Genomic DNA, 115,343 nt, shown 5'->3' on the forward strand with positions numbered 1-115,343 from the left:
AAAAGAGCATATACGCTGGTACCCAGACCTATAGTATACGAAAATCTGAACGCTGCATACGGCGAAGGACCTATTGTGACCAGAATTTCAGGAGAAGGAAATCCAGGCAAATTTCTGGATATTGACAGCACGATGTATGACCTTATTTTCAACAATCAGCATAAAGGCAGGATTGTTTACAAAAATGGTGCCGGACCTATCGATGCCAAAGTCATAGATCCTCTTAGGGTAAAGGATGGAAAATACCGGCTCGAAATAAGTGGTACCTTTGATTACTCAAGAAGTATCTGCGGATATGATAATAATTCGAAGTGGACCTTGACTGATGTCGGAAAAAACAGAGTTCTGCTTAAAGACAGATTGTTGTCAGAAGTGAAAGAGTATATCATCAATGAGCTCGGTATATCTGTCACCGTGGGCAACGGAGACGATCCCGGCAATACCCGTACAGGAACAAATGGTGGTGTTGGTGCTACATTAGTGTACAAAGATGCCGCAGGTCCGCGTTGGTTCAATGCGATCAGAGATGGAGGTATCATTCAGTCAAATGCTCAGGGCAATGTCTCACTTCCATTCCTTGATTTTGTGCGTAATGGATTCAACCAGGATCCTGCCGCTGCACTATCAAAAATGGGTAATGGATTTTTTGTACCGTTCTTATCCACCAGATTTGAGTCCGATCCTGACCTGACATTTTATCTCAGCCCGGCAGCGCGTGATTTTCAGGCTGTGATGACCAATGCCACCAATAATTCTATCAGGTATCGTGACCTCAACAATGTGGACATCGTTTTTACCAAGGATGTCACTAAGTGGAGCAAATGTATAGTAGTAGAAACAGCTACCAATGATTATATAACAAATAATTTGCCCACTATCGATAATACCAGGAATTTTGAAGTACGAAGGACACCATCGATCGATCAGACTGGTAAAGCACTCAATGACGGTACATTCGGATTCAGTTATTTCCCGGGATACGCCATAGATGTAGAGACGGGTAAGAGATTGAATATTTTCTTTGGAGAGAACAGTGTATTTTCAGGAGCCAACTCCAATATACTTGATGGTCAAAAGCCTATTGGCGGGGATTTGATATTCAATCCATCTGCACAGATCATAGCCGACAATGTACAGGACTTCAGAGCAGCGGTGATGGGTGGTCAGCATTACATATATGTGACAAGACAAGAGTATGACGGGTGCAAATCTCTTGAATCCAAATTAAAGAAGGGTTCAGGAACACTTACAAAAGCTAAAGCCGGGCCTGCTGTCACCTGGGTTTCATTTCCCATAGGTATAGCGAGTGCGCCTATGACTACCATTGATAAAGGTTTGATCCCTAATGACCTCATTGTAAAACTCAGAGTTGGCAATCCATATGGTGAATCCCGCAAATTCAATATCGAACTGGAAAGAAATTGTGAAACCGACGCTGACCGACCAGTGTATGAGTTTGAGTTTAGAGGGAAGGAGTCCAAGTCATTGCTCACTCAGGAAGAATATCAAGGGGCCCTATCTACTGTAAATGTGGTGCCGAACCCTTATTATGCTTACAGCGCTTATGAGACTTCACAGTTTACCAATGTCATTAAGATCACTAATCTGCCTGCAAAAGCAACGGTGACTATCTACAGTATAGATGGAAGTTTCATCAGACAATACAATCGGGATGAAAGAGGAGCTATTCTGTCAGGATCCAACAGACCTACTTCTACAACACAGGTATTTCCGGATCTGGAGTGGGATATGAAAAACTTTAAAGATGTGCCTGTAGCGAGTGGAGTATATCTTATACATATTGTGGCTCCTGAGTACGGAGAAGAACGGACCATTAAGTGGTTTGGTATAGGAAGAAAATTTGATCCAAGTGGTTTATAAGCTTAGAGTATGTAATAAACTTTTATGTTTGAGCGAAAGTGAGAAAATTTAAACATACTCTTATAATATTTTAAGGAAAACAACAAAATAAAAACCATGCTACATAGAATAAGCGCCATATTTTCACTCATGTTATTAGTGATAGGAAATGCTGTGGCCGGTAATCCGGATCGGCAAGGTCAGGCTGGTGCAGCAGAATTGCTCATGAATCCGTGGGGAAGAAGTGCAGGATTACATTCCATGAGTACATCCTCAGCTGTGGGTGTAGAGGCTATGAGAATAAACATAGCTGGATTAAGCAGAATCAGAAATATAGAAATCGGGGTATCCCATAGCAGACTTTTCAGTGGATCAGGCATGAATCTTATCAGTGGGGCGCTTGGGTTCAAGATGGGCAAAGCCGGTGCCTTGGGTATAGAATTAGTTTCGCTTGATTTTGGTCAGATACCTGTGACAACAGTCAATCAACCCGGTGGTACCGGTGGTTTCCTTTCTCCAAGTTTTGTACAGATTGCTTTAGGCTATAGCTATACCTATGCCAATAAAATTTCAGTAGGCATGTTAGCTCGATTAGTAAACGAGGGTATACAGGATGTGACTGCAACAGGTATTGCTATTGATGCTGGTGTACAGTATGTCTCAGGACCAAAAGATAATTTTAAATTGGGTATATCGTTGCGTAATGTCGGATCACCTATGCAGTTCGGTGGAGAAGGATTATCTGTCAAAAATTCAAATATTGATCCTGCAGGTGGTGTAGTTTATGAACTGACGTACGATGCCCGAGCTGCAAGCTTTGAGTTACCTTCCATGCTGAATATGGGTGTTTCATATGATGTGTATTTCGGGGAAAAGAATTTTCTGAGAAGTATGGTCAATTTTACATCCAATGCATTTTCCAAAGATCAGATAGGAGCTGGAATGGAGTTCAGCATTCAGGACCTTGTAGTATTCAGAGCTGCATATAAGCATGATTTAGGTAGTGCTACTATTGAGTCAAGAAATATTTATTCCGGATTTTCAGCAGGTGCGTCTATTGAGAGTTCACTTACTAAAGGTGGACCAAATAATTTTGGAATAGATTATGCATACAGAACCACCAATCCTTTTAAAGGGAGCCATAATCTGACTCTTCGTTTTTCATTCTGATGATACAGATTGTTGTTAGCACAAGAATATAAGAGTATGTTTAAATTTTTATTGCCTTAAAATCAACATATTATGAATCTGACTTCAAAATAACCGCCTTATTTAGAGTTTGCTGAATATATTATATGTTGCTGAATTTCAATATTTTATTCAATTATAATTTTACACAAGTGCAAGGCTTTTTGATTTATTGTGAGTAAAACCTTAGCACTTTGATTTAACATTGTCCTATGCGGACGGCAGTCACTTTTTTGCATCTTTTGCTCTCACATATTCCTTTGGAATGCTTACCCAGAAAAAAAGTAAAAAAAAACGCTAGTTCAAAAAAAGGCGATTGCGAAGCAACGTTCTCTCTCATGTCAAAATGCTTTTTCTATTGCCTTGATTATCTGTCCTTTACATCAAATATTTATCATTGGCAATAGACGCACTTTTGACATTCCTTTCACTATCGCTTGTTTTTTGAACAATTAATCACACCAATAGCATTATGAAAATTGAGTGATGCTACTTTTTCAGCAGACCCTATTTAGTTCACTAAATGCGTTGATTATTTTATCGCCATAACCATAATCTATTGATTTACAACTAAGAAAAATTTTAAACATACTCTAAGATATTGACAAACTCAAACTGAAAGTGAGCTTTTATTCCATCAGAGTGGATTAAAATAAACTAATTTTGCTATGTAACCTTCAAGAGTAGAACATATTTAGACCTTAGAAAAAAAAATAATTTAACCACTTGAAACTTTTTTAACGTTATCATCGTTATTATTCTTTACGTGATATTTTTAAAACAAACGTTTTCAATGAAGTGATCTTGAAAACGTTTGTTTTTTATTTTAATAATAGCATAAAAAACATTGTATGTCAGTATCATATATGACTCAGGACGGATATGAAAAATTAAAGTCCGAACTGGAAGATTTAAAAACAAAAGGAAGAGATGGCGCCGCTAAGGCTATCGCTGAAGCCCGAGAAAAAGGAGATTTATCGGAGAATGCAGAATACGATGCTGCAAAAAATGCGCAGGGAATGCTCGAAATGAAAATCAATGAGCTTGAAAAAGCATTTGCCACTGCAAGGATACTTGACGAGAGTACATTGGATACTTCTAAAGTTACTATTCTGACTAATGTGACCATTAAAAACAAAAACAATGGAGCAGAAGTGACGTACAAACTGGTAGCAGAGGCAGAAGCTAATCTCAAGGAGAAAAAAATATCTGTTAGCAGCCCGATAGGGCAGGGACTTCTGGGCAAGGCTGTAGGAGATATTGCACAGATACAAACGCCTGCTGGAATAGTGAATTTTGAAATCGTAGAAATCAGTCTTTGATATGGCTTCCATTTTTTCTCGTATCGTGGTAGGGGAAATCCCGTGTCACAAGATATATGAAGATGACAATTTTCTGGCTTTTCTCGATGTATTCCCACTGGTAAAAGGTCACACTTTAGTTATACCCAAAAAGGAAATAGATTATATTTTTGATATTGAAGATGAACTTCTGGCCGAAATGATATTATTTTCAAAGAAGGTGGCACATGCCATAAAAAAAACTATTCCTTGTATTAAAGTAGGTGTTTCGGTAATTGGTTTGGAAGTACCACATGCACACATACATCTTATACCTATGAATAATGTATCAGAAATGAATTTCAGTCAGCCAAAACTTACATTCGAACGCGTCGAGATGGAAAAAATAGCATCTGATATCAGGGCTAATATTTAATCTTTTTGCTGCTGTACAGATAATACAATCCCCCAATACCAATAATAACAAATAGTATAGAAATATACTGAGCTTGTGACCAGTTCAAACCGAAAAGGTCATATCTTTCATTTACCCTGATGAACTCCACAAAAAACCTCTCTATTCCATTGAGAATCATGTATATAAAAAATATTGTACCTGGGATTTTAAATCTGTGCTTATTGAACCATAAGAGTGCACATGCCACCAGTCCAAAAAGTGTTTCATAGATTGGAGTGGGATAGACACCAGGCTTCAGCTCAAAACAATATCTCATACCACAGGATTTCAGACAGCTATCCTCAGAAGAAAGACCGGAAATTCTTGCCGCTCTAAATGCTTCCGGATCACACTGAGAAAGTAATACTCCGTCATTATTGACATTGGTTGGATAGTTGTAAGACCAAAGCCAATCAGGAAGAAACCACCAATCGGGTATGGCAGCAGCCTCGATACCCCAGTCCCCATCTCCGGAAAGCTGGCAACCGATACGTCCTACAGCATAACCCAACAAAATACCCATACCTGATATATCCATCATGTATATAGGTTTGATACCTATCTTTTTGACGTACCAGTAGACCACCGCAAATGCCAGAATCAGACCACCATACACATTGAGCCCGGCACCGGAAAACAATGAACCAAGTGGATCCTTAAAGAAACCCGACAAGTCTTCCGTAATAGAAAATAATTTGCTGCCGAGTACTCCCGAAAGCCCCGCTATGATGATGATATCGTTGGTTTTGGTGGAAGGATATTGGAGAAACTCTCTGGTTTTGGGATTTGGATCAGCTTTTTGATTTTTCCAAATATAATATATTGCAGTGGCCGCAGCAGCTAAAAGTCCTACCCACCAGGTACCCTGTTTGGAGAAGAGAAAGGAAGCAGGATCACCTTTGATATCTTTAAATTGAGACACCATCAAAGGGAGTTTAGCACCTATAATTAAAGAAAAAATGCTATTGATGAAAATATCCATTACGGACATCTTTTCTGTTTCAATGGTCGTGATTTTTATAGGTAGGATGAGCCCTGCTTTCTCTTTTTGCTGAAGTTCATATTTTAATAACACACCACAGGCAGCCAAAGCCATGACAAGCATCACGCCAAATGTTTTGAATATAGATGTCCAGTTGTCGACGTCTGTTCCTATCACGTCATGGAAGAAATATGAAAGATCAGGCCACATTATTTTAATTGTTTAGCGACAAAAGTAATAAATATTAATGTTACACTGTACTTTAGCATGGTTTTTGGATAAATATAACAAAATTTGTAGAATATTGCGAAATCATGTTGAAGCCTGGCAAGCTGACTTGAAAATAACTGAATGTGCAATAAAATTTTACAAACCAAAGTTAGAGTAGACAACATGTAAATACCAAATTAGTAAAATTCAATTTTCGATTTATCAAAACTGTTATATAAAATAAAAATTATATCAATATATGAAGTATATATTATTCATTTGTTTAAGTATTCTCCTTATCGAAACAGCACATACTCAAACTCAGGGTTTAGTCATACAAACCGGATTAACTTCAGGGTTTTCAAAAGATAATAATGTTACCAGATCAGGCGAGGCGCATTATGGCTGGATGGTCGGCGCGGATGCAAGAATTCTTGAAGGTGGTATGTACTTTATCATCGGTGGTCAATATCATCAGACAAGTCTAATCTCTACTAAAAAAGCTGATTTTTTCAAAAATGACTGGCAGATTCTGATGGGTCGTGGAGGCTTAGGTTTTAATATTATCAATTTTTCTGAAAGAATAGTTTTAAGATCTAAAATTCTGGGTTCAGTAAATTTTATCATGGACACCACATCGGAAGGATTAAATGTAGATGGTTATAGAGGTAAAGATGTCAATGATTCATTTCTCGGAGCCACTACAGGAGTAGGCCTCACTTTAGGGAGTTTTGATGTTGATATAGAATACCAATATGGCATATTGAATGCTTTTTACAAAAAACCTGATACAAAATTCGGATTTATCACCCTGATGGCAGGATTTCATTTTTAAGTGAAATACTCCCTGCTAATTCAACTCAAAATATTGGCTCATTAGTCAGTAAAAAACGGATTGGTTCTCTTCTCAATACCCACTGTAGTAGCGTCTCCATGCCCGGGATAAACTACCATCTCGTCCGGAAGTGTAAAATATTTGGATCGTATCACACGGGTGAGCGTCTCAAAATTACCACCCGGAAGATCAGTTCTACCAATACTTCCTTGAAATAATACATCTCCTGCGATAAGAATTTTTGATTCCCTATTCAGCAAAGAAATGCTGGCTGGCGAATGCCCCGGTGTAAACAAAACTTCCAACTCTGAATTCCCAAATTTTATTTTATCCCCTTCATCTATAAAAATTTCAATAGCAGGTGATGGATCATAAGGTATCTGATACATCATAGCCGTTTGTATACCAAAATCAAGCACCTGAGACTCCTTCTTATGTGCAGTCAGCTTTAATTGATATCGATTACTGATATATTTATTGCCCAAAATATGATCAATATGGCAATGTGTATTGATGAGATGCACAGGCTTTAAATTTTGATCCGCTATAAACGAAGACAATTCCTGATTTTCAGTGGCGCTACTGCATCCGGGATCTATGATGATACACTCCTTCGTCTCATCATAGACGACATATGTATTTTCGTAAAACGGGTTGAAGGTAAATGTCCGGATATGTATCATCTGACACAACAAAGATGGTGAGGTGCAAAAATACAATTTACGAATATTAAATTCTAACAATGCTCAAACTCTTAAGCCAATATTTCTATGATACCGCGTGGAACATACATTGGAATGAGAGGACAAATTGAGAATTAATCCAATCTCCGGCTGGAATAAGGAAATATTAAATATGTCAGGTATTGTCTCATCAATTACCATGAAAAATTTTGAATTCAAATACTGCATCAATTTTTCCTTCCTGATTTTTGGTGTCTATGTCGTAAAAAATTATTATCCGCTAAATCCACATCCAAAAAATTTTTGTTTCACAAAAAATAGTCTTAACTTTGCACCCGCATATCAAGGTCGGGTGGCCGAGCGGCTAGGCAGAGGTCTGCAAAACCTCGTACAGCGGTTCGAATCCGCTCCCGACCTCTTGTAAAGACCGCATTTTAATAGAGTGCGGTCTTTTTTTTTAATGCTTACGGATTCGTAATATTGATCCGTGACAAAAACCATCGGAGAAATGCTTAACGACTTATTGCCGGGTAAGTTTGTCGATATCGGGCGCAAACAAAATATGTTTACAGTGACCACTGAAAGTCAGTGTGCCATACAGATTATGGTATTATCTGACCACATCATTCGGATAAGATATGCTCCGGATGGTCACTTTGAAAATGATTTTTCATACGCCATCAGTAGCAAATTTGTTCCTGAAAATACGGATGTTTTTCCCAATATCCGACCCAATCATGTGGAGTTAAGGACAGCATCGCTCATAGTAAATATCAATAAAACTGATTGTAACATTTCATTTACTGATATCAATGGGCTGATCATATGTAGGGACGAGAAGGGATTTCACTGGAATGAGCACCCACAATATGGTGGTAATAATGTGAAGATGAGTAAAATGGTCCAGGAAGGCGAACATTTTTATGGAATGGGAGACAAAACCATGCATCTTAATTTGCGCGGCCGAAGGGTAACAAACTGGGCAATGGATACCTACGGATTTAAAAAAGAAGAAGATCCCATATATAAAGCTATACCTTTTTACACTGCGATACATTCAGGTATGGGATACGGGATATTTTTTGACAATACATTCAAATCACATTTTGACTTTGGTTCAGAGAGGAGATCAGTAGCCAGTTTTTGGGCCGAAGGAGGTGAAATGAATTATTATTTTATTTATGGACCGGAACTCATAGATGTCACACGTAGATACACTATGCTCACCGGGACGCCGGAGATGCCACCACTTTGGGCACTGGGATACCAACAGAGCAAATGGAGTTATTATCCTGAAAAAAAAGTACGGGAAATAACTACAAAACTGAGAGCATTGTCCATACCATGCGATGCTATATATCTGGATATAGATTATATGGATGGTTTCAGGTGTTTTACCTGGGATTATGAAAAATTTCCAGCACCCAAAACGTTGGTATCTGACTTGAAAAGTCAAGGTTTCAAAACGGTAGTGATCTTAGATCCGGGGATTAAGATAGATCCTGAGTATCATGTATATAAAGAAGCGTTAGAAAATAATTATTTTTGTCGGCGAGCAGATGGACCCTATATGAAAGGAAAAGTGTGGCCTGGCGATTGTTATTTCCCCGATTTTACCAATCCTAAGGTGAGAAAATGGTGGAGCGGACTTTTTCAGGAGCTCATCGAAGATGTCGGAGTAAGTGGTGTATGGAATGATATGAATGAACCTGCATTGTTTGAAATTGATGGAAAAACTTTTCCTGATGATGTAAGGCATGATTATGATGGAAACCACTGCAGTCATAGGAAAGCACACAATGTATATGGCACTCAGATGGCCAGAGCTACCTACAAAGGAGTGAAAAAATACAGAAACGGGCTTCGCCCTCTGATTATCACCCGATCTGCTTATGCGGGAACCCAAAGGTATGCATCTGCATGGACCGGGGACAATATTGCCTCCTGGGAGCATCTATGGATAGCTACGATGCAATGCCAGAGACTTGCTATTTCAGGTTTTTCTTTTGTGGGCAGTGATATCGGTGGTTTTATAGATCAACCCACTCCTGAATTGTATGTAAGATGGATTCAGCTGGCTGTTTTTCATCCATTTTTCAGGTGTCATAGTTCAGGAGATCATGGAGATCAGGAACCCTGGTCGTTTGGAGAAGATGCTCTCCTTTTGATTCGAAAATATATTGAATTGAGGTATCAGCTTTTGCCCTACATATATACGACTTTCTATCAGTACGTGTATGAATATACGCCAATGTTGAAGCCGATTTCAATACATGATCAGAAAGATCAGGACACCCTGTATCGGGTCGATGAGTTTTTACTTGGAGACCATATTTTGGTTTGTCCAGTATTGGAACCCAATGCAAAATCACGTTATGTGTACCTGCCCAAAGGCAATTGGTACCACTATTGGTCCTATGAATTGTTGGAAGGTGGTAAGGAGATGCTGGCTGATGCTGCATTGGAAGAAATACCTTTGTACATCAGAGAAGGTGCTGTTCTGCCGTTTAATCCGGTAATGCAATATGTAGGGCAAAAACCAGTCGAAATGCTCACACTTAAGGCGTATTATGGTGGGTCGGACATTGTGAGTTATCTTTATGAAGACAGTGGAGACGGGTATGATTATGAAAAGGGTATTTATAACCTAAAGAAGTTTATCACCAATTCTACATCCGATTCATTCCAAATGTCATTGCGTAGAAATGGACATTTTGAACCCGAATACTCACATTACAAAGTGGAAGTGTACGGCCTGCCTTTCGTACCTTCGAGAGTTTTGGTCAATGGAAAAGAAATTAGCCAACAGGAATTTTTGTTTGAAAAAAAGGTTTTAGTCTTACAAATAGATAGGACTTCTTTTATAAGTTTGGAAATATTATAAGATAGCTTACACCAAAACATCAAATATCGGCGTTATAAGACCAATTATTATTGTATCATCTGGATGAAAATAAAAACAGTCATACTCATTATTGGATTAATATCAGGATCTGTGATTCATTCATGGTCCCAAAAGGGATTGGAAGTAGGGGGATGGCTCGGTACAGCTTTTTATCATGGAGACTTGAATACTTCTTTGAAGATAGGCAAACCCGGTCTTTCCGGTGGATTTTTAGCCAGATATAACTTCAATCATCGGATAGCATTCAAAACATCATTAAATTTTGGAAGAGTAGGTGCTGACGATGCTGATTCTGACAACAATTGGGAACGAAACCGTAATCTTAGTTTTCGCTCCAATATTTTAGATATAACCAATGTCCTGGAGTTTAATTTTTTTCATTACGAGCATGGTCACCTGACATTCAATAAAACTCCATATATATTTGGTGGATTTAATTTTGTGAAATACAACCCTACAGCAGAACTCAACGGGCAAAGATATAACCTAAGGGAATACGGCACCGAGGGACAGGCTCCGGGAAGTGAATACGGACTTTTTAATATAGGGCTGGTGTTGGGAGGTGGTTTCAAGTTTGATATAAATAAGTCATCTAGCATCAATATCGAAATCGGAGCAAGATTTTTATTTACAGACTATCTAGATGATGTGAGTACAGTATTTCCGGAAAAAAGTGAGCTATTGGGTACCAGAGGGCAGATCGGAGTAGCACTTTCTGACAGATCTTTGGCCGATGGACTTGGTGATGCCGGAAGGCAACGTGGAGACTCAAAAGGCAATGACAAATACACATTCGTCGGCATTTCATTTGTGAGATATTTTGGTGGAATCACCTGCCCTGATATATCCAGGATCAGATAAGCACAATTTTTAAATCATGATAATTTATAATCCCAAAGACTGGTGGAAACTCATTTTTGCATTTCACAAAAGTGACACATTCCGCATGATGCTGCCTGGTATCATAGGTGTGGCTGTGTTTACAGGGTTTGTTGCGTATTTAGAAAATGAAGTGTTTCATGCTACTTTTAAAAACACTACTGCAATACATGCTTTAGTAGGTTTTGTACTTTCTATGTTGTTGGTATTCAGGACAAATACTGCTTATGACAGATGGTGGGAAGGGCGTAAAGCGTGGGGTAGCTATGTTAACAACTCCCGTAATCTGGCACTAAAACTATCAGTATTAAGTCTCAGCAAAGAACAAAAGGCAGAATTTCATACATTGATAAGCAACTATATTCTGGCTACTAAAGAGCACCTTCGGGGAGTCTTTGCGGTAAATCAGTTATCTTTTACGGATAAATATCCTGAAGTATATTTTGAAAATTGCACTCATCTCCCAAATCGTATAATGCAAGCTATCTACCTTGAAATTCATCAATTATATCACCAAAAGCACATTACAGATCACCAATTGCTGTATATCAATGAAGAACTAAGATCTTTCACAGACAATATAGGCATTTGCGAAAGAATCAAGAAAACCCCGATACCATACTCATACAGTCTTTATCTGAAAAAGATCATTTTTATTTATGTCTTTACCATGCCTATCGGATTTGTGCGGGAGTTTGGCTATTGGGCCATGCCTATAGTTGCACTTATATTCTATGTATTTGCAAGTATAGAACTCCTTGCTGAGGAAATAGAAGATCCTTTCGGTACTGATGCCAATGACCTGCCTACAGATCAGCTTTATGAGACTATAAGTGCTAATGTCGGAGAGATATTACGATAAAGATCGGTAACTTTTTAAATGTATAAATCATCAACGCCGGAATTTGCAATCTCAAATAAAAATTCACCTATTTTTTGATATAGTGACTCCATAAATATTTTACCTTTCTCCGCTGTTGCTTTAGATGGGTCACCTACTCCGGTATCTTCTGTCACACTTAGCCAATGGCGTTCTCCCCATGCCCAACCTTCATTTATTGCTTTAAATTTATATTTTTTAGCCTTCCCGGAACCTGCCATCTCCAGTGGCATTACCCATTCAGGTTTCAGATGCATCATGATACTAGTTTCTGCTTCGCCTGCATGATCTCCGGGCTCTTCAAACCAGGATTTCAAGTCTTTCATTTTGTACCAGTCGACCGTAAAGAAGAGCATCCTGGGAAATTTAAGCCCCAATTCTCGGACCATTTGCCTGAAGTCATTTCCTCCATGACTATTCAAAATCACAAGTCTTAAGATACCTTGCCTGTTGAGTGTATCCGCTATATCTGTCAATATCAACATTTGCGTAGAAGGATTGAGATTGATATCCAAAGGGACATCGTGCTGACCTGTATTGACACCAAATGGAATGGCCGGAAGTACGATCACCTTTGCACCTTTTTCATGAGCATATTTCGCCGCACCTGCAGCCATAGCTTCAGCTTCTATTGTATCCGTGCTGTATGGCAGATGGTAATTGTGTGCTTCGGTAGCACCCCAGGGCAAAATGGCTACATCATAACCGCTGCTCTTCACAGTAAGGTAATTGGTTTCTGCCAAAATGTAAGGTCTCCCGGACATGGATATTTATTTACCAACCTAAGATAATGGCAAAAATCAAAGGTGCCACTATGGTAGCATCACTTTCTATGATATACTTTGGAGTAGTGATATCTAATTTTCCCCAGGTGATCTTTTCATTGGGCACCGCTCCGGAATAAGATCCGTAACTGGTTGTACTATCACTTATCTGACAGAAATAGGACCAGAATGGGATGTCGTGCATTTCCATATCCTGATACAGCATCGGTACTACACATATTGGGAAATCGCCAGCAATACCACCACCAATCTGAAAGAATCCTACCCCTTTACCGGCACTGTTTTTGACATACCAGTCAGCCAACCACATCATATACTCAATACCTGATTTCGTGGTAGATGCTTTTAGTTGCCCTTTGATACAATAAGATGCAAAAATATTGCCCATCGTACTGTCTTCCCATCCGGGCACTACTATGGGAATGTTTTTTTCTGCAGCTGCAAGCATCCAGCTGTTTTTTGGGTCGATTTCATAGTATTGTTCCAATACACCACTGAGTAGCATTTTGTACATAAACTCATGAGGAAAATACCTTTCACCATTTTTTTCAGCAGTACTCCAGATGTCCCAAAGGTGTTTTTGTAGCCTTCTGAAAGCTTCTTCTTCCGGGATGCAAGTATCCGTGACACGGTTATAATGATTTTCCAGCAGATCCCATTCGTCCTGTGGGCTAAGTTCACGGTAGTTGGGCACTCTTTTGTAATGGGAGTGAGCCACGAGATTCATAATATCTTCTTCAAGGTTTGCTCCTGTACATGAGATGATCTGTACTTTGTCCTGTCTGATCATTTCTGCGAGTGATTTTCCCAGTTCGGCAGTGCTCATAGCGCCGGCAAGGGTGATCATCATTTTGCCTCCTTCACCCAGGTGGGCTATATATCCATCAGCAGCGTCTATCAAGGCAGCCGCATTAAAATGTTTGTAATGGTGTTTTAAAAACTCAGTTATTTGCATTTTTTAGTTTTATCTTAATATCCTAAAATCTTTAGCATTTGTTCTACAGTCTGCTCATCTCTGTAAAGTCTGTCTACTATATTGCCTTTATCATCTCTATCGATGATGACAGACTTGGGAGCCGGAATAAGACAATGTTTGATACCACCGTAACCACTGATGGCATCCTGATAAGCTCCAGTATGAAAAAATCCCAGATAAAGTGGTTCTTCCTTTTCAGAGTCGTAAGTAGGAAGGTAAATCTCCTGATTTAAGTCTTCAGAATTATAGTAATCAGAATGGTCACAGCTGATACCGCCTATGTTCACTCTGGAATACTCATTATCCCACTTGTTGACAGGAAGGAGGATAAATTTTTCAAAAATTGACCATGCATCAGGAATGGTGTTCATCAGACTATTGTCTATCAGATACCACAATTCGGAGTCATTTTGCTGCTTTTGTTCCAATACTGAAAATATGATGGCTCCGCTTTCGCCGACGGTGTATTTTCCAAATTCCGTATAGATATCCGGCTCATCTATACCTTCTTCTACACAGACTTCCTTGATATTGGTGATGAGTTCGCTGATCATATACTTATAATCATATTCAAATCCGAGATTATTTCGGATAGGCAATCCACCGCCCAGATTGATTGAATCGAGTGTAGGGCATATTTTTTTAAGTTCAGCAAATAGCTTTAAAGCCTTTCTGAATTCTCCCCAATAATAAAGATTGTCTTTGATGCCGGAGTCCACAAAAAAGTGCAGCATTTTGAGTTTAACTCTTTTTTTCTTGGCAATTTTTGTCTTATAATAGTCTATGATTTCAGCACTGCGAATGCCCAATCGCGATGTGTAGTAGGCCGATTGCGGCTCTTCGTTGATGGCCATCCTTATGCCGATAGTAAGGTCTTTTTTTGTTTTGCTGTAAAATCTATCTAATTCGTACTTACTATCCATGACAGGAATGACGTTTTCATATCCATCTTCGATCAGTTCGATGATTTTGTTGAGATAGTCTTCCGTCTTGTGCCCGTTTTGGATCAAAATGGTTTTTTTATTGATTTTTCCTTTATCGTGGAGGATTCTGATGATATCAATATCAAAGGATGATGATGTTTCGAGATGAACATTATGATCCAGTGCCTCTTCGATGACATGCGAAAAGTGACAGCACTTGGTGCAGTAACAATAATGATACTCACCTTTATAGTTATTGGCCTTCATGGCCTTGTTGAAAAAATTTTTTGCTTTTTTTATCTGATCACCTATTCTTGGTAAATATGTAAGTCGGAAAGGAGTTCCGTATTTTTCTATGAGGTATTTGAGGGAAATTCCATGAAAAGTCAGGTTTCCCTGATTGAGATCAAACCCTTCCTGTGGAAAATAATATGTCTGATTAATGAGTTGAAAATAGGTATTTTTCATTTAAGGGCATAAAGTTGGTTTTTGATGAAAAATATAACTATTTAGGAATGCTCAAATTTTAATGAAAATGTTAATTAGTGTAATTTGAAAGCATATCTCTAAATAGCTACCAAAAATTTAAAAAACGGATACAAAGAAACGATTATTCTACCTTTTATTATATAATTCCACCTTAAATATTCAAGGTTATTTTTTTATTTAACCCTAATCTAAAATTCATCTTTGTGTACTCCCAAACCAAAAAGAGCATAATCATAGTAAACGGGATCTGATGGCCTCATCATCCGCAGATGCGAAGTGATCTCTTCTACAGTAATCCAGTCCAATGAACGCCTTGTAAGCAAACCAAAGTTTCTTGCATATTTGTCCACATGAACATCGAGTGGAATCATAAGTCCGGACATCGGAATGGAGTCCCACAATCCGAAATCTACTTTTTGGTCATCTTTTCGCACCATCCACCTAAGAAACATATTGAGTCTCTTACAAGCCGAATTTTTATGGGGTGATGCTATGTGTTTTTTTGTTCTGGCTGGCGCAAATTCATTATTAAACACCAAATCGTAGAACTGTGTCAGGGCATTTTTCTGATTGTAAGGTTCTGACTCCTGAGAATAAAAAGCCTGCTCTAAACTTTCATTGGACCGATAATATATCTGAAGGAATTCGATAAGAAAAAGCAGGTCTGTGCTCTGAAAGGTCCTGTGTTTGAACCCGATCATTTTTTTTCTTTCCGCCTCACTATGATGCACGATGAAATCGTATGGCTGATCATCCATCAGTGTTATAATTTCGCGTGCTTTGGTGATGATCGTTTTTCGGTTGCCCCATGCCAGAATAGCGCTAAAGAAACCGGCAATCTCTATATCCTGTTTTTTGGAAAAACAGTGCGGAACACTTATCGGGTCTAATTCGATAAAATCAAGACAATTGAACCTGACTGCTAAATAGTCAAGACGATCTCTTAATCTTTGATAGTCGATGGTGTCGCTTTCAGACATCTTGCTTCAGCAATGGTCTTACTTTAAAGTCTGTTTGATCTCAATGATATCATACCCTTCTATTATGTCACCAACTCTGATATCATTAAAATTTTTGATAGTCACGCCGCATTCAAGGCCGTTTTTGACTTCTTTTGCGTCTTCTTTATACCTCTTGAGTGAAGATAACTCACCTTGGGCACCTTCCTTGATTGGGAAAATAACGATGCCGTCTCTGATGACCCGTATGAAAGTATTGCGAGTGATTTTACCTTCAGTAACATAACATCCTGCAATGGTTCCGATTTTGGACATTGTATAAGTTTCGCGAACTTCCACTTGAGCCACAATTTTTTCTTCTTTTGTAGGCTCAAGCATTCCTTCCATAGCAGACTTAATTTCTTCTATGGCCTCGTATATGATAGAGTATGTTTTGATCTGAACCCCTTCTCTTTCAGCTATAGCACGTGCATTGGCAGATGGTCTTACCTGGAATCCTATGATGATAGCATCAGACGCTGAAGCGAGCAATACATCAGATTCAGCGATAGCACCTACTGCTTTATGGATGACATTTACCTGTATGGTTTCTACGGAAAGTTTGATCAATGAGTCCGCCAATGCTTCTATAGAACCATCCACATCACCTTTGACGATAAGATTCAACTCTTTAAATGTTCCTAATGCAAGACGGCGTCCGATTTCGTCGAGAGAAATACGCTTACTTGCTCGGTTACTTTGTTCTCTTTCTATTTGGGCTCTTTTGGCAGCAAGTTGTCTTGCTTCCTGATCGGAACCCATTACTTTGAATTTCTCTCCAGCCTGAGGTGCTCCGCTGAGACCTAAAATCAGCGTTGGAGTGGATGGACCTGCTTTTTTGACTTTTTTACCGAGTTCATTGAACATGGCTTTGATTTTGCCGGAGTAAGGTCCTGCTACCAATGAGTCTCCTATTTCTACTGTTCCATTTTGGACCAGAATTTTTGTGACATATCCTTTTCCTTTATCCAATGAAGCCTCGATGACTGTCCCCAATCCCGGTCTTTCCGGATTGGATTTAAGTTCCAGGACTTCAGCTTCCAATAGAATTTTTTCCAACAGTTTGTCTATGTGCAGACCTTGTTTTGCCGAAATGTCCTGAGATTGATAAGTACCACCCCAATCTTCGACAAGCAAATTCATGGATGCAAGTTCCTGCTTTATTCTTTCAGGATCTGCTCCGGCTTTATCTATTTTATTGATTGCAAAAATCATAGGGACACCGGCAGCCTGAGCATGACTTATTGCTTCTTTTGTCTGAGGCATGATGTGATCATCAGCGGCTACAATGATTACTGCTATGTCTGTTACTTTGGCCCCTCTGGCACGCATCGCTGTAAAGGCTTCGTGTCCCGGAGTATCCAGAAATGTGATTTTCTTAAGATCGGGGCCTACTTTTACTTCATAAGCTCCGATATGTTGTGTTATTCCTCCAGCTTCTCCACCAGCCACATTGGCTGACCTGATGTAGTCGAGTAATGATGTTTTACCATGATCTACGTGCCCCATTACGGTCACTATCGGTGCTCGCGGAATGGAGTCATCACCAAAGTCTTCTTCCGTGGTATCGTCTTCACTTATCTCTTCAGCACTTATGAACTCTACTTCATGCCCAAATTCTCCCGCTACCAACTCTATAATTTCAGCATCTAAGCGTTGATTGATAGAAACTATGATACCAAGACTCAGGCATGTTGTGATCACTTGAGATACAGGCACATCCAGCAATCCTGCTAACTCAGATACAGATACAAATTCCGTAAGTTTGAGTTTAGTGTCTACATTTTCAATATCTAATTGTTCCTGTTTTTCGCGTTTGACATCTCTGTTGTCACGTCTTATTTTTTGTCTTTTGTTTTTGCCACCGACATTCAATCTTTCCATTGTCGCCTTGATCTTCTCGTCAATTTCTTTTTGAGAAACTTCTTTGACTTCTTCTTTTGGCTGCGGACCTTTGCCGCCAACAGGTTTTTTATTGGGATCTCCTGAAGGCCTTTGGTCGCTCATACCGGTACCAGCGATTTTTTTTCTTTTTCTTTTCCTTTTTTGGCCATCAGATATGGAACTTCCTTGCTGTTGAGTTCCGGATTTCTGCTGATCAGATGGTTGTCCGTTTGGTTTTTCGGAAGGTTTAGGCTTGGTTGAACTATCCAGTTTGCTGGTGTCAATTTTGCCCATTATCTTGAGTCCTTTGAGCTGAGGTGTCTTTGCTCTTAAAAAATCTTCTTCTTGAGCCACCTGAGTACTTTTTTCAACGATTTCAGCAGGTTTTTCGACAATGGTTTCAACTGGCTTTTCTTCTTTTGCCTCTATCGGCTTGATATCTTCTTTTTCTTTTGGCTCTTCTTGCTTTTGTTTTGGTTTTTCGAGGTCAATTTTACCCATGACCTTGAGCCCCGGTAATTCTGGTGTTGTGGTTTTTAATATTTCATCAACTTGAACTGGATCTTCCACCTTTGGAGTTTCTTCAACAACTGGCGGAGCAGCTTGCGGAGGTGTACTTGGCGCAGAAGGTGTAGGTACAGGAGTAGCAACAGGTGATGCAGAAGGCTTGTCAATTCCAAATTTAGGAATAGAGAAAAGTGGCTTAGCAGGAGCTTTTTCATCTGTATGCTTATGATCACCTCCTGGTCGGTTACCTATGATGATTTTATCAGCCTTCTCTTTTTCAGCCATAGATGATCTGAATTCCTTGAGGAGCAGATCATGCACTTCCTCAGAAATCATAGATGTCGGCTTGTTTTCAATGATATGCCCTTTAGTAGCAAGAAAATCTACTATGGTACCGACACCTACGTTCAGCTCTTTTGCTATTTTAAATAATCTTTCTGCCATCGGCGAACTAAAATATTTTTACTTTTATTGATCCACTATATATGCATCAATTATTCTTCAAACTCAGATGCCAGAATGCTTAGCACATCGTCTATTGTTTCTTCTTCAAGGTCTGATCTTCTGATCAGTTCTTCTCTGTTTAAAGCCAATACACTCTTTGCCGTATCGCATCCTATATTTTTCAGGGCATCTATTACCCAGCTTTCTATTTCATCAGAAAACTCGTCAAGATCTACATCTTCGATTTCCTGATCATCTGTATCTCTAAATACATCAATCTCATATCCTGTGAGCTTACTGGCCAGCTTTATATTGCTTCCACCTTTGCCTATAGCCAGTGAAACCTGATCTGGTTTCAGGTAGACTGATGCTCTGAGTGCGGCCTCATCCAGAGAGATACTTGTCACCTTTGCCGGAGTCAGCGATCTCTGTATATATAATGAAGTGTTGTTAGTATAATTTACGATGTCAATGTTTTCATTGCGCAATTCTCTGACGATGCCATGTATCCTTGAGCCCTTCATACCTACACAAGCTCCAACAGGATCTATTCTGTCATCATATGATTCTACAGCAACTTTGGCTCTTTCTCCTGGCATTCTTACTATTTTTTTGATAGTGATCAGTCCGTCTTCAATCTCAGGAACTTCCTGTTCCATCATCTTTTCGAGGAAGGTATTGTCTGTCCTGGACAACATCACCATAGGAGAACCATTGCGCATTTCTACTCTCTTGATCACTCCGCGCACCATGTCCCCTTTTCTGAAGAAGTCACCTTTGATCATTTCGAGTTTTGGCAATACAAGTTCATATTGTGTAGCGTCATCCAATACTAAAACTTCTTTTTTCAATACCTGACTTACCTCAGCCACTACAAGATCACCGACCCTGTCCATATAACGTTTGTAAACATCGTCTTTCTCAAGGTCCATGATTCTGGATATCAATGTCTGTCGTGCGGCCATGATGGATCTCCTTCCGAAGTCTTCGAGTGTCAATTGCTGATAGCATTCTTCACCCACTTCATAAGCTTCATCAATGGCTTTTGCCTCAGTATATGATATCTGACTCAATTCGTCAGTTACTTCGCCATCGGGTACTATCACCCGCACGCGCCACATTTCAAGGTCACCGTTCTGTGTATTGACGATGACATCGAAATTATCATCAGAACCATACTTTTTTCTGATCAATGTCCTGAAAACATCTTCCAATACACGGACCATAGTAGGTCTGTCTATATTTTTGCCTTCTTTAAATTCGGAAAAGGATTCTACTAAATTCATTAATTAAAACTTATTTTAATTCTTGATTCAATTATGTCTTTAAATTTTATTTGCTCTGTTATCGTTACTTTTTTGTTCTTTTTACCTTCCTTGACTTTTGTATCATACGTGACATGGATGATATCATCTGTCACTGCGGAAAGTAAGCCTTTTACCTGATTGCCGCCACTGCATTTGATTTCAATGATTCTTCCTATATTTTTCAGGTATTGTCTCAGAAATTTCAAAGGGCTTCCTACTCCGGCAGAAGAAACTTCAAGGATGTAATTATCGCCAAATGATTTTTTCTCATCAAATATTGCTTCTAACCATCTGCTGAGTTTCTGACATTTCAAAAAACTCACTCCTTCATCACTGTCCAGAAAAATTTCAATTTTATTGGATTTTATCTTACACTCTATGAGATACAAGTCTGACAACCCAAGTTCTGTCAGTCCCTGATTTATTAATTGGTCTATCTCCGGTAGTTGCATAACATTACATCAATAAAAAAGGGAACTTTCTGTCCCCTTTTCACTCTTTCTTTAAAATGTGCCGCAAATGTACAAACTTTTTCTCATAAGTGCGCGCAAAATTTTATTATTTCCTAATTTTCATCATCATAATACAATATGTAGTACTTTCTCCCATCATTATCGGTTCCCTTTTCGATCTTATTTTTATCTCCGTGGACATAGATATGAAAGTTTTTATCTAATTTTATCACACTTTTAAAAACTCTGGATTGTTTTTTGACGGCATAGTCCGAAATATCAAATTCATCAAACAAGGTGGCATTTTTAAGATTTTGATATTCTCCTTTGTAGTCTTTGAAAGCATCTACCACTTTGTCATCTTTAAATACTTTTTTTTCATATTCCATAGAATCAAACTTTTCATTGTTCTTGAAATATTCAAAAGATCTGCTCATGGTTGCTGCTTCTTCAGCTTTACCTGTATCAAATTCTGACGGCATTCTCTCGCGAATAAAGTTCTTTGTGACCTGAATATAATTTTTTGTCATGTGGTAATCATCCTTTGCCGGTGTAATCATTAGAAATTCCTCTCTCCAATACCGGGCTTCTTTATATCTGTTGCTATGATCAATATTGCATATCTTAAATCCCTCATCTCTGTCATTATTGAATATGATACAGCCTTTATCCAGCTTGTCTGTTGGTATGCCTGAGTCTGTGTGAAGCGTAAAGCCTTCCTTTTTATTCTGAAGCTGGAAGTAATTTTCTTTGTTTTCAGATTTAAATATTACAACTGCTTCGATAAGCTCATCATCTATCAGAATATTTGAACAATAGGCAATATACAGCTCACCTGATTTGATGTTGGGATGTTTTGATTTTTCATACAGATGCCGGGCAATTTTTACGGATTGTTCATGAAGGCATGTAGGGTCATCAAAAATATTAGCTGCAAAATTGTACACAGGATTTAATTCGATCTCACCGGTAGGGAAAGAAAATCTGTAAAATTCCGGATCTTTGTAATGACTGAAAAAATAGTTGAGCAATTTGTTTTATAATTCCCGGTCTCCGATTGATAAGGGTCCGGGGCTGTATATAATATCTTCGCCTTCGTTGTGGTTTCCTATGATGTGGGCGATGATGCCGTATAGTGCCGATTGGGAATAATTGATCATATAATTGGAAATAGTTATTAAAATGAAGGAGTAAAGGTAATTCTATTTTGAATTACTTCTCATAATGTGTGCATAAACACTCTGGCACCCCTAAATCAGAATAATTAATGTGGGTGAAGAGTTGATGAGATACTGTGGCAAACCTGGAGTATACTGATTCTCAGGTGGTGAGAATGCTTGGGTTTGGTTGAGATAAGAATACCCTGAAACATTTATTATTAATAGTAAGAAAAGATTTCAGGAGGAATTTTTTGCCCTAAATAAAAAACCTCTGACACATGATCATTCGATGTGACAGAGGCTTTTCTGGGATGTAATTCGTTTTGCTTACAAACTTCTGCTGTACTCCAATACCCTGTTTATACTTTTTGCAGAAGGGCTGAAACGTACATCTGGCAAAGATTGTTTTGCTTCGAGCAATTCATGATAGGTTTCCAGCAAAGTGCTGTCATCTTCCATTGCAAACTCCATCTCGAGCCGCGTGAAGAGATCAACCTCTCTAAAAATGAATTGAATAACTTGGTTCTCAGTGTAGGCGTGTATCATGCAATAGGGTTTAATATAAAATAAATTTTCCTGTCAAAAAAATTAAACTGCGAAAAAAATGAACTTCAATCACAAGATCAGATCTCAACTTATGTTTTTCAGCAATTAAATTCTTTATATGTATTATAACAACGAAAATTGTTTTTTTATTGTGGGAAGTATAATTTTATTTTACTTTATACCATGTCTGAGTTCGCCCAAAAAGAGAAACACCAACATATCCTCTGACTTTCAGCTTTTCAGTACCGTCAAATTCAATCTTGCAATTGTACTCTTTACCTGTTTTAGGGTCGAGGATAGTGCCACCTTCCCATATTTTACCTGATTCTTTCATGCCCCAAAGTATGTCGAGGCCAACAAGGTCTTTTCCCTTCTTGTCTCCTTTGCAGGCATCACATTTTTTAATAGTTGCACCTGCCAGCAACTTTATTACCTTTGCTTTTAAGACACCACCTGATTCAGAAATTTCGATATGCGATTTTTCTTTACCATCGGTATCGTCCAGATTTTTCCATATTCCTACAGGTGATTGACCATATAGAATACCATTCAGAGCTAAAAAAGCTATTAAAATTAAATTTCTCATTTGAATATTATTTAGTTTAAGTAATAATTTGATAAATGTTTAATTTATTGTGCCAAAGTTACAAAAAATATTTTTAAATCCGAAATAAATTGGTGTCAAAGAATGTATGCCAAAGATAATTATTTTTTGAGTAAAGATGATGATGCTGATATATTTGGCTGAAATAAAAATTATGTCTTCATTGTATTCAAAATTAAAGTATTAGATAAGCCATTTCTCCTAAACCGGTTTAGTTTAATTTGAGTATCATGATCAGGATATGATCAATTTTATCAGATTCTGCCTGTTTCTACTTTGTCACCTTCAAAAATCAAAGTCAATTACACTTTCACCAAAATGTTATAGACCCGATAAATGTATTGGTTATTTGGGGTCACAACTGTTGGGTTAACCCAACAGTTTCCAATCAACCAGAAAGTCCGGGTAATTTAACAAAGTACAACTATTCACAATGCATTTTATAGAAGTGGTGCTAATACTCTTCCATTTCTCTTGGATGCCAAAAGTATTTATCCATGTTTATTATTTTATGGTTTACTACTTCTACGCCTTCACTATTCAATCGTTCCTCCATCAAGGTAGGTGTGTCAAAGTGCAGTCTCCCCGACAATTCGCCCAGTCGATTCACCACTCTATGAGCTGGAATGATATCGTCGGCAGAATGGCAATGATTCAATGCCCAACCCACCATTCTGGCTGAACCCAAAGCCAAAAAATCTGCAATGGCTCCATAAGTGCTGACACGTCCGTAAGGTATCATAGATGTGACATCATACACTTTCTGAAAATAGTGATCTGATACTATATCTTTGTAAGTCATATTTACCTTTTTAATGATGGAGACTAGTTACTTTTGCGCAAAATTAATATTTGCTGAGGATGAATGTGAAAATTAGCCATGTAAATAATCTCACAGATGCCAGGTATTTTGCAGCGGCAGGAGTTAGATTTCTCGGATTCTGCTGTAATCCCGGGGCATCACAATATTGCTCCGTATCCAGAATAAGTGAAATCTGTCAATGGATCGAGGGACCGGAGTTTGTTTTGGAGTTTGATGGCTGGCAGTCTGAGCAGGAAATTGATACCATCCTTTCGTCTGTGACTGTTCAGGCTGTACATTTTGGAGCATTTTCTACATATCAATCATCCTTCGGTATCCCGGTTTTTAAAGATTTTATTTTTGAAAATATTGATGATGCCGATTTTACACAGGTTGATTTTCCTGTAATAAGATCTGATAAGGAATTTTCAAGTTTTCTGGACGCAGAACTCGATATTATCAACCAAAGAATAGCAGACAAAGTATTTTATTTGGACATTCCGTTTGAAGTCAGAGATCTGGACCGAATGATTTCGACTTTTCCCACTGCCGGCCTGGTGCTGAGAGGTGGTGCAGAAGAAAAAACCGGCTTTAAATCTTTTGAACAGCTGGATTCTATTTTTGAAGCTTTAGAATTGGTATAAAAAGTGCATCATCAAAGCTTTTTTAATCGCTTCAAAAGAGATGTTCGTGACATTTCTATACCCAACAGATTTAATTATCCCTTTTCTTATCAGCCACATCCTTTGGCAGTAGCTGCTGCAGAAGAACTAATGGAGAAGCTGGATCAACTTAAAGATCACGATTTTGGCTTGAAAGGCAGTGACGAAGGACTTGGTAAAATGTTTGGTGTGCTGGTGGTCACAGATTTATCAGGCAACATCGGATATTTATCTGCATTTTCAGGTAAGCTTAATGGTGGAAATCATTATGAGGGTTTTGTCCCACCGGTATTTGATACACTGGATAAAAATGGTTTTTACAGAGTTGGAGAAGAAGCAATCAACAAAGTCAACCGGACAATTTCAGCATTGGAATCTGATGAAAAGTATATCCATTTAATAAGTACTTTGGATCAAATATCTCAGGAAGCTGACATTGAATTAAGGACTATGAAATCCGACTTCAATACATCAAAAAAAGAAAGGCATCTGCTACGGCAACATTTATCGGAGTCAAAGAGTGATAATGATAAAACGACTTTGGAAAATTTGGAGCATGAAAGCATAAGGCAGCATTATCTGATGAAGGATAGAAAAAAGTACTGGAGAAAATCTATTGCAGAACTGATTGAAAGGATTGGGCTATTTGAAGATAAAATATCCTTACTTAAAGACAAAAGAAAGGCTATGTCTGCAGCTTTACAACAAAAATTGTTTGAGGCTTATTCTTTCTGCAACATAGAAGGATGCAGTAAAAATCTCTTTCAAATTTTTGACATCACTGAAGATGCTACACCACCATCAGGTGCCGGCGAATGTGCAGCACCAAAACTGCTACAATATGCATTTTTACATGGATACAAACCTGTCACTATGGCTGAATTTTGGTGGGGAAAATCGCCATCATCAGAAATCAGAAAACACCAACACTTTTATCCTGCATGCAATAGCAAATGTAAACCCATTTTAGGCCATATGCTGCACGGCATGGAAATTGATCCGAATCCGATGCTATCAGAAAAGGATGTACATCCTGACTTTGATATACTGTACGAAGACCAACATCTTGTGGTAATCAATAAATCAGCAGATTTTTTATCTGTTCCCGGAAAGCAAGACCTAAAATCAGTATTTTCATTAATAAAAATAAAATACCCTGAAGCCACCGGTCCGCTCATGGTACATCGGTTGGACATGTCCACTTCCGGTATCCTGCTTATAGCAAAAAGCACAGAAGTATACCGTGACCTTCAACAACAGTTTATCACCCGTAAGATTTCAAAAAGGTATATCGCAATACTGGACGGCATCCTGAATGATGAAAGCGGTTCCGTCGACTTACCATTGAGAGTAGACCTGGATGACAGACCAAGACAACTGGTATGTTATGACTATGGAAAACCGGCAAGTACAAAGTGGAAAGTCATCAGCAGGGATCAAAATTCTACCAGAATCTACTTTTATCCCCTCACGGGAAGGACACATCAGCTACGTATTCATGCTGCTCACCAACAGGGATTAAATATACCCATAAAGGGAGATGACCTCTATGGCAAACGCGAAAAACGATTGTACCTTCATGCCGATCAGCTAACATTTGTGCACCCTGTGACAAAAAAAGTAATTACTGTCAACTGTCCGGCAGAGTTTTAGAATGTTTGCTCATTTATCAGAGATCTGTCGCATCCTTCGGCCGTTTTTCTATATTCCAGATAAATCCTTTCACCTTAATGGCTTCATGATCTGTTTTTTTCATGGGTAGAACTTTGGATTTAGGCTCGACATAGTTTTTTATATCTGTGATCTTATTGTCAGTGAGCAGGAATGTCATATTTGATGCTTCAGTGGTGTTCACACCGATATAAGCTTTGTCATCATCCGTCATATAGTACACAATTTGGGCATCTCCATTGACGTCCATTAGGTATATCTTACTTTCTTCAAATAATGCCAGAAGATATCGACCCCTGATCTGATTAAAAAATATCAGGTCAGCACTATTGATGATAGTGGCGCCAGCAGAGACAATAAGGCGATCCACTTTATTGTTTTTCAGTAGGATATGTATGGTGTCTCCGGCTATCTGGGAGCTGTCCGACCACACAAACGGCAGATGATGCAGCGTAAATAAAGAATCTCGCTTATTGTACACCAAAGAATCACAAACTGCCTGCATATCTGATTTAAATATCCTTACATCATTGTCCCCTTCAAAATAGTCCAAAGTATCCATGATGCCTGTAAATATCGTATCGGTCACTGATGCCGTCAACAACGTATCTATGCTTGTTGATGTAGTATCTAAGGCCACTTCATTTTTTTTATCTGTGATCTCATCTGTGTCGTCGTCCTTGTTTTGGGCTTTTGATTTGGATTTTTGGGCTTTGCGGGCAGCATCTTTATCAGGAAGGATGATGCGCTCTCTGATGACTCTGAACCCACGCAAAGTATCAGCTTTCATAAAGAGTGAGTCATTGTCTATCTGCGAAATAAATAGTGGCCTTCCCTTGTCATTGGTGGCCTTCATAAAATTTTGATCACCCTGATAGAGCACATGATCAGCTATGATGGTTGTTTTCGCAGAGGTATCCCTCCATATTACATTGCCATCAGCTTTTCCATATTTTATTGTCTTGTCATAGTCCATTGTATCTGCCTCTATGATGGAAGGTGGATCACTGACAAAAGACCTGCCCTGAACATTAAATTTCTCCGTTTTTTTATCATAATACACTATTTCACCCTTGACTTGATTTTTTTCACCGGTGTAAATCGCATTTTTGACAAGCCGAAATATTTCATTTTTTTTATCATAAAATATTGTTTTAGCATATGCAGTATCTTTTTCAGATATATATTCACTCTGAATCGTATCGCTGGATAAGGTCACATGGTCAAGGGCGTTGTTGTAAGTTATGGTATCTGATTTTGCCTGAGTTTTTCCTTCCAGATATTGGGCATTTCCGACAAATTGGCCGTTTTTATCATCAAGGTCAAACCAGCCTGTTTGACTGAAAATATTGCTTGAATCACTGACTATCTGCGTCGGAGCAAGAAATGTGGCTACCTGATCGTCCGTATTATACCTTATGGAGTCAGTGGTAAGTTCAAAATCTTCACCATTGACCTTTACATTGTTGTAAAACCATGCAGTTTTATCTTTTAGATTGTACTTTCCGCTTTTGCTGATTAGCGTAGAGGAGCCATCTACAAGCCGTGCATTTTTACTGTAAGTGGCTATCTTTTCATCCACCTTATAGATGAGTTGAGTGGTGTATAGTTTTTTGGTTGATCCGTTTTCCAGTATGATATTTCCAAAAAGATATGTGACCAGTAAATCTCCGTCATATCTCAATGAATCACAAAATATCTTGATAGTGTCATTTTGCATCATGACCACGTTGTACTTCATGACCAATTGAGTGCCGCGCAATATTGCCGAATCACAATACATAAATGTACCGGAATGATAGAGTTTTACATCGCCATTGAGATATTGGATAGGCGGATCTGTAGTAGCATCTATGATCTGACTATTTTCACTGTGTATGGTGATACTCTTTCCTTTTTGTCCTGATATATGACTTGCTATTGTGGTAAGTAACCCAATAATGAAAAGCAGATTTTTGATTTTATTGATTTTGATCATCGTCTTTGATAGATCGCAAATTTTATTTGAGGGCAAAGATATGATTTTGAAAGCTATACCATGTCCCAAATGCTGTTTTTAGCAAATTTATAACGATTGTTGTTTTAGGGCAAGCCCAAATAAGTGGTACAATTCACGTTATTGAGTTACATCATTTCAAAGTGAATGAAGCTATTTATAGTGAACATAAAATATACTGCAAAAAACTTCAATCATAATGTATTGTAAATTAAATAATTATGATTATAAATTTTGCAATCAATTTTCTGTTTGGTATAAGGTTTTGGTCATTTTGCGTCAAAAATCATAATGTTAAAGATTTTTAAATAAATAACTATTTCTGTCCACTTTTCGTTTTCATAATATAATCATTAAAAAATGAACCGATCATCGCTGGTTTTATATTTATGTCTGGTCTCTTTCTCATTATGGAGTCAGACTGTACCCGTTCAGGGAGGGACAGAAACTAAAATTACCCTTGAAGGCAAAGTATATCCTGCCCTGGTCACAGAAGACGGAGACACTTTGATCCTGGTGGATTTGGATAATGTGAGCATCACAGCCTTAAGAACATTTGCCAATGACGAAGAATACCGAAAATATCAGCGATTCAGAAATTATGCCGCTAAAGTATATCCTTATGCAAAAGAAGCTATCAGGATATTCAGAGAACTGGAATATGCTTCACAACACATGTCCAAAAAGGAACAAAAGAAAAGAATCTCCGAACTGGAAGTAGAATTAACCAAAGAATTTGAAGAACCTCTGAAAAACCTGACCAAGCTTCAAGGAAAAATTATGATCAAAATGATAGAAAAAGAGACCGGAAAGCCTATCTACCATCTCATCAAAGATCTGAAAGGTGGTTTTAAAGCTTTCTACTGGAATATGTTTTCAAAATTATACAGTTACGACCTCAAAGAAGGATATAATAAAGGTCAATATCCCATCCTGGATGCCGTACTTCAGGATTTTGACGTATCTTACCGCATCGAAAATGAAACCAGTCTGAAATATGTCAAACTCAACAGAAAAACCGATAAAAAGTAACATTCGTATAGGATGGGAAAGCCCGTCAAATATTGCACTCATCAAATATTGGGGGAAATATGGAAAGCAACTACCAAGAAACCCTTCAGTTAGTTTTACACTTCATACAGCAGCTACGCGAACATTTGTCACATGGTCTCCCGATAAAAACTTGGAGCAACCTGAAGTCACACTCCTATTTGAAGGAAGTCAAAAAGAATCATTCAGGCTGCGCATGGCCAATTTTATAGAAAGTGTCACAGATAAATATTTTCCATCGTTAAGACAAGGGCATATCCAGATAGAAACAAGCAATTCTTTTCCGCATAGCAGTGGTATTGCATCATCAGCATCTGCCATGTCTGCTATTGCTTTATGTCTCTGTGACTTGGAAAATACCATTTCAGGCAACCCAACATTTGATGATGTATTTTATCGGAAAGCATCTTATATAGCCAGGCTGGGTAGTGGAAGCGCCTGCAGGTCTGTATATCCACTTATGGCTGTTTGGGGTCAGGATTCATCTGTCAATGAGTCTTCAGAAGAATGGGCAGTAGGTATAGGAGCTGAAATACATCCTGTATTTCATACTTTTCATGACGACATACTCATCATCAGCCCAAATGAAAAAAGTGTATCATCTACAGCAGGACATCAATTGATGGAAAATAATCCTTATGCACCTGCGAGATACACTCAGGCAGCTCAAAGACTTTCACAATTGCTGACGGCACTCAGAGATGGAGATATCGAAACTTTTGGCAAGATCACTGAAGACGAGGCATTGACATTACATGCTTTGATGATGTGCTCCGACCCATCTTATATACTGATGGAAGAAGGTTCTCTATCCGTCATCAATAAAATCAGAAAATTCAGAAAAGACACCGGAATTCCGATTTGGTTTACTCTAGATGCAGGTCCCAATGTGCACGTTTTGTATCCTGCAGAATCAGAATCCTCCGTGATGCCATTTATCATCAATGAATTGAAACCACATTGCCATGAAGGTCGAATCATCAGAGACAGGGTGGGCATGGGACCTGTGAAACTGTGTTGAAGATTATTCAGGCTAAGATTATTAAATGTGACAAATATCATCACCTGACATAAGATAAGTCATATAATTTAATATTTTACTTTCGTTAATTTTACACTTTAGAAAGTGTAAAATCAGGGACTTATGACTGAAATAAGTGTTGCACCCTTCAAAGAGCCTGCTCAAACTCAGATGATGAACCGGCTTTGGGAATATCAATTGGAAAATGGCTACATATCTGACGAAAATATTTCAAAACTTGCAAAAACGTATCGCCTGTCGGAAATTGAGGTAGAAGGGGTCGTATCCTTTTATCATTTTTTCCATAGAAAGCCCACAGGCAAATACACCATCTATGTCAATGACAGTATTGTGGCTGAACACAGTGGATACAAAAGGATCATCGAAACATTTGAAAGAGAGACCGGGGCTGCTATCGGGTCTGTGGACAGGACGGGAACATTCGGTATATTCAAAACTCCATGTATCGGACTCAGTGATCATGAACCATCGGCACTGATCAATTTTTATCCATTCACCCATCTCAATACCATGAAGGTGAAGGATATCATTGCCAGACTAAAAAACGGGGTAGATGTGAAAAGCATATGTGATCATCCTGATGACCATATCAGATATACACCGGCTGAAGATAAATCACTGTTTTTCAGAAAGTTTGAACCAGGATCTGCCCTTAAAAAATGTGAAAAAATAAGTCATGCAGGAATCTTGGATGTTCTGAAGACTTCTGAACTTGCAGGTCGTGGTGGTGCATACTTTCCTACATGGAGAAAATGGCAGGCAGCACAATCACAACCAGCGATGCCAAAATATGTAGTCTGCAATGCAGATGAAGGCGAACCTGGTACTTTTAAAGACAGAGTTTTGATGAATGCCTGTCCTGAAACCCTGATAGAAGGGATGATCATCTGCGGATATACTATTGGAGCCAATCATGGTATCATCTATCTGCGCGGAGAGTACAGATGGCTTCTGCATAAACTGGAAGATGCTATAAAAAAATATGAAGAATATGGTCTTCTCGGTAAAAACTGTGCCCATATTAAGGGGTTTAACTTTGACATCAGGGTTCAGATGGGAGCGGGCTCTTATGTGTGTGGTGAAGAAACGGCATTATTGGAGTCAATGGAAGGTAAACGTGGCGAACCAAGGACTAAATGGTTCTTCCCGGTCGAAAAAGGGTACTTGCAGAAACCTACCGTTGTCAACAATGTGGAGACCTTCTGTGCCGTAACCCACATCATAGATATAGGTATAGATGAGTATATGAAACTTGGTATTCCTGGCTCTCCGGGTACCAAACTTGTCAGTGTGTCCGGTGACTGCAGATTGCCGGGTATCTACGAGATAGAATGGGGTATGACAGTGGCAGAACTTCTGGAACTTTGTCAGGCAGAGGACCCACACTATATACAGGTGAGCGGCCCATCCGGTGAATGTATTTCCATCAAGGAAAAATACAGAAGGATATCGATGCTGGACCTGATGGCCAGAAAAGATATCAGATGTGGTGGCTCATTTATGATATTCAACAGTCAGAGAGACCTTGTCAAGATACTGATCAATTACTCTGAGTTTTTCAAGCAGGAATCCTGTGGCATTTGTACGCCCTGCAGGGCCGGAAATTTTATTATTCAGCGTAAGCTGGAGAGACTGGATCATGGCCTTGCTATCAATGAAGACCTCAAAGAGTTGAAAACCTGGGGAGAGATCATGCGTAAAACCAGCAGGTGCGGACTAGGTAAAACAGCACCCAACAGCCTCATCAACAGTATAGATAAATTTAAGGATTATTTCAAAGGTAAATTAGACAAAGAGTATAATGGTCATAGCCTGAAATTTGACATGGAAGCAGCCACCCGCGAATATGAAAATTATAAAAAATAAGAAAAAATGGCAAAATTAGTCAATGTACAGATAGATGGTAAAAATATACAGGCGGAGGAAGGTAAAAACCTCATGATTGTAGCCCGCGAAAACGGCATATTTATTCCATCTTTATGTTATTATGAACACATAGAACCACCGCTCGGAAGTTGCAGGGTCTGTACCTGTAATATCAACGGCAAATATGGTCCCGCCTGTACTGAAAAAGTGTCAGAAGGTCTTGTAGTGGAAGTCAATAAGGAAGAACTCAATGATACCCGGAAGGCACTCGTGGAAATGATGTTTGCAGAAGGAAACCACATCTGTCCTGCGTGTGAAAAAAGTGGGCATTGTGATCTCCAGCACATGGGATATGAACTGGGCATTTCTTCCACAAGGTTTCCTCACTTATTCAAAGATCGGGTCATAGATTACAATCCCAGCCGTATCGTAATGGAGCATAACAGGTGTATCAAGTGCCTGAGATGTGTCGTTGAGGTCCTGACTGATGATGGAAAGCGCGTCTTCAATTATGTCAATCGGGGCAACGAAACATATGTGGGTGTGGATTATGAACAGGAGGCTAAGCTAAGTGATGAACAAATACATCATGCTATGAAGATTTGCCCGACAGGTTCTATTATCGTTAGAGGCGAAAGTTTTTCAGAGCCTTTCGGCGAAAGAAAATACGACATGGAGTCTGTTCAGAAAGATCGCAAACCAGAAAAAAAATCTGATGATGTAAGACCACTGGCCAATGAGAAAAAAATTGTAGCCACTGTCTCTCTTGCGGGTTGTTTTGGTTGTCATATGTCATTATTGGATATTGATACTGACTTGCTTGATGTGATAGAATTGGTGTCTTTTGATAAATCACCACTGACTGATATCAAAAAATTTACCAACCGCTGTCATATCGGTCTGGTGGAAGGAGGATGTTGCAATTCTGAAAATATCGAAACACTTCGCCACTTTCGCGAACACTGTGATATCCTTGTAGCGATGGGCGAATGTGCCGTTTGGGGTGGATTGCCTGCGATGCGTAACTCTATACCACTCAGTGAGTGTCTGGAAGAAGCATATCTCAACTGTGTCACCAATGAAACCAATACCAATATAGTACCATATCACGAAGACCTTCCAAAAATTCTCGATAAAGTCTATGGTTGCAATGAGATAGTTAAGATTGATTACTTTATACCCGGCTGTCCTCCTGATGCAAGCCATATATGGAAGGTAGTTAAAAATCTCTTGTGGGGTGAAGATTTCTCCATCCTCTATTCTGAATTTAAATATGATTAAAATCTGAAAAAACATGTCAAGAAAAATCATCATAGATCCGGTCACCCGAGTTGAGGGTCACGGACGCGTCACCATCCATCTGGATGAATATGGACAAGTAAAAGAATCCTTTTTTCACATTGTCGAATTCAGGGGATTTGAAAGATTTATACAAGGTCATCCATATTGGGAAGCTCCGGCACTTGTACAGCGCCTGTGCGGTATCTGTCCGGTGAGCCATCATCTTGCAGCAGCCAAAGCTATAGATCAGATAGTAGGTATTGATCCCGGGGATTTATCTCCTACGGCTACCAAAATAAGAAGACTGATGCACTTTGGTCAGGTATTTCAATCCCACGCGTTACACTTTTTTTATCTGGCTTCTCCTGATCTTGTTTTTGGCATGGATGCTCCTGTCGAAAAGAGGAATGTGGTGGCAGTAGCAGGTGCAGATCGTGATTTGGTGGTACGAGGTATTACTATGCGCAAATTCGGACAGGAAATCATCAAAGCTATTGCAGGTAAAAAGATACATGGCATACTTGCAGTTCCAGGTGGAATTCACAATGCAATGAGTTTGCAGGACAGGGATTATTTTCTGGATGGAAAAGAGATCGAAAACATAGATACCATGATAGCCTGGTCTAAAGAAATGGTCGATTTCATCCATGACTATCACGTTAAAAATAAAAAATTGCTGGATGATTTTGCAGCATTTCCATCCGGACATCTGGGTATGGTCAATGATGAAGGCGCTATGGAACTGTACCACGGACCACTGAGAGCAATAGACCATGAAGGCAATATCACCCTGAATGATGTGCCGACAGATGATTATGAAAAATACTTTTCAGAAGCCGTAGCGCAATGGTCTTATATGAAGTTCCCATACCTTAAAAGGATCGGCAGGGAAAAAGGATGGAACCGTGTAGGCCCGATTGCCAGGATGAATGTGTGCAATTTTATACCTACTCCATTGGCAGAGCAAGCCAGAAAGGAGTACTTTGCTTTTGCCGGTCAAAAGGTTGTCAACAGTACAATGTACTCACACTGGGCCAGACTGATAGAAGTATTGCACTGCGCTGAAGAGATGAAAGTACTGCTTCATGATCCTGATTTGCTCAAAAGTGACCTTGAAAGGAAAGGTAAACCCAGACTCAAAGGTATAGGCATCATAGAAGCGCCACGTGGTACCCTTACACACCATTATGAAGTGGACGAAAAGGGTATGATTACCAAATGTAACCTTATCGTGTCCACCACACATAATAATGATGCCATGAATAATGCTGTCAAGTGGGTAGCTGACCATACTATAAGTCGTAAAGGTACGATCACTGACGGTATGCTCAACCAGGTGGAAGTTGCCATCCGGGCTTATGATCCTTGTCTGAGTTGTGCTACTCAGGCTATGGGTAAGATGGCCTTAAAAGCAGAATTGTATGATCACAACGGACAACTCATCAATGAAAAATATAAAGGCTAAAGATCAACGGTTTCTAATCATAGGAGTAGGCAATATATCGCGAGGTGATGATGCTTTGGGATGGAATTTTGTGTCAGCTTTGGAATCAGTCTATGATTTTGATTTTGAATACAGATACCAGCTTCAGGTAGAAGACAGTGAGATGATCAGTCATTATGATAAAGTAGTGATCATAGATGCATCGCATGAAGATTTGCCCGATGGTTTTGAAATAAAATTATGTCGTCCGGCACCGCATTATTACTTTTCATCTCATGCACAAAAAGCCGACACTATCCTACACCTGACCAATGAAGTGTATGGTGCATTTCCTGAGGTATACACTTTGGCTATCTCAGGATACCAATGGGACCTGGATGAAAAAACAAGTACGCTCGCATCAGAAAATTTTGAAAGGGCACTGGATTATTTTAGAAATGAGTTTATTCCGGCTAAGTTGACAACAAAACCAGTTTGCACTTAGAATCCTTTTATGAAATCAAAACAATTGATCTATCTTTTTGCGATGGATGGCCTGCATGCCCATGACGCCGCAGGCTTCCACGACCATTTTTAAAGCAGCAAATTTTGGATTGGTGGTTTGTCCCGTCACATATCTTTTGTATATCTGCTGGGCGATCACCGCTAGTTTCAGCATGCCGTATGCATAATAAAAGACGCCATTGCCGGGATCTTTACCTGATTCGCTGGCATACTTATGTAAAAATTCTTCTCTCGATGGATTGCCCGGGATAGTTGTCGGACTTAATTTTATACTTTGCAGCCAATCAGGATCGTCGCTGTTCACCCAGTAACCCAGTGAACTGCCCAAATCCATCAGCGGATCGCCGACTGTGCTCATTTCCCAGTCCAGGATGGCTTTGATCCGGAAAGTCTTTTCATCCAGAATGATATTGTCGTATTTGTAATCATTGTGAATGATGGAATGCCCCTGAAGGCAAAGGTATATGTGCTGAAAGCCACGATATAAGCTGTTCAACAGGTTTAACTTCGTCCGTTTTGGCATTCTGATATCTTGATGACCACCCATAAATTTGTCTTTCCGGATAAGTTTTGGAGCCATCACTTTTATCTGCAAATGCAAACTTTTTAGGATCTGAAGCGTGCAGGTGAACAAATTGTGTGCAGAACATGTCAAATATTTCCTTTATTTTTACAGGTTCCGGAAATTTGTCAGAATGAATATCAGCCCTTAGTACCAAACCATCTACATATTGCATGATATAAAAATCACTTCCCAATACCTCATGGTTATCACAAAAGTACAAAGGTTGAGGTACTTTGATATCTTCCGGATACAGGGCTGAAAGAACATGAAATTCTCTGGACATATCATGCCCGGACTTTATATTGGCACCTTTTGGTGGTTTGCGCAATACTAATTGCAATCCCTCTGACCTGATCAGATATGTCAGATTGGAATATCCGCCTGAAAACTGAAATATCTCCGGATTATTTAGTCGGATACCTGCAACTTTTGAAATATATTCCGACAACTTCTCCACATCCAACTCTTCTCCTTTTCTGATATTAGTGATCATGATGCGTTGAGATGATTTGATGAATGAAATGAATTTATATTAAATGTTTTGATGATAAACCAATTGAACTCATTGAACTCATTGAACCATTGAACTCATTGAACTCATTGACCTGATTGACCTGAATGAACTTATTATTTTTTAACGAACTTTTTTAAAATCTCCTTAGCAACCCTTGACTTGTGTACTTCATCGGGGCCATCGTATATGCGCGCTCCTCTTTCGTGCCTGTACCACCATGAAAGTAACGTGTCATCTGTGATACCCAGTGCTCCGTGAACCTGAATAGCTCTGTCCAAAACATGCTGGAGTACATTTGCGACATAAAATTTAATAACAGATATTTCAACCTTTGCATTTTCCTGCCCGAAATGGTCAATTTTTTCAGCGGCATCAAGTACCAACAGTTTTGCTGCATTGATTTCAGCACGGGATTCTGCGATCCAGTTTTGTACGGTTTGTTTTTCTGCCAGCAATTTTCCGGGGGATGTCTGACGTTTGATGGCATATCGGCACATCAGGTCAAAAGCTCTCTCGCAGATACCTATCCATCGCATACAGTGATGTATTCTTCCGGGACCCAGCCTGGTCTGAGCTATGAGATATCCGGCTCCTTCAGCACCAAGGAGATTTGACACATGTGTTTTGCAATCCTCATATTTGATCTGCCCATGAGTGAAATACCCCGAACCCGCTTCACCCATGATGGGTATGTTTCTGACCAGTTGAAATCCCTCTGTTTTGGTGTCGACGATGAGCTGGCTGGTACGCAGATATGGATTGGTATTTTCCGGATCTGTGACCACCATCACTATTGCAAAACTGGCAGAGTCTGCAGCCGTCGTAAACCATTTATGTCCATTGATATGGTAGAATTCACCGGATTTGACAGCCGTGGTACTCAGTAAGAGCGGATTTGATCCGGCATTTTCCGGCTCAGTCATCGAAAAACAACTGGTGATTTTTCCTTCAACCAAGGGTTTAAGATACTTTTCTTTTTGCGCTTCAGTGCCAAAGTCCATCAGGATTTCCATATTGCCGGCATCGGGAGCCTGACAATTGAACACATAATGGCCTATCGGACTTTTACCCAAAATCTCACTGACCTGACCATGCTGTTTGTTGGACAAACCCAGGCCACCGTATTGCTGTGGTATGTGAGGGCACCAAAGGCCCAGTGACTTCACTTCTTCCCGAAATTTATTTAATAGCGGTACTGCATCTTGCCATTCCATGCTGATGATGCTCATTTCAACAGGAAATAATCTTTCTTCAACAAATTTTCTGGTGGCTGCCAGTATTTCATTGAATCTGCTTTCAGCTACGCCTATATTTACCCCTTGTGACATAATATTTGAGATTTTAAATCAAATGTATGATAAAATCGAGTTTTTGCGAAAGAAATAGATTTTGTTTTAACCATAAAACATAAAAAAATTCAAATCCAAACTCGATGTGAAAAAAACATGTATTATTGCTTTGAAAATGAAGTATTCCAAAATGTCAATGATAAACCCATTATCCGCATGATCATACCTAAAGCAACATTTGTAAATATGCTCACCGTCACGATCGGTAGTTTACTTGGCATTTTATTAAAAAATATTTTCACTGCAGATATTCAGGATATTGTATTTCAGGCTGTGGGTCTGGGTACTTTGCTGATAGGTATCAAAATGGCTTTAAGGCTTCCTGAAGGTTATCTTTTAGTATTTTTTTTCAGCTTGATCATAGGGGCCATTTTTGGACAGATAGTGCATGTTGACCTGATTTTTAATTCCATTTCTGAAAGTTTAAAATCAGCTATTGGCAATAGCGACGCAGGATTTACTGAAGGATTGATTTCCGCTTTTTTGTTATTTTGTGTAGGGTCCATGACTATAGTGGGTGCATTGGAAGAAGGTCTGCAGCAAAAAAGAGAATTGTTATATTTAAAATCCCTTTTGGATGGGTTTTCGTCGATTGCACTGGCATCCACCTATGGCATAGGGGTTTGGTTTTCAATCATCCCGATGCTGATATTTCAGGGAGGAATCACCATATTGTCATCCAGGGTCAAAAATATATTCAGCCAACCAGTCATGGACTGTCTGAGCGCGACAGGTGGAATGCTCATCATTGGCATAGCCATTCATCTCCTGAAATTGGGTAAAGTCAATCTTGAAAACCTGTTGCCGGCTTTGGTGATAGTTACACTTTTATCTTATTTTTACTCAAAGTACAAACTAAAATCCATGGCAGATAATGTCATCCATGTTAATGATGATTGATCAACACTTTCAATGATTTGATACCAATATTGGTTTTTATTTGTAATATGTGTAAACCTTTCTGAAGTTTTGCATCCACTGTTAGTGAATTTTCATTGATATCATGAAATTCTGTGATCAACTTACCATTTATATTATAAACAGAGACTTTTAAAATGACATGACTACTGACTATGGAGATATCATCAACCGCAGGATTTGGTGATATGCTTACAGTATAATTTTGAGATGGGTTGTCCCTTGTATTTGATACCGTTGATTGGTTAAAAAAATCCCAGAATAAATTTGTAGCACTGACAGGATAATTAACACCATTTGGGTAAATGTGATTCATATTTTTGACCAGAGTAAACTGAAATTTTGGTGGAAAACTTCCGGAATTTGGTTTTGAGTATATATAAGTGTTACTAATTTGACTGGAAGTTTTTGTATAATCCTGACTCAAACCAAAACACGTAGTCATCCTTTTTATGTACCCATTGAGATAAAGAAGGATGGAGTCATTAAATGGCAATTCAGATACACCGATTGGTGTGGTAAATCTTTCATCATTTGAACCTATGATATTCCAGAATGGAATACTTCTTACAGCTTTATTGGAGTCTGCCTGTGTCAGTATAGAGCCTACTCCTGCACAGCCGGAAAAAATATCTGATGCATCAACTGCAAGTTTATGCGAAAACGAACAGCCGTTAGAAAATCCTGCTGCAAAGATTTTAATTGGATTAATTTCAAATTTTGATTTTATGGTATCAACTATCCTTCTCACAAATTTCACATCATCCTTAAATTCCTGATTTAAATTAGGGCACTGATCAGTCAATAGGTCTCCCGTAAACCATCGTGTTAAAATAGCAGGATTGTTGTTTGGAAAGTTAAGAATACAATATTTTAGAGAAGTAGGGAAAACCGATATAAATTTCTCTTGTTGACCTTTTTCTTTCCATCCTGAAATATTATAAAATTCTTCTCCTGTTCCACTGGTACCATGAAACATAAAAACAACCGGGTACCCTCCTGAAGGTGTTGCGCCTGATGGTTTCACAACTATATATTCACGAAGTTTAGTATCGACCGACATTGTAAAGTTATGTTTGGTTTGCGCATGCAAATTACATGAGTTTAGTATAGTGAAAAACACTAAAACAGACTTTAAATTACACGAGAGCATATCAACAGAATATTTTAATTTAACATAAATGTAATTTATTCATAACTGACCTTCAGTTCAGATGCGACTTTGCAGGTAGCACAGTCCAGGGTGATCGTGGCTGGTTTTCCTTTGACCACATCCTGCAACTTGAAAGCAATACCGCCCATGTTTTCTGACGATGTATCATCTTTTTCCAATAAAAATAATCCCAGAGACTTATCATAAGTCTTCATGGATAGTTTGGGAAGTATTAGTGTAAAATCATGGGTCTGACCAGTAGGGGCATTGAGTTTGATTGCGTCAGAAGTCCAAAGTACCTGATCTGCAGTATTATCCGACTTTAGGGTGTACAAGGCTGGGAAAATATCAGGATTGGTATTATCATTGTCCCATTTGGATCCATCTGCTTTGTTAGCGGGAAATTTTGTCACTTTGATGGCTGTGACATTAACAGCTTTGGGAAGGGATTCCGTTTCGCAAAGTGGTCCTTCCCATCCGGGGGGACATTGGCATGAGCCATCAGAACACGTTCCGCCATTTTTACAGGCTATCCCTTCGCAAGGGTCGGATTTGCTGCAGGAAATCAATAACAGCATAAAAGAGAACAAAAATAAAGGTAAGTTTTTCATTATATGATTTTTTGATTGATACAAATATCAGTATTTATCCTGTATTTTAATCAATTTGGCAAGATTATTTTCTTAATGAACAAAAAGATAAGGAATATAAAATCAAAATTTGTTGTTAGCCCCATATCTGAACTAAAGATCAAATCTTGAATTCGAGCATGAAATTACTTACTTTTGCATCAAAAAAGATGAGTCATAACACCTACACTACTTTTACAGACCTAAATACACTGGGAGAATTTGGACTGATCGACACACTCACTAAAGATCATCCGTCAGTAAAAAGTACTACTTTAAAATCTGTGGGCGATGATGCTGCTATCATAAAAAACGAAGGTGAGGTCACTGTAGTGTCTACTGACATGCTGGTAGAAGGCATCCATTTTGACCTGATGTACACCCCTTTAAAACACCTTGGGTATAAATCCGTCGTCGTCAATCTCTCAGATATCTTTGCCATGAATGCTGAGCCATCTCAGATTACAGTATCCATAGCAGTGTCCAGCAAATATAGCCTTGAAGCCATACAGGAGCTGTATGACGGTATTTACACAGCATGTAAAATGTACAAGGTAGACCTGGTAGGTGGCGACACCACATCTTCTCCCAAAGGCATGGTCATCAGTATCACAGCTATCGGACAGGCAGCAAACGAAGATATCGTGTACAGAAACGGTGCAAAAAAAGGTGACATCATCTGTGTGACGGGTGATCTCGGTGCATCCTATCTCGGACTGCAGATTCTGGAAAGAGAAAAACAAGTGTACCTCGCTCATCCCGGAGTACAACCGGAACTCGAAAAAAACCAATACCTCATAGAGAGACAACTCAAACCCGAAGCTCAGGCAGGTGCGATTGCATATTTCCAAAAAAACAAAGTGCGTCCTACAGCGATGATAGATATTTCTGACGGCTTGGCAAGTGAAATTTTACATATTTGCAAGCAGTCTGGAACCGGAGCATTTATTGAGGAAGGTAAAGTGCCCATTCATCCCGACACAGAAAGGACAGCGATTGAGTTTAAGCTCGATCCCATCACATGTGCACTGCATGGTGGTGAAGATTATGAATTGCTCTTTACTATCGACGAAAAAGACCTTGAGAAAATTAGATTTATGCCGGAAGTATTTATCATAGGTGAGATCACCGATGCTGCTGATGGCGTAAAGCTTCATACCACAGGAGGCAATGTTCACGATATCACTGCTCAGGGCTGGAATCATTTCAGGGAGTAAAGTATTTTTTCTGAACCTTTGAGTCTGATGTCTAACTAGCATTTTTTATGAAATGCTGAAATAATTGGTGACAAAAAAACCAGGTGAAAAAATATTTGATATGATTGCTGTAATGGCTTAAATGAAATAAATGTACATTAACTGACATCGGACATTGTAAAACCATCATTAAAAAAGGGATAAATGATGCATAAAAATTGACAAAACCTGACATAACCGATAAAAGGTTAAATCTATACAATCAATAATCTGATGAATATTCAGCCAAAATCATATACAATCCTATTGGAATATATCTTTGGTTCATAAATTTGAGCCTGAAAAGAATATATAATTCCATCTTTCTGCAAAATCAAACACACACCACCATATGACGGGACCAAATAAAGACAGTAAATTTCCATTGGAAAATTACAGCAGGCTTTGTTTTTTAAAGAATGTTGTAAAGAATCCTAACATCATAGTGGGAGATTATACCTACTATGATGACTTTGAAAATGTTGAAAATTTTGAAAAGAATGTAAAATATCATTTTGACTTCGTGGGCGACAAATTGATCATTGGTAAGTTTTGTATGATAGCTTCTGATGTGAAATTTATCATGAATGGAGCTAATCATTTGACAAATGCGTTGACTTCATATCCATTTGCGATTTTTGGTAATGGTTGGGAGCATGCTATGGAAAATAAATCTTACCCCCACAAAGGTGACATAAATATTGGCAATGACGTATGGATAGGGTACAATGCTACCATAATGGCAGGAGTGACAATAGGGGATGGAGCCATTATTGCAACCAACTCTACAGTGGTGAAAGATGTTGAGCCTTATTCGATTGTAGGAGGCGATCCGGCAAATGAAATTAAAAAGCGATTTTCAGAAAAGACAATTAATGAATTATTAGAGATAAAATGGTGGAATTGGGACATTGAAAAAATCACTAAAAATGTTCAAAACCTGACCGGTAATGACATTGAAAACCTTTTAAAACAATAAAAAACAGCAGGGTTTTAGAAGAATACACACCATATTGGATTGCTGATTTTCAGGATATCAAAAGCGAAATCGAAAAGGCTTTGGGTGAAAATATATTCGATATGATTGCTTTAACAGCTTAAATTTTTTGTCTAATCAACAACTTCAAAAACACAGAAAATGAACATAGCAGTAGTATTATTTGACGACTTTGAAACACTGGATGTATTCGGACCTGTTGAAGTCTTTGGCAGGCTTACTGACAAATACAGTATTAAATTTTATTCACAGCATGGTGGAGAAATAAAAAACGGACACGGAGTATCCATCATCACTGAAAGACTGGATGAAATAAATGGTGACCTGGAAATATTTATTATTCCGGGTGGCTATGGGACAAGAAAGGAAGTCTACAACAGTACACTCATCGACAAAATAAAAGAATTATCGATCTGCAGCAAATTTGTCATGACTGTATGTACCGGAAGTGCTCTGCTTGCGCGAACCGGACTTCTGGACGGCAAAAAAGCCACTTCAAATAAACGAGCATTTGCCTGGGCAAAAACAAACAGTGAAAAGGCAATCTGGGACAATAAAGCACGGTGGACGATAGACGAAAAATTTTATACTTCATCAGGTGTAAGTGCAGGAATAGACATGTCTTTGGGATTTTTAAGTGACAGATTCGGAATTGAATTTGCAAGGCAAGTAGCGGATGAAATAGAATATATCTGGACAGAAGATAAGGACAATGACACTTTTACAGCACAATGATGAGGCGGCTTTATCTACAGGTAGTATTTTTAGAAACAAATTTGAACGTGTGTATAACATATTGCACTTTTTTGAAAAAAATTAACATGCTACATTTGCCTATACTTACCCCCAACCCTAAAGGCCCCTAAAGGGGAGACCAGCACTAATATTGAAAGCATTGGCGTGGGTCGTCTCAAGCGTAGCTTGACAGGCTCTTTAGGGAATGAGGGTAGCGAGGGAATTTAAGTATTTGTGCAGTTTGTTATACACACAATTTGAACTGGAGAAAGCTTATGAAAATTACATGGGTCTAAACGGACAAAAACCGATACGCGTAACTATATACAAAGACGGGAAATATATCTGGGAAAAGTAGATGGATCTATGGGGGATCATCCAATAGCAAGATTGAAAACTACATGTATAGCCTTACCAAAAAATTTATATAAAAAACCTACCTGCTTTCAGCAATTATCCTTACTTTTGGCAAGAGTAAGGTGACGGATAGTAAATACAGTGATGATAAAGCTAATCAAAAACGGAGATAGAGTAGGCAAAGCCGTGTACAAACGTATAAAAAACGTTAAATAACGGATATAGAATTTACAAATAATTAACAAACTTTCGTATATTTATATATATAATATGAGCAGAAAATCAAGGAGTTATGAGTGGCTATGGTCAAAAGGAGTTTCGCATATTAAATAGTTGTAAGCCATTTTAAAAAGAAACTCACAGACAGAGATAAAACAATCAGAAAATGACGACAGTTTACAATAAAAATCAAAAGACAATAATCCTTAAAGAAGAAATCAATAAAGGTGGAGAGGGCACTGTTTATCTTGTTGACGAAGGAACTGTAGCAAAAATATATCACCCAAAATCTTTGACTGTTGAAAAGGAAGCAAAAATCAAGGCGTTACTTTCAAAAAAAATTAGGTTTGACGGGATATGTGCTCCTTTGGAAAGTCTTTATGACAATAAAGCTAAATTTATTGGCTATCTCATGCCAAAGGCGGATGCAGAAAAAGGATTTGAGTTACAAACATGTATTTTTAATCCTGCTCTTCTGAAAAATAAATTGCCTAATTGGACAAGATTAAATCTAGCAAATCTTTCAATTACAATTTTGGAAAAAATTAAATATTTACATCAAAACGGTATTATAATCGGTGACATAAATCCATTTAACATTCTAATAAAAGATGATAAAACAGTTTTTTTTGTAGATGTTGATAGTTATCAAGTAGATAATTTTCCTTGTCCTGTTGGAACTGTTCACTTTACTGCCCCAGAAATCCAAAATATTGAATCATTTAATAAATTAATCAGAACAGAAGAACACGAATATTTTGCTGTTGCCACATTGCTTTTCATGATTTTTTTAACAGGAAAAACCCCATACTCATTTCAAGGTGGTGGGAATATGAAAGAGAATATCACTAGCATGAATTTCTCATATCCATTAGGAGATGAGGACAATTATATGGCTCCGCAAGGAATGTGGGAGTTCATTTGGAGTGAATTGTCCTATGAAGTAAGAAAGGCATTTTATACAGTCTTTAAAGAAAATCTTAGATTATCCAATGAAGATTGGTTAAATATTTTGAATATATATTTAGAAGACCTTCAGCAAGGCGTATATCCCACAGCAATTTTCCCAAACTCAACAGAGAAAATCGTTCAAGGCAGAACGATTAACATGAATAGAAGAGACATAAAAGAAACTGATTCTAATGTAAGAAATGGTAAAACAATTCTTAGACCTAACGCTAAAGGAAATAACATCGGAATTTTAGAATTAAGTACTAAAGCTGTAAAATTCCTTACAGGTGAACAAGATAAAGTAAAAGCTCAAGGATTTAATTTTGAATTCTTTTTTAGACAAGCCAAAAAAACTGAAACAGGTAAGGGGCTTGATGAAAACAATTTAATGGACATGAATTACTTTGACGAAAATGTTCTTCCCTCGATAAAGCAAATGTTAAGACACGCTAGAGACCGAAAAGTAGATACCTTATATTCAGTTGCCACCGCAGCATATCGAACAGCATTAAATCGGGATGAGATTATTTCCAAAATAAGAGAGGAATGTGGTATAAACGTTAAAATATTATCAAAAAAAGAGGAAGCACTAGCAACACTTACGGCATTTGCTTTCAGTAAACCAAGTCACGTTAATTTAAATTCTAATGATAAAGTAATAATGATAGACCAAGGAGGCGGTTCTACGGAGATAACGCTTTTTCAAGGGACAGATTTAATTGATTCATATAGTTTAAATCTTGGCACAACTGTTCTAAAAACAGTTTTATTCAGAGAGGCTAATAAGGAGACCTTACTTACAAAAGCACTAAAAGACAGTGAGAAATTTGTTAAAGATAGATTAAGAACATATTACTCTTCAAAAAATCTAGCCTTCTTAATAAATCAAGAACAAATTTTTGTATAAGTGTTGGCACTGCAATTACTAATGCTACCAATAAAAAAGGAAATGCTAAACAGCATGGAACTAGACTAACACTAGAAATGATTAAACGAAAGATTGAAGAAACCGATGCATTTCTAAAAAGTAAGTACACATACGTTGCTGATTTGATTGAAGACCTAGATGTATCAGGAGCAGAAAGAAATTCATTTCATGATACCTTAGACAACAGTGTTGTTATGAGACTTGGATTACCCATGTTCGTAGAGATTATGGAAGGTTTTAATCTTGATGAAATTATTGTAAGTGGAACAGGTCTTTGGTATGGTGTCTATTTTGAAAATTTGTATAATCTAAACAACCAATAAAAACAAATAAAAATGAGTATTCTATCTGAACGTACAGCCAATCAAAACTATGGTAAAATAAAAAATATCCATAGTGATGACAAACATTCCTCAATTGAGAAAACGCCAAAATTATGGCCAATTTTGGAAACAATTTTTATTGAAATGACTAGTAATGATGTAGCATTTGGAACTCCAATCATTGAAAGAATGAAATTTCTATATGATGGCAAAAACATTCCAAAAGACATCGTTGATAGTACTCACAAGACAAGGATGTTATGCAATGCCATAAGACACAAAGGTCATGAAGCTAATGATATTGATTTTAAAGAATCAGTGGAAGCTCTTGCCAAATGCATGAGTTACTTTTCAGGTGTTCCAATTCCACCAGAGGTTGAATGCATATACAATCCAAATGTGGTTCCAACTCAAACTATTGTTCAAGCCCCACCACCCCCAAAAACAAACACTCCACCACTTTTAACAATAAGACAAAAGGACCTTGTAGATAACCCTTCGGCTCGTTTACCTGTTGCATTACTATTAGACACAAGTGGTTCAATGCTAACCGATAATAGAATTGGTGAGCTAAACAAGGGTATCGACCTTTTCTTTAACTCAATATTGGAGGATGAAGTAACAAGATACTCAGTTGAATTGTCAATTATCACATTTGGAAGGGTGGTTACTAAGGTTTTAGATTTTGCCAATGTAGAAAGGCAGGTTCCTGATTTTCAAAAAAATATGCCAATTGTGGTAAATAGCTCTATGGATGGCACTCCAATGGGTGAAGCCGTAGAAATGGCAATAAAAATTTTAAATGAACGTAAATCAGAGTATAAGACAGCAGGTGTAGAATATTATCAGCCTTGGCTTGTATTAATGACAGATGGTCAGCCAACTGATAGCATCTCAAACGCAACAATTTTAACATCAAGCATGGTTGAAGCAGGTAAATTAAGTCTGTTTCCAATTGCGATTGGTGCAGGAGCAAACTTGGTCGAATTAAATAAGTTTTCGCCCAAAAGACCTCCCCTTAGATTACGTGGTTTAAATTTCAGAGAATTCTTTGAATGGTTAAAAGAAAGTGCAAAAAGCACATCACAATCAACTCCAGGACAGGCAACATCATCTCCTCCGATTGGTTGGGCAACTTTGTAATTGAGTATGAGTAAAGAGTGGAAAGTAGCGGGTACTTATGTAGCGGGAGTTTCTCATGAACGTCAAAAAAAGGGATGTCATGACAGGTACGCTTATAAATACAACAATGGTGCAATAAGCATTAGTTTGGCAGACGGGGCAGGCTCTGCACTTAAACCTGAAGTTGGTGCAGACATTGCAACTAAGCAAGTAAATAAAACAGTCACAAAACATTTCGACTACATTTTTGAATCCGACATATTTTCAGCAAGCCATAAGTTAACTCATGCTATAAGAACTGCATTTGGCATTTATGCTAAACGTTACAATTGCAAAATTAAAGACCTTGCAACGACATTACTTTTTGCATGTGTCAAAGACGACAAATTTATTGCAGGTCATATTGGAGATGGCATTTTAGCGTGTCTAAAAAATGATGAATTGGTAGTATTATCACCTCCTGACAACGGTGAGTTTGTAAACGAAACATATTTTATAACTTCAAATTCTTATAAAAGTAGGTTTCGCTTATTTAAGGGTAGTTTGAATGAAATTGAAGGATTTGTATTAATGACTGATGGAACATGTGAAAGTCTTTTTTGATAAAAGAGAAAAAAACTAGCCCCAGTCGTTTTTACTTTATTTGAATGGCTTGATAATTATTCTATGGCAGAGGTAAATTCTGCACTAAAAGAAAATTTTGAGGGTTTGATAAGAAAGAAAACAACGGATGATTGTTCAATTGGACTTTTAAAATTGGTACGACATGATTTAAAAATTGACGAAAAATATTTATCAAATGGATGAAAAACGGCTTACAACAGGCGTTTGGCTCAATGGCGGGTAACGTGGTTAATTGAACATTCTACCTCGCATCAACTTTTGTGGTGTATTGACAATTTAGTGCTCCGAAATCCGCCACTGCGCCAAGCGCCAAAACGTTAGCAGTAATGGTGAGAGCGACACTTAACGACATAAACTAGAATAAAAAATAATATGGGAGTTGGATACAGATTAGTAAATATTGACAAAAAACACCAGGTCGGTTTTTACAATGTTGACACCGGGACAAAACTTCGTGAGTTAAGTGGGACTGTTATTGCATCGACAATTGTTACTTACTATTTACTGACAAATACGGGTGACAGAATAGGGTTTATTAACGACACAGAAGACCATTTTATAGTATGCGGACAAAATTATAAAGCAAACTATTTTACGGACTTTGCTGACGTAACTGACAAGGTTATTGAAGAGTTAATTGAGAAGGAAATTATTCAGGACAACGGAATCATTTGGATTGACAAAGAAGACAATTTGTTCAAGCGCGATTTGACAAACATTTGGGACCCGAAAATAAGAGCATGAAGGAAGAAACCACTACTGCTAACAGCACCTATGCACAAGTCGGCACGACAGAAGGAAGCGAACGGACAGAGTTTTTTCGTAGCTTTGTTGACGGCGTGACAGGACTGAAGTTCTCTTTTGCCGCCCAGTGCATAGCTGCGAAACGTTATAAGCAAGCCTAAAAGACGACCGTGCAACCAACAAGCGGACTTCAAAACGACTAGACATTTGATTTCCAAACTAACTTTCGGACGACAAAAACTAGGTTGACAATTCCTTTGTAACTCGACAACGACCTGACCAGTTTGCCGACACTCAAGCCAACACAAGGTTTTAAAAATTTTTCCACCGCACATTTTAAAAAATAATTTTAGCCTGCCCACATTGGCACATTTGGGGTTTGCCCCCTCACACAAGCTGACACCCAGGCAAACCCCAAAAGAGCCAATTACCCACTGCACAAGATGATTTTCGTCATATTTTAAAGTTTTCACAAAAAAAACTTGCAGGTTTAATATAATTCAATTACCTTTGTAAGTGAATATTCACTTACATAATAAATACAAGCAAAATGAACGGCAAAAACAACATCGCAATAGGCTTCCTGACAATGGGGCTTTTTATGGCTTACGGGTTTTTACTAATCTACCTGCGTGACTTTGCTCCGGGTAAGGAAGAATGGGTAAACTCATACAGTATCGGAAAACATTTTGAAAGCAGACTGGCTCACGTTCACGGGAACTTGTTCGCTTTTTTAAACATCCTAATTGGTTATCTGCTTCTACATTTCAGAGACAAGCTCCAAAGCGTGAAAGCCATTTCTTGGTTGGCACTTACAGGCTTATTAATGCCAATAGGAATATTAACAGAGGTGTATTTTGGTTTACCTCCTGCATTAGTATTAATAGGTGCAATTGCAATGACAGCTTCTGTGATTTGGTTAGGAGTTGCTTTTTTGAAAATGAAATCTTTGAATAACATTTAAAATTTAGAAAAATGAATACAAATAAAAATTTAGAAACACTTATCAAGGTAAGACACCTTGCTGAAGGTCTACAAAATAACTGGGAACAGCTTAATTCTGCCAAAGCAAAAACTCAATTGATGCTTGAGGAAGCTCAAAGTATAATGAGGCTTTATGCCACCGATAAAGGCAAAGAACAATTTGCAACAGATATTGAATCATTAGTAAAGCTAAGAGATTCTGTTGCAGAGAAATTGACAGCTTTTAAAAATCTGATAGAACTGAAGAGCAATGAAAATAGCGCGACATTATATGCTGATTTCTCAAAAGATACTGAAAGTATAAATGCAATGTTTCATAAAATAGGACAATATGATGATACTTGCTTTAATGATATGAGTAGAGGCGATTGGGCGAGTATGTGGTCAATCATTCAATCAAATTTGTACACCATAAAAGGAATTGGAGAGGGTGCATATATCAAACTCAAAATGTATGAAGCATTCAGTACTCAGGAAATTGACGAGCTAACCAAGGAAATCATTAAATACATTCCCGCATCATTTAGAATGGAAGATGCTTTAAAGTATAAAAAAGATTATCTGGAGGCCTTACGACAAATGGAAGAAGAAGCGAATAAAAAGGATAATTTATGGGATAGATTTCTAAATCTACTGGCAGGTAATATACCATTTAAACAAACACCACAAGAACGTGTAATGATGATGAGATGGTTAGAAGGAGAAAAAGGCGAACTTTAAAATTATAGTATGACAGAACTATTGAATGCAACAATTTCAGACAGACAACTTGAAATTATAGAAGCAGCAGGTAAAATACTTACCGCTTCGGGAGTAAGTGGTTTAACAATTAAAAACCTTGCTAAGGAAATGGAGTTTTCTGAAAGTGCCATTTACAGGCATTTTACAAGCAAGGAAGAAATCATTATTGCCTTACTTGATTATCTTGCTCAAAGTATGGATGAACGCTATACCAATGCAATTTCAAGTGAACAATCAGCCGAAGAAAAATTTACAACCTTATTTCAAAATCAATTTTCATTTTTTAAAAAATACCCTCACTTTGTTGTAGCGGTATTTTCTGATGGACTGATGGAAGAAAGCCAACGCATTAATGAAACAATATTGAAAATTATGGCGGTAAAAATGAAACATTTAATGCCTATAATTTTAGAAGGTCAACAAAAGAACGTTTTTACTAATTCAATTACTTCCGAAGAGTTGATACATATCGTAATGGGAACTTTCAGGTTGCAGATGTTTAAGTGGAGAGTTGCAAATTTTCAATTTGACATAAGCAGAAATGGCGAAAATATGATACAGGCGGTTTTAACACTAATAAAAACTAAAACGCTATGAAAAAATTACTTCCCACTTTATTAGCAATTTTTCTAATTGGGTTTGGCTTGCTTACTTTGTTTTTAAGCACATCTGTAATATTTGATTTATTTGGAATTAGAGCCAAAGAGGGCAATTATGTTCTATTTGTGGTTTGGTCAAATTTTATCAGTAGCATTCTATATCTGTTTGCAGCTTATGGCTTTATAAAAAACAAAAAATGGACGGCTACACTTTTAGGAATTTCAACACTCATTCTGATAGCAGCTTTTATCGGGCTTAAAATGCACGCAAGTTCAGGTGGTATTTATGAAGAAAAAACCATAGGTGCAATGATTTTTAGAATTGCTGTAACTCTTGGAATTGCAAGCATTGCTTATTTTACAATAAATAGATTTCAAATAAAATTCAAAAACAAATAAAATGATAAAGCCAATTACATTATTCGCTATTAGTCTGTTTCTTTTCAGCTGTGGCAATACTTCCAACGAAAAAACAAAAGAGCAAACCGAAACCGCTATCCACGAAGAACATCATCAAGATGATGAAAGTGAAGCGATTGAACTTAACAATGGCGAAAAATGGGAAGTTGATGCCAATATGATCACTCATATTCGCAATATGGAAAATGATGTAAACTCTTTTGCTAAGGTTGAGCAAAAAGATTACAAATCACTGGCGGAAAAACTACAATCCAATATTGATTTACTTACTTCTAATTGCACAATGAAAGGAAAAGCACACGATGAACTGCATAAATGGCTTTTGCCCTACATTGATATGGTAAATGAACTTTCTGAAACTAAAGACGAGACCGAAGCATTAAATCAATTTGAAAATATTCAAACTTCATTCATAACATTTAATCAACATTTCCAATGAAAAATTTAATAGAGCTACACAGTGCTGACAAAGAAGTGTCGGCACAATTACTTTTTAAAGGTGAACTCGGAACAGCAACCGCCATCCAATTAGAACGAAATGGCACATTGAAAGAACACCTTACTAAAACTCCAGCATTACTAATTTGTGTTTCGGGTTTAGTAACTTATGAAGACGAAAACGAACAGGAAATAAAGTTGGAACAAGGCGATTATGTGCACATTATACCCAATGTGAAACATTGGCTATATGCGTCCGCAAAATCTCAACTCATCTTATTGAAATAAAAAAATTTGACCAATGAAGTTAGCGAATATTCACAAACACATTTCTATTCTACTAATAGCGATAGGATTTCAAACTGCCCAAGCACAAACTTGGACTTTGCAACAATGTATTGATACGGCACAGGTTTATAACAAAAACTTGCAAATGAGTAGAAACAATATGGCTATTGGTGATCAAAGGGAAAAAGAAGCCAAGGCCAATTTAATTCCAAAGATAACCGCCAATGCAGATTATAAGTATTTTACCAATTTGCCCTATCAGTTGTTGCCTCTCAACGCCTTGAACCCTGCTGCACCCGAAGGTGAATTTAGAGCTGCACAATTTGGTGTTCCGCACAACATCAACACTAACTTGACCTTATTAATGCCTTTGTATAATCCACAAGTGTATGGAGCAATTCAAACCACAAAAATTGCTTCGGAATTGACCGAACTGCAATACCAAAAAACTGAAGAGCAAATCTATTTTGAAATTTCCAATCTGTATTATAATGCACAAATACTGCATAACCAATTGTCTTTTATTGAAAGCAACCTATTAAATGCAGAGAGACTTCTAAAAAATATGCAACTGCTCAATGAACAATTGCTTGCTAAAGCAACAGATGTAAGTAAAGTAAAATTGCAAGTTTCACAGTTAGCCACGCAAAAGGAAACTATCAGCAGTAAATATGAGCAAGTTCTGAATGCCTTGAAATTTGCAATGGGTATTCCAATTGAACAAAATCTACAAATTGAAACAAATATTCAATATCAAAACACAAATGAATATACGCCTTCATCAACTTTAGATATACGCATCATAAAAACACAAAATCGCTTACTATCAAGTGAAATAAACACACTCAATAAATCAAGATTTTTGCCTTCTCTTAATCTTATTGGAATGTATGGCACAACAGGGTTTGGTTATAACGGACAACCTTCTTCTTTCCTCGACTTTTATCCAATCGGATTTGCAGGAGTTCAGTTGTCCTATCCGCTATTTAACGGTACAGTTACTCAACGAAAAATCAACCAAAAAACATTAGAACTAAAAAACAATGAACTCCAATTTGGATTGATTTCTGAACAAACTGATATGCAGGTTAAAAATGCTCGAATACAAAGAGAAGTTGCTAAAAAATCAGTAGAAACAACAACTGAACAAATTGAACTGGCAAAAACTATTTACGAGCAAACTGTCCTTCAACAAAAACAAGGAACAGCAAGTCTAACAGATGTTTTGCTTGCGGACAATGCTTTACGTGAAGCACAACAAACTTATCTAACTGCTGTAATTGATTATCTCAAAGCAGACTTGGAACTTAAGAAATTAACTGGAAACATTTCAATAACCAAATAATTATCACAATGAACAACAAATCATCAATTTTAAAAAAAGTGCTATACGTGATTATTCCGTTGGCGATAATTGCCGTTGTGGTAATTAAGTTAAAAAGCAACAAAGAAATTACACAAAATAAGGTTTATCAATACGATAAAGAAGAAGCCATAAATGTTCAGGCGGTTACTTTGAAAATGGAAAATATAAATGCCGAATATGCCTATTCAGGAACATTTGAACCGAATAAGGAAACTAAAATAAGTGCCGAAATACAAGGCAAGATAAATGTAGTTTTAGTTGATGTTGGAAGCGTTGTAAGTAAAGGTCAAACTTTAATTCAATTGGATAATTCATTGCTGAAATTGCAACTGCAAACAATTGAAGTGCAAATAGAAGGATTGGAGGCAGATGTAAACCGCTATACCATTTTGGCTAAAGCAGATGCCATTCAAGGAGTTCAATTAGAAAAGGCGGAGTTAGGTTTGAAATCTGCAAAAGTTCAGAAAGCAACTTTGTTGGAGCAGATAAACAAAACGACCATCAAAGCACCTTTTAACGGAGTTGTTACGGCAAAATTGAGTGAAGAAGGGGCATTTGCAGCACCGGGAGTTCCATTGCTCCAAATAACGGACATTACAACTTTAAAATTCACGGTAAATGTTCCCGAAAAAGATTTAAGCCAGTTCAAATTAAATCAAAGCTATTCGCTTACGGCAGATGCCTATTCTGAAATTCTATTGACTGGAAAAACTACTATGATTGGCAGTAAAGCCAATATGGGCAGTAGTTTTCCTGTTCAGTTTACGGTAAATAACACATCAGATTTGAAAATAAAATCAGGAATGTTTGGTAAAGTGAATTTAAAGAATGAAACACAAGAACAGGGCATTATCATTCCTGCATCATCAATAGTTGGCACAGCTAATCAACAACAAGTTTACCTGATTAAAAATGGCAAAGCGGTATTACACAATATCACGATTTCAAAAAAGATACAGAATAAAGCAGTTGTGTCAAGTGGTTTAAAAGCAGGCGATGTAATTGTAACAAATGGATTTATAAATCTTTTTGACGGTGCAAATATTACTGTTAAATAAAATCAGCGAAATATGAATATTACAGAAATTTCAATCAAACGCCCTTCGCTGATAATCGTGCTGTTCAGCGTATTTACCTTATTGGGTTTTATAGGGTATAAAAATTTGAGTTACGAGTTAATGCCTGACTTTAATCAGCCAGTAGTTGTAATAAAAACAGTTTATCCAGGTGCTGAACCCAATGAAGTAGAAACCTCCGTTTCACGAAAAATAGAAGATGCCTTATCCAATTTGGAAGGCGTGGATTATTTGGTAACAAAGTCATTGCCCAATGCTTCTATCATCATTGCCAATCTGAAATACGGAACGGATTTAGATAAAACAATGCAAGATGCTCAACGCTATATTGACAACATTCGTAAAGATTTACCACAGGATATTTTAAGTCCTGTAATGAGTAAAGTTTCGCCAAATGATTTGCCAATAATGTCGATTAGTGCAACGAGTAATTTATCTCCTACTGATTTTTATCAAAAAATGAAAGATGATTATCTGCCACAAATTCAACAAATAAAGGGTGTTGCAGAAATAACTGTTTTAGGCGGAGAAGAAAGAGAAATACAAGTGAAAATAAATCAAGACAAGCTGAAATTGTATAAAATTTCAATGATTCAGGTTGTTGATGCAATTAATCGGTCGGGCTTAGACTTACCTGCTGGAAAAGTGCAAACCGAAAAAGAAAGCAATTCAGTTCGTTTAACTGGGAAATTCACTTCATTAGAAGATATTAAAAATGTTCAAGTGGCAATGCCTGTTTTAGGAAGCCCAGTTTATGTAAAAGATATAGCAGAAGTCATAGATGGAATAAAAGAAACAACATCTATCAGTCGCTACAATGGTAAAAACGGTATCGGTCTTTTATTGAAAAAACAAGGAGACGCAAACGCTGTTGATGTTTCAAAATTAGTTCGAGAAAAATTCAAATCCATTGAACAACAAAATTCAGATGCAGGTGTGGAATTTATTATTGCAGACGACAGCACAGACAATACTATTGCAGCTGTTAATTCAGTTGTTTTCGATTTGATATTAGCAGTGATATTGGTTTCATTGGTAATGCTTTTATTCCTGCGAAGTTTCAGAAATTCGTTAATAGTGCTTGTTGCAATTCCAACATCTTTAGTTACCGCTTTTGCAGTAATGTGGCTTTTGGGATACACGCTAAACTTGATGACTTTACTCGCAATGTCATTAATCATCGGTATTTTGGTTGATGATGCCACAGTAGTATTGGAGAATATTCAAAAACACTTAGACAAAGGCAAAGACAAACGAACTGCTGCAATGGATGGTCGTATGGAAATTGGTTTTGCCGCATTGTCAATTACATTGGTTGACGTAGTTGTTTTCTTGCCTATTTTATTTTTGCAAGTGTTTGTTGCCGATATGCTCAAACAGTTTTCGGTTGTTGTAGTTACTTCTACACTTACCAGTTTATTGGTTGGTTTTACGCTTACCCCTTGGATGGCTTCTCGTATTGGCAAGAAAGAAGATTTACAGCCTACAAATTTTTTCAATCGCTTCTTGCTTTGGTTTGAAATTCAATTAGAAAACTTCAATGAGTGGTATGGGCGAAGATTAGAATGGGTATTGAGCCATAAATTAGCTTTTACAGGTATCGTTATTGTGCTTTTCGCAATGACTTTGGGTATTATGAAACAAGGCATTATTGGGAAAGAATTAATCTCAACAGGCGACCAAGGAAAATTTAGAATGGCATTAGAATTTGATAAATCTACTTCCATTCAGCAAAACAACTTAATTGCTCAAGAAATTGAAACCTACATTATTCAACAACCCGAAGTAGCAACGGTTTTCAGCAACATAGGCGGACCAAGCACAGGTATTGGAAGTTTGGGTGTAGGGTCAGCCAATAAAACTGAATTTACCATTCAATTAAAACCTAAAAATGAACTTAAAAATGTGCCGACCGAAACATTTATGAAAAACCTTAGAGAAGATCTAAAGTCAAAATTTCCAAGCATAAATTATTCAATGGCAGCTTTAGGTTTGATACCTCGTTCGGCTCCTATTGAAATTACATTGAGTGGCAGTAATTTGGATTTGGTGATGAAAACGGGCGATGAATTGAAATCGGTAATTGAAAAAATTCCTGGAGCAGATAATGTTCGCTTGTCCGTTGAAGCAGGTAGTCCCGAATACAAAATAATTCCAGATAAAGATAAAATGCAACGATTAGGTTTAACAACCGCTTATGTTGGATTGAACCTAAGAACTGCTTTTACAGGGAATGAAGATGCAACGCTTACCGAGAACGGAACAGAATATCCTGTAAGAATTTGGTTAGACGAATTTAGCCGACAAAACTTTGAAGATGTGCAACAACTTTCCATAATTAACCCGATGGGAATACCATTGGAAGTTTCACAATTTGCAACTGTTGAGCAAGATAATTCTCCATCCTTATTGGAAAGAAAAGACCGACAACCAGCGGTTACACTTACATCAGACGCATTAGGCAGACCATCAGGAACTGTGGCAGATGATGTAGTGGCTTATCTAAAAGAAAATCCATTACCAAACGGAATACAAATGACTTGGGGTAGCGACATCAAAAGACAGAATGATAGCTTTGGAGCATTGGGTTCAGTATTGTTGATTTCGTTTTTACTGATATATCTGATTATGGTAGCACTTTACGACAGTTTTATTTATCCATTTGTAGTTTTATTTTCTATTCCAGTAGCAGCAATTGGGGCATTTTTCGCATTGAATTTGTCGTTAAGTAATTTGAGTTTGTTCGCCTTACTCGGTTTAATTATGCTAATGGGCTTAGTAGTGAAAAACGCTATTCTAATTGTGGATTTTACCAATCAATTAAAAGCCGAAGGCAAACATTTTAAAGAAGCTTTAATCATTGCAGGAAAAGGTCGTATGCGACCAATCTTAATGACAACGCTTTCAATGGTTGTTGGTATGCTCCCCATTGCATTGGCAACAGGCACAGCGGCTGAATGGAAAAACGGACTGGCTTGGGTAATCATTGGCGGACTTCTTTCCTCATTAATTTTGACGGTGTTTTTAGTTCCAATGGTCTATTATTTGGTTGACACAGCAAAAGAGAAAATAAATCGTGAAAAATAATCGAAATGAAAACAGCAATCATAACACTAATAGCATTTGCATTAACACTTACGTTTTATTCATATGTAAATCCCAATGCCGATACTTATTCCTTAACAATAAAAGTGAATAATCTACGGAACTCAAAAGGAGTAGTTCAATTTGCATTGTATAACAAAGACGGTTCAATTCCTGACGAAGATTATGAAAACTATTACAAAATTTTAAAAGGAGAAATTGTGAATGGTTCATCAACAATAACTTTTAAGAATATTCCATCAGGAAAATATGCAGTTAACATTTTACACGATGAGAACAAAAATGGCAAAATTGACAAAGGATTTATTTTACCGATTGAAGGGATAGGCTTCTCAAATTTTCAGTCCATTGGTTTAACAAACAGACCTAACTTTTCAAAAGCCAGTTTTGAGGTAAAAGAAAACAAATCAATAAGTGTAAAAGTGATATATATGTAAGACAATAAAGCCATCACACAGGTGTAAGCACATTTGCAATTCGCACAAGCCAACGCACAGACCAAAAATTGCAAAAGAGCTTACACCTCTCCCACCAAAGAAAAATTATTTTTTAAAATTTCCTTCCCTTCTAAAATTTTAAAAACCGCTTCCCACATCCGACACAGTCAGAATTCGCAACTCGACAATAACACTAAAACTCACAGCGGACAAGGAATTTGCAGCCTCGACAGACAGAAGGCCAGCTTATAACAGCGGTTTGGCAAAAGTGGCGGTTCAGTGCTTCGTATGACAGTTTTTCGTAAATTTGAAGTGTGTGCTTCGTATGAAGTTCAGTGGTAAAATCGCCACCTTCGCCAAGCCGCAAACCGTTAATACTTATTATGTATAAAATTGAAATCAGATTAGCTAATAAACAAGATGCTCTAAATGGATTCAAAGATATTGGTAATCACGATTTCCAAATAGGAAAGGAGAATTTTGAATTCATTTCAATGGCAAAATTATTATAAAATTAAGTAAAAAGTGCTTTATAATGCACATTTTAATGTAATTAAATATCAATGCGTTAGAATAATGCATTATAGTGCACTTTACTGCCCTTTATATTGAAATTATAAAAAATAGTATTAAATTTGGATGAAATAATGCAATATACTGCACTTTACAGAGTTAACAAGTACAATAAAAGAACGTAGGGAAGCTCACCAAGTAATACAGTAAGGGTTAGCAGAACTAGCAGGCTTTGGATTGAGAACTCTAAAACAGTTTGAAAGTGGAAATGGAAATCCTACGCTGTCGACATTTCAAAAGATTTCTGATGTGTTGGGTATGGAGGTTTGCTTAAAAATTAATAATGTTACACCTACTAAATGACTAAAATATAAAGCTAATGGCGGTAGATTTAGAACATATAAGAAAAACCGGGTGTACCCCAAAATTGCACTATATTATATAATTTTTAAGTTTCTAATTTAGTGGATTATCTTAATTGTTAAGAGTTAAAGGGTGGGACGTCTCAAGCGTAGCTTGACAGGCTCTTAAGGGAATGAGGGTAGCGGGCAGTTTAAACAATTTTAGTGCAAAAATGGGATACACCCGAAAAACCTATTCAAATATGGATGATTCAAAATTGGAAAGAATCGCCAAATTTGAAATCGCTGGCCTTCAACCAGAAGTGATACCAATTGTAATTTCAGAAATTCAAAAAAGAGGATTAGATAAAAATCTATTAACCCAAGATAAAAGTCCAATTAAATTTGTAAATAAAGAAATTAGGAACTTGATAAATGAAAGTCATAAATACACTAATTTCAAATGAAATTTACAAAATAATACCCATCATTCCCGTGCGATCGGATCCGGCACACCGTCAGGGTCGTTGATGGCTACGCCTCTTCTCGGAACATTGATGCCTCTCACCAGCATCAGTCCGGCTACATGAGGTGCGGCCATAGATGTTCCTGATAAAATGGCATACTTTCCATCTTTATAAGTGGAAGTGATTTTGACACCGTATGCGGCTACATCCACATCAGGGCCAAAATTGGAAAAGGAGGCAAACCGCTGCAGGCTATCTACTGCAGATACGGTAAGTACATTGCGGTGATTGATATTTGCAGGTGTATAGTCAGCAGCATTTTTGTAGTCATTACCTGCTGCTATGGCAAATAAGATCCCTTTGTCGGCCGCTGTTGATATTTCGCGGGCCATAGTCGACGAATAACCTTCACTACCCAAACTCATATTGACTACATCGCCAGCTTTGGCAAAATTGCTCACATGTCGTACCGCGGCGATGGCACTTGAAAGCTTGCCTTCACCGACCTGGTCCAGCACCTTTAGGGCTACGATACTTATATCTGAAGCTATGCCCAGGATGCCCAGCAGATTGTTTTTTGCCCCGATGATACCTGCTACATGGGTGCCATGCCCGTTGAGATCATCAGCAGTGGCCTGACCATTGATAAATGAACGGCTGCGGTCTGTGTCCACATTGAGGTCAGGATGATCATAATCCACTCCCGTATCTATGATCCAGGCTGTCTTATCGCTCACCAGTCCTGCACGTCCATATCCTGTCTTGCGCACACTCCATGTGACAGAGCGAGGTGCTACGACATCCACGCATGCAGCAATGGCTATTTTGCGGTCAGGTTCGATACTCAATACAGAAGGGTCATTTTTGAGTCGGGCGGCTTCAGTTTCGTCCATCTGGTGTGCGACGATACAAGGCGTCTCTCCCATAGCCAATATATCAAAATCAAGGTTTTCATCAGTGACCCTGGCCAATAACTGACCCACTTCATCTGCTGATCTGAGGGTCAGAAGTCCGGATGTCGTGTCCTTTTTGAAGGTGATGATGTATTCATCTTCAATGATTTGGCCATTTATTTTTGATGCTTTTACCAGACAGTCGTCCGGATTTTTACAGGAATGGATTCCTGTGCAGATTCTTTGGTACATGCCAAGATACCTATGAGAAAACCGGATACAATCATCATTTTGTATTTCATAATATTCCATTTGTTTTTGATAAAAAGAGTATAAATGGATCATGTATCAGGGTCTTTTTTTTGCGAATGTAGATGAACGATTAGCATGGAAACGCCAGTGTATTATTCAATATTTTGGCTTGCGGGGATTTTAAGAAATAATTAAGTACAACGGTTAGGTCTCCTTTCTGTAAAACTTTAGATACATTTGCCTTAAGCTTAAAAAGTATCAAACCAGATATGCAAAAAATTTTGAATGAAATGAAGCATAATATTCTTACTAAAGCAAAGCATATCGGTTTAATCCTTTTGTGGTTGTTAATATGTTTGCCATCCACATACACACATACACAGGAGCTGGAGAAAGGGGTAAAATTCTCTCAGCACAAAATATTGCCGCTGTACAACCTTAAAAAGCTAAGCAACACTATCATTTTTCAGGGAAACAGAAAGAAAAAAAACTATTTCGAAGGATGGTATTTTAAAATGGTGTCCAATGACGGTACACACATCATGAGTATCATCCCGGGCATATCATTGTCAAAAGACGGCAAGGAACAACACGCCTTTGTGCAAATGATCGATGGGGTCACAGCACAGACGAGTTATTATAGTTTTCCGATTGAGGCGTTTTCGTTTTCTGCCAAAAAATTTGAAATACGGATAGGCAACAATTATTTCTCTGAGGATAAGATCATCCTTGACCTTCTGGACAGCATCTCGAGTATATCGGGCACAGTCGAGATGAGTGAACAGGTCAGTTACACATCTGGCAGATGGATGAATTTTGGCATCATGGGTTGGTATCGTTTTGTGCCATTTATGGAGTGTTATCATGGTGTAGTCAGCCTGACCCATACATTAAAAGGGGCTCTGAAGGTCAACGACGTAGTACACACCTTCGACCAGGGCAAAGGATACATAGAAAAAGACTGGGGTTCTGGCATGCCATCTTCCTGGATATGGATGCAAAGCAATCATTTCAGCGATACCAGCACTTCATTTATGCTGTCTGTGGCCAGTATACCCTGGCTGCGCAAATCTTTCAATGGTTTTTTGGGATTTTTATACCATAATGGTAAAACTTACCACTTTGCCACCTATCGCCGCACAAAACTGCATCTGGAAGTCACTGAGTCCAATGTAGTCAATATACGTATCGAAGATAAGAAGCACACCATCATCATCCAGGCAAAATCCAGAGATGCCGGTCTGCTCAAAGCGCCCGTCCAGGGCTCGATGGACCGTAGGATCGCCGAAAGCATCAACGCTGAGCTGAAGGTTACCCTACTCGATAAAAAAGGAAAAACTATATTTGTAGACAGCACGGGTATCGCCGGGCTTGAGATGGTGGGCGACTTTAAAAGACTGCAGGGATTGCTGAAGTAGGGTGCTAGCACTTTGAGAAGTAAATAATTAAAGAGTTCACCGAAACAGAAAAATGGAAAAAAAAATTTGAATGGAAAATAATATTTACAATCCCGAATATGTAAAAGGACTTTTCGACAGAATGAGTAGTTCATATGAGCGAATGAATTTTATAACTTCGTTTGGCTTTTCAATTCGTTGGAGAAGACAATTTTTAGAATCTTTTAAACAGACAAATCATAAAGCAGAAATTATTGACTTGTTAACAGGGATGGGCGAAACCTGGAATGCAACAAAAAATAAGTTGCCAAATTCCAACCTGACAGTTCTTGACTTTTCTGAAGGAATGTTAAAATATGCACAACTGAAAAACGAATTTGAATTCAACAATGAAATAACGGTATTACAACAAGACATATTGAATAACCAACTTCCAAGTAACCATTACGACTTTGTAACTTGTGCTTTTGGGCTTAAAACTTTTAATGCCGAACAATTGCAAATTTTGGCTTTGGAAACTAAACGAATTTTAAAAAAAGGTGGTCAATTTTCATTTGTAGAAGTTTCAAAACCGAGAAACAAGATATTGAAAACACTTTATGGATTTTACCTCGGTCAAATCATCCCAATCCTGGGACGATTATTACTTGGAAATCCAGAAGAATACAAAATGCTTTGGCAGTACACAAGCAAATTTGACAATGTCAAAACTGCTACAGAAATTTTCACTAAAACAGGACTAACAACAAATTTTAATTCATATTTTTATGGTTGTGCGACAGGGTTCTATGGAACAAAAACAGATGAATAAAAAAAGCCCAGCCAGTGAAATCACTTACAAGATATAGTGGTTTAGTAGTTAGCTGAAGCTTTGTGCTTACATCCAAGTGCAGTACAGGCAGACAGTTTATTATTTCACATCGCTACCTTCTTGTAGCTGCATGATAATACCTCCAATTTTAAAAGACAACAGGAACATGATTTTAACAGTTAAAAAAGAATTTATATTATCGCTGATAGTTACTTTACTGACACTTAGGTGTTACACTGTTGCCAACAGAAAAACTGATATGAATTCAGTTAATTCTATTAAAACAAACCAGTTTGACAACTTTAAGCAAAAATACAAGACGACAAAAGTCGTTAAAAAACTAGGAGAAATTCAGGCTGTAATTAGTCAGTATAAAAACTTATCAGATAGTGCAGTAGAACCTTATTGCATTGCTCAAATAATGATATACAGAAATAGCATCCTGATTGACTCATTAATTTTTAAAAATATCGAGCCAGTTGGTGGTGAATATGGACTCAAAGTTTATGATGAAATATATTATGACTGCTTGATAATTTCAAAGTTTGGTGACTATGAAGGAGAAACCATAATCATTAACAATAAGGGGCAAATTCATAAATCTATAGGTGGAGTGATCTCTATTGACAAAGAAGAAGGACTACTATTTTCAGAATTCGATTCGGATTTGACAGGTTTTTCGGTTTTCGATATTAAAAATTGTAAGGAATTAATATCAATGACAGAAATTGAAGATAGACCAATTGACTTTTGCAAGGATGGTGACAGATATTTCTTTCAAGCTATCAATGACGAGACAGAGAAATTAAGTATTTGGGAGATTGAGCTTAACCTTAAAAGAATTATGGTTGTTGACCCTGAAGTTCAACTTTTGAATAATAAAAAATTAAAGAAACTGATTGATTATAAAGCGACATATGTTCAATGTGAATAGAAAAACTGGTGGTAACTACTAAGTTTTCATTTGTTATGAAGTGGCAAGAATGAAAAAAACTCCTTTGAACTAAATCCGCTTCGGCGGACAGCAGGGTCAGACATGCAGCATAAATTTTTACAGTATGGAGATATCTGCAGGTTCCTTGACTATTCCCTGTCCTATGCAAGTTGATTACAAAGTGTTTATTCCTACCAAGCTGACCCCACATTCCGACACTAAAACCAAAGCAAGTCAATATGCCACTTTTGCAATGACGTCCTATTTTCTCTAATGGGCATATAGGTCTGTGTGAATAATCATTAATGGCAAAGATTCAGTATTTACCATTCACATTATGCTATTCAAGCAACTTTTACATTTTTTTTACATTTTTTTACCTTCTTTTTACTAAAGCCGAGCACAAAGACTTTTAGTTTTGCTGGAATTAATACTAAAAAGAGAAAATGATGAAATACATAGCTGGCTTGTTCTTTATAATTATTTTTTGCATCTCTTGTAAAGAACAAAACAAAACAAACTTACCACAAGATAATATCAAGTCCGAAACCAAAGACAAAGTCACATCTTCCGGATCTGATGGACTTCATGTTTACACCAAATTTGAGTATGCCGACGCTATCGGCAAGCGCCTAATAATACAAAACGGCTTCCCAAGAGGTGGACTAAAATACACTGACCCTAATGGTAAGGTATATGTTTATGCTGTATTTTGGACTCGTATAATCAATGAAACAGATAATCCTCTGGAATTGAAGATCAGCTTTCCTGTAGATTCATATGAGCTTCCGTCTTCACCTGGTAGATCCTTTAAAATATTGCTTCCTTCCGACACAATGTCACTAGATAAAGTAAATTTGTTTAATTATGGCCTGGATCTAGAATCTTTTTTAGATAATGGTATTCATAAATCATCTTCATTGAAACGGACTATCAATCCAAAAGAATCGAGTGGCTTTTATGTCGTTACTCTGTTTAATAAAGGAGTAGATGGTGCATTGAGAACAGGACTCAGCTTAAAAGATCAAAATCTTTTTTATAGAGTAAAAGTTGATGGGTCAAAAAATTACAATACATCAAGCGATAAAGAAATTCCTTGTGGAAGTATTAATTTAAATCTTAAGTAATTAAAATACATTATGAAATACGCACACGTCATTACTTTCCTGCCAATATTACTTTTTGGAATTGCCTGCAACGGAACCGTTAAAAAAGATTTGCCAAAAGAAAAGGAACATCCAAAACTTATAAAAAATATCGGCTCACCCGGTTATGGTAATCTTTTCTTCTGCAGTATATTGACTATTTACTGCTCCGCAATCCACCATTGCGTCAGGTGCTCAAACGTTTCTGTAATTATTTCACAGGGTGTCCAATTAAAAAGATTATTTTACCTCCTCTTCCATTATCCATTTTACCGGATCTCCAATAGTAGTTCTCTTCGTTTAAAGATGCTGTCAATTCATCAAGGTCCTTTGGAGCGTATAACTTGAATAACGCGATGAATCCATCCAGGAAAGTAACTGAGGGCAACAGTGGTATCAAATATGTGAAAACAAGTCTTTCTAATCGGAATGGTTTAACAAAAGGTGCTGTAAGAATAACGGTTAATGGGACAATAACAGTCATACCGAATACTTGCCAAAGGCTGTCGTTATTTCCTTCAACTACCACAATTGGCTGTCGGTTTTTCGAGACCTGAGCTAGAATTTCCTTAGCTTCCTTCACAGTAAACTGATGAAATGAATTTACACTCAAGTATAATCCTTCTTCGGTGGCTTCAAAATTATCAGCATCCACTTTCACTCTTTTTATCTTCCCATCAATCAAATGGTCGACAGTTGCAAATCCGGCCCCACATTTCTTATCGATTACTATGATTTGGTTTGCATGTTTTAAACCCTCCTCGATAACGGGAATAAATGGTTTCGAGGCATTGACCTTTACAACGAACCATGTCATGAACTCGTATATACAACGTGTCAAAAAAGATGGGAACCATTTCGTATTAGTGATTTGAGGAATTTGTCTCCTATTCATAACTTTAAATTGACAAATTTTGACCAAATGTACTAATTATTTTAGACCAATCGGACTAGATGAAGAAAACAAAGGAAAAAGTAATAAACACTTTCCTCGAACTAAATAATAAAATCATAGTTGAGATTTTTAATTTATAAGCATTGATCAATTCAAAATAATTTCCAACGTGCAGAAGGTGGTAATAAAAAACTCTTTCGGCTGTGTATTGTGTATTCGTCTTTGTCTTCTGGCTAGGTACCTGTTTCGCTTTCTGTGGCTTTTAATTCATTGTTGAGTTCATCAAAAGCGTCTTAAATATATTTTAAGAATATCAAACCCAATACAACGTGGTTGTATTCAACCACATCCATGTGGTTGCGAAGTTTTTCGGCTGCTTGCCAAAGGGTCTTTAAATTCAAAATTGTCTGACATTGTATGTTTTTAATTCTTAGTTTATGTGTTGCAAAGTTAGTTTTTCTTGTTTAAGGCTTAAATCGCCCGAAATTGTTATTATCTACTGATTATAGTAGTGGATGACATCTCTTTATGAGCCGCTTCATATTTTTTTCTAACCAATATAGAGCGGTAGTCTTTATAGATTTATGATAGAAAAAAAGAGCAATTGCAAAGGTACTTATCCTGGGCTACATGTCTGGGTAATGTTCTATCAACTAAACATTTATTGATACTGTATATAAATGGGTTTTGGATACAGCCGGAGTATTTCATCATGGGTCATCAGCCTGTAGGGTTTTGTCAGTTTGTCGTTTTTGTAAAAGAGTTTAAACCCGGTAAATTGAACCGGATAGGCCGATACAGCCCGCTTGTAAGAATCCACTTTTTTTGCCGGAAACCCAAATCCATCCATATCGATCACCACCTGCACCTGTGGTGTGGGTTCTATATCTTCGGCATGGGTGATCATACCTAAGGTAAAACGGTGGACCACAATTATTTTGGGTTTCAACTGATGCTTTTTTACAAGGTCTGATAGATAGCGGATAGCAAAGTTGATATCTTTTGCATCCATGGTTCCGATTTTCCTTCCAGGTACAGTTCCATCCTTCATAGACCACTCAGGATCAAGGCCGAGATGAACGTCTTCATTTTTCAGATAGTTTTCAAGCGATGGCACTTCTGCTTGTACACTGCTATGACCTACCTGAACATCCAGAAAGGTGATGCCGTTGATTTTTCTCCCGAGATCTATGGCTTTATTGATTTGATTTTCCGGCATTCGGAGTCTGTAGTTGTTCCCTTGTCCGGGTCGGCTTTGAGCTGTGATAGCTATATAGTGTATGGCAGGAAGTACAGGTGTTGTGGTATCTGCTTTGCTCCAGGCGTTTGCTTCTTTCTGAAGGTTTGTGATAAGCTGATCTTCTGCCAGTGTCCCGAGTATGCCCATATGTCTTGAATAAAAATTTCCATAATAGGCCACAATACGATAAAAAGGAAGGATGGCGTCAGCTTCAGGAAATGGGAGATCAGGCACAGGCCATCTTTTTGAGATACTATCATGAGCGAGTGCAAGTACTCTTCTCTGGTAGTCAGATGTATCCAAGGCCGAAACAACTGCCGAAGCTTCCTCTACTGAAGTACTGTCCAAATGGATTTCTGTCCCAACCGGCTGAGCTGCCTCAGATTTGCTTTTACATTTGATCCAAAAAACAGAAAAAGACAGACAGACTAAAACACAGATTTTGATGTTCATCCACCTTGGTAGTTATTGTACAGGCTTCATTTTGTATCCAGCTTTGCGCAACAAATGAATGACACCATCCGGCCCACCCAAATGACCGGCTCCGACTGCAAAAAATGTCTGCGATTTTTTTGCTTCTTCGATGATCAGGGGTATCCAGTTTTTATTTCTGCCACTGACAAGTTTGTCTTCAAAGCCTGCTACGGTGCTACCTTCATCGGAGATCATTTTGACCATTGCTGATATATCCTGATCCAGATACATTTTTGTCATTTTTTTAAACTCATCATCTCCTTCACTGTCCGTTGATTTGATTGCGTCCACGAGCATTTTTGCCTGCACATCATAAGGTATTTCGTCAAAAAGACTGATCTGAAAGTCAATACTTTCGAGACCACCGGTTTCTTTATTGGTATTTTGTGCCATTTCCATAAATTCCATTTCGTAAGACTTCATATTGCCGGTTTTAAGACCGGAAGGATCCATGTCAGCATAGGCAAATACAGTCAGGAACATGGGCTTCATCCTCTCCAGCATAAATATGGGCAATCCTACTTTTTTAAAATGCTCTCCTATCATTTTGTAATCCGCATCTGACACCAGGTCTTTCAGCGTCATACCATCTTTCATGAAGATTTTATTCATCATACCCATCATTTTGGACATATCTGTCATCTCCTTCATATCTATCTCAAACACTACTTTTTTAGCAGCATCAAAAGCCGACATCGTGCCTTTGGGCAGATAAAAATCTTTAGCACCGATGATATGGATGGTACCATAGAGGAAAGACGGTTTGGTGATACCGGGACCACTGATCTCCCACAACAGATTTTTTTCTAATGGTTTATAAGTGAGTTCTGAAGGTTTGGTAGTTTTACATGCATAGACAAACAAAAGCATTGTAAGCAATGGAAAAACTATCCTGAATGAAAATTTCTTATGATTCATATTTGTTGATTTCTGAAATAAAATTTGAAAAATGTTTTATGGATAATCCACTACATTGGAAACTTAAAAATTATATAATATAGTTCAATTTTGGGATACACCCAATTTTTTTGACTTAATTATTGTGCCTGCCTTTGCCTACGACACTCATAAAGCAATATACCTGTAGCAACAGAAACGTTTAGAGAGTCAAAAGTGTTGTTGGCCGGTATTTTGACCACTTCATCCACTATTTCAAGCACTTTGTAGTGTAATCCTTTGTCTTCCGAACCCAGGAGCAATGCGACAGGTTCTTTCATATCCACTTCCTGAGGCAAAGCAGCTTCATGGAGACTCGATGCGATCACTTTGATGCCCATAGACTGCAAATCACTGATCAAGGTAAAAAGGCTGTTGGCACGCGAAACAGGAAGATTGAGTATAGCACCTGCTGATGTCTTAACGGCATCTTCATTGACACGACCTCCTGAATTTCCGGTTAAAACCAAACCATGAGCTCCAAAAAAGTATGATGAACGGGCGATGGCCCCTACATTTCTCATGTCCGTAACACCATCCACCAGGATAAGCAATGGGACATGACCTTTCTCAAAGGCAGTAGCCACAATATCTTTATAATCCACATAGGCTACAGGAGATGTTTCAGCTACGATGCCCTGATGAATTTTATTTTTTGTCAGTTCATTGAGTTTTATCTCGGGAACTTTGACCAGAGGAATGCTTTTGTCACGGCAAATATTTCTGACCTGAACTTCAAATTCGCCCCTTAAAGTACTGAGCATGTAGACCTTGCCTATATCTTTTGAAGAGTGGAAAGCCTCCAGCACGGCATTTCGACCATAAATGATATCTGACATAAATGGGTTAAATAGTTGAAATGTTAACAAATAAGTGCAAAGATGGGTAATATTTCTGCCTTAAACACTAAAAAGTAACATAAATCCCCGTTGGGCTGATCTTTAATTCGATGTCCTCTCGATAACCTAATATTTTTTGCCGTCCCAGAGATTCGTTGTACATCCTTACAGCTTCCTGTTTTTGAAAATCAGCCTTTTTACCAATGGGAATACTTATTACTGCAATTCCTGCTCCGATTAAAAATTTTGTTCCTTCAAATCCATTTGATTTTTTAAAGACATATCTTCCAATAGCGTTGCCCATTAAAAATCCTCCGGCAAAACCCAAAACATTGGAGAAACCTTTATTTCCGAATGCATATTTGAATTTATTAAAAGCGGGAGGATGAGATGAAATTATAGCAGCAACTTCCCTATTTTTTAAAATTCTGTCACCTATGAAAAAATGATATCGCGATATACCCTTTTTATATGTAATCATTTGGCTATAAGTTGAATCTAATTCCACATTTATATTCTTTTCGCCATAATTGATATTCTTTATTCTTGTTTTGTTAATAAAAATGCCTTCGTGGATCCCACCGATATCTGATTCAATATAAACATTTGCGGAGTCTTCTTTTATGATTTTTCCATAAATTTTTGTGCCATCTACTCTGGTGATGATGTCCTGAGAGAAGGAATAATATGGAGAAAAAAGAAAGCATAATAAAAATAGGATCCGAAACATAGCACCTGTCATATCTGTAAATTTTTAACAAATATATGTCAATAATAGTATTTATCGTGGACAAAAATTTTCTATTAAAAATTTATATCATAGTGTATTGAAAATTAAATAATTATGATTGTAAATTTTCGCAATCAATTTTCTGTTTGGTATAAATCATCATTCATATATTTTAATAGAATACTTGTTTATTACATTGGAATTAGTGGAGGCATAATGACTTGGCCATTGAACTTTAGTCTTTTTCTTACTTATATTTACCAGATTTTGGAGCTGTGTCAGGATTGTGTAAAGTTACTTCAGTGGGCAATATCATGGGGTCTGCCATCCTGACCTTTGATACATCTTCTGTCGATATGGCATCCGCTTTGTTGCCCCAGCTATTTCTCACAAAAGTGAGGATATTTGCTATTGTACCATTATTGATGGTCTGATTATCTTTCAAACCAGGCATTGGGCCGTTAAAAGTGTAGGATTTCCCATTTACAGTGATTGGACCGGATATACCATTAAGAACAATGGATATAGGTATCTTTCGATCTGAAGCCGTCACCCATTCAGATTGGGCCAAAGGTGGACCTATTATATCAACTCCTTCTCCGTTTTTTCCATGACAACCCGAACAGTATGCTTCATATGCGTGAAGACCTCCGTAATACATTTCCTTTTGGGATGTCGTCAGATGTGCGACATCTGCTTCATTATCTTTTGGAGGTATTGGTGTTTTGTCAAGCCATTTGTTTAATAATGAGTTTTTAGATACTGATGATTTGAAATGTCGGATATTCTCTTCATTGTTACCATATTGCCACAAACTTCCGGCTATAATAGCTGCGAATAAACTGTCATTGGCATATTCCTTTATCAATCCCCCCAATAAAACATGCCTTGATATGTCAATCTTATATGGAAGATCGCGGAATGCTGCAGCAACATAAGCTATCTCATCACGCTGGTTACTCTTATTTCTTACATTTTGGAAAGCTTTAAAATCTGTCTTTGACAATGCTGATATGGCCTGATGTCGCAAAGCTTCATTATCTGAAGCAGCAGCCTGGAGCAATATACTATTATCGGGCTTTTGATACATACTAATAATATGTAGGATGTGAAGTTTAGTGATGTCACTTTGAGTTTTTTCATAACATTCATTCAGCATTGGCTGGTACTTACTTTCGTCATTTTCATTCAGTATCTTCCATTGTGCCCTTATGCGAACCCATTTGTTGGAATGTTGAAGCATGTCTACCAATTCCTTTCCCGATTTATCTGATATTCTTACATGTTCAGTAATTTCTTTACCATATTGTATCCGGTAGATTCTTCCCATGCCTTTGACTTTATCCAAACCGTGCTTTTCGATATACTCTCGAAGATATCCTGTCATATATGTATTGTGTTGAATGATTCCTCGGTACATATCTACAATGTACAATGCTCCGTCAGGGCCCGTAATGGAATAAACCGGTCTGAATCTTTCATCTCCGGATCGTAAAAATTCTTTTTCTGTGTAGGGTAATTTTCCAACTATTTTACCTTCTTTTTTTCCCAGAATTACTCTCCTGACGAGTTGAGCGGCAGGTTCACAACTGATGGCATATTCTTCATATTTTTGACCGAACTGTCCGCCACTGCAGATGCTCACACCGCATGCTGAAGTGACATCAGTAAGTCGACCGGCACTATCGAGAACTCCACTTTCATACCCACGATTGACTCCTGGAGTAGGATGACGGGGATAGACTTTATTGGGGGAAAATGACTGACCAAATTGATTTTTTATTTTGTCTCCAATGAGGATTGATAAATGCGGCATGACAGAGGGAGGGTACTGGTCTCCAAGTAAAACAGCGCTGTTGTGATTGTAAAACAATCTCCCTTCTACGTCCTGATCTATGCCCCACTGGCCTCTGAAGATGGTTGATTCTTTTTCCCATTTGCCTTGATTTCGCCGGTATCTCATAACAGACTTGGCCGAATATATCCAATTGTCCAGGCCGAGTAATAGCCCATTGGCCTGATGCTCGACGTTACCTCCGTCAGCATAGAAACTGTCGACCACGACTCTTTTTGCTCCGGGTTCGTCATAAAACCACAAGAAAGGAGGCTCAGCTACTAATACTCCACCGTACACCGGGCAAACTGCTCTCGGCAAGGTAAGTGAGTCAGCAAAAACCTTTACAGATTCATAATACCCATCCTTGTCTTTGTCACTTAGTATTTTTATGCTGCTTAATGGTACTTGCTCTCCGATTCCATTGACATCTGGCATGTAAGTGTTCATCTCTACCACCCACATATTGGCATCATCATCAAATGCTATGGCTACGGGATCCTGTACATCAGGCTCTTGCGCTACACATGAAATCCTGAATCCTTCTTCCACTTCAAAATCTGTGAGTGATTCTTCCGGAGTCAAGCACGAGTTTTCCTTATCATGACAAGATATGAATCCTGAAATAAATATGGTCAATATGTACATTTGGAGCCTCATACCTATATTGATTTCAAATAAAATTCACTTTTTAGCAAAATATACATTGCATAATGTCTTATCCTTAGGTATGTTTAAATTTGCCGCTTGGAGCCAAATGATAAAAATTTAAACATACATTTAGTGCAGTTTAGGTTCACTTAGAGAATATTTGCAAATTTACAACATTGATATCCTAACCATTCGGTTTCCTGAGATTTTTATAATACATATTTTTAATTTTGTCTGTATGAATCCCAAATTTAAACATAACATATGCTATCAAATTGAGTATATTTACTTTAAGCCAGGAATTATGGTAATACTTTCTTGAAGATACTATGGCAGGATTGGCGATCACTTTGATTGGGAGTCCTGTTTTTCTGTACCGCTTCACAAAATCAAAATCTTCCATAATGGAAAACGATGTGTCATAACCATTCATTTTATCAAAAATCTCTCTTGTCATAAAGTGTATCTGATCACCACCACCTGCAAAAATTCCGTCTCTTTTTGTAAAAGAAGCATTGATATCCAGCAACCATGTTGTGGGTTCAAATCTATATGAAAAAAAACCGAATGAAAATCCCTGATTTATAGTTTCCCTGATGTCTGCTATAAAGGTATCAGGTGGTCTGACATCAGCATGTAAAAAAGCTAATATGTTGTTTTTTGCTATTTTAGCCCCATCATTCATTTGGTATGCCCTACCTGTTTTGTCTGATTTGATGTACTTCACATATCTTTTTTGAGCCAAAAAACCCATATCATCTCTGCTGACCTCACTATCAGAGATGATAACTTCAAAATCCGATTCATTCAGATTGTCGAATATCTCAATAAGTGATTTAATGTTATCAGCTTCATTGAGTGCGGGGATAATAATGGATACAAAAGACAATGGCTATTCAAATTTTGGCAAATTTATCAAAAATCCAACTGAGAATATGCTTAAAGGATCAAGTAGTACGTATTACAAATTGCACTTGTTCAGTGTTCTATTTAATAAACAGTAAAAGCTTGGTTGAATTGGGCGGGTCGTCCTTCAGGGAATGAGGTGTTTATTGGGAAGGTAATTTGTCTTTTCATATCCCTTCCCAGAAGGGGAATGCATCGCTTTTATTATGACAATTGGGCGGTAGCGAGGAAAATATGAATTTTTGCAGTTTTGTCTTGCCCTCAATTAAATGCGAACACAAAAAAAGTTTAAATTTTTTTAAATCACTAATTTTGTGTTATGGAAAACAAGAAAAAAGAAAGAATGAGTACCAATAAAAAGACTGAATTGGTACTGCAATTATTGCGAGGTGAGTCACTGGATGAACTTTGTAGAATCCATCATGTATCTGCCAGTCAATTGAGTGAGTGGCGTGATATCTTTGTCAGCAAAGGTAAAGAAGGTTTCCGTAAGAGCTCGGACGATCATCGTCTGCGTGAAGCCCAAGCGATCATTGGTCGCCAAGCCATAGAGCTTGACCTGTATAAAAAAAGATGGTATTGATTCGTCAGATAAAAGAAAAATAGTTTCCATGCTAATCAATACAGAACCAAAACCAAATATTAGATTGGCTCTTAAGGTCAGTGACCTAAGCGTAGGAGCTTGGTATGACAGGCGGTCATTGAAGACAGATAAATGTAAGCCAGGGCCAAAATCTGTGTACTCAGACGTTGAAGTGCTTCAAGCCTTAAGGAAGTATATAGCCGAGCCTATTTTTTATTTAGAAGGCTATAAGAAACTCAAGGTTAGGCTCAAAGAAGAATATGGCATCGATGTGGGTAAGGAAAGGCTAAGAAGGATCATGACAGAAAATGAGCTTCTGTGTCATCAAAAAACAGATCACACCCACTCAGGTATCATCACGACGGTAAGATCATCACGGATTGTCCCAATCAAATCTGGGGCATGGACATCAAAGAATTTCATACTTGTATAGGAAAAATTTACTTATTTGATATCTCGGATCATTTCAATAGCGAAATTAAAGGATGGTACGTAAACACAACATCCAATGCAAATGATGCGATGCAAGCTCTCAGAAACGCTGTAAGAGCCGAGTTTGGCAATGTGGCCAAAGATGTGTGTAAAGGTACAAATCTAAAGCTCAGAGTGGATCATGGCACTCAATTTGATTCCAAAGCTTTTGAAGATGAATTGAATTTTTTAAGCATTTTAAAAAGTTCTGCCTTTGTAAGAAGCCCACAAAGCAACGGGGTTATTGAAAGATTCCACAGAACGCTCAAAGAACAATTAACCTTAATCAATACATTTAAAAATATAGACGAAATACATCAAAATATTCATACATTTGTTGCCAAATATAACCAGAAGTGGCTATTGCATAGATTGAAACTTCAATCTCCACTGAAATATAAAGAGGGGAATCCATCGGGTAATACTGAACCAGAGGGAGTCCGTCATTGAGTCGCAGACTCAAAAAAAGATAGTCAGGCCTGAGCTATCTACCTTCGGTACAAAACGTCACCGTCGGTCGTCCGTCATCACAAAGGTATGTAGTCTTTTTTGAATTACAAAACCTTGTTCTGTTAGTAGGCCTTAATGAGTGTTCAGTTAATTAGGGGCAAAACAGTTTGTTATACACTCATATCAGGTTGCCCATGCTTTATCCCCTTTTTTGTATGGGTATGATCCATCATATCTACCCGGCACTGCTTCATACCGCAACTCTTTTGTTGCTCCGGCTTCCGAAGTAAAGTACCCAAGAATTGTCAATTGTTTTATCATTGTAAAATAGTGCTCAGCGTTTTCTTGCTTTTTATCTTTATTGTATTTTACCATTTCTGCATTGATAGAATTGAGAAATTCTTCTCTTTGATCAGGACTACCCTTTTCAAAAGTTGCAGCGTATTTCTTTTGAAAATCAGTCTTTAAGGTTTCCACTCCAGATAAAAATACGCTTTGTTGCTCTTTCGTATAGCAATTTGTAATCATTTTATTCATAAAAAGACCTATACCTACCGCCTTTGCACCGGGAGTGTCGGTTTGTGGCAGGATAGTTTCTCCTATTTCATCTAGCAGCGATACTTGCTGAGCGGTAAGTATTGATGATGCCGGATTAGTTTTATCTGCTTTGCACCCGGTCTTTACAAATAATTCTCCGCCGACAAATGCAGCACCTGTCATGAGGGATATATGCTTGATAATCGTTCTTCTGTCCATGATTAAATATTTCTTTTATTAAGTTCTTTGACGGCAAAATCTGCGGCTCTGGCGGTCAGTGCCATATAGGTCAATGATGGGTTCTGACAAGCACTACTCGTCATACAGGCCCCATCAGTCACAAATACATTCGGAGCGTGCCAAATCTGATTCATGCCATTGAGTACGGAGGTCTTCGGGTCTCTGCCCATCCTTGCGGTACCCATTTCATGTATGCCATGACCTATGTTGTGTCCGCTATCCCATGTGTTGACATCTTTTACACCGGCAATTTCAAGCATCTGTTTCATTTCTTCTACGATATCCTTTCGCATTTTCAGTTCATTTTCTCTCAGTTCAGCATCAGTTGCCAATATTGGAAGCCCCCATTTGTCAGTTTTCTGCTTTCCTTTTGTCGGGTCAGTGACCACATTTCCATCATCATCATAATATCTTTTGTCGAGCAGGATGCGATTTTCATGATATGGTAATAATTCACCAAATCCACCTGCTCCAATTGTCCATGAACCGGGTTCACTGAGTGCTTCTTTCAGGCTCGCACCTATATTGAGTTCTGCGACATCCCGATGCCAGCCTTCGCGACTGGCACCACCCTGATATCCAAATCCCCTCAGGTAATCACGTTTATCTCCATTGATATTTACAAATCTCGGGATATAAAATCCATTGGGTCTGCGCCCGTAAGTATAAAAATTTTCAAACCCTTCTACCTTGCCACTGGCTCCCAGATTGTAGTGGTGGTCCATCACATTGTGACCGAGCTCTCCGCTGCTGCTTCCTAAACCTTCCGGCCATATGTCGGTGGCAGAGTTCATAAGGAGCCAGGTACTGTTGAGTGCCGATGCACATACAAAGACAATCTTGCTATTAAAGGTATATGTTTTATTATCTTCTGTATCCAGTATCTCTACTCCGGTCGCCTTTTTTGAATCCTTGTCATAAAGTATTTCTATGGCGATAGCACCGGTTATGATATGCAGATTGCCGGTAGCCATTGCAGCAGGCAAAGTTGACGACTGTGTACTGAAATATCCACCATAATGACACCCTTCCCAGCAACGTGCTCTGTATTGGCATTTCCCGCGATTAGGCAGGTTTTCAGTAAGATTTGCCACTCGACCTATAAATAAATGTCGCTTTCCTTTGTAATGAGACCGTATGCTCTTTGATACTTCTTTTTCTACTATGTTCAGATCCATAGGTGGTTGAAACTGTCCGTCAGGCAATTGAGCAAGGCCTTCTTTTGAACCGCTCACTCCTATGAATTTTTCTACGTGATCATACCAGGGTGAGATATCTCTGTATCTGATAGGCCAGTCTACTGCCACGCCATCTTTGGCATTGGCTTCAAAGTCCATCTCGCTCCATCTGTAACTCTGTCTGCCCCACAGAATACTCCTTCCGCCCATACGATAGGTACGCCACCAGGTAAAAGGTTTGATCTCAGTATACGGTGAATCTTTTTCATCTGCCCAGGCATCCATTACTGCTTCGCTGGCTGCCCACCCGCGGTGGATGACAGGAAAATCTTCTCTTTGTTTAGTTGTGGTCCGTCCCCGATATTCCATTTCCCAAGGGTTCAGAGATGCAGTCTTATAATCTTTAAGGTGATCATGTCTGGGACCGCGCTCTACCATGAGTACTTTGAGCCCTTTCTCGGTGAGTTCTTTGGCTGCCCATCCACCACTGATGCCGCTTCCTATTACGATGGCATCATAAGTGAGTTGTTTTGTAGCTTTGGTATTGATATAAATGGTGTCTGTCATGATAGGAAGAAGCGTTATTTAATAAAAACTATAAAGATACAGTATCCTGCTAAATGCATGCGTATGGTTTTTCAAAATATTTAGCTTCATTTTCCATTTATTATTTTATTTTGATAACCATATTCAAAAATTATTGTTTTGAAAAACAATGAAGACATTGATTTTATTACTCTCAATGATAGTTGCTGACAGTATATTAAGTGATATAAATGTACTTACAGCTCAGGGCAAACCTATCAATTATTTGGCCATGTCCATAGAATTTCTAACTGCTGTACGCAACAAAGAGAAAGTAGATTTATACCTTCAAACCTGGGCTTCCTGTGATTTGGTCCAACTCTCTCAACAAGTAGAAACTGATCAGCAAAAACTGGCTTTTTGGATCAATATGTACAATGCATACATTCAGGTAATCCTTGCAAATCATCCGGAAAAATATAACGATCGAGGGACGTTTTTTAAAGAAAAGCAAATCAAACTCGGTGGTTCGATGTTCAGTTTTGAAGATATTGAGCATGGTATTTTGAGAAGGTCTCAGCATCCTTTTTTACTTGGGTATTTCACCCGGTGGTTTCCTGACAAAACAGAAAAGATGCTCAGGATCGGCAAGAGAGACTGGCGTATTCACTTTGCCTTGAATTGTGGCGCAAAATCTTGTCCGCCGGTAGCTATATATGATACCGATCGGATAGAAGAACAACTGGAAGTCAGTACAAAAAACTATCTTCAAAAATTTTCAACTTATCAGCATTCGGATAAAATAGCTTATGTCACTTCTCTATTCAGTTGGTTCAGAGGTGATTTTGGTGGTCTGGAAGGAATAAAAAACATCCTTATAAAACAAAATATTATCCCTGATACAAATGTAAGGTTGAAAACAGCTGAATACGACTGGACAATGGACCTGGCCAATTTTGTTGATTTGTGATGACTGGGCATTTGTTGCATCTATCCACAGGACTCTACCGCGTGTGTATAACAAATTGCACGTTATCAGTATTATTCTTATAAGACGGTAAAAATGAGGTTGGATTGGTTGGCTCGTCTCAAGCATAGCTTGACAAGCTCTTTAGGGAATGAGGGTAGCGGGGAAGAAAATTTGAATTTGTGAAATTTGTTATGCACACCTCTACCGCTGTCTTTTGGGATAATAACGATTTATACTCAAAATAAATTGGTTTGCGAAAAATTCATCTACTATGGTATTCATTTTGAGTATAATACCGACGAGAATTATTTTTCAAATAATTCTCGTCGGTATACCTTTAAATATTCCTTCTATTAGTATAATAATCAAAGACTTTATTGACTACAGAGACACCTAAACTCTTGTAATCTTTCCTTATTTCCTGCTCTTCATGTCCGATTGCAAGAAATAGTCCATCAACGGCTCTGTCGGCCAAAAAATTACTTAATGATGCATCCACCTTCGTTTTTGCAAATATATTGTAAGCACCGGCTGCGAGTGGCCAGTAAGTATTTAATTCTGATTTACTGAGCTCAGCATCCAGTTTTTCCGAATATCTTTTTCTTACTACTGTTCTCATATTGTTTTTGAGTACCTGAGTTGCAGCATCTTTACCACCAGTCACTATAGAAACAGCGTCACCAAAATCAATTTCTTTGATAGATTCCTTGATGATACCTTCACTTTCAGTAAGCACCAGAGAAGCGACCTTTCCTGTTTGCTGGGTGATTTTATCTACTTCACTTCCAAGACCTAATGTTTTGAGACCTTCAATTACTGTCGTGAACTCGGCGGGTAGTGATTTAGTGGGATCACTTGAATACAATGCACTCATCTTCCTGATAGCCTTGAAGGTACTGCTGTTAAGGATTTCCTGCAAAGCTATGACAGTCTCCAATGCAGATGGTTTGATATTTAACTGATTCAGGACGCTGCAGGATGATAAAAACATACTGACGGTCAATACAAATGGAAGTGAAATTCTCATGATTTTAAAATATTTATTTAAAACAATAGACGTAAATTTTTTAGCAATGATACATATTCAAAAATTAATAAAATCATAAATATATATTAAAGAGGTTGACAAGCGTTATGCCAAATTAAAACATTTAAAGAATAATATGTGTTTATTACGATCAAAAGGTAAAGAAAAACTACCTTTGCGGGTTATAAAATCATTCAATTAAACAATAAACATACCATGGGATGCAGTAGTTGTAGTATTGATTCAAATGGTACTCCCAGAGGCTGCGGAGACAAAGGACATTGTACTTCAGGTAGTTGTAACAAACATAACACGTATGACTGGATCAGTTCAAAAGAAATGTTTGACCCTACCGCATATCATATAGCTGAGATAAGTTTTAAAAAAGGATCACATAAAGAGTTTTTTATCAACGACCCTTCTACCAGAACAGAAACAGGTGATATGGTAGTCGTGGAGACGGTGAGTGGTTATGATGTCGGACGTATTTCATTATCAGGTGAGTTGGTCAGACTCCAGATGAAAAAAAGACATACCACTGAAGAGAGAGTCTCACTGAGAGTGATCAGAAAAGCCAATGAAAGAGACCTTGAAAAACTCGAAGAAGCCAGACAACTCGAAAAGGAAACTATGGTCAGGGCCAGAGTGATCGCCAGAACTTTAGGGCTGGATATGAAGCTCGGAGATGTAGAGTATCAGGGCGATAAGAAAAAAGCCACCTTTTATTATACAGCTGAAGGTCGGGTAGACTTCAGGGAGTTGGTAAAAGAATATGCCAGAGAATTTAAAGTGAAGATAGAAATGCGCCAGATAGGTGCAAGACAGGAATCAGCTCGTATCGGTGGTATAGGATCATGCGGAAGAGAGTTGTGTTGTTCTACCTGGCTTTCTGATTTTAAATCCGTAAATACAGCTGCTGCCAGATATCAGAATATTGCCATCAATCAGTCAAAGCTTTCAGGTCAGTGCGGCAGACTGAAGTGTTGTCTCAATTATGAACTGGATACATATCTTGATGCACTTGAAGATTTTCCGGAAAATGCAGACATACTGAAGACCAAACAAGGGTCAATGGTGCTCATTAAAACAGATATCTTCAAAGGATTGCTCTACTACACTTATGAAAATAATGATAAGCTTAAGGGAACCATTGTGTCAGTTTCCACTCGTCGGGCAAAAGAAGTCAAAGAGCTCAACAACAAAAATATTATCCCAAATGAACTTTCTTCTGAAGCAGCAATCAATCCGGTGATTGTTAATCCTGATGACGAGAATGCAGAGCATGGGTATGAAGATGTTACCGGCCAGATTGAATTAAGGAATGATCCTCGAAAAAAGAAAAAGAAACCAAAGTACAAGGATGAAAAAAGAGGTAATAACCCCAATCAAATGAGACAATCTCCAAAAGCAAATGATGGGAATCCTCAGTCTGGAGAAAACAAAAGTACACCACCAGAAAGTAGCAGAGACCATGTGAAGCCACAACAAAACAATATTGTACGGCAAGGTCCTCCGAAAAGCACCAGTGATAACATCAATAACGTCAATTCCATAGGACCTAATCAGGAAAAAGGTAGCAGGCCTGAAGGAACCAATAAAAAAAAGAAAAAGTTTTTCAGAAAAAACCCTAACAAAGGCAAGGGTGAATGATAGATATTGAATGATGCATCAGGAAAATAGAAATGTCTCATTAAGTCAAATGCTAATAACTATTTAACCATATATATCATAATGATGAAGTACGATCTTGTAGTGATTGGTTCTGGGCCCGGAGGATATGTAGGAGCCATAAGAGCAGCCCAATTGGGGAAAAGAGTAGCTATAATAGAAAAATACAATACCCTTGGAGGGACATGTCTCAACGTCGGATGTATCCCGTCAAAGGCACTATTAGACAGTTCTGAGCATTATCACAATGCTAAAGAAAGATTCGGAGACCATGGTATCGAGGTTCCGTCTGTTAAGATCAATATGCAGCAGATGATCAAAAGAAAAAACGAAGTCGTCGAACAAACATGCAAAGGCATCGATTTTCTGATGAAAAAAAACAAAATTGATGTTTATACCGGAGTGGGAGCATTTGTAAATCAAAATGTAATTTCGGTAACTAATAGTAAAGGCACAACTGAAATACATACTGAAAAAGTTATCATTGCTACTGGTTCAAAACCCATAACTCCGGATATTTTTCATTATGATAAAAACAGGGTCATCACATCCACAGAGGCGCTCAATATAGATAAAGTGCCCGAAAAAATGGTGGTAGTCGGAGGTGGTGTGATAGGGCTGGAATTAGGATCAGTCTTTGCCCGATTAGGTACATCAGTAGAAGTAGTGGAGTATATGGACAGAATCATACCGTCTATGGACACTGACTGTAGTAAAGAACTCATGCGTACCCTCAAAAAACTGGGTATGACCTTTCATTTGGGACATGGAGTGACAGGAGTGAAGGCTTCAAAATCATCCTGCACGGTTACAGTCAGTAAAAAGGACAGCAATGAATCATTTGACATAAAGGCTGATTATTGTCTTGTTGCTATAGGAAGAAAACCTTATACTGATGGATTGAATTTAGCATCAATCGGTATTCTAACAGATGATAAAGGTAGAATCCAGGTCAATGAACATCTGGAAACATCAGTACCCGGCATATTTGCTATAGGTGACGTGGTCAAGGGCGCAATGTTGGCACACAAAGCTGAAGAAGAAGGTATTTTGGTAGCAGAATATATTGCAGAAGGCAAGCCGCACATTGATTACAATCTCATACCAGGTGTCGTATATACGTGGCCTGAAGTCGCAGCTGTCGGCAAGACCGAAGATGAATTAAAAAACGCTGGCATACCATACAAGATTGGAAAATTTCCATTCAAGGCACTGGGAAGAGCAAGGGCAAGCATGGATACGGACGGCATGGTTAAGGTGATTGCTCATCAAGATACCGACGAAATCCTGGGAGTACATATGGTAGGCCCTCGGGTTGCCGATGTCATCATGGAGGCAGTTGCTTTAATGGAGTTCAGGGCAAGTGCTGAGGATATGTCCAGAATATCCCATCCTCACCCTACGTACACTGAAGCCGTAAAAGAAGCTGCAATGGCAGCCACAGCAAACAGACCCATTCATATCTGATTTTTTAGTCTGGCTTGAACCAATTTTTTTTCATACTTGTTTAATGTATGTTTTGAATTTGGCCTCATTAGCCAGAGATATACAAGTTTTCTATTAATTACAGGATTGAATTAAATTTGTGTTTTATGCATATTAAACCATATTTGGCAGTCATTTTCTTCTTTTACTTATTTGACCTCACTGCTCAAAAAGGTAGCTTAAGTATAGTTGTGGATAAGGATACAATGTTTCAGGACGAAGTAGTCAAGGTAGAACTCCTCATTGAAAATACTCAGGGTAGATACACACCACCAACATTTGAAGGTTTTCGAATTATTGGCGGACCCAATACGTCTTCTTCATTTACTATGATCAATGGGGTAGTCAGTCAGAAAAAATCTTATACCTATATGCTCCTGCCGGAGTTGACAGGAGATATTACTATAGGCACCGCAAGCCTTCAAACGGAAACTGAAGAAATCAAAACAGTACCAGTTCAAATATTTGTATTAGAAGGTTCAGGAAGATCAGAAAAGTCATCTTTCAACAAACGATTTAAATCCGAGCAACTTCCCGAGAGTGACACCACCGGAAAAACAAATACTAAAAAAAGAGTGTTGAAAAAGATCTGATTATGAAAAACGGCAGATTGATTTTATTTTCTTTACACCTGTATCTGCTATCAGGCATAGGTTTGATTCTTAGTGCTCAGGATTCAAGATTTTTTATGGAGACGGATAGGACAGAGATAGCCGAAGGAGAAACCTTTATTCTGAACATAGTCCTCGAAAACATGAATGGAAAAAACCTTCAACTTCCTGATCTTGCTCCATTCAGAGTTGTACAAGGGCCTTCGACTTCATCATCTGTCACCATCATCAATGGTAAGCGTTCAGGAACACAGTCTTATCAATACTTGCTCCTGGCTGCAAAAAAAGGCAAATTTACTATCGGTTCGGCTACTATTCAATCAGATGGTAAAACCATCAAATCCAATACTTTATCCATAGATGTCACCGGACAAAGTAAGTCCAAATCAAATTTGCCGGGAGATAACTCATCAGAAACGTTTGTGAGGTTGGAATTAAAAGATAATAATGCCTATGTGGGCCAGCAGACCATACTCAATCTGGTGCTATATACGCGTACCAATATTGAGTCTTTTCAGTTACTTAACGAACCTCTATTTGATGGTTTCTTTTCTCAGGCTATCAATGACATAAGAGATCAACCTCATACTGTCAATATAAAAGGCAAAGAATACTACTCTCAGGTCGTCAGGCGATGGGCGTTATTTCCGCAGAAAACAGGACTTTATAATTTGGGACCGGTAAACTGTAATCTGGATATTGCTGTAGAAAACGGTCAGTCATCTTTCTTTTTCAGGGATACCAGGCAAGAAACTGTATTAAGTAATACTTTAAAATGCAAGGTACAGAGCTTGCCATCTCCTGCGCCAGGATCATTTACAGGTGCAGTCGGAAATTTTACAATGAATGCTCAAATAAAAAAGTCAACTGTTGTGACCGGTGAAGGTGTTACTATCAGCCTGCAGATCGAAGGTGACGGTGATTCAAGGATTGTACAGGCACCAGCATTCGAATTGCCCTATGGATTTGAACAATATAGTCCTTCATTGATCAAGGATGAAACATATCAAAGAGGTGATAAAATTATGATGAAAAAAGAGTTTGATTACATTCTTGTTCCATCTGTAGATTCTACTTACACCATTACTCCCTTATTTTCGTATTTTGATTTAAATAGTGCTTCATACAAAACTATTCAGTCATCTCCGTTTACGATAAATGTAATAAAAGGAGATTTGAAGAGCCGTACCAAAAGTGAAAGTAGTCAGACTATTCTCGGGACTAAACCATCTGATGATGACCATCTGATGCCGATGGATCGACTTTTTTTTGGATCAAAATGGTATTTCTTCATTTTGTCAGGTATTTTATTGTCGTTTTTGCTTGCAGCCTATTATAAATATTTTTTCAAGCAAAAGAAATTGTATAAAAAGGACGACCTTATGTCAATCTCTGATTTTGCAAAAGAAAGTTTATCAACTGCAGCATCGCATATTTCTAGGAACCAACCTGAGCTATTTTATCATGAAATCTCAAAGGCAACTACTGTCTACCTCCAAAAGAAATTTAATCTGCCCGATATTACGCATAATCCGGAATCAATATTCAAACATTTAAGTGATCGTGAAGTTCCTGAACATTTAATTGCCGGATATAAATCAATTCAGAGTGAGTGTGAGCTGGCTAAATATGCAGGGATGTACAGTAGTAATATGACGGCTACATTGGGTAAAGCAGAAGAATGGATAGAAGCGATGGAAAAGCTCAATTCCTAATAAAAATTTGAAGATATACTTTCACTAAAAAAACAAAAAGAGCATCCTTTTGATCGGACGCTCTTCAGTCTTGGTTATTAAAAGAGTTTAAAAGTTTAAATAAAAGTTATAGAAATAACTGTTACTCTATATCTTCATAATATTTTATCATTGAAATGATTTCTTTGTCAATTCTTATCTCAGGAGATATCTCAAAGAGCAAATGGTGACTTTCATGATTTTCGATTAATGCTTCTTCAAGCAGTACCAGACATTCCTTTCTGTCATTTACCATAAATGAAAGTGCAGCTCTGCAGTAGATCAAATCAGCCCCAAAGGTGTGGTCTTCAGCTTCATCCAGAATTTGCTCAGCTTCATCATGCAAACCTAGCTTCAAAAGAAAACAGATATATTCTCTCCAGTATAAAGTATCCTCAGGTCCTGTCTGGGTGGCCATCTGGAAGTTGTAAGTAGCCTTATTATAATCTTCTACTGCTACAAAAGCTTTAGCCAGACCCAAATAGTACTCTTCTCTTCTATTTTCTATCTGTATTGCTTTATGATAAGCATTTATGGCGTTGTACCAGATTTTTTCAGCTGAGTAGCACTCACCTAGTAAAAACAAGGCCTCATCATTGTAGGCATCTAATTTGATGGCTTTGAGCAACCATTGTTTTGCAATACTTATTTTATTGAGAGAGATATAACAACTCGCGATGTTGACCATTAACTCATCATTGGGCCCGAATCTTTTGTTGGCTTCTATATAAATTTCAAGTGCCCGATCATACTCTTTGATCTGAAGGCAAGTATCTGCACAATCAAGATAGGCACTTTCAAACTCAGGGTTGACGATAAATGAATATTCCAATGCCTCAATGGCTTTTTCGTATTCCCAAGTACATGTATATCCATGACCCAGATTATACCATGCCTGATAATTGTATGGATCTGAATCAATGATGGTTTTGTGCAGCTCTACGCTATCAGCATACCGTCTTGATAACTCAGCACTGATCCAAACCCTTTCCATGGCTTCTTCGTTTTTACTGTCCATCAAAACAGCTTTTGCCAGAGCGTCATACATTGCATTATAGTCTTTCATATTTTCATAAATGTAGGACTCTGCAATGAGTATTTCTACTGTATCAGAATGAGTAGCTCCAACCCAGAGGTCTTCAAGTATTGTTCTTGCCTGATCAAATTGTTTCTTTATGGCAAGTGCTCTTGCTTTTATGAGACTGATTTCTCTTTCAAACGGGGCGATCGTTTCGGCTATGGCAATCGTTTTGAGACTTTCGTCAACCTTGCCACTACTTAAAAGTATTCTTGATTTGATTATATAAAATTCTGATCTGTATTTGTAAAGTTCTATGGCATATTCTACTACTTCAAGTGCTTTTTCAAGTAAATATTCATCTTCGTAGTATTCAAGAATCTGAAAAAAAACCTTTTCTTCAAGATATCCTATTTCTCCCAGTTCAAATTTATTCTCAAAATCCGTGACGAGGTTTATTAGGGCTAAGTCTCGTTTTATTTTGTTATCCATATATATAGTTACTGAGTCAGGGAATTAATAACGGTGTAAATATAGATATTTATAAAACAGTGGTACTAATTTATAAAAAGAATTTATCCACAATTTTAAAGTATTTTTTCGTATAAATACAACTTATATATGATTGATAATCAGCAACATATCCAAATATTGCTTTTTTAACTGTTAGTTAATTCTTTATGGAACATATCTTAATACATGAAACAATATCATAACCTGTTGGAATATTTTGATGAAAATTCTATCACCTTTTTTCAAAAATGATGAATAATTTTTCAAAAATGTGTCTTATGAAGTCGGAAGAATGAAATAAGTAAAGGATTTATTCAGGTGTAAGATCTCATACAATAAGTAAAAAGAACATCATACTGCAGTTTTCTGTATCATCAAATTGATACAATCAAATTCTTAGCTTCCCCTACTTTTAACTCCAATCTGAGGCTCAATATAACTGGAATTCCTTCATAAAATCATTGACCTTCGATTTGATGTCCTTGATGATGGAAGGATTGTCTTTATTCATTATTGCAGCATCAACCCACTCTACTACTTGTTCACAGTCTGATTCCTTAAATCCTCTTGTAGTAATGGCAGCCGTACCGATTCTAATACCTGAAGTATGCAAAGCAGGCCTGCTATCGAAAGGCACCATGTTTTTGTTGATGGTGATATCTGCTGCTACAAGAGCATTCTCGGCATCTCTGCCGGAGATATCCGCTGACTTGGCACGAAGGTCGATGAGCATCATGTGATTGTCAGTACCTCCTGATATGATTTTGTAGCCCTTACTTGTAAATGCATTTGCCATCGCATTGGCATTGGCGATGACTTGTTTGCCGTATTCTTTGAAGCTATCTTGTGATGCTTCTCTAAATGCTATCGCTTTGGCAGCAATGACGTGTTCTAGTGGGCCACCTTGCATACCAGGAAATACAGCACTGTTCAATATAGTTGACATCATGATCGGGTCGCCTTTTTTTGTAGTACGTCCCCAGGGATTTGCAAAATCTTTGCCCAACATTATGATACCGCCTCTTGGCCCTCTCAATGTCTTATGGGTAGTAGATGATACAATATGGCAGTGTGGCAATGGATCTGTCAACAAATCTGCCGCAATCAATCCCGCAGGATGTGCGATATCTGCCAATAAAAGTGCACCCACTTCATCCGCTATCTCTCTGAATCTTTTGTAATCCCAATCTCTGGAATAGGCTGAAGCACCACAGATAATGAGTTTTGGTTTCACTTCATGAGCTTTGCTGGCAACTTTCTCCATGTCAATGCGACCTGTTTCCTGATCTACACCATAAAAATTGGCTTGGTACACTTTGCCGGAGTAATTGACAGGCGAACCATGAGATAAATGACCACCATGCGACAAATCAAATCCTAAAATAGCATCTCCTGGCTGTAATACGCCTAAAAATATAGCAGCATTGGCCTGAGCACCAGAGTGTGGCTGAACATTGGCATATTCAGCACCGAACAAGGCACATAGTCTGTCTATGGCTATTTGTTCTATTTTGTCCACCACTTCACAACCTCCATAATATCTTTTGCCCGGATAACCCTCAGCATACTTATTTGTAAGGCAACTTCCTACCGCATTGATCACAGCTTGTGATGTGAAATTTTCTGAAGCAATCAATTCAATTCCTTGTCTTTGGCGTTGTAACTCTTCTTGAATCAATTGATCTATGACGGTATCCATGATAATGTATTTTGATGGTGTTTTAACAAAATGAAGCGCAAAGGTAAAAATTCATTTACAATTGTTAGGAAGAATTATTTTTACAAATTGAGATAATTGGATTTCAAAATATTATAAATAGGGTCTCCATTACACCATTTTGATTTATTAAGGTTGACCTAAATTTTGTATTTTTGCAGTTAAAATCAACGTTGATGGCAAAAAAATACCCAAAAACACTGTCTTCAGGTTCAAATAATACTGTAATTGCTCTGTCAGAATCAGAAGCAGGTAAGTTGTTTTTCGAAAATACTAGATCAGAGACAGGCTCGGAAGCTGAAAAAATGAAATTTGCAAACAACATAAACGACCTCGTTGTGAAAATTGTATGATTAGATTTATTACCTGATGACACGGAAGTATAGGTAATGGAAAAATTATATCCTATTGATTTCAGAGCATTTGAATTTGAAAGAAGGCAATTGATATTTGAAGTTTTTGAAGATGAATTGTTCCAACTTCATGCTAATGGTTTTGCACATCGAGATTTACGCAGACCTTCTGATATGCCAGAATTTTCATTTGACAATATATTTATGACCGACAAAGGAATAAGATTGATAGATGTAGGCATATAAGCACTCAAAAGTCAAATTTATGACAAGTTATTTGATAAATTTGTATCACAGGAAATCAATGAATTAAAGGCTTTTGAGACCTTTTTTTATTAACCGGTAATAAGAAAATATAATTATCCTTTAGAGCCAATTAATGCTTTAAGCTGAGACAATCTGTTCTGGTGATCCATCGCATCAGTTACAAATTCCTGACTTGCATTGATGGCAATCACTTCTTCACTTTTTTCCCACATATCATCGAATCTTTCGGGATTCAATTCATTGGAAGAATTATCAGCATGCCATGATGCTTCAAGATAATTAAGCAAAGTTAATGATCTTTCGAATGGGAAATAAGTAGCATTTCTGATCTCTAAAGATTCATTGTAATAAAACAGTGCTTTTTCAAAATTGTCTGAATGGATTGCAGTAGGATATTTGGTCAAAGCATTGCCCAAGCTATTGCACACCATAGCATACTGATAAGGCATCGTCTCTTTATTGAAAATAGAAAGTGCTTCTAAAAACGCTGAATGCGACACTGCAGCCCAAATGCTTTTCTTTTTGACCTCATCAGGTATTTCTGAATAAATGACGCCCAGCAAATGTTGGATATCTGCAAATATTTCTGGATAATCGTCTTTCGTAAAGTACTTCAATGCTTGCTGAAAACTTTCAGTGGCAGGAATGAAAAATTGAATTTGACCATTTCGAGCCCAATTATACAATAGTTGTCCACGTTTATATTGTGCATTATAATACAGGTCATCGAGTTCTTCATCATTATAGATTTTGATAGCACGTGTGATATAACCAAGTGACTCAGCAAAACTTTCTGATATACTAGCAATATGGGATGCATCTTCGAGCAATAGTGCCAGTTCTATGGTCCTTTCTGACTTTTCATACCAGGTCAATACATTCCAAAGCTTCGTCTTAATATTTTCTAACAAATTCGTATCATAAGGTACGGTAAGTCTGGTCATCCATATTTGACACAGTAGATACTCCATCTCCATTTTAGCATCCGAAGATATAGCTCTTTGAAGGGTGTCATTGATTATTTTTTCAGCGAGTGTGTAGTCTCTAACATCCATCAAAAAACTAATATAGTGTTTTGCCGTAAATGCCAGATATTCTTCATTTGGCGCGCTATCTATTGCTGCATTATAGTAATATTGAATCTTATCTTTTACATCTTCAGACCACTGCATACTATAGTGACGGACAATAGCGTGATTATGCATTAGCCTATAGTCATCAAAATCGTGGTAGGTCTCTACAGTAAGTCTATCCGGATTGATTTCCATATTGTTTTTAAGACTGACTGTGTGTTCCAATTCAGACCATAAGGCACCATGGTTTCCCAATAAGTTTTTTGCTACTTGATGATTTCCAAGTTTATGATAAATCAAACCAAGCAATATTTCATCATCCATCATGATAAATTCCGGCATTATATATGGTGGTTCCACGTTGTACCAATCTATAGAAAATGAGATACCGTTAGCATTAATGATCAATGCATTTCCGCTATTGATTGGTTTTTCTTCCATAAAATCCCTGACCGATACCAGTTCTTCCATCCTGGGTTGAGATTGAATGATACTCAGAATCTGAGCCTTATTTTGTGCTGTGGTGTAAATATATATCAAAGTCAAAGGATTTTCTTTTATAAACTAATATGTAACATGGGTAGTCCTGGTGCAGACATATAGACCAAGTCTCTGTCTTGGTCATCGATAGGATGGTCTGCCAAAAACTCCTGAATAGAAATAGATCTGTCCCCAAGACTATTTTTCACTTTGACAAAAAGCATAATCACTTCATGGGCTGCACGAAATGTTTCATCATTATCTGGTGCCAATAATATGGCTTTGATATTATGGTAATATACCGCATATACTTGTCTACCTGAACCGATGGTTTGGTCAGCAAGATTAGCGTCGATCATCAGATGTCCGTTTTTGAGTTTGACCAACGAGCCATGCATCGGATCTGGTACAGAAGGAGTCATACCTTCAAAACTATAAATACGTTCCATGTGCAATCATGAATTATGTTAAAAGTTCGATTTTAATATGATCAATCACTTTTTCTGCAGCTTCCAAAACTGCTGGGCTCAAACCGATCTCCATTTTTATATCACTGACTGCTATGAGAAAAGCATAAATTTCATTCTGTGGGAATTCATCTTGCATTATTTTTTTTGCATAGGACAATGCTTGATCCCATTTCAGACTATGTAGAAAAACCATAGGATCATCAATGATTGCCGCATTTATCTCTGATGCAGGTAGTCTGAATATAGTACCATCTGCTTCATTGGAATTGATTACAGCATCTATAATGATGATTTTGTCATGTCCTTTGAGTTGAAACAATACTTCGAAAGCAGAAGTACCCATATCAAAAAATGAAATATCTTTTCTATCGGCTATTTCAGTTTTTAGTTTTTCGAGCGCATAACATCCTACACCATCATCACTTCTGACGGGATTACCAAAACCCATTATTGCAGTACTCATAAACTAATATGATTAAATAAAAAAGAATCGCTGCAAATGGTTTACAGCGATTCTAAAAATATTTCAATATAACTTAAAATTATAATTTAAATTTGGCCAATTGAGCACCTGATTTAGCATCATGAGCATGAACTGTACAGACCAGACAACTGTCAAAAGAGCGAGCCACCATACCTACTTCTACAGGATCGTGCGGATCTTCTATTTCAGTACCTTCTAAGGCTGATTCTATAGGTCCGGGATTATTATTTTCGTCATTCGGTCCTACATTCCATGTTGTAGGAGCCATCACTTGATAATTTTCGATGACACCATTTTTGATCTCTACCCAGTGTGCTAATGCTCCTCTAGCAGCCTCTGTTGCTCCCCATCCTTTGCCATCTCTCTCTTCCGGTTTGATATAAAACTCACCATTGAGATCGATTTGTCTGAGCCATTCATCTATATAGTTGTAGAGTCTAGGTGCTTCATGAAGTCTGGCAAGTGTACGGGTAAATACATTGACGCCTTTGTTCTTTATAACATCAAGGAAAAGTGGATCTTGATTTTGATGACTTAAGTTTGCAGGATTTCCTGCCATGATTACTCGGGATAGTGGCCCGGCTTCAGCAGCGTGTCCCATATATCGTGGTGCTTTTGCCCAGCTATATTTACCGCTGAAATCTGTGTCTATCAAATTTTGTGATTGCAATGGTGTAGGAAGTGGCTCATCCCATGGGTGAGACGCTTTGACATCCTGATACCATGAGTGATTGACATGCTCCTGTACATTCAAATGATCCAATGTGTGGAAATTTTTACCATCATAAAACCCTCCTGCACTTATCAAAGCATTATTTCTACCTTCGATAGTAGGATTGTTATATAAGTCTTTGTGAAGGTAAGTGCCGAAAGCAATGAACTTTCCAACTCCCTCTCCAAATTTATCTAAACCAAATTCTTGTCCCGCTCTGATAAATAAACCCATATCACTGTTTCGCTGACTTTCGTTTTCTTCTACCCAAGCCATCATGTCATCCCAAGTCTTGATCTGCAAGTATCTATCGATAGAGCATCCTAAGAAAGTTGTTTCGAGCCATCTGTTACGGAAGTGATTCATGATTGCGTGTGCCCTCGTAATATCTTTGAGGGTAGGTGCACACATCACGCCGCCTGGCACCATGTAAGATGAGTGTGGCCATTGACCACCAAACAATGCATATACTTCTACAGGTAATGCAGAAGCAGTGACACCAGATTGGAATGACGTACCTACATATGCTGCCCATCTTTTGGTGACTTCCGCATATAGTGGTTTATTGGCAAATTTTTTGTTGGCCATATCCGTTGCAAAAATGGCATAAAACCATCTCGGGATACTCTGTATGGTTTCGCAAGCCTGGCCAAGTGCTCTAAGCAATAATGCATTGGGTGTCAGTTGTGTTTTCCAGATGGTGTCTAATGCTGAAGATGCACAATACAAGTGTGATCCGCCACATATACCACAAATACGGGGTGTTACGATGAGTCCTGATTGTGGATCTTTGCCTGCCATGATTCGTTCGAATCCTCTGAACATGGCTGCTTGCGTGTGTGCACGGGTGACAACACCATTTTCCATATACACTTTGACATCCAGATCTCCTTCTACCCTTCCTACAGGTGAGATATTTAATTCTTTATATGTTGCTGACATTATTTTTAATTTTTTTAATCAATAAATATGAATTATTTAGAAGTCTCAAAGTGTTCTTTATTGACACCCACCAATCCTTCCAATGCGCCAAAAGTCTTTTCTACACCAGCTCTGGCATAGTACACAAGCCTTGAGTTACCGGTGGGGACATCTTGTGGTAGAAATCCAAGATATTTGAGCGTTTTAAATACGCTACCTTTTGCTAAGTCATGGTGCGGAAATCCCGGTTCGGTACAACCAAGGCAAGGATGGTTAGATCTTGTTTTACTGGAAGTACGATTCCACAGTATCTTATTACAACTGGCTCTTGTCATCGGCCCTCTGCAACCAACTTCGTAAAATAAGCAACCACCTCTTTTTCCAAAGTGGCCATCTACTTTTTGTGCAAAACTGATAGCATTAGGACATCCTGTCTGTACGAAATCGGTAAAGAACGTTTTTGGTCTATGGAATTCATCTAGTAATACATCTCCGATTCTACCTGTAGCGATAGCCACTAATATCTGAGTTATCCAGTCCGGGTGTGCAGGACATCCCGGTATGTTTATGACAGGCAATCCGCCCTTAGATTTATAATTTGATCCTAAAAATCCGCCTTTGACATTTTTTAAGAATTGCATACCTGTACTTTCACTTGGATTGGGTGGTACTGCCGGAATGCCGCCCCATGTAGCGCAATCGCCAATGGCTACTACAAATCCTGCGACATCGGAGAGTTCTTTGATCCAGTCCATCATAGGTCTTTCGCAAAAGTAATTCATGGTGCCAGATCCATTTGGACCTTGGATGATAGAACCTTCATAGACCAAAATGTCCAATTGTGTTTTACCTTTGATGATACTCTCCATGAGATCTGATACCTGATGACCGATTTCGAGACCAATGGATGGGTGCCAAAGGATGTTTACGCCGAAATCAGTGACTAACTCTACTACTGTGGGCTCTTCTGCATTAAGGAAAGACATTGTGTTTCCACTACATGCTCCACCTTGCAGCCAAAGTACATTTGCCATAATAAGTGTGACTTTAGATTGTGAACAATAATGTTTTGTTTTTGTATGGTAAAACCTAAATTTATATGATGTTTTACAATATAAAGGCAAATATATAATAGTATTTTAACTTTAGTATGTTTTTACTAAAATAATTTGAAAATATTTACTAATAATTAGAAAATATTTTCTAACAGTATATTATTTTAAATAGAGCAATATTTTATATTGATTATTTATTAAATTTATGATGATTGTTTTGTTATATAAAATTTACACTAAAGTGGGATAAATCAAAGCAACGAACTCGTCTTGACCTTTTTGGGTAAAATAAGGTATGATTTGACTCCATACTGCTTCTTTAAATAATTTTTCGTCTAGAGGCAATCCTCTCAACACGCGCTGAGGCAACCAGAATATGATCGACATCCAAATATTATTGGCTAATAGTTCATTCATCTCATCGGATTGAGCTATCAAAACTCCTCTTGAGCTATCAAAGTCGATTCTCCCTTTCATTTGCAAAAGCATCCTGTTGATGTAATGATGCCATTTGGTGATGATTTCCGGATAATTGCGTTCTATCTCAAATATATCTGTAAAGTAAAATTTATATTTATTGAAGAAAATGTAATATTTACCGAGCTTATCATGTGTGCCGAGCATAGATTCTTCCAACAGGTAATCAGACAATATTTCCGAAAACTCAGAAAACACTTCATCATATACAAAACCAACTATAGCTTCTTTATTTTTGAAATGATAAGCAAGATTACCTACACTAATCCCGCACTCATCTGCTATTTGTTGCAAACGAACATTGGCTATTCCATGCTCATTAAACATATGTATTGAACCTTCTAAAATTCTTTGTTTTGTGGTCATTTAATTGTAATTAATATTTAGTAGTTCTGCATCAATGGTGATTGTCCCCCTTTGATCTTTGGCAGCTTGTCTTCTGAAGATGCTTCCCACTAAACTGGCTTGTTTATGAGATGTATGACTTGAAATTTTTCTTATGATAAATCTCAATGGTTCCTTATAGTACGCAAAAAGTAAATCAATATGCCAGGTACCATGTCTGTTAGCAATTTGCTCTATAACTGATGTTTCAGATAGCCAGCTATCATCTTTAATAAAATTCATATCAAAGCTACTTGCTTTGGCACCATCATAAAGCAGACCGGAATTTATGGAATTTAATAACCATTTATAGGTATCATAATCAAGGGTACAACGGGAATTCATCTTTTAGTTTTGTTTTTATTAGCAACATTTGATTAAACTCATTGAAGCCTTGTGGTGTAAACACAGGCATCAGCACATTCCAAAGCGATTGACTAAATGTTAGGTAATCATTAATATCTTTGGATAATATCTGCTGTCTTTGCATCCAGTTTTCAAACATCCATATCCAATTACCAGCTAATATTTTATAAAAGTCTTCATATGGTTCCTTTACTAAAGCGCCTCGGGCCGTATTAAAAATAAACATATTGCTCATCTGTTGTTCCTGCCAGGCGACATGCAGTCTATGCTCCAGACCGATAGCAGGATATGCTCGAACAACCTCCAGGATGTCCTGGTAAAAAAATATATATTTTTGCTGCAACTGAAAAGATGCAAATAGGTATCTGTCAATGTCCTCAAATAAAGGCATTATCCTGAACTCAGAAAGCAGGATCTTTTGCTCCTCTTTAATTTGTGACCATATAGCATGAATGATTTCATCCTTTGTCTTGAAATGGTACGTTATGTTTCCCAGACTAATGATAGCATCATCTGAGATGTGCTGCAATCGCACATTCACTATGCCCATATTGTTAAACAATTTTATGGCTGAATCCAACAATTTCTTTTTGGTGGTAATACTGCTCAATGAATATTTAAAATTATTTAATAAAAAATTATAACATCATGTTTCATTACTCGGTCAAGCAAAAATACTTGTTTTATTTGAATTTTGGCTCCTTTTATCCGGTCAAATTTTCGTTTATAAATTAGTATGATGATCTTTTGCTGATTCATATACAACTTTGGAGCTTGACGTTTTGAAATACACTCACGATTAACATACGATGTTTTAGAAAAAATTTACTAAATACAATGAATATGATCGGTTAGTCGGACATAATACTAATTTTGCAAGTATAATTTTAAAAATAACTTATCAATCTCTTTTATGGCAAATCTCAGAGTTCCCAAATCCAATAAAAATGCTCGTGGCACCGTGGCTTGTGACAATACTACCATGCACCTTCTCCAGGCCAATGATTTTGTTGCAGATGCCATCAGAAAAAATATTGCCGATAGAAATATACTTATGGTCAATGTGGTCTCTTCTGCTGGGAGCGGAAAAACGAGCCTTATGCAAGAGACTGTAAAAAGATTGGGACAAGAAATAAATATCGCAGTGCTAGTAGGCGATTTAGAAACGGAGCGGGATGCCGAAAGAATCCGTCATGTAGGTGGAAATGCCTTACAAATCGTAACTGGAGGTATCTGCCATCTTGAAGCTCAGATGATATGGCAAGCTATGCAATCTATCAATCTAGATGGTGTGGAATTACTTTTTGTTGAAAATGTAGGTAATCTCGTATGTCCTGCGTCTTTTGATCTTGGCGAAGATTATAGAGTAACCTTAATAGCTACAACCGAAGGAGATGACAAACCCAAAAAATATCCAAAAATGTTTCTGACCAGCGAACTTATGGTCGTTTCTAAATCTGATTTATTGCCTTATCTTCCTTTTAGTGTAGAAGCTGTAACCAAAGATGCTCAGGAAATCAATGCAAACCTGGAAGTCATCACCATCTCAAGCATGAATGGTGACGGAATGGATAAATGGTGCGATTGGCTCAAAACCAGGGTAGAAGAGAAAAAAGCAGAGAAAGTATTGACTTAAAATGGTTGGCTACCATATTCACATCAAAGGTCAAGTACAAGGCGTAGGATTTAGGCCATTTATTTTTAATCTTGCAAAAAAAATGAACATTGTTGGTACGGTTTCTAACGGGTCTGACGGAGTTCATATCCAGATAGGTCAAGCCGTTAAAGAAATTTGTGATCAGTTTATAGCGAATATAATTGCTGATGCGCCGCCCAGATCAAAGATTTTATCTATAAACATTACAGAAAAAGAAGACCTTTATTATACAGATTTTAGCATCATTCATTCTGAATCTAAAGGAGACAAAAACGTCCATCTAAGCCCCGATTTTGGGATTTGTGAAAAATGTGCGGAAGAATTATTTGACCCCAACAACAGAAGATTTCAATATCCATTCATCACCTGTACCCAATGTGGTCCCCGATTATCCGTAGTGCATGACATACCTTATGATAGAGTTTGGACGAGCATGTCTGCATTTACCATGTGTCCTGAATGTCAGAAAGAGTATGATAATCCCGATGATAGAAGATATTTTTCGCAGACAAATTCATGCGGCACATGTGGTATTCAGCTCAAGATTTCATCCAATCCCGACATCATTGAAAGTGACATCATAAACTACACAGTACAGGAACTAAAAGAAGGTAAAATCGTAGCTGTAAAAGGTATCGGTGGTTATTTGTTATTGTGTGATGCTTCAAATTCTCAAGCCATTCAAACACTTAGAGCACGTAAAAAAAGACCTAAAAAACCATTTGCATTACTATACCCAAATGTGGAATCCATAAAGCAGGATGTTACACTTGGCGAAAATGCAATAAATGAAATCAGCCATACAGCATTTCCTATCATTCTGGCTTATACAAAAACTGAACAGCGCTCTAATGTCCAATATGATGATGTCGCACCTAAGCTATCTCAACTGGGTGTCATGCTTCCCAATAGCCCACTACTTAGCCTTATTTCGGTAGCCTTTGGTGGTACTTTGGTGGCTACGAGTGGAAATATCAGCGGCTCGCCTATCATATATGACGATGTGATTGCTGACGAACAATTTAAAGACATTGCTGACTTTATTTTGAGCCACAATCGGGATATCGTCATGCCACAAGATGATAGCGTTATAAGGTTCTCGCCATTTTACCATTATAAAATTGTCATACGTCGCAGTCGAGGCTATGCACCAACCTATTGGCCAAGTGGTACGCAAGATTTGCCATCTATCTTCTGTGCAGGAGCTGATATGAAAAGTGCATTTTTACTAGCATCAAAAAACAATATATACATCAGTCAGTTTTTGGGTGATCTTTCGGCTTATGACGGTCAAGTCGAATACAAAAAAGTATTGACACATTATCTAAAGGTATCCGGCATACAGCCACTACATATCGTGTTTGACAAACATCCGGGCTATTTTTCTTCTACTCTGGCAACAGTGTATCCTGATGCAAAGACTTATTCGGTACAACATCATAAAGCTCATTTTTGTGCTTGTCTTTACGAAAACGATTTGATATCAGCCACAGATTCTATGATTGGTATCATTTGGGACGGTGTAGGCTACGGTGATGATGGACAAATGTGGGGCGGAGAATTTTTTATGTATGAAAACAAACAGATTACCAGAACACACCACATTTCTTATTTTGACTATTTGCTAGGGGATAAAATGTCATTACAACCAAGACTATCTGCACTTTCACTTTGCAAAAATTTACCGAAAGCTGATGAATTGCTAGTACATAAATTTTCTGATCAAGAATGGGCATTGTACAAAAAAATCCTTCAACAACATGTAAGTATTAAGACTTCAAGTATGGGCAGAGTTTTTGACGCAGTAGCATCATTGCTGGGATTGGGTGATGTTAATAGTTATGAAGGCGAATCTGCCATGCTTCTTGAAGATCAAGCTTACCAATTTTTTAAGGAAAAAGGATTAAATTGGAATGAGAGTTATAACATTGCTGAACAAACAGGAGCTTCTATTTCTATAGCGTCTCTTTTTACAGGTATTCTGGAAGACATTCATTTGGGAAAGGAAGCGACTATGATAGCTGCTAAGTTTCACCTAACCTTGGTAAGAATGATAGAAAATATAGCAAAAAATCAAGGTGTCAAAGTCCTGGTTTTCAGTGGCGGAGTATTTCAGAATGGGCTTTTGGTAGATCTTATTCATCATCATTTATCACCAAAATATAACTTGTATTTTCATAAAAATCTATCTCCTAATGATGAAAATATTGCATTGGGACAAATGGCTTATTTCATGAATTTTGGCTATTCAGTTTAGAAATAATTTACTAATACATGCATTCATTCACTAAACTACAGCAACTCTCCTTAACATTGTGCCACAAAAATCTAAACGTTTTGTATAAGACCAATTATATCTGTTTTTTAGCAATTTCATCAATTCTAATCTTTGGATCATGTGCGCCATCTACAGCTAAAAGTGATGGCAAAAAAAGAGAAGTCACAGATGCTTTTGGAAGAAAAATAATTGTAAGTGACACGATACGTAATATAATCACAATGAAAGCGGGTGCCTTGCGTATGATCTGTTATATGGGTGTTCAAAATAAAGTCAAGTACATCGAAAAAAATGATATAACCCGCAAAGTACCTTATATGATGGCAAACCCACAGCTGAAAAATCTGGAAGTTCTGGGTGTAGGCAACAATTTTGATACCGAATCTTTGGCCATGAGTACAGCTGATGTGATCATCGCTACATATATGACAGCTGCCGAAGCAGATGCACTTCAATCCAAGAGCAATAAACCCGTTTTTTTGCTCCAGTACGGTGACATGGGAACCAATATTGATAAGTTTTACAATAGTCTCAAGGCTTTGGGTACTCTTTTTTATAAAACAGAACGCGCTGATAGCCTGGTTCAATTTATCCAAGAAACCCAAAATGAACTTAAAAAAAGATCCGGTCAAAATATACGTAAAATATCAGTGTACATTGGTGGTATCGCTTTTAACGGAGCTCAGGGCATTACTTCTACACGAGCGCAATATCCACCATTTTTATTTTTGGATGTACACAATGATGTGGATGATCTCAAAGGTAGCTTAGAAAGCATCGGTGATGGCCAGAAAAATATGCTCATCGATCCTGAACAGATATTGCTGTGGAATCCCAAATATCTTTTTTTGGATGTGGCAGGGTCTGAAATCTGGAGTACAGAAATCGATGGCCCCACGTACAGTCAATTGGGCTGTTTAAGAAACAATCAGGTATTTAGCGTGCTGCCATTCAACTGGCATAGTATAAATTATGAAAATTTGCTTTGTAACGTTTGGTTTATAGGCAAGACCATATATCCAGAGTCATTTTCAGATATTGATGTGGAAACGGAAAGTAGAAAAATTTACCGTTTTTTTCTTGGGCAAGATGTGTATGATGAAATGAACAAACTATATCTGCCTTTTCAAAACATAAGGAATGATCAGCGATAAAAAACAAAATCAACCACTGCTTCATTCCTATCGAAACTATATAAAGTCAAAATATCTTTATTTAGTGATTTGTGCGATTCTCTTGCTGTTTTTACTGGCAGCTGGCATTGGTATTGGTCCCACATCTATAGGTTGGGATGATATCATTTCTGCTTTACAGGGCGAAAATAGTGGGTCATCGCAACACGTCATTTTGCATTTGAGAATGCCGAGATTATTTGCAGCGATGCTGAGTGGAGCGGCTTTGGCAGTGTCGGGTGTAGTGATGCAAAGTGTACTTAGGAATCCTTTGGGTTCGCCATTTACATTGGGCATCTCTAATGCAGCCGCTTTTGGTGCTGCGTTTGCCTATATTTTTTTGACTGAAAGCAGTATAATCCATCAAGTATCCGCAACTTTCCCTATCATCCAATCGCTTATAGTCACTTTGTCTGCTTTTGTTTGGGCTATGATTGCATGTCTTTTTATATTATTAGTAGCCAGGATGAGAGGCACCACACCTGAAAACATGATCCTGACCGGAATTATTGCCAGTACATTGTTTACGGCCATGACGTCAATATTACAATATTTGGCAGACGATATAAAATTGGCTTCCATCGTATTTTGGACTTTTGGCGACTTATCCAAGGGTGGATGGAATGAGTTAATGTTACAGTCACTAATTTTAATACCTGTTCTTTTCTATTTTATTAGAAAAAGAATGAGTTTTAATGCATTGGATTCAGGAGATGATGTGGCTTATAGTCTAGGTGTACAAGTATCTTCATTTAGAAAGACTTCCATGGTTTTGGCTTCATTGATGACGGCTTGCATTGTTTCATTTTATGGCATTATTGCATTTGTAGGATTGGTTATTCCACATATTATACGTAGATTGATCGGTGGAGATGAACGTTTTTTATTGCCTGCGTCTGCTTTGACGGGAGCAATTTTTCTGATGCTGTGTGATATTGTAGCCCGAACAGTACTCAGTCCTATTGTCATCCCGGTAGGTATTTTGACGTCAATGATCGGTGCGCCAATGTTCATATTTTTACTTATCAAAGGTAAAAGATATCAAGCATGAAGATGATCGATATTCAAAACATTAGCTATGCTTATGGCAAAACCAAAGTATTGGACCACTTCAGTCATGTTTTTGAGCGTTGTCATTTTACGGCTATAATGGGTGTCAATGGATCTGGCAAATCTACCCTAATCAGATGTATCAATGGGATGAACAAAACATCATCAGGTCAGATTTTTATAAAAAACAAACCAATAGACCAAATGTCCGTGGCTGACATTGCTCAGCATATTGCGTATGTGCCCCAAGTACACCAAAATCTTTTCCCTGCTACTGTTTTTGATACCGTTCTGGCAGGGAGAATCCCATATATGACATGGCGGCCCAAGACAACAGATATAGACATTGTCCGGGACATTCTTCAAGAAATGAATCTAACCGACATGGCACTCAGAGATATCAATCAATTGAGTGGTGGCGAAAGACAAAAAGTATTTATAGCCCGTGCCTTAGCTCAGAAAACCGATGTCATTTTACTAGACGAACCCACATCCAATCTCGACCTGAAGCATCAAATGGAAATCATGACTTTGCTTCAAAATTTAGCTACTACTGGTAAGACCATCATCATGGCCATACATGATATCAATATGGCTTTAAAATATTGTAATCGTTTTTGTATGATGAAAAACGGTCAGTTGATAGCTTCTAGTTTGTCTTCTGAGATTGATCCCCAATTGATAAAAACGGTATATGATGTAGATGCCGAAATTGTTAATATTAACGGTCAAAAAATATTGATTAGTTGATGCAAATCTAAGGGACAGTCGCAGTAACGCTAAAGACGTCATTAAAATCATGCTAAAGTTTGACAAGTTTATAACTGTGATCCAAGTATTATTGAATCAGTCTGATGCCTTACAGGTTTAAATTCAATAGCTCAATGATCAGAATACAAAGCTGCTTTTTTTATACAATTTTAGCTGACGCATTAAAAATGCTGGAAATATGACATTGCAGTTACAAACTGCGACGATCGAGATTATTGTTACTTTCGGATTTTTAGATTAGGAATCACAAACACCTATTCACCAATAAATAAATTTTTAAGCAACTAAATTTTATAAAAAATTGTTATAAATTTTTTTCTTTTGAAATTGAATTCTTAATTATTTGGAATGATGGATAATACAATGCTAATACAAATAACCAATCAAAAAGCGGTAGGACTTTTACATGAGTTGGAAGAATTGGATTTGATTAAAGTGCTTAAAGCAAATTTTGTTCCTGACAAACAAAAACTTTCTGATAAATACAAAGGGATTATCAGTAAAAAGCAAGGGCAAAACCTAAACGAACATATTAAAAAAATGCGTAGTGAATGGAACGATATCTGATTGATACTAATGTTGTGTCTGATTATCTTTCTGATTCTTTTACTGCTGCTGGAATGGCTTTTATGGATATTGCAATTGACGCTATCCCAAATATTTCAATCATTACACAAATTGAACTGCTGTGCTGGGATTCTGATAAAATGACCGCACAAAGCGTTAAAGATTTTATTGATGATAGTGTAGTAATGAACATTAATGCCAATGTGATTTCGTATTGTGTTGCTTTACGCAAAGGTAAAAGAATAAAAACACCTGATGCCATAATTGCCGCTACTGCTATGGCTTAAGGATACACTTTGATTACTGCCAATGAAAAAGATTTTGCTAATATCAAAGGATTAAGACTTATTAATCCACATAAGATGTGAACTTATTTGTGAATCCCGCTAAAGCTCGACAAGTTTTGTAATTCGACACCAAAAATATTAACCCGATGGTCGCAGTTTGCTACTGCGATCCTATTATTTAAGAATTTGCAATTCGTCACCACAAATACCTATAAACTATAGCACAAAATCTAGAAACAAATAGTTTTGTGCTTTATTTTTAATTAAGTAAGATGCGTATTGAATTTACCCCGTTGGATATTTATCCTACGGGGTAAAGGGTAAAGATTTATAAAATAGTATATCGCAATTGCAAACTGAGACAATCCATGTATTTGTTTTACCAAAAATAAAGTTTAGAGTATGTTTAAACTTTTATCATTTGGCTCCAAGCGGCAAATTTAATTTTAGGCAGCGTTATATTTTTCGCCGTAACTTCCGGCTATGTCTGCAAAATATGCCTTGTCCAAAATTAAATTTCCTCACTTTCGCTCAAACATAAAAATTTAAACATACTCTTAATTGTTCTGCTTGGTTACACATATATTCGTTATTTTCTTTCGTTTTACATTAGAAAATATTTACTAAAACTAGTATTTGTTATCATGCAATACGGTACATAGTGTAAATTGCGTCTTCATTTAAAAAACATCGTTTATGTGTCTGGCAATACCTGGTAAAATAAAAAGTATAGAATACAAATACGACGGACTTGTACGTATGGCCAAAGTCCAGTTTGGAGGCATCACCAAAGAAGCAAGTCTCGAGATGGTCCCTGCTGCCAAAGAAGGAGATTATGTCCTGGTACACGTAGGAGTAGCCATCAGTATCGTCAATGAAGAAGAAGCCATGCTCACCTTTAAATATCTGGAAGAAATAGGAGAAATAGACGAACTCGTAGAAGTATCGCAAATAGATAGACAAGATTTGTAATACCAAAACTAAAAACGAAGAGTATGAAATTTATGTCTGAATATCGCGACCCTCAGCTGGTCGAAAAGTACCTTGCCGAAATCCACAAATCCACCACTCGTCCATGGTCGATCATGGAAGTTTGCGGCGGTCAGACACATAGTTTGGTGAAAAATGGCATCATCAATCTACTGCCAGAAAAGATCAATATGGTCCATGGTCCTGGATGTCCGGTCTGTGTGACACCTTTGCATCTTATAGACAAAGCGGTACATCTTGCCATGGAAAAAAATGTCATCTTGTGTTCTTATGGCGATATGCTCAGAGTGCCCGGATCTAAATATAGTTTGCTCGAAGCTAAAGCACGAGGTGCAGACGTAAGGATCCTATACTCTCCATTAGAAGCCGTAAATCTGGCTAAAGAAAATCCCAATCGGGAAGTAGTATTTTTTGCAGTAGGATTTGAAACTACAGCTCCTGCCAATGCGCTTTCTGTGCTTCATGCAGAGCGTGCACAAGTACAAAATTATTCGATTTTGGCGTCACATGTCTTGGTTCCACCTGCTATCGAAGCGGTGATGGATGATGAAGGCGCGAAGATTGATGGATTTTTGGCAGCTGGTCACGTTTGTACCATTATGGGTATTCATGAGTATTATCCATTGGTTGAAAAGTACCATGTACCTATTGTGGTCACTGGATTTGAGCCCGTAGATATCGTTCAAGGCTTATTGATGACCATAAAACAACTAGAAAAAGGGGAAGCCAAACTCGAAAATCAATATTCCAGAGTAGTAGATTCTGATGGAAATCCTGAAGCGATAAAAATAATAGAAAAAGTATTTTATACTACAGATAGAGAATGGAGAGGTATAGGTAATATACATATGAGCGGTTATCAAGTCAGACCTGAATATGCGCTTTATGATGCCAACAAAAAATTTGATATTAATATCGAAAAAGTAGATGAAAACAAAGATTGTATAGCTGGTCTCGTTCTGAAAGGAATCAAAAAACCTTATGAATGTCCGCAATTTGGCAAAGGATGTTCGCCACAGATGCCACTTGGTGCACCGATGGTCAGTAGTGAAGGAGCATGTGCAGCATATTATCATTTTTCTAATGCTATGGAATCTATTTCCTAATAGAAAACTTCATCTGTGCTTAAAAATTAAAATCCATAATGAACCCAAAAACAAACATACTATCTGCTTCATGTCCTATGCCTAAAATGGATTTTGATATCATTACCTTGGGTCATGGCAGTGGTGGATTATTGACCAATAAATTGTTGGAATCAGGCGTTTTTAATCTATTCAGCAATGAGTACCTGAATCAAAAACATGACGGCGCCACACTTTCATTAAATGGTCAGGTAGCATTCAGCACGGATAGTTATGTCATATCTCCCATCTTTTTTCCAGGTGGAAATATAGGAGAGCTTGCGGTAAATGGTACTGTAAATGACTTAGCCATGTGCGGTGCAAAAGCCAAATATTTATCACTTTCTTTTATCATAGAAGAAGGCTTGAGAATGGACGAATTTTGGGAAATACTCCTATCCATAAAAGCAGCTGCTGAAAAAGCACAGGTATTGATCGTCACAGGTGATACCAAAGTCGTAGAACGTGGCAAAGGCGATAAAATATTTATCAATACTTCGGGTATAGGCATCATACATCCTGAGGCAAATATATCTATCAGTAACGTAAGAGTCGGAGATAAAATCATTGTAAGCGGCCAGATAGCCACTCATGGTATAGCCATCATGAGCGTACGTGAAGGCCTTGATTTTGAAACATCAATAGAGAGTGACACTTGCCATTTTAATTACGTAGTCCCCCGGATTTTAAATAAATATGGCAATGACATCCACCTGTTTAGAGATCCGACTCGTGGTGGTGTAGCTACGGTACTCAATGAGATAGCCAGAGACAGCAATCTGGGTATCGACATAGATCAGAAATATATAAAAGTATCAGATGATGTAGCTGGTGCCTGCGAATTGCTCGGTTTAGATCCACTTTATGTGGCCAATGAAGGCGTATTTATAGCTGTGGTCAATGAATCAAAAGCGGCAGATATATTGGCTGAAATTCAAACTTGGGAAAATGGACAAGATGCTTTCATCATAGGAGAAGTGGTAGAAACACATCCCAGGCAAGTTATTATAAATAGTAACATCGGCGGTAAAAGAGTGGTCAATATGCTATTGGGTGAACAATTGCCAAGAATATGTTAGACAATCAAATAATAAATATTACCCTGAAGAAGGCGATGCCAGTTACTGAAGGCCTGATTGCGCCACAAATTTCTGTAGAAGACCATATTTTCTATGGTGAGGAGGGAAATCCCTTTTTGGCTCCTCGAGGCGTCTTCATCTCTGGAAATAAACTTATGGTTGCCGATACGGGACAAAACAGGGTTTTTATATGGAATCAGATACCAAAAACTCCTTATCAAAAGGCCGATGTTGTCCTCGGGCAGTTGCTTACGACAGATACAGGTCGAAATAGCGGAGACTCTGTACATGCTAACACACTCATGTATCCATCAGGAATATGGACAGATGGCCACAAACTGGTAGTCGCTGATGCGTGGAATCACAGGGTGTTGGTATGGCATATTTTCCCTACATCACACGGACAATCAGCGGATGTAGTGATAGGCCAAAAGGACTTTTTTAGTAATCAACCCAATATTTTAGGAATCGGCCAAACCCCAAATGCACAGTCCTTAAATTGGCCTTACGGCGTATTTAGTGATGGGTCTCGGCTCTATATTGCAGATACCGGAAATCGGAGAGTGCTCGTTTTTAATGAATTTCCTACTGAAAACTTCAAAGAAGCAGATGCCGTCATAGGTAAACCCAATTTTGAAGAAAGAGATTATGAAAACACCGATGCTATTTGGCCATATTCCGTCAAACTTAATACAAAAGGTCACATAGCTATTACAGATACGCAATATTACCGTGTTTTGCTTTGGAATTCTGTAGAAAAAGCGCTATCATCTTCATCTGAGATCATCATCGGGCAACCTGATATCGATAGTAGTGGACAAAATCAATTCAACTTATATCCTAAAGAAAATACTTTGTCTTGGTGTTATGATACTTGTTTTTATAAAAATGGAATATTCGTAGCAGATACCGGCAACAGCAGGATACTATGGTTTGAAAGTTTACCATCAGCAAACAACCCAAGTGCGCAAAGTCTGATAGGTAAAAAAGATTTCAATACAGGTAGCGAAAATGCAGAATCTATTTTTGGTACAGAAAAATCAATGTATTGGCCATTCTCGATTAGTGTGGATGAAGTTGAAAATAAATTAGTCATAGCAGATACCGGCAATCACAGAATTATTTTTCATACTTTAATGATCTAACGGATATGACAGACCAAGAAATTATTGACAAATACGACCCAAAAGAATTACTACTCCTAGTCTTGAAAGGGATGGAAGTTGCAATTCACAATCATGATGGAAAATATGTAGAAGTCGAAAACGGATATTCCATTGAAGTAGAAGGTAAATCTCTGTACAAACTTTTACACAAGGGACAAGTCGTAGCACCATTTGCTGACGTGGTAGAAATGTGTGGATTTATAAAAATGGGGTAACTTATGCAAGATAAAATAGAGATGTCGATCATTGCTTTGTCAAAAAGCAAAACATCAGAAAACAATTATGTAATAGTTTTAGAAGACGAAAATAGTAAAAAAAGATTACCTATACTTATTGGAGGTAATGAAGCGCAATACATCGGTATAGTCTTAGAAAGGCTCAACACTAAGCGCCCGATGACTCATGACTTGCTGAACACCACAATAGAAGCATTAGGCGGAAAAGTAAAGTACATATATATTCATGAGTTAAAACAAGAAATTTTTGTAGCAGAGGTTGTCATCCAACAAAAAGAAAGCGCTGATTTAGTGCATATCGATGCTCGGGCTTCCGACGCCATTGCTTTAGCTACAAAAACTGGTGTTCCTATTTATACCAATGAAGATATACTAAACCAAGCAAGTTTTCTCAATGAAATCTATGTCATAGAGAGTAATAAAACTTCATTTAATGATTACTCAATACCTGAATTGGAAGAATTGCTTTTGAAAGTAATCCAAAAAGAAGACTATGAGAGTGCCATCAGAATCAGAGAAACTATTCAAAGAAAAAAGTCAAACCTAAATTCCTAAATCTGATCATCATGCACGAAATATCATTGGTAAGAAATGTGTTTAATACCCTACATCATGAATTTGATGATGAAACGATACCAAAAATAAAAAAAATAAAGATTATAGCAGGAGTCCTTTCCAATATTGAACCTATATTGATGCAAAATGCTTTTGAAGCAGTGGTCGCTACGGATGCTCCCGAGTTTAAAGATGCTATTATGGATATACAAATATTACCAGTCATCATCGAATGTCTGCATTGCCAAACTAAGTCAGAAATAAAGAACTATACTTTTGTCTGTTCATTTTGCCAAAAACCAAGTAATAATATCATACAAGGCAATGAATTATTGATCAGTGGTGTGGAAGTGGAGTGAGCTGAGATTCTTTGTGAGCATACTGCATTTTTCTATAAATCAATGTTTTTGGCGTGAAACAAAAATGTCCTTTCCTCTGCCTGAGTATTCAAATGTGTATTTAATGCGCTGTAAGGCAATACTTTTCCGCTTTTCAAGAGCATATTGATTTCTCCGGATTTAGTATCATACGGATAGATAACTTCCTTTTTTTCGGCAAAAAAATATTTTATTTCATCATCAGTCAATTGGTGTGCTTCCTGAAATATTCTTTTATTTTCAAGAAAAAATGCCATTGACGCTTCAGTACTCAATGATACTTTCAGTAACTTTCTTTCCAATACATTTTTACACAATGCGGCAAATATTCGGTCTGGATGATTGACTGACCTTTTGATCATCCACAGGATATCCATATCATCGAGTTGTACGTAATTGGATAAGAACTCAGGCTGATGCAGGAAATCTTTTTCATCGCCTTTCAAACTTAAGAAATAATTCAACTCATCAGAAGATGGTATCCCGATACCTGAAATAGCAAGATAACGAGCTCTGTTTAATACAGCAATCAACATTATCTCTGCAGATATTACCGTCTTATGAAGATATACCTGCCAATACATCAAGCGCCTGGCCATCAGAAATTTTTCTATAGAATAAATACCTTTTTCTTCGATGACCAGTTGTTCATCAGATACATTCATCATAGTGATGATACGATCATAGCCAATGATGCCTTCAGCTACACCTGAAAAAAAACTGTCTCTGGTCAAATAATCCATTCTATCTACATCTATTTGCCCGGAAACAAGCTGATGTAAAAATGGCCTGTTGTAGCTTCCTCTAAATATGGAAAGTGCCAAACTAAAATCTTTACCTAAGTCTTCTCCGATTTTCTCCATGATGATCAGTGAGATCTTTTCATGATGCACGTCTGCCAAGGTATGTTCTAAAGCATGAGAAAAAGGTCCATGTCCAACATCGTGCAATAAAATTGCAATACAAACTGCTTCAAATTCGCTATCGGAAATACTTACACCCTTTGATCTGAGTGTGTCTATAGCTCTGCACATCAGATGGGTCGCCCCTAATGCATGCTGGAATCGTGTATGCATTGCACCGGGATATACATAGTGAGAAAGTGCCTGTTGAGATATCCTGCGCAATCGCTGAAAGTAAGGATGATCTATAATTTCATATATCGCATCAAACGGAAATCTGATCAATCCGTAAATAGGATCATTAAATATTTTCTTTTTGTTCATCAGGTAAAAATAATATTAAAATCTGAACGTTAAGTATTGATACAATGTTTAGTGGGTATTATAAATTGCACCTTTTCAGTGTTTTTTTTTAATAGACGGTAAAAACGTGATTGAATTGGGCGGGTCGTCTCAAGCGTAGCTTGACAAGCTCTTCAGAGCCTGCCAAGCTATGCTTGGGAATGAGGGTAGCGAGGAAGAAAATTTGAATTTGCGCGGTTTATTATACACACCAATGTTTACTAAATAAAATAATAAGATCAAGCATGAGTGATAAAATCAAAATACTTTGGGCAGACGATGAGATTGATATGTTGAAGCCCCAATTATTTTTTCTGGAGAAGAAAGGCTACGATGTTGTCACTGTGAGCAACGGTCACGATGCATTGGACGTACTGGATGAGGACGGAAATATAGACATCGTATTTTTGGATGAGAGTATGCCCGGATTGACTGGTCTGGAGACATTAGCACGCATTAAAGTCAAACTTCCCAGCATTCCTATCGTGATGATCACCAAAAATGAAGCTGAAAACATCATGGAAGAAGCGATAGGCTCGCAGATAGACGATTATCTCATCAAACCTGTCAACCCTAATCAAATATTATTGACACTAAAAAAGATCGTTGACAACAAACGTTTGATATCAGAAAAGACTGCAACTGACTATCAGCAAGAGTTCAGAAATATTGCAATGGAAATCAATAGTTCGCCGGACTACAATGAATGGGTGAATATATATAAAAAAATAATTTCCTGGGAGCTTCGTCTCGATGATAGTAATAATGCTCAGATGAAGGAGATACTCAATATGCAAAAAGAAGAGGCCAATAAAGAGTTTTTTAAGTATGTTTCGAAAAATTATATTCAATGGATAAAATCTGGTTCTGGACCCAAAAAATCACAGAATCTATTTAAAGATAAAGTTTTTCCATTGCTTTCTGGTGGCAAACCAGTCATATTTATACTTCTGGACAATCTCAGATATGACCAGTGGAAAATCATCGAGCCTATCATCACAGAATTGTATAAAATTGAAGAAGAAGACTACTTCTATTCTATTTTACCTACAGCAACTCAGTACAGCCGTAATGCTATTTTTTCAGGTTTACTTCCATCTGAAATTCAGAAACGTTTTCCTGAATATTGGTTGAATGACAATGAAGAAGGAGGCAAAAACCTAAAGGAGTCTGAACTGTTTACAGATCAGATAAAAAGAATCGTAAAAAAAGATATCAGATCAGAATACCAAAAAGTAACCAATGTATTGGGTGCAAAACAGGTACAGGACAATGCTCTTAATTTTATTAATAATGATCTGACTGCCATAGTATACAATTTTATAGATATGTTATCACATTCCCGTACAGAAATGGAAGTATTGAAAGAACTGGCAGGTGATGAAAAAGCCTACAGATCACTGACAAAATCATGGTTTGTAAATTCGCCCTTATGGTCAGTGATGCAAAAACTAGCTGATCGCGATGTACAGATTATCCTCACTACCGATCACGGTACTATAAGGGTAAAAAATGCCACAAAAGTGGTTGGTGACAGGGAGACAACTACCAATCTTAGATACAAAGTTGGAAAAAACCTCCAATATGACCGCAGAGATGTATTGGAAATAAAAAGTCCTTTAGATGCAGGCCTTCCAAGTCCCAACATGAGTAGCACATTTATTTTTGCAAAAGAAGATTTATTTTTCCTTTACCCTAATAATTATACCTATTACAATAATTTTTTCAAAGATACTTTCCAGCATGGCGGAATTTCACTTGAAGAGATGATTTGTCCGATTATCAGGCTTATTCCTAAAACCAAATAGCGAGAGATCAAATGTCTGATTTATTTTTTGAAAAATTACTGACTAGACACACTCAAACACCGGAAGTACCGTCTACCGAACTGATAAGTAGCTGGGCAAATGAATTATTGACAGTGTTGTTTCCGGAAGTCACAGAAAAAAGAATGGATTCTGTAGCAGAACTGAAAAATACTTTTGACAGACTACGCATTGATTTGGTATCCTTACTTTATCATACCAGATCCTGTGATCACAGGAGAGAACATGCCATAGCAGACGTCTTCTTTGAAACCATCGAAGAAGTTTATCATGATTTACTTCTTGATATTGATGCTTTTGTTCAGGGAGACCCTGCAGCTTTATCATCATTTGAAGTGATAAGAAGCTATCCGGGATTTTATGCCATTTATATATACAGGATTGCACACATACTTCACAAAGAAAGTGTTCCATTGGTACCTCGTATACTGAGCGAATACGCACATTCAAGGACAGGAAGTGATATCCATCCTGCAGCTGTTATAGGAAAATCATTTTTTATTGATCACGGGACCGGGGTGGTGATAGGTGAAACAACTCATATCGGCGATCATGTCAAAATATATCAGGGAGTAACCCTGGGAGCATTGAGCATTGATAAAAAAATGGCCGGAATAAAGCGCCATCCGACAGTACAGAATGATGTAATTATATATTCCGGTGCTACCATCCTTGGTGGAGACACCGTAGTTGGGAGCGGTAGTGTCATAGGTGGAAATGTTTGGATTACTTCTTCCATTCCACCCGGCACTAAAGTGTATCATCAGGCCGATAACAAGTGGATCTAAAATCAATCCTGACACCATGAAAACATACAAGATCAGCGAATTAGTTGGAAATACACCTTTGGTAGAAATCACAAGACTCAATCCAAATAAAAAAGTCAGAATTTTTGCAAAAATGGAAGGGCACAATCCCGGTGGAAGTGTCAAGGATAGAGCTGCATTGAATATGATCCAATCAGCTTTGGAACGTAGGGAGGTCCAAAAGGGTACAACTCTGATTGAAGCGACCAGTGGTAATACAGGTATTGCATTAGCTATGATCGCAGGCACGTACAATATTGCTATTGAATTGATAATGCCTTCCAATTCGACCAAAGAACGTATCCAAACTATGGAAGCTTTTGGGGCCAAAGTTATTTTGCTTGATACGATAGAAGCGTGCAGAGATTATGCTGATGAAAAATCTAAAGAAGAAGGTTACTTCATGCTTGATCAATTTTCAAATCGGGATAATTACATGGCTCATGTTAAATCTACCGGTCCTGAGATTTGGACTGACACTGATGGCACTATCACTCATTTTGTAAGCTCTATGGGTACGACAGGAACTATCATGGGTACATCCATGTTCCTGAAATCTCAAAATCCGAAAATTCAAATCATAGGATGTCAACCTACAGATGGATCATCTATTCCGGGTATTCGGAGGTGGACTCCTGATTACCTTCCCAAAATATTTGATAGTTCGAGGGTAGATTTTATTTATGATGTATCTGAATCAGAAGCAACCTTTATGGCAAAAAAACTAGCGGCTCAAGAAGGCATTTTTGTAGGTATGAGTTCCGGTGGGGCTGCAGCAGTCGCTCTTAAAATATCTAAAGAGTTGGAGCATGGTGTTGTCGTCTTTATATGTTGTGACAGAGGAGATAGATATCTCAGCAGTAATATATTTGCCTGAAACTTTACATATTTGATTAGATCATAAAAATCTGGTTTATATTTTCTCATTCGACACAATATTAGAATGTTTTTATCGTTATACAGACCAACGTGTCGATGGATGCGAAAGATAAAATGCCATAAATAGAAATTTATAATCATTTATTAAAAATTCCGAATTAGGCCGTTATCTTTGCAACATTTTTTTGGAAATCTGTTTTTCCTCTTTAAATCGCTATTAGAAAATGAAAAGTTTATCAAATCTTAATGTAGTATTTTTTCTGCTATTATTCCTTATTTCTTGCGGAAAAAAAGAGTCAGGTCAGTTAGTTGGAGTTCAGGACAGGCCAAAATGGGGTGGATTCAATCCCTTTGGTATGGTATATGTTCCTTCCGGCACCCTCACCATCGGCCAGAGTGATCAGGATGTCTTTTCCACATATAATCAAAGACAAAAAAATATTTCTATCACTGGCTTCTTTATGGATGACACCGAGATCACTAATAACGAATATCGGCAATTTGTGGAGTGGGTTAGAGATTCAATTGCTCATGAGATGATGGGTAACAAAACCACTGATGACTATGACAATGAAGTGATCGACTGGGAGGTTGAACTTGACTACAGTGATGAAACTCTGAACGATATGTTTTACCAGGGTGATATGGCGTTTGATGGTCAGAGGGAATTTAATAAAGAAGCACTTAAATACAAATATTCATGGCTGGATTGGCAAAAAGCCGCTCATGACAAAAAAGCTACCAGAAAATCATTGATTCAAAAAGCTGAAGTCACTGTCTGGCCCGATGAAATGTGCTGGATAAGAGATTTTACTTATTCTTATAACGAACCCCAGACCAGAAACTACTTTACACATCCGGCGTTTGATGATTATCCGGTAGTAGGAGTTACCTGGAAACAAGCTACAGCTTTTTGCAATTGGAGAACCAAGTTGTGGAATAAATTTAAAGGAGAAGACGAACCAAATACCGAAGAATTCAGATTGCCTTCTGAATCAGAGTGGGAATATGCTGCTCGAGGTGGTCACGAAATATCTCCTTATCCATGGGGAGGTCCTTACATCAGAAATGCAAAAGGATGTCTTCTTGCCAACTTCAAACCTGGAAGAGGTAATTATCCTGAAGATGGTGGATTGCATACTGTTAAAGCTGATGCATATTTCCCTAACGACTATGGATTGTATTGTATGGCAGGTAATGTGTCCGAATGGTGCAGAGATGCCTTCCACGAAAATGCCTACAGACATCAACATGACTTGAATCCTGATTACAGATATGATGCAAAAGATGATGATCCGGAAGCGTACAAAAGAAAAGTAATCAGAGGCGGATCATGGAAAGACATTTCCTATTACTGCCAGACCGGTACCAGAAGCTGGGAGTTTCAGGATACAACAAAATCATATATAGGATTCAGATGTGTCATTACATATCTTGGAAGATCCATCAATGATTTCTAATACATTTGGCTAAAGATTGGGCATACGTTTTTAGAATATGCCCTGAATGAATATTGATTAATTTATTTTAAAATTTTGAACAATGAGTTTTTTTAAGTCACCTACATTTAAATATGTAAAGAATTTGCTTATAGGCCTTGGCGCATCTGTCGTAATGATAGGAGCACTAGGAAAATTAAACAGTACTTCTTGGGGAGGTATGATGATCACTGCAGGTCTTATAGTAGAAGCAATTTTATTTGCTTTGCTCGGTATCCTTGGCCCAGAAAAAGATTATTACTGGGAAAAATTGTATCCGGGACTGGATGAATATTCATCTAACATCGCAGCACTTTCAGATGGTCCAGCAGCTTCAGGATCAAGCCATAAAGCACTCAACGCAGATGTTGTAGAAAATAAACTTGGAGGCATGCTTACAGAATTA

Annotated in this window: 109 protein-coding genes, 1 tRNA gene and 2 pseudogenes (2 of these 112 only partly in view); 71 read left to right on the forward strand and 41 right to left on the reverse strand. The window is 37.7% G+C overall.

The features are described from left to right. The 4 genes from IPK35_21030 to IPK35_21045 form a co-directional block, all read left to right on the forward strand. Nucleotides 1-1,881, forward strand: partial view of a hypothetical protein gene (locus tag IPK35_21030; protein ID MBK8055685.1) — the final stretch only. 2,193 nt of this gene lie to the left of the window's left edge; the window shows 1,881 of its 4,074 coding nt (coding positions 2,194-4,074); its start codon lies beyond the left edge, outside the window; the stop codon is at nt 1,879-1,881. A gap of 96 nt (nt 1,882-1,977) precedes the next feature. Beyond that, nucleotides 1,978-3,030, forward strand: a complete 1,053-nt coding sequence (locus tag IPK35_21035) for a PorV/PorQ family protein (GenBank protein MBK8055686.1) — start codon at nt 1,978-1,980, stop codon at nt 3,028-3,030. A gap of 869 nt (nt 3,031-3,899) precedes the next feature. After that, nucleotides 3,900-4,370 (forward strand): transcription elongation factor GreA, encoded by a 471-nt coding sequence (greA, locus tag IPK35_21040; protein MBK8055687.1) that lies wholly within the window; start codon nt 3,900-3,902, stop codon nt 4,368-4,370. Nucleotide 4,371: 1 nt separating this feature from the next. After that, entirely contained in the window at nt 4,372-4,764 is a 393-nt protein-coding gene (locus IPK35_21045) for an HIT family protein (GenBank protein ID MBK8055688.1), read from the forward strand. On the opposite strand, the gene IPK35_21050 is transcribed toward IPK35_21045, so the two are convergent. Next, entirely contained in the window at nt 4,754-5,977 is a 1,224-nt protein-coding gene (locus IPK35_21050) for a prolipoprotein diacylglyceryl transferase (protein MBK8055689.1), read from the reverse strand. The two genes, IPK35_21045 and IPK35_21050, sit on opposite strands and share 11 nt — an antisense overlap. Nucleotides 5,978-6,236: 259 nt before the next feature. On the opposite strand from IPK35_21050, the gene IPK35_21055 reads away from it, so the two are divergent. After that, a complete protein-coding gene (locus IPK35_21055; GenBank protein ID MBK8055690.1) occupies nt 6,237-6,812 on the forward strand; it encodes a hypothetical protein in 576 nt (191 codons plus the stop codon). A 41-nt stretch (nt 6,813-6,853) separates the two neighbouring features. Here IPK35_21055 and IPK35_21060 read toward each other — a convergent pair whose 3' ends face one another. After that, a complete protein-coding gene (locus tag IPK35_21060) occupies nt 6,854-7,495 on the reverse strand; it encodes an MBL fold metallo-hydrolase (GenBank protein ID MBK8055691.1) in 642 nt (213 codons plus the stop codon). Nucleotides 7,496-7,841: 346 nt separating this feature from the next. On the opposite strand from IPK35_21060, the gene IPK35_21065 reads away from it, so the two are divergent. From IPK35_21065 to IPK35_21080, 4 genes are all read left to right on the forward strand, one after another. Further along, nucleotides 7,842-7,912 (forward strand) — tRNA-Cys (locus IPK35_21065). Between the two features lie 91 nt (nt 7,913-8,003). Further along, nucleotides 8,004-10,379 carry a glycoside hydrolase family 31 protein gene (locus tag IPK35_21070; GenBank protein ID MBK8055692.1) on the forward strand — a complete coding sequence of 792 codons (2,376 nt, stop codon included), beginning with the start codon at nt 8,004-8,006 and terminating at the stop codon, nt 10,377-10,379. Nucleotides 10,380-10,493: 114 nt separating this feature from the next. Continuing rightward, on the forward strand, nt 10,494-11,261 hold the full coding sequence (locus tag IPK35_21075; GenBank protein MBK8055693.1) for a hypothetical protein: 768 nt from the start codon (nt 10,494-10,496) through the stop codon (nt 11,259-11,261). 16 nt (nt 11,262-11,277) lie between these two features. Next, nucleotides 11,278-12,141 (forward strand): hypothetical protein, encoded by an 864-nt coding sequence (locus IPK35_21080; GenBank protein MBK8055694.1) that lies wholly within the window; start codon nt 11,278-11,280, stop codon nt 12,139-12,141. A gap of 14 nt (nt 12,142-12,155) precedes the next feature. Here the strand turns inward: IPK35_21080 and IPK35_21085 are convergent, their stop codons facing one another. From IPK35_21085 to IPK35_21135, 11 genes are all read right to left on the reverse strand, one after another. Continuing rightward, complete coding sequence (locus tag IPK35_21085; GenBank protein MBK8055695.1) at nt 12,156-12,923, reverse strand: creatininase family protein; 768 nt, start codon at nt 12,921-12,923, stop codon at nt 12,156-12,158. Between the two features lie 10 nt (nt 12,924-12,933). Continuing rightward, nucleotides 12,934-13,899 (reverse strand): deoxyhypusine synthase family protein, encoded by a 966-nt coding sequence (locus IPK35_21090; protein MBK8055696.1) that lies wholly within the window; start codon nt 13,897-13,899, stop codon nt 12,934-12,936. A 14-nt stretch (nt 13,900-13,913) separates the two neighbouring features. Continuing rightward, nucleotides 13,914-15,311 (reverse strand): arginine decarboxylase, encoded by a 1,398-nt coding sequence (locus tag IPK35_21095; GenBank protein ID MBK8055697.1) that lies wholly within the window; start codon nt 15,309-15,311, stop codon nt 13,914-13,916. A 209-nt stretch (nt 15,312-15,520) separates the two neighbouring features. Further along, on the reverse strand, nt 15,521-16,312 hold the full coding sequence (locus tag IPK35_21100; GenBank protein ID MBK8055698.1) for a TIGR02757 family protein: 792 nt from the start codon (nt 16,310-16,312) through the stop codon (nt 15,521-15,523). An 18-nt stretch (nt 16,313-16,330) separates the two neighbouring features. After that, a complete protein-coding gene (gene infB, locus IPK35_21105; GenBank protein ID MBK8055699.1) occupies nt 16,331-19,165 on the reverse strand; it encodes a translation initiation factor IF-2 in 2,835 nt (944 codons plus the stop codon). 50 nt (nt 19,166-19,215) lie between these two features. Then, on the reverse strand, nt 19,216-20,451 hold the full coding sequence (gene nusA / locus IPK35_21110) for a transcription termination/antitermination protein NusA (protein ID MBK8055700.1): 1,236 nt from the start codon (nt 20,449-20,451) through the stop codon (nt 19,216-19,218). Further along, nucleotides 20,451-20,924, reverse strand: a complete 474-nt coding sequence (locus IPK35_21115) for a ribosome maturation factor (GenBank protein ID MBK8055701.1) — start codon at nt 20,922-20,924, stop codon at nt 20,451-20,453. Before IPK35_21115 ends, nusA begins: the two co-directional genes overlap by 1 nt. Before the next feature lie 113 nt (nt 20,925-21,037). Further along, nucleotides 21,038-21,955 (reverse strand): nucleoid-associated protein, encoded by a 918-nt coding sequence (locus IPK35_21120; protein ID MBK8055702.1) that lies wholly within the window; start codon nt 21,953-21,955, stop codon nt 21,038-21,040. A 456-nt stretch (nt 21,956-22,411) separates the two neighbouring features. Next, nucleotides 22,412-22,630 (reverse strand): hypothetical protein, encoded by a 219-nt coding sequence (locus IPK35_21125; GenBank protein ID MBK8055703.1) that lies wholly within the window; start codon nt 22,628-22,630, stop codon nt 22,412-22,414. Nucleotides 22,631-22,796: 166 nt separating this feature from the next. Then, entirely contained in the window at nt 22,797-23,216 is a 420-nt protein-coding gene (locus IPK35_21130; GenBank protein MBK8055704.1) for a DUF2147 domain-containing protein, read from the reverse strand. A 472-nt stretch (nt 23,217-23,688) separates the two neighbouring features. Continuing rightward, a complete protein-coding gene (locus IPK35_21135; GenBank protein ID MBK8055705.1) occupies nt 23,689-24,036 on the reverse strand; it encodes an MGMT family protein in 348 nt (115 codons plus the stop codon). A 59-nt stretch (nt 24,037-24,095) separates the two neighbouring features. On the opposite strand from IPK35_21135, the gene IPK35_21140 reads away from it, so the two are divergent. Beyond that, a complete protein-coding gene (locus tag IPK35_21140) occupies nt 24,096-24,680 on the forward strand; it encodes a hypothetical protein (protein MBK8055706.1) in 585 nt (194 codons plus the stop codon). Nucleotides 24,681-24,683: 3 nt separating this feature from the next. Then, entirely contained in the window at nt 24,684-26,351 is a 1,668-nt protein-coding gene (locus IPK35_21145; GenBank protein ID MBK8055707.1) for an RluA family pseudouridine synthase, read from the forward strand. 16 nt (nt 26,352-26,367) lie between these two features. On the opposite strand, the gene IPK35_21150 is transcribed toward IPK35_21145, so the two are convergent. Beyond that, on the reverse strand, nt 26,368-28,347 hold the full coding sequence (locus tag IPK35_21150; protein MBK8055708.1) for a hypothetical protein: 1,980 nt from the start codon (nt 28,345-28,347) through the stop codon (nt 26,368-26,370). A gap of 378 nt (nt 28,348-28,725) precedes the next feature. Here IPK35_21150 and IPK35_21155 point away from each other — a divergent pair, with 378 nt between their 5' ends. From IPK35_21155 to IPK35_21180, 6 genes are all read left to right on the forward strand, one after another. Continuing rightward, on the forward strand, nt 28,726-29,397 hold the full coding sequence (locus IPK35_21155; protein MBK8055709.1) for a DUF4294 domain-containing protein: 672 nt from the start codon (nt 28,726-28,728) through the stop codon (nt 29,395-29,397). After that, the gene (locus IPK35_21160) at nt 29,363-30,436 is read left to right on the forward strand and encodes a diphosphomevalonate decarboxylase (GenBank protein ID MBK8055710.1); all 1,074 of its coding nucleotides are present in this window, start codon (nt 29,363-29,365) and stop codon (nt 30,434-30,436) included. The genes IPK35_21155 and IPK35_21160 overlap by 35 nt, the downstream gene beginning before the upstream one ends. 123 nt (nt 30,437-30,559) lie before the next feature. Further along, nucleotides 30,560-32,323 carry an NAD(P)H-dependent oxidoreductase subunit E gene (locus tag IPK35_21165; GenBank protein ID MBK8055711.1) on the forward strand — a complete coding sequence of 588 codons (1,764 nt, stop codon included), beginning with the start codon at nt 30,560-30,562 and terminating at the stop codon, nt 32,321-32,323. Nucleotides 32,324-32,329: 6 nt separating this feature from the next. Then, nucleotides 32,330-33,604: a (2Fe-2S)-binding protein gene (locus IPK35_21170; protein MBK8055712.1), complete on the forward strand. Its 1,275-nt coding sequence runs from the start codon at nt 32,330-32,332 to the stop codon at nt 33,602-33,604. 13 nt (nt 33,605-33,617) lie between these two features. After that, nucleotides 33,618-35,069 (forward strand): Ni/Fe hydrogenase subunit alpha, encoded by a 1,452-nt coding sequence (locus IPK35_21175; GenBank protein MBK8055713.1) that lies wholly within the window; start codon nt 33,618-33,620, stop codon nt 35,067-35,069. Further along, entirely contained in the window at nt 35,026-35,532 is a 507-nt protein-coding gene (locus IPK35_21180) for a hydrogenase maturation protease (GenBank protein ID MBK8055714.1), read from the forward strand. The genes IPK35_21175 and IPK35_21180 overlap by 44 nt, the downstream gene beginning before the upstream one ends. Before the next feature lie 15 nt (nt 35,533-35,547). Here the strand turns inward: IPK35_21180 and IPK35_21185 are convergent, their stop codons facing one another. From IPK35_21185 to IPK35_21195, 3 genes are all read right to left on the reverse strand, one after another. Beyond that, nucleotides 35,548-36,048: a phosphotransferase gene (locus tag IPK35_21185; GenBank protein MBK8055715.1), complete on the reverse strand. Its 501-nt coding sequence runs from the start codon at nt 36,046-36,048 to the stop codon at nt 35,548-35,550. Continuing rightward, entirely contained in the window at nt 35,978-36,610 is a 633-nt protein-coding gene (locus IPK35_21190; protein MBK8055716.1) for a phosphotransferase family protein, read from the reverse strand. The genes IPK35_21185 and IPK35_21190 overlap by 71 nt, the downstream gene beginning before the upstream one ends. Before the next feature lie 134 nt (nt 36,611-36,744). Then, nucleotides 36,745-37,959 (reverse strand): acyl-CoA dehydrogenase family protein, encoded by a 1,215-nt coding sequence (locus tag IPK35_21195; GenBank protein MBK8055717.1) that lies wholly within the window; start codon nt 37,957-37,959, stop codon nt 36,745-36,747. 177 nt (nt 37,960-38,136) lie between these two features. Between IPK35_21195 and IPK35_21200 the strand changes: the two genes are divergently transcribed. Next, complete coding sequence (locus tag IPK35_21200) at nt 38,137-38,880, forward strand: DUF554 domain-containing protein (GenBank protein ID MBK8055718.1); 744 nt, start codon at nt 38,137-38,139, stop codon at nt 38,878-38,880. Here the strand turns inward: IPK35_21200 and IPK35_21205 are convergent. Continuing rightward, nucleotides 38,867-39,961: a T9SS type A sorting domain-containing protein gene (locus IPK35_21205; GenBank protein MBK8055719.1), complete on the reverse strand. Its 1,095-nt coding sequence runs from the start codon at nt 39,959-39,961 to the stop codon at nt 38,867-38,869. The two genes, IPK35_21200 and IPK35_21205, sit on opposite strands and share 14 nt — an antisense overlap. Nucleotides 39,962-40,086: 125 nt before the next feature. Further along, a complete protein-coding gene (locus IPK35_21210; protein ID MBK8055720.1) occupies nt 40,087-40,662 on the reverse strand; it encodes a calcium-binding EGF-like domain-containing protein in 576 nt (191 codons plus the stop codon). A 188-nt stretch (nt 40,663-40,850) separates the two neighbouring features. On the opposite strand from IPK35_21210, the gene thiL reads away from it, so the two are divergent. From thiL to IPK35_21315, 21 genes and pseudogenes are all read left to right on the forward strand, one after another. Further along, nucleotides 40,851-41,897: a thiamine-phosphate kinase gene (thiL, locus tag IPK35_21215; GenBank protein MBK8055721.1), complete on the forward strand. Its 1,047-nt coding sequence runs from the start codon at nt 40,851-40,853 to the stop codon at nt 41,895-41,897. Nucleotides 41,898-42,267: 370 nt separating this feature from the next. Then, nucleotides 42,268-42,894: a CatB-related O-acetyltransferase gene (locus tag IPK35_21220; protein MBK8055722.1), complete on the forward strand. Its 627-nt coding sequence runs from the start codon at nt 42,268-42,270 to the stop codon at nt 42,892-42,894. A gap of 159 nt (nt 42,895-43,053) precedes the next feature. Further along, nucleotides 43,054-43,647: a DJ-1/PfpI family protein gene (locus IPK35_21225; protein MBK8055723.1), complete on the forward strand. Its 594-nt coding sequence runs from the start codon at nt 43,054-43,056 to the stop codon at nt 43,645-43,647. Between the two features lie 742 nt (nt 43,648-44,389). Then, nucleotides 44,390-46,081, forward strand: a complete 1,692-nt coding sequence (locus IPK35_21230) for a hypothetical protein (GenBank protein MBK8055724.1) — start codon at nt 44,390-44,392, stop codon at nt 46,079-46,081. 77 nt (nt 46,082-46,158) lie between these two features. After that, entirely contained in the window at nt 46,159-46,425 is a 267-nt protein-coding gene (locus IPK35_21235; GenBank protein ID MBK8055725.1) for a hypothetical protein, read from the forward strand. A 339-nt stretch (nt 46,426-46,764) separates the two neighbouring features. After that, nucleotides 46,765-47,568, forward strand: a complete 804-nt coding sequence (locus tag IPK35_21240; protein MBK8055726.1) for a VWA domain-containing protein — start codon at nt 46,765-46,767, stop codon at nt 47,566-47,568. 6 nt (nt 47,569-47,574) lie between these two features. Beyond that, nucleotides 47,575-48,150 (forward strand): protein phosphatase 2C domain-containing protein, encoded by a 576-nt coding sequence (locus IPK35_21245; GenBank protein ID MBK8055727.1) that lies wholly within the window; start codon nt 47,575-47,577, stop codon nt 48,148-48,150. Nucleotides 48,151-48,543: 393 nt separating this feature from the next. After that, nucleotides 48,544-48,915, forward strand: a complete 372-nt coding sequence (locus IPK35_21250) for a hypothetical protein (protein ID MBK8055728.1) — start codon at nt 48,544-48,546, stop codon at nt 48,913-48,915. After that, complete coding sequence (locus tag IPK35_21255) at nt 48,912-49,076, forward strand: hypothetical protein (GenBank protein ID MBK8055729.1); 165 nt, start codon at nt 48,912-48,914, stop codon at nt 49,074-49,076. The genes IPK35_21250 and IPK35_21255 overlap by 4 nt, the downstream gene beginning before the upstream one ends. A 389-nt stretch (nt 49,077-49,465) precedes the next feature. Further along, complete coding sequence (locus IPK35_21260; GenBank protein MBK8055730.1) at nt 49,466-49,879, forward strand: hypothetical protein; 414 nt, start codon at nt 49,466-49,468, stop codon at nt 49,877-49,879. An 11-nt stretch (nt 49,880-49,890) separates the two neighbouring features. Then, complete coding sequence (locus tag IPK35_21265) at nt 49,891-50,619, forward strand: hypothetical protein (protein ID MBK8055731.1); 729 nt, start codon at nt 49,891-49,893, stop codon at nt 50,617-50,619. A 9-nt stretch (nt 50,620-50,628) separates the two neighbouring features. After that, nucleotides 50,629-51,237 (forward strand): TetR/AcrR family transcriptional regulator, encoded by a 609-nt coding sequence (locus IPK35_21270; GenBank protein ID MBK8055732.1) that lies wholly within the window; start codon nt 50,629-50,631, stop codon nt 51,235-51,237. Further along, on the forward strand, nt 51,234-51,638 hold the full coding sequence (locus IPK35_21275; GenBank protein ID MBK8055733.1) for a hypothetical protein: 405 nt from the start codon (nt 51,234-51,236) through the stop codon (nt 51,636-51,638). The genes IPK35_21270 and IPK35_21275 overlap by 4 nt, the downstream gene beginning before the upstream one ends. A gap of 1 nt (nt 51,639) precedes the next feature. After that, nucleotides 51,640-52,098 (forward strand): hypothetical protein, encoded by a 459-nt coding sequence (locus IPK35_21280; GenBank protein MBK8055734.1) that lies wholly within the window; start codon nt 51,640-51,642, stop codon nt 52,096-52,098. After that, nucleotides 52,095-52,385, forward strand: coding sequence for a cupin domain-containing protein (locus IPK35_21285; GenBank protein ID MBK8055735.1), 291 nt, complete (start codon nt 52,095-52,097; stop codon nt 52,383-52,385). Before IPK35_21280 ends, IPK35_21285 begins: the two co-directional genes overlap by 4 nt. Before the next feature lie 13 nt (nt 52,386-52,398). Then, nucleotides 52,399-53,730, forward strand: coding sequence for a TolC family protein (locus tag IPK35_21290; protein ID MBK8055736.1), 1,332 nt, complete (start codon nt 52,399-52,401; stop codon nt 53,728-53,730). Nucleotides 53,731-53,738: 8 nt separating this feature from the next. Beyond that, on the forward strand, nt 53,739-54,809 hold the full coding sequence (locus IPK35_21295) for an efflux RND transporter periplasmic adaptor subunit (protein MBK8055737.1): 1,071 nt from the start codon (nt 53,739-53,741) through the stop codon (nt 54,807-54,809). A gap of 12 nt (nt 54,810-54,821) precedes the next feature. Further along, nucleotides 54,822-57,914 (forward strand): efflux RND transporter permease subunit, encoded by a 3,093-nt coding sequence (locus tag IPK35_21300; protein MBK8055738.1) that lies wholly within the window; start codon nt 54,822-54,824, stop codon nt 57,912-57,914. 5 nt (nt 57,915-57,919) lie between these two features. After that, complete coding sequence (locus IPK35_21305; GenBank protein MBK8055739.1) at nt 57,920-58,369, forward strand: DUF2141 domain-containing protein; 450 nt, start codon at nt 57,920-57,922, stop codon at nt 58,367-58,369. Nucleotides 58,370-59,026: 657 nt separating this feature from the next. After that, nucleotides 59,027-59,245, forward strand: a pseudogene (locus IPK35_21310) (helix-turn-helix transcriptional regulator). Nucleotides 59,246-59,486: 241 nt separating this feature from the next. Further along, entirely contained in the window at nt 59,487-59,690 is a 204-nt protein-coding gene (locus IPK35_21315) for a hypothetical protein (GenBank protein ID MBK8055740.1), read from the forward strand. Between the two features lie 20 nt (nt 59,691-59,710). Here the strand turns inward: IPK35_21315 and IPK35_21320 are convergent, their stop codons facing one another. Continuing rightward, nucleotides 59,711-60,835 (reverse strand): S8 family serine peptidase, encoded by a 1,125-nt coding sequence (locus tag IPK35_21320; GenBank protein MBK8055741.1) that lies wholly within the window; start codon nt 60,833-60,835, stop codon nt 59,711-59,713. A 290-nt stretch (nt 60,836-61,125) separates the two neighbouring features. Here IPK35_21320 and IPK35_21325 point away from each other — a divergent pair, with 290 nt between their 5' ends. The 4 genes from IPK35_21325 to IPK35_21340 all read left to right on the forward strand — a co-directional run bounded on the left by IPK35_21325 (nt 61,126) and on the right by IPK35_21340 (nt 65,104). Further along, a complete protein-coding gene (locus IPK35_21325; protein MBK8055742.1) occupies nt 61,126-62,253 on the forward strand; it encodes a hypothetical protein in 1,128 nt (375 codons plus the stop codon). Between the two features lie 70 nt (nt 62,254-62,323). After that, nucleotides 62,324-63,043, forward strand: a complete 720-nt coding sequence (locus tag IPK35_21330; GenBank protein MBK8055743.1) for a class I SAM-dependent methyltransferase — start codon at nt 62,324-62,326, stop codon at nt 63,041-63,043. 166 nt (nt 63,044-63,209) lie between these two features. After that, nucleotides 63,210-63,977, forward strand: coding sequence for a hypothetical protein (locus tag IPK35_21335; protein ID MBK8055744.1), 768 nt, complete (start codon nt 63,210-63,212; stop codon nt 63,975-63,977). A gap of 446 nt (nt 63,978-64,423) precedes the next feature. After that, complete coding sequence (locus IPK35_21340; GenBank protein MBK8055745.1) at nt 64,424-65,104, forward strand: hypothetical protein; 681 nt, start codon at nt 64,424-64,426, stop codon at nt 65,102-65,104. Between the two features lie 229 nt (nt 65,105-65,333). On the opposite strand, the gene IPK35_21345 is transcribed toward IPK35_21340, so the two are convergent. From IPK35_21345 to IPK35_21375, 7 genes are all read right to left on the reverse strand, one after another. After that, complete coding sequence (locus tag IPK35_21345) at nt 65,334-65,939, reverse strand: hypothetical protein (GenBank protein ID MBK8055746.1); 606 nt, start codon at nt 65,937-65,939, stop codon at nt 65,334-65,336. A 739-nt stretch (nt 65,940-66,678) separates the two neighbouring features. After that, on the reverse strand, nt 66,679-67,710 hold the full coding sequence (locus IPK35_21350) for a hypothetical protein (protein ID MBK8055747.1): 1,032 nt from the start codon (nt 67,708-67,710) through the stop codon (nt 66,679-66,681). Between the two features lie 12 nt (nt 67,711-67,722). After that, nucleotides 67,723-68,649, reverse strand: a complete 927-nt coding sequence (locus IPK35_21355; GenBank protein ID MBK8055748.1) for a TraB/GumN family protein — start codon at nt 68,647-68,649, stop codon at nt 67,723-67,725. Nucleotides 68,650-68,768: 119 nt separating this feature from the next. After that, entirely contained in the window at nt 68,769-69,506 is a 738-nt protein-coding gene (gene rlmB / locus IPK35_21360) for a 23S rRNA (guanosine(2251)-2'-O)-methyltransferase RlmB (protein MBK8055749.1), read from the reverse strand. Between the two features lie 67 nt (nt 69,507-69,573). Next, on the reverse strand, nt 69,574-70,248 hold the full coding sequence (locus IPK35_21365) for a hypothetical protein (protein ID MBK8055750.1): 675 nt from the start codon (nt 70,246-70,248) through the stop codon (nt 69,574-69,576). Nucleotides 70,249-70,483: 235 nt separating this feature from the next. Further along, a complete protein-coding gene (locus tag IPK35_21370; GenBank protein ID MBK8055751.1) occupies nt 70,484-72,730 on the reverse strand; it encodes a dehydrogenase in 2,247 nt (748 codons plus the stop codon). Nucleotides 72,731-72,905: 175 nt separating this feature from the next. After that, nucleotides 72,906-73,610 (reverse strand): TIGR04283 family arsenosugar biosynthesis glycosyltransferase, encoded by a 705-nt coding sequence (locus tag IPK35_21375; protein ID MBK8055752.1) that lies wholly within the window; start codon nt 73,608-73,610, stop codon nt 72,906-72,908. 336 nt (nt 73,611-73,946) lie between these two features. On the opposite strand from IPK35_21375, the gene IPK35_21380 reads away from it, so the two are divergent. Genes IPK35_21380 through IPK35_21390 form a run of 3 tightly spaced genes read left to right on the forward strand, consistent with a single transcriptional unit; the run spans nt 73,947 to nt 75,131 of the window. After that, entirely contained in the window at nt 73,947-74,210 is a 264-nt protein-coding gene (locus tag IPK35_21380) for a helix-turn-helix domain-containing protein (protein MBK8055753.1), read from the forward strand. Further along, entirely contained in the window at nt 74,182-74,643 is a 462-nt protein-coding gene (locus IPK35_21385) for a transposase (protein MBK8055754.1), read from the forward strand. Before IPK35_21380 ends, IPK35_21385 begins: the two co-directional genes overlap by 29 nt. Next, nucleotides 74,613-75,131 (forward strand): transposase, encoded by a 519-nt coding sequence (locus IPK35_21390; protein MBK8055755.1) that lies wholly within the window; start codon nt 74,613-74,615, stop codon nt 75,129-75,131. Before IPK35_21385 ends, IPK35_21390 begins: the two co-directional genes overlap by 31 nt. A gap of 183 nt (nt 75,132-75,314) precedes the next feature. Here the strand turns inward: IPK35_21390 and IPK35_21395 are convergent, their stop codons facing one another. Further along, nucleotides 75,315-75,887 (reverse strand): gluconate 2-dehydrogenase subunit 3 family protein, encoded by a 573-nt coding sequence (locus IPK35_21395; GenBank protein MBK8055756.1) that lies wholly within the window; start codon nt 75,885-75,887, stop codon nt 75,315-75,317. 2 nt (nt 75,888-75,889) lie between these two features. Further along, nucleotides 75,890-77,653: a GMC family oxidoreductase gene (locus IPK35_21400; GenBank protein MBK8055757.1), complete on the reverse strand. Its 1,764-nt coding sequence runs from the start codon at nt 77,651-77,653 to the stop codon at nt 75,890-75,892. A 148-nt stretch (nt 77,654-77,801) separates the two neighbouring features. Here IPK35_21400 and IPK35_21405 point away from each other — a divergent pair, with 148 nt between their 5' ends. Continuing rightward, nucleotides 77,802-78,581: a DUF547 domain-containing protein gene (locus tag IPK35_21405; GenBank protein MBK8055758.1), complete on the forward strand. Its 780-nt coding sequence runs from the start codon at nt 77,802-77,804 to the stop codon at nt 78,579-78,581. 337 nt (nt 78,582-78,918) lie between these two features. Here the strand turns inward: IPK35_21405 and IPK35_21410 are convergent, their stop codons facing one another. Next, nucleotides 78,919-79,608: a DUF4197 domain-containing protein gene (locus IPK35_21410; GenBank protein MBK8055759.1), complete on the reverse strand. Its 690-nt coding sequence runs from the start codon at nt 79,606-79,608 to the stop codon at nt 78,919-78,921. Between the two features lie 216 nt (nt 79,609-79,824). On the opposite strand from IPK35_21410, the gene IPK35_21415 reads away from it, so the two are divergent. From IPK35_21415 to IPK35_21430, 4 genes are all read left to right on the forward strand, one after another. Beyond that, entirely contained in the window at nt 79,825-81,258 is a 1,434-nt protein-coding gene (locus IPK35_21415; protein ID MBK8055760.1) for a hypothetical protein, read from the forward strand. 84 nt (nt 81,259-81,342) lie between these two features. Then, nucleotides 81,343-82,743, forward strand: coding sequence for a dihydrolipoyl dehydrogenase (gene lpdA, locus IPK35_21420; protein MBK8055761.1), 1,401 nt, complete (start codon nt 81,343-81,345; stop codon nt 82,741-82,743). Nucleotides 82,744-82,868: 125 nt separating this feature from the next. Continuing rightward, nucleotides 82,869-83,354 (forward strand): BatD family protein, encoded by a 486-nt coding sequence (locus tag IPK35_21425; GenBank protein ID MBK8055762.1) that lies wholly within the window; start codon nt 82,869-82,871, stop codon nt 83,352-83,354. A 2-nt stretch (nt 83,355-83,356) separates the two neighbouring features. Continuing rightward, nucleotides 83,357-85,087 (forward strand): protein BatD, encoded by a 1,731-nt coding sequence (locus IPK35_21430; protein ID MBK8055763.1) that lies wholly within the window; start codon nt 83,357-83,359, stop codon nt 85,085-85,087. 121 nt (nt 85,088-85,208) lie between these two features. On the opposite strand, the gene IPK35_21435 is transcribed toward IPK35_21430, so the two are convergent. Then, entirely contained in the window at nt 85,209-86,615 is a 1,407-nt protein-coding gene (locus IPK35_21435) for a hypothetical protein (GenBank protein ID MBK8055764.1), read from the reverse strand. 451 nt (nt 86,616-87,066) lie between these two features. Further along, entirely contained in the window at nt 87,067-88,335 is a 1,269-nt protein-coding gene (locus tag IPK35_21440; GenBank protein MBK8055765.1) for a serine hydroxymethyltransferase, read from the reverse strand. Nucleotides 88,336-88,529: 194 nt separating this feature from the next. Between IPK35_21440 and IPK35_21445 the strand changes: the two are divergent. Continuing rightward, a pseudogene (locus IPK35_21445) lies at nt 88,530-88,952 on the forward strand (hypothetical protein). Between the two features lie 113 nt (nt 88,953-89,065). Here the strand turns inward: IPK35_21445 and IPK35_21450 are convergent. The 8 genes from IPK35_21450 to IPK35_21485 form a co-directional block, all read right to left on the reverse strand. Next, on the reverse strand, nt 89,066-90,586 hold the full coding sequence (locus tag IPK35_21450) for a hypothetical protein (protein ID MBK8055766.1): 1,521 nt from the start codon (nt 90,584-90,586) through the stop codon (nt 89,066-89,068). Between the two features lie 17 nt (nt 90,587-90,603). Then, a complete protein-coding gene (locus tag IPK35_21455) occupies nt 90,604-90,975 on the reverse strand; it encodes a hypothetical protein (GenBank protein ID MBK8055767.1) in 372 nt (123 codons plus the stop codon). A 13-nt stretch (nt 90,976-90,988) separates the two neighbouring features. Further along, nucleotides 90,989-91,459 carry a hydrogenase maturation protease gene (locus tag IPK35_21460; protein MBK8055768.1) on the reverse strand — a complete coding sequence of 157 codons (471 nt, stop codon included), beginning with the start codon at nt 91,457-91,459 and terminating at the stop codon, nt 90,989-90,991. A gap of 79 nt (nt 91,460-91,538) precedes the next feature. Next, a complete protein-coding gene (locus IPK35_21465) occupies nt 91,539-93,134 on the reverse strand; it encodes a nickel-dependent hydrogenase large subunit (protein ID MBK8055769.1) in 1,596 nt (531 codons plus the stop codon). A gap of 32 nt (nt 93,135-93,166) precedes the next feature. Further along, the gene (locus IPK35_21470; GenBank protein MBK8055770.1) at nt 93,167-94,147 is read right to left on the reverse strand and encodes a hydrogenase; all 981 of its coding nucleotides are present in this window, start codon (nt 94,145-94,147) and stop codon (nt 93,167-93,169) included. 252 nt (nt 94,148-94,399) lie between these two features. Further along, nucleotides 94,400-95,011 (reverse strand): TetR/AcrR family transcriptional regulator, encoded by a 612-nt coding sequence (locus IPK35_21475; protein MBK8055771.1) that lies wholly within the window; start codon nt 95,009-95,011, stop codon nt 94,400-94,402. Beyond that, nucleotides 95,012-95,374, reverse strand: coding sequence for a hypothetical protein (locus IPK35_21480; GenBank protein MBK8055772.1), 363 nt, complete (start codon nt 95,372-95,374; stop codon nt 95,012-95,014). It abuts the gene before it with no gap. Then, a complete protein-coding gene (locus IPK35_21485) occupies nt 95,352-96,005 on the reverse strand; it encodes a TetR/AcrR family transcriptional regulator (protein MBK8055773.1) in 654 nt (217 codons plus the stop codon). The genes IPK35_21480 and IPK35_21485 overlap by 23 nt, the downstream gene beginning before the upstream one ends. A 303-nt stretch (nt 96,006-96,308) precedes the next feature. Here IPK35_21485 and hypB point away from each other — a divergent pair, with 303 nt between their 5' ends. From hypB to IPK35_21555, 14 genes are all read left to right on the forward strand, one after another. Beyond that, complete coding sequence (gene hypB / locus IPK35_21490) at nt 96,309-97,031, forward strand: hydrogenase nickel incorporation protein HypB (GenBank protein ID MBK8055774.1); 723 nt, start codon at nt 96,309-96,311, stop codon at nt 97,029-97,031. A 1-nt stretch (nt 97,032) separates the two neighbouring features. Continuing rightward, nucleotides 97,033-99,309, forward strand: coding sequence for a carbamoyltransferase HypF (hypF, locus tag IPK35_21495; protein MBK8055775.1), 2,277 nt, complete (start codon nt 97,033-97,035; stop codon nt 99,307-99,309). 17 nt (nt 99,310-99,326) lie between these two features. Then, nucleotides 99,327-100,484: an ABC transporter substrate-binding protein gene (locus tag IPK35_21500; GenBank protein ID MBK8055776.1), complete on the forward strand. Its 1,158-nt coding sequence runs from the start codon at nt 99,327-99,329 to the stop codon at nt 100,482-100,484. Next, nucleotides 100,471-101,553, forward strand: a complete 1,083-nt coding sequence (locus IPK35_21505) for an iron ABC transporter permease (GenBank protein MBK8055777.1) — start codon at nt 100,471-100,473, stop codon at nt 101,551-101,553. The genes IPK35_21500 and IPK35_21505 overlap by 14 nt, the downstream gene beginning before the upstream one ends. After that, complete coding sequence (locus IPK35_21510) at nt 101,550-102,302, forward strand: ABC transporter ATP-binding protein (protein ID MBK8055778.1); 753 nt, start codon at nt 101,550-101,552, stop codon at nt 102,300-102,302. Before IPK35_21505 ends, IPK35_21510 begins: the two co-directional genes overlap by 4 nt. Nucleotides 102,303-102,671: 369 nt before the next feature. Continuing rightward, nucleotides 102,672-102,890: a hypothetical protein gene (locus IPK35_21515; GenBank protein MBK8055779.1), complete on the forward strand. Its 219-nt coding sequence runs from the start codon at nt 102,672-102,674 to the stop codon at nt 102,888-102,890. Further along, a complete protein-coding gene (locus IPK35_21520) occupies nt 102,875-103,177 on the forward strand; it encodes a type II toxin-antitoxin system VapC family toxin (GenBank protein MBK8055780.1) in 303 nt (100 codons plus the stop codon). Before IPK35_21515 ends, IPK35_21520 begins: the two co-directional genes overlap by 16 nt. Nucleotides 103,178-103,873: 696 nt before the next feature. Next, nucleotides 103,874-104,149: a HypC/HybG/HupF family hydrogenase formation chaperone gene (locus tag IPK35_21525; protein MBK8055781.1), complete on the forward strand. Its 276-nt coding sequence runs from the start codon at nt 103,874-103,876 to the stop codon at nt 104,147-104,149. A gap of 23 nt (nt 104,150-104,172) precedes the next feature. Then, the gene (gene hypD / locus IPK35_21530; GenBank protein MBK8055782.1) at nt 104,173-105,273 is read left to right on the forward strand and encodes a hydrogenase formation protein HypD; all 1,101 of its coding nucleotides are present in this window, start codon (nt 104,173-104,175) and stop codon (nt 105,271-105,273) included. A 77-nt stretch (nt 105,274-105,350) separates the two neighbouring features. Further along, a complete protein-coding gene (gene hypE, locus IPK35_21535; GenBank protein ID MBK8055783.1) occupies nt 105,351-106,370 on the forward strand; it encodes a hydrogenase expression/formation protein HypE in 1,020 nt (339 codons plus the stop codon). Between the two features lie 35 nt (nt 106,371-106,405). After that, nucleotides 106,406-107,515: an NHL repeat-containing protein gene (locus IPK35_21540; GenBank protein ID MBK8055784.1), complete on the forward strand. Its 1,110-nt coding sequence runs from the start codon at nt 106,406-106,408 to the stop codon at nt 107,513-107,515. A 5-nt stretch (nt 107,516-107,520) separates the two neighbouring features. Beyond that, nucleotides 107,521-107,751: a hypothetical protein gene (locus IPK35_21545; GenBank protein ID MBK8055785.1), complete on the forward strand. Its 231-nt coding sequence runs from the start codon at nt 107,521-107,523 to the stop codon at nt 107,749-107,751. A 3-nt stretch (nt 107,752-107,754) separates the two neighbouring features. After that, entirely contained in the window at nt 107,755-108,327 is a 573-nt protein-coding gene (locus IPK35_21550) for a bifunctional nuclease family protein (protein ID MBK8055786.1), read from the forward strand. A gap of 11 nt (nt 108,328-108,338) precedes the next feature. Then, entirely contained in the window at nt 108,339-108,686 is a 348-nt protein-coding gene (locus tag IPK35_21555; protein MBK8055787.1) for a hydrogenase maturation nickel metallochaperone HypA, read from the forward strand. A gap of 32 nt (nt 108,687-108,718) precedes the next feature. Here IPK35_21555 and IPK35_21560 read toward each other — a convergent pair whose 3' ends face one another. Further along, nucleotides 108,719-109,930 (reverse strand): HD domain-containing protein, encoded by a 1,212-nt coding sequence (locus IPK35_21560; protein ID MBK8055788.1) that lies wholly within the window; start codon nt 109,928-109,930, stop codon nt 108,719-108,721. Nucleotides 109,931-110,193: 263 nt separating this feature from the next. Between IPK35_21560 and IPK35_21565 the strand changes: the two genes are divergently transcribed. From IPK35_21565 to IPK35_21585, 5 genes are all read left to right on the forward strand, one after another. After that, complete coding sequence (locus IPK35_21565) at nt 110,194-111,756, forward strand: PglZ domain-containing protein (GenBank protein MBK8055789.1); 1,563 nt, start codon at nt 110,194-110,196, stop codon at nt 111,754-111,756. An 11-nt stretch (nt 111,757-111,767) separates the two neighbouring features. Next, nucleotides 111,768-112,562: a serine acetyltransferase gene (locus IPK35_21570; protein ID MBK8055790.1), complete on the forward strand. Its 795-nt coding sequence runs from the start codon at nt 111,768-111,770 to the stop codon at nt 112,560-112,562. A 16-nt stretch (nt 112,563-112,578) separates the two neighbouring features. Continuing rightward, on the forward strand, nt 112,579-113,457 hold the full coding sequence (cysM, locus tag IPK35_21575) for a cysteine synthase CysM (protein ID MBK8055791.1): 879 nt from the start codon (nt 112,579-112,581) through the stop codon (nt 113,455-113,457). A gap of 226 nt (nt 113,458-113,683) precedes the next feature. Beyond that, nucleotides 113,684-114,919 (forward strand): SUMF1/EgtB/PvdO family nonheme iron enzyme, encoded by a 1,236-nt coding sequence (locus tag IPK35_21580; protein ID MBK8055792.1) that lies wholly within the window; start codon nt 113,684-113,686, stop codon nt 114,917-114,919. 82 nt (nt 114,920-115,001) lie between these two features. Next, nucleotides 115,002-115,343: the 5' portion of a gliding motility protein GldL gene (locus IPK35_21585; GenBank protein MBK8055793.1), read on the forward strand. Its footprint extends 246 nt past the window's final position; the window shows 342 of its 588 coding nt (coding positions 1-342); the start codon lies at nt 115,002-115,004; its stop codon lies off the right edge, out of view.

The sequence above is a fragment of the Saprospiraceae bacterium genome, from assembly GCA_016713025.1.
Lineage (GTDB): Bacteria > Bacteroidota > Bacteroidia > Chitinophagales > Saprospiraceae > OLB9.

Coding starts and splice junctions, on each gene's coding strand:
- IPK35_21155 (MBK8055709.1), top strand. CDS start 28,726: ATGAACCGATCATCGCTGGTTTTATATTTATGTCTGGTCTCTTTCTCA.
- IPK35_21405 (MBK8055758.1), top strand. CDS start 77,802: ATGAAGACATTGATTTTATTACTCTCAATGATAGTTGCTGACAGTATA.
- IPK35_21180 (MBK8055714.1), top strand. CDS start 35,026: ATGATCACAACGGACAACTCATCAATGAAAAATATAAAGGCTAAAGAT.
- IPK35_21350 (MBK8055747.1), bottom strand. CDS start 67,710: ATGAACATCAAAATCTGTGTTTTAGTCTGTCTGTCTTTTTCTGTTTTT.
- IPK35_21140 (MBK8055706.1), top strand. CDS start 24,096: ATGAATGTGAAAATTAGCCATGTAAATAATCTCACAGATGCCAGGTAT.
- IPK35_21220 (MBK8055722.1), top strand. CDS start 42,268: ATGACGGGACCAAATAAAGACAGTAAATTTCCATTGGAAAATTACAGC.
- IPK35_21355 (MBK8055748.1), bottom strand. CDS start 68,649: ATGAATCATAAGAAATTTTCATTCAGGATAGTTTTTCCATTGCTTACA.
- IPK35_21160 (MBK8055710.1), top strand. CDS start 29,363: ATGTCAAACTCAACAGAAAAACCGATAAAAAGTAACATTCGTATAGGA.
- IPK35_21240 (MBK8055726.1), top strand. CDS start 46,765: ATGAGTTACTTTTCAGGTGTTCCAATTCCACCAGAGGTTGAATGCATA.
- lpdA (MBK8055761.1), top strand. CDS start 81,343: ATGAAGTACGATCTTGTAGTGATTGGTTCTGGGCCCGGAGGATATGTA.
- IPK35_21200 (MBK8055718.1), top strand. CDS start 38,137: ATGATCATACCTAAAGCAACATTTGTAAATATGCTCACCGTCACGATC.
- IPK35_21260 (MBK8055730.1), top strand. CDS start 49,466: ATGAACGGCAAAAACAACATCGCAATAGGCTTCCTGACAATGGGGCTT.
- rlmB (MBK8055749.1), bottom strand. CDS start 69,506: ATGTCAGATATCATTTATGGTCGAAATGCCGTGCTGGAGGCTTTCCAC.
- infB (MBK8055699.1), bottom strand. CDS start 19,165: ATGGCAGAAAGATTATTTAAAATAGCAAAAGAGCTGAACGTAGGTGTC.
- IPK35_21070 (MBK8055692.1), top strand. CDS start 8,004: ATGCTTAACGACTTATTGCCGGGTAAGTTTGTCGATATCGGGCGCAAA.
- IPK35_21175 (MBK8055713.1), top strand. CDS start 33,618: ATGTCAAGAAAAATCATCATAGATCCGGTCACCCGAGTTGAGGGTCAC.
- IPK35_21390 (MBK8055755.1), top strand. CDS start 74,613: ATGGACATCAAAGAATTTCATACTTGTATAGGAAAAATTTACTTATTT.
- IPK35_21455 (MBK8055767.1), bottom strand. CDS start 90,975: ATGGAACGTATTTATAGTTTTGAAGGTATGACTCCTTCTGTACCAGAT.
- IPK35_21545 (MBK8055785.1), top strand. CDS start 107,521: ATGACAGACCAAGAAATTATTGACAAATACGACCCAAAAGAATTACTA.
- IPK35_21290 (MBK8055736.1), top strand. CDS start 52,399: ATGAAGTTAGCGAATATTCACAAACACATTTCTATTCTACTAATAGCG.
- IPK35_21475 (MBK8055771.1), bottom strand. CDS start 95,011: ATGACCACAAAACAAAGAATTTTAGAAGGTTCAATACATATGTTTAAT.
- IPK35_21550 (MBK8055786.1), top strand. CDS start 107,755: ATGCAAGATAAAATAGAGATGTCGATCATTGCTTTGTCAAAAAGCAAA.
- IPK35_21555 (MBK8055787.1), top strand. CDS start 108,339: ATGCACGAAATATCATTGGTAAGAAATGTGTTTAATACCCTACATCAT.
- IPK35_21060 (MBK8055691.1), bottom strand. CDS start 7,495: ATGATACATATCCGGACATTTACCTTCAACCCGTTTTACGAAAATACA.
- IPK35_21295 (MBK8055737.1), top strand. CDS start 53,739: ATGAACAACAAATCATCAATTTTAAAAAAAGTGCTATACGTGATTATT.
- IPK35_21270 (MBK8055732.1), top strand. CDS start 50,629: ATGACAGAACTATTGAATGCAACAATTTCAGACAGACAACTTGAAATT.
- IPK35_21325 (MBK8055742.1), top strand. CDS start 61,126: ATGAAGCATAATATTCTTACTAAAGCAAAGCATATCGGTTTAATCCTT.
- IPK35_21510 (MBK8055778.1), top strand. CDS start 101,550: ATGAAGATGATCGATATTCAAAACATTAGCTATGCTTATGGCAAAACC.
- IPK35_21195 (MBK8055717.1), bottom strand. CDS start 37,959: ATGTCACAAGGGGTAAATATAGGCGTAGCTGAAAGCAGATTCAATGAA.
- IPK35_21190 (MBK8055716.1), bottom strand. CDS start 36,610: ATGATCACTAATATCAGAAAAGGAGAAGAGTTGGATGTGGAGAAGTTG.
- hypD (MBK8055782.1), top strand. CDS start 104,173: ATGAAATTTATGTCTGAATATCGCGACCCTCAGCTGGTCGAAAAGTAC.
- IPK35_21410 (MBK8055759.1), bottom strand. CDS start 79,608: ATGAGAATTTCACTTCCATTTGTATTGACCGTCAGTATGTTTTTATCA.
- IPK35_21560 (MBK8055788.1), bottom strand. CDS start 109,930: ATGAACAAAAAGAAAATATTTAATGATCCTATTTACGGATTGATCAGA.
- IPK35_21115 (MBK8055701.1), bottom strand. CDS start 20,924: ATGCAACTACCGGAGATAGACCAATTAATAAATCAGGGACTGACAGAA.
- IPK35_21055 (MBK8055690.1), top strand. CDS start 6,237: ATGAAGTATATATTATTCATTTGTTTAAGTATTCTCCTTATCGAAACA.
- IPK35_21230 (MBK8055724.1), top strand. CDS start 44,390: ATGACGACAGTTTACAATAAAAATCAAAAGACAATAATCCTTAAAGAA.
- IPK35_21170 (MBK8055712.1), top strand. CDS start 32,330: ATGGCAAAATTAGTCAATGTACAGATAGATGGTAAAAATATACAGGCG.
- IPK35_21245 (MBK8055727.1), top strand. CDS start 47,575: ATGAGTAAAGAGTGGAAAGTAGCGGGTACTTATGTAGCGGGAGTTTCT.
- IPK35_21080 (MBK8055694.1), top strand. CDS start 11,278: ATGATAATTTATAATCCCAAAGACTGGTGGAAACTCATTTTTGCATTT.
- IPK35_21345 (MBK8055746.1), bottom strand. CDS start 65,939: ATGACATGGTTCGTTGTAAAGGTCAATGCCTCGAAACCATTTATTCCC.
- IPK35_21500 (MBK8055776.1), top strand. CDS start 99,327: ATGCATTCATTCACTAAACTACAGCAACTCTCCTTAACATTGTGCCAC.
- IPK35_21250 (MBK8055728.1), top strand. CDS start 48,544: ATGGGAGTTGGATACAGATTAGTAAATATTGACAAAAAACACCAGGTC.
- IPK35_21305 (MBK8055739.1), top strand. CDS start 57,920: ATGAAAACAGCAATCATAACACTAATAGCATTTGCATTAACACTTACG.
- IPK35_21505 (MBK8055777.1), top strand. CDS start 100,471: ATGATCAGCGATAAAAAACAAAATCAACCACTGCTTCATTCCTATCGA.
- IPK35_21480 (MBK8055772.1), bottom strand. CDS start 95,374: ATGAATTCCCGTTGTACCCTTGATTATGATACCTATAAATGGTTATTA.
- IPK35_21335 (MBK8055744.1), top strand. CDS start 63,210: ATGATTTTAACAGTTAAAAAAGAATTTATATTATCGCTGATAGTTACT.
- IPK35_21515 (MBK8055779.1), top strand. CDS start 102,672: ATGATGGATAATACAATGCTAATACAAATAACCAATCAAAAAGCGGTA.
- IPK35_21275 (MBK8055733.1), top strand. CDS start 51,234: ATGAAAAAATTACTTCCCACTTTATTAGCAATTTTTCTAATTGGGTTT.
- IPK35_21400 (MBK8055757.1), bottom strand. CDS start 77,653: ATGACAGACACCATTTATATCAATACCAAAGCTACAAAACAACTCACT.
- IPK35_21035 (MBK8055686.1), top strand. CDS start 1,978: ATGCTACATAGAATAAGCGCCATATTTTCACTCATGTTATTAGTGATA.
- IPK35_21045 (MBK8055688.1), top strand. CDS start 4,372: ATGGCTTCCATTTTTTCTCGTATCGTGGTAGGGGAAATCCCGTGTCAC.
- nusA (MBK8055700.1), bottom strand. CDS start 20,451: ATGAATTTAGTAGAATCCTTTTCCGAATTTAAAGAAGGCAAAAATATA.
- IPK35_21205 (MBK8055719.1), bottom strand. CDS start 39,961: ATGTCGGTCGATACTAAACTTCGTGAATATATAGTTGTGAAACCATCA.
- IPK35_21125 (MBK8055703.1), bottom strand. CDS start 22,630: ATGATACACGCCTACACTGAGAACCAAGTTATTCAATTCATTTTTAGA.
- IPK35_21525 (MBK8055781.1), top strand. CDS start 103,874: ATGTGTCTGGCAATACCTGGTAAAATAAAAAGTATAGAATACAAATAC.
- IPK35_21100 (MBK8055698.1), bottom strand. CDS start 16,312: ATGTCTGAAAGCGACACCATCGACTATCAAAGATTAAGAGATCGTCTT.
- IPK35_21210 (MBK8055720.1), bottom strand. CDS start 40,662: ATGAAAAACTTACCTTTATTTTTGTTCTCTTTTATGCTGTTATTGATT.
- IPK35_21225 (MBK8055723.1), top strand. CDS start 43,054: ATGAACATAGCAGTAGTATTATTTGACGACTTTGAAACACTGGATGTA.
- IPK35_21300 (MBK8055738.1), top strand. CDS start 54,822: ATGAATATTACAGAAATTTCAATCAAACGCCCTTCGCTGATAATCGTG.
- hypE (MBK8055783.1), top strand. CDS start 105,351: ATGCCTAAAATGGATTTTGATATCATTACCTTGGGTCATGGCAGTGGT.
- greA (MBK8055687.1), top strand. CDS start 3,900: ATGTCAGTATCATATATGACTCAGGACGGATATGAAAAATTAAAGTCC.
- hypF (MBK8055775.1), top strand. CDS start 97,033: ATGGTTGGCTACCATATTCACATCAAAGGTCAAGTACAAGGCGTAGGA.
- IPK35_21430 (MBK8055763.1), top strand. CDS start 83,357: ATGAAAAACGGCAGATTGATTTTATTTTCTTTACACCTGTATCTGCTA.
- IPK35_21415 (MBK8055760.1), top strand. CDS start 79,825: ATGGGATGCAGTAGTTGTAGTATTGATTCAAATGGTACTCCCAGAGGC.
- IPK35_21540 (MBK8055784.1), top strand. CDS start 106,406: ATGCCAGTTACTGAAGGCCTGATTGCGCCACAAATTTCTGTAGAAGAC.
- IPK35_21315 (MBK8055740.1), top strand. CDS start 59,487: ATGGATGATTCAAAATTGGAAAGAATCGCCAAATTTGAAATCGCTGGC.
- IPK35_21365 (MBK8055750.1), bottom strand. CDS start 70,248: ATGACAGGTGCTATGTTTCGGATCCTATTTTTATTATGCTTTCTTTTT.
- IPK35_21340 (MBK8055745.1), top strand. CDS start 64,424: ATGATGAAATACATAGCTGGCTTGTTCTTTATAATTATTTTTTGCATC.
- IPK35_21570 (MBK8055790.1), top strand. CDS start 111,768: ATGTCTGATTTATTTTTTGAAAAATTACTGACTAGACACACTCAAACA.
- IPK35_21465 (MBK8055769.1), bottom strand. CDS start 93,134: ATGTCAGCAACATATAAAGAATTAAATATCTCACCTGTAGGAAGGGTA.
- IPK35_21470 (MBK8055770.1), bottom strand. CDS start 94,147: ATGGCAAATGTACTTTGGCTGCAAGGTGGAGCATGTAGTGGAAACACA.
- IPK35_21255 (MBK8055729.1), top strand. CDS start 48,912: ATGAAGGAAGAAACCACTACTGCTAACAGCACCTATGCACAAGTCGGC.
- hypB (MBK8055774.1), top strand. CDS start 96,309: ATGGCAAATCTCAGAGTTCCCAAATCCAATAAAAATGCTCGTGGCACC.
- IPK35_21050 (MBK8055689.1), bottom strand. CDS start 5,977: ATGTGGCCTGATCTTTCATATTTCTTCCATGACGTGATAGGAACAGAC.
- IPK35_21370 (MBK8055751.1), bottom strand. CDS start 72,730: ATGAGGCTCCAAATGTACATATTGACCATATTTATTTCAGGATTCATA.
- IPK35_21520 (MBK8055780.1), top strand. CDS start 102,875: ATGGAACGATATCTGATTGATACTAATGTTGTGTCTGATTATCTTTCT.
- IPK35_21150 (MBK8055708.1), bottom strand. CDS start 28,347: ATGATCAAAATCAATAAAATCAAAAATCTGCTTTTCATTATTGGGTTA.
- IPK35_21265 (MBK8055731.1), top strand. CDS start 49,891: ATGAATACAAATAAAAATTTAGAAACACTTATCAAGGTAAGACACCTT.
- cysM (MBK8055791.1), top strand. CDS start 112,579: ATGAAAACATACAAGATCAGCGAATTAGTTGGAAATACACCTTTGGTA.
- IPK35_21435 (MBK8055764.1), bottom strand. CDS start 86,615: ATGGATAACAAAATAAAACGAGACTTAGCCCTAATAAACCTCGTCACG.
- IPK35_21460 (MBK8055768.1), bottom strand. CDS start 91,459: ATGAGTACTGCAATAATGGGTTTTGGTAATCCCGTCAGAAGTGATGAT.
- IPK35_21380 (MBK8055753.1), top strand. CDS start 73,947: ATGGAAAACAAGAAAAAAGAAAGAATGAGTACCAATAAAAAGACTGAA.
- IPK35_21285 (MBK8055735.1), top strand. CDS start 52,095: ATGAAAAATTTAATAGAGCTACACAGTGCTGACAAAGAAGTGTCGGCA.
- IPK35_21095 (MBK8055697.1), bottom strand. CDS start 15,311: ATGAAAAATACCTATTTTCAACTCATTAATCAGACATATTATTTTCCA.
- IPK35_21135 (MBK8055705.1), bottom strand. CDS start 24,036: ATGACTTACAAAGATATAGTATCAGATCACTATTTTCAGAAAGTGTAT.
- IPK35_21440 (MBK8055765.1), bottom strand. CDS start 88,335: ATGGATACCGTCATAGATCAATTGATTCAAGAAGAGTTACAACGCCAA.
- IPK35_21280 (MBK8055734.1), top strand. CDS start 51,640: ATGATAAAGCCAATTACATTATTCGCTATTAGTCTGTTTCTTTTCAGC.
- IPK35_21165 (MBK8055711.1), top strand. CDS start 30,560: ATGACTGAAATAAGTGTTGCACCCTTCAAAGAGCCTGCTCAAACTCAG.
- IPK35_21235 (MBK8055725.1), top strand. CDS start 46,159: ATGATTAAACGAAAGATTGAAGAAACCGATGCATTTCTAAAAAGTAAG.
- IPK35_21090 (MBK8055696.1), bottom strand. CDS start 13,899: ATGCAAATAACTGAGTTTTTAAAACACCATTACAAACATTTTAATGCG.
- IPK35_21330 (MBK8055743.1), top strand. CDS start 62,324: ATGGAAAATAATATTTACAATCCCGAATATGTAAAAGGACTTTTCGAC.
- thiL (MBK8055721.1), top strand. CDS start 40,851: ATGAGTCATAACACCTACACTACTTTTACAGACCTAAATACACTGGGA.
- IPK35_21320 (MBK8055741.1), bottom strand. CDS start 60,835: ATGTACCAAAGAATCTGCACAGGAATCCATTCCTGTAAAAATCCGGAC.
- IPK35_21580 (MBK8055792.1), top strand. CDS start 113,684: ATGAAAAGTTTATCAAATCTTAATGTAGTATTTTTTCTGCTATTATTC.
- IPK35_21395 (MBK8055756.1), bottom strand. CDS start 75,887: ATGGACAGAAGAACGATTATCAAGCATATATCCCTCATGACAGGTGCT.
- IPK35_21565 (MBK8055789.1), top strand. CDS start 110,194: ATGAGTGATAAAATCAAAATACTTTGGGCAGACGATGAGATTGATATG.
- IPK35_21085 (MBK8055695.1), bottom strand. CDS start 12,923: ATGTCCGGGAGACCTTACATTTTGGCAGAAACCAATTACCTTACTGTG.
- IPK35_21130 (MBK8055704.1), bottom strand. CDS start 23,216: ATGAGAAATTTAATTTTAATAGCTTTTTTAGCTCTGAATGGTATTCTA.
- IPK35_21425 (MBK8055762.1), top strand. CDS start 82,869: ATGCATATTAAACCATATTTGGCAGTCATTTTCTTCTTTTACTTATTT.